At 29.9% G+C, this 88,696-nt stretch carries 104 protein-coding genes and 5 pseudogenes (1 of these 109 running past the window's edge); 40 read left to right on the forward strand and 69 right to left on the reverse strand.

What is annotated here, in order from left to right:
- A protein-coding gene (gene ltrA, locus Ctaglu_RS10625) for a group II intron reverse transcriptase/maturase (protein ID WP_125001160.1) crosses the window boundary here: on the reverse strand, positions 1 to 398 show its beginning. 916 nt of this gene lie to the left of the window's left edge; the window shows 398 of its 1,314 coding nt (coding positions 1-398); the start codon lies at positions 396 to 398; its stop codon lies off the left edge, out of view.
- Positions 399 to 1,524: 1,126 nt separating this feature from the next.
- On the opposite strand from ltrA, the gene Ctaglu_RS10630 reads away from it, so the two are divergent.
- From Ctaglu_RS10630 to Ctaglu_RS10780, 33 genes and pseudogenes are all read left to right on the forward strand, one after another.
- Positions 1,525 to 2,085 carry a cysteine hydrolase family protein gene (locus tag Ctaglu_RS10630; RefSeq protein WP_125001163.1) on the forward strand — a complete coding sequence of 187 codons (561 nt, stop codon included), beginning with the start codon at positions 1,525 to 1,527 and terminating at the stop codon, positions 2,083 to 2,085.
- A gap of 360 nt (positions 2,086 to 2,445) precedes the next feature.
- Positions 2,446 to 3,102: a DUF4352 domain-containing protein gene (locus Ctaglu_RS10635; RefSeq protein WP_125001166.1), complete on the forward strand. Its 657-nt coding sequence runs from the start codon at positions 2,446 to 2,448 to the stop codon at positions 3,100 to 3,102.
- Positions 3,103 to 3,448: 346 nt separating this feature from the next.
- Positions 3,449 to 4,087 carry a chloramphenicol acetyltransferase gene (locus Ctaglu_RS10640; RefSeq protein WP_125001169.1) on the forward strand — a complete coding sequence of 213 codons (639 nt, stop codon included), beginning with the start codon at positions 3,449 to 3,451 and terminating at the stop codon, positions 4,085 to 4,087.
- Between the two features lie 361 nt (positions 4,088 to 4,448).
- On the forward strand, positions 4,449 to 5,036 hold the full coding sequence (locus Ctaglu_RS10645; RefSeq protein WP_125001172.1) for a GNAT family N-acetyltransferase: 588 nt from the start codon (positions 4,449 to 4,451) through the stop codon (positions 5,034 to 5,036).
- Positions 5,037 to 5,122: 86 nt separating this feature from the next.
- Positions 5,123 to 5,248 (forward strand): annotated as a pseudogene (locus Ctaglu_RS26365) (alpha/beta fold hydrolase); the annotation flags it as partial.
- 51 nt (positions 5,249 to 5,299) lie between these two features.
- Positions 5,300 to 6,094, forward strand: coding sequence for a sugar nucleotide-binding protein (locus tag Ctaglu_RS10655; protein ID WP_125001175.1), 795 nt, complete (start codon positions 5,300 to 5,302; stop codon positions 6,092 to 6,094).
- A 529-nt stretch (positions 6,095 to 6,623) separates the two neighbouring features.
- On the forward strand, positions 6,624 to 7,763 hold the full coding sequence (locus tag Ctaglu_RS10660) for an ABC transporter permease (protein ID WP_125001178.1): 1,140 nt from the start codon (positions 6,624 to 6,626) through the stop codon (positions 7,761 to 7,763).
- Between the two features lies 1 nt (position 7,764).
- Complete coding sequence (locus Ctaglu_RS10665) at positions 7,765 to 8,955, forward strand: FtsX-like permease family protein (RefSeq protein ID WP_125001181.1); 1,191 nt, start codon at positions 7,765 to 7,767, stop codon at positions 8,953 to 8,955.
- 2 nt (positions 8,956 to 8,957) lie between these two features.
- Positions 8,958 to 9,656, forward strand: coding sequence for an ABC transporter ATP-binding protein (locus Ctaglu_RS10670; RefSeq protein ID WP_125001184.1), 699 nt, complete (start codon positions 8,958 to 8,960; stop codon positions 9,654 to 9,656).
- Positions 9,657 to 9,814: 158 nt separating this feature from the next.
- On the forward strand, positions 9,815 to 10,627 hold the full coding sequence (locus tag Ctaglu_RS10675; protein ID WP_125001187.1) for an alpha/beta fold hydrolase: 813 nt from the start codon (positions 9,815 to 9,817) through the stop codon (positions 10,625 to 10,627).
- 515 nt (positions 10,628 to 11,142) lie between these two features.
- Positions 11,143 to 12,219, forward strand: a complete 1,077-nt coding sequence (locus tag Ctaglu_RS10680) for a M24 family metallopeptidase (RefSeq protein ID WP_125001190.1) — start codon at positions 11,143 to 11,145, stop codon at positions 12,217 to 12,219.
- Between the two features lie 31 nt (positions 12,220 to 12,250).
- Positions 12,251 to 14,050 (forward strand): aminopeptidase P family protein, encoded by a 1,800-nt coding sequence (locus Ctaglu_RS10685; RefSeq protein ID WP_125001192.1) that lies wholly within the window; start codon positions 12,251 to 12,253, stop codon positions 14,048 to 14,050.
- Positions 14,051 to 14,082: 32 nt separating this feature from the next.
- The gene (locus tag Ctaglu_RS10690; RefSeq protein ID WP_125001195.1) at positions 14,083 to 15,447 is read left to right on the forward strand and encodes a peptide MFS transporter; all 1,365 of its coding nucleotides are present in this window, start codon (positions 14,083 to 14,085) and stop codon (positions 15,445 to 15,447) included.
- Positions 15,448 to 15,662: 215 nt separating this feature from the next.
- Positions 15,663 to 16,043, forward strand: a complete 381-nt coding sequence (locus tag Ctaglu_RS10695; RefSeq protein ID WP_125001198.1) for a carbonic anhydrase — start codon at positions 15,663 to 15,665, stop codon at positions 16,041 to 16,043.
- A gap of 257 nt (positions 16,044 to 16,300) precedes the next feature.
- Positions 16,301 to 16,687: pseudogene (locus Ctaglu_RS10700) on the forward strand (lipid II flippase family protein); the annotation flags it as partial.
- A gap of 302 nt (positions 16,688 to 16,989) precedes the next feature.
- On the forward strand, positions 16,990 to 17,724 hold the full coding sequence (locus tag Ctaglu_RS10705) for an aminoglycoside phosphotransferase family protein (RefSeq protein WP_125001201.1): 735 nt from the start codon (positions 16,990 to 16,992) through the stop codon (positions 17,722 to 17,724).
- 214 nt (positions 17,725 to 17,938) lie between these two features.
- Positions 17,939 to 18,139: pseudogene (locus tag Ctaglu_RS10710) on the forward strand (CDP-alcohol phosphatidyltransferase family protein); the annotation flags it as partial.
- 130 nt (positions 18,140 to 18,269) lie between these two features.
- Complete coding sequence (locus tag Ctaglu_RS10715; RefSeq protein WP_125001204.1) at positions 18,270 to 18,857, forward strand: GNAT family N-acetyltransferase; 588 nt, start codon at positions 18,270 to 18,272, stop codon at positions 18,855 to 18,857.
- Positions 18,858 to 19,012: 155 nt separating this feature from the next.
- Complete coding sequence (locus Ctaglu_RS10720; RefSeq protein ID WP_125001207.1) at positions 19,013 to 20,041, forward strand: DUF3658 domain-containing protein; 1,029 nt, start codon at positions 19,013 to 19,015, stop codon at positions 20,039 to 20,041.
- An 87-nt stretch (positions 20,042 to 20,128) separates the two neighbouring features.
- Positions 20,129 to 21,151: a DUF1835 domain-containing protein gene (locus Ctaglu_RS10725; RefSeq protein WP_125001209.1), complete on the forward strand. Its 1,023-nt coding sequence runs from the start codon at positions 20,129 to 20,131 to the stop codon at positions 21,149 to 21,151.
- A gap of 162 nt (positions 21,152 to 21,313) precedes the next feature.
- On the forward strand, positions 21,314 to 21,778 hold the full coding sequence (locus Ctaglu_RS10730) for an ASCH domain-containing protein (RefSeq protein ID WP_125001212.1): 465 nt from the start codon (positions 21,314 to 21,316) through the stop codon (positions 21,776 to 21,778).
- Positions 21,779 to 22,475: 697 nt separating this feature from the next.
- Positions 22,476 to 22,613 carry a hypothetical protein gene (locus Ctaglu_RS25160; RefSeq protein ID WP_185732670.1) on the forward strand — a complete coding sequence of 46 codons (138 nt, stop codon included), beginning with the start codon at positions 22,476 to 22,478 and terminating at the stop codon, positions 22,611 to 22,613.
- A 150-nt stretch (positions 22,614 to 22,763) separates the two neighbouring features.
- Positions 22,764 to 23,111, forward strand: a complete 348-nt coding sequence (locus Ctaglu_RS10735) for a hypothetical protein (protein ID WP_233439749.1) — start codon at positions 22,764 to 22,766, stop codon at positions 23,109 to 23,111.
- Between the two features lie 47 nt (positions 23,112 to 23,158).
- Positions 23,159 to 23,332, forward strand: coding sequence for a hypothetical protein (locus tag Ctaglu_RS25165; protein WP_185732671.1), 174 nt, complete (start codon positions 23,159 to 23,161; stop codon positions 23,330 to 23,332).
- 90 nt (positions 23,333 to 23,422) lie between these two features.
- On the forward strand, positions 23,423 to 24,292 hold the full coding sequence (locus tag Ctaglu_RS10740) for an alpha/beta hydrolase (protein WP_125001215.1): 870 nt from the start codon (positions 23,423 to 23,425) through the stop codon (positions 24,290 to 24,292).
- Positions 24,293 to 25,272: 980 nt separating this feature from the next.
- Entirely contained in the window at positions 25,273 to 26,298 is a 1,026-nt protein-coding gene (locus Ctaglu_RS10745; RefSeq protein WP_125001218.1) for an AbiH family protein, read from the forward strand.
- 290 nt (positions 26,299 to 26,588) lie between these two features.
- A complete protein-coding gene (locus Ctaglu_RS25765; protein WP_125001221.1) occupies positions 26,589 to 26,885 on the forward strand; it encodes a hypothetical protein in 297 nt (98 codons plus the stop codon).
- Between the two features lie 103 nt (positions 26,886 to 26,988).
- Positions 26,989 to 27,414 carry an HTH domain-containing protein gene (locus Ctaglu_RS10755; protein ID WP_125001223.1) on the forward strand — a complete coding sequence of 142 codons (426 nt, stop codon included), beginning with the start codon at positions 26,989 to 26,991 and terminating at the stop codon, positions 27,412 to 27,414.
- Positions 27,415 to 27,478: 64 nt separating this feature from the next.
- Entirely contained in the window at positions 27,479 to 27,982 is a 504-nt protein-coding gene (locus tag Ctaglu_RS10760) for a kinase (protein WP_125001226.1), read from the forward strand.
- A 202-nt stretch (positions 27,983 to 28,184) separates the two neighbouring features.
- Entirely contained in the window at positions 28,185 to 28,655 is a 471-nt protein-coding gene (locus tag Ctaglu_RS10765) for a hypothetical protein (protein ID WP_125001229.1), read from the forward strand.
- Positions 28,656 to 29,029: 374 nt separating this feature from the next.
- Positions 29,030 to 29,518, forward strand: a complete 489-nt coding sequence (locus tag Ctaglu_RS10770; protein ID WP_125001232.1) for a GNAT family N-acetyltransferase — start codon at positions 29,030 to 29,032, stop codon at positions 29,516 to 29,518.
- A 176-nt stretch (positions 29,519 to 29,694) separates the two neighbouring features.
- Positions 29,695 to 30,219 (forward strand): GNAT family N-acetyltransferase, encoded by a 525-nt coding sequence (locus Ctaglu_RS10775; protein ID WP_233439756.1) that lies wholly within the window; start codon positions 29,695 to 29,697, stop codon positions 30,217 to 30,219.
- A 165-nt stretch (positions 30,220 to 30,384) separates the two neighbouring features.
- Positions 30,385 to 31,665, forward strand: coding sequence for a methionine gamma-lyase family protein (locus Ctaglu_RS10780; protein WP_125001238.1), 1,281 nt, complete (start codon positions 30,385 to 30,387; stop codon positions 31,663 to 31,665).
- Positions 31,666 to 31,817: 152 nt separating this feature from the next.
- Here the strand turns inward: Ctaglu_RS10780 and lexA are convergent, their stop codons facing one another.
- Positions 31,818 to 32,426 (reverse strand): transcriptional repressor LexA, encoded by a 609-nt coding sequence (gene lexA / locus Ctaglu_RS10785; RefSeq protein ID WP_125001241.1) that lies wholly within the window; start codon positions 32,424 to 32,426, stop codon positions 31,818 to 31,820.
- Positions 32,427 to 32,661: 235 nt separating this feature from the next.
- Between lexA and Ctaglu_RS10790 the strand changes: the two genes are divergently transcribed.
- On the forward strand, positions 32,662 to 33,150 hold the full coding sequence (locus Ctaglu_RS10790; protein WP_125001244.1) for a hypothetical protein: 489 nt from the start codon (positions 32,662 to 32,664) through the stop codon (positions 33,148 to 33,150).
- A gap of 99 nt (positions 33,151 to 33,249) precedes the next feature.
- Here the strand turns inward: Ctaglu_RS10790 and Ctaglu_RS10795 are convergent, their stop codons facing one another.
- Complete coding sequence (locus Ctaglu_RS10795; RefSeq protein WP_125001247.1) at positions 33,250 to 34,248, reverse strand: tyrosine recombinase XerC; 999 nt, start codon at positions 34,246 to 34,248, stop codon at positions 33,250 to 33,252.
- A gap of 267 nt (positions 34,249 to 34,515) precedes the next feature.
- Positions 34,516 to 35,946: an adenylosuccinate lyase gene (gene purB, locus Ctaglu_RS10800; protein WP_125001249.1), complete on the reverse strand. Its 1,431-nt coding sequence runs from the start codon at positions 35,944 to 35,946 to the stop codon at positions 34,516 to 34,518.
- A gap of 247 nt (positions 35,947 to 36,193) precedes the next feature.
- Between purB and Ctaglu_RS10805 the strand changes: the two genes are divergently transcribed.
- Entirely contained in the window at positions 36,194 to 36,400 is a 207-nt protein-coding gene (locus Ctaglu_RS10805; protein WP_125001252.1) for a DUF378 domain-containing protein, read from the forward strand.
- A gap of 111 nt (positions 36,401 to 36,511) precedes the next feature.
- On the opposite strand, the gene Ctaglu_RS10810 is transcribed toward Ctaglu_RS10805, so the two are convergent.
- A complete protein-coding gene (locus tag Ctaglu_RS10810) occupies positions 36,512 to 37,918 on the reverse strand; it encodes an MATE family efflux transporter (protein ID WP_233439751.1) in 1,407 nt (468 codons plus the stop codon).
- A gap of 103 nt (positions 37,919 to 38,021) precedes the next feature.
- Between Ctaglu_RS10810 and Ctaglu_RS10815 the strand changes: the two genes are divergently transcribed.
- Positions 38,022 to 38,831 carry a MerR family transcriptional regulator gene (locus Ctaglu_RS10815; protein ID WP_125001255.1) on the forward strand — a complete coding sequence of 270 codons (810 nt, stop codon included), beginning with the start codon at positions 38,022 to 38,024 and terminating at the stop codon, positions 38,829 to 38,831.
- 62 nt (positions 38,832 to 38,893) lie between these two features.
- Here Ctaglu_RS10815 and Ctaglu_RS10820 read toward each other — a convergent pair whose 3' ends face one another.
- The 7 genes from Ctaglu_RS10820 to Ctaglu_RS10850 all read right to left on the reverse strand — a co-directional run bounded on the left by Ctaglu_RS10820 (position 38,894) and on the right by Ctaglu_RS10850 (position 44,959).
- Positions 38,894 to 40,285 carry a sodium:solute symporter family protein gene (locus Ctaglu_RS10820; RefSeq protein ID WP_125001258.1) on the reverse strand — a complete coding sequence of 464 codons (1,392 nt, stop codon included), beginning with the start codon at positions 40,283 to 40,285 and terminating at the stop codon, positions 38,894 to 38,896.
- Between the two features lie 25 nt (positions 40,286 to 40,310).
- Positions 40,311 to 40,946, reverse strand: a complete 636-nt coding sequence (locus tag Ctaglu_RS10825) for a tRNA-uridine aminocarboxypropyltransferase (RefSeq protein WP_125001261.1) — start codon at positions 40,944 to 40,946, stop codon at positions 40,311 to 40,313.
- A gap of 26 nt (positions 40,947 to 40,972) precedes the next feature.
- Positions 40,973 to 41,554 carry a non-canonical purine NTP pyrophosphatase gene (locus Ctaglu_RS10830; RefSeq protein ID WP_125001264.1) on the reverse strand — a complete coding sequence of 194 codons (582 nt, stop codon included), beginning with the start codon at positions 41,552 to 41,554 and terminating at the stop codon, positions 40,973 to 40,975.
- Positions 41,555 to 41,630: 76 nt separating this feature from the next.
- Positions 41,631 to 42,179, reverse strand: coding sequence for a GNAT family N-acetyltransferase (locus Ctaglu_RS10835; RefSeq protein WP_125001267.1), 549 nt, complete (start codon positions 42,177 to 42,179; stop codon positions 41,631 to 41,633).
- A gap of 128 nt (positions 42,180 to 42,307) precedes the next feature.
- Positions 42,308 to 43,582: an erythromycin esterase family protein gene (locus Ctaglu_RS10840; protein WP_125001270.1), complete on the reverse strand. Its 1,275-nt coding sequence runs from the start codon at positions 43,580 to 43,582 to the stop codon at positions 42,308 to 42,310.
- A gap of 76 nt (positions 43,583 to 43,658) precedes the next feature.
- The gene (locus tag Ctaglu_RS10845; protein ID WP_185732673.1) at positions 43,659 to 44,327 is read right to left on the reverse strand and encodes a class I SAM-dependent methyltransferase; all 669 of its coding nucleotides are present in this window, start codon (positions 44,325 to 44,327) and stop codon (positions 43,659 to 43,661) included.
- Between the two features lie 122 nt (positions 44,328 to 44,449).
- Positions 44,450 to 44,959 (reverse strand): GNAT family N-acetyltransferase, encoded by a 510-nt coding sequence (locus tag Ctaglu_RS10850; RefSeq protein WP_125001275.1) that lies wholly within the window; start codon positions 44,957 to 44,959, stop codon positions 44,450 to 44,452.
- 266 nt (positions 44,960 to 45,225) lie between these two features.
- Between Ctaglu_RS10850 and Ctaglu_RS10855 the strand changes: the two genes are divergently transcribed.
- Positions 45,226 to 45,537 (forward strand): hypothetical protein, encoded by a 312-nt coding sequence (locus Ctaglu_RS10855; protein WP_233439752.1) that lies wholly within the window; start codon positions 45,226 to 45,228, stop codon positions 45,535 to 45,537.
- Positions 45,538 to 45,690: 153 nt separating this feature from the next.
- Here Ctaglu_RS10855 and Ctaglu_RS10860 read toward each other — a convergent pair whose 3' ends face one another.
- The 43 genes from Ctaglu_RS10860 to Ctaglu_RS11070 form a co-directional block, all read right to left on the reverse strand.
- Positions 45,691 to 46,380 carry a 5'-methylthioadenosine/S-adenosylhomocysteine nucleosidase gene (locus tag Ctaglu_RS10860; RefSeq protein WP_125001281.1) on the reverse strand — a complete coding sequence of 230 codons (690 nt, stop codon included), beginning with the start codon at positions 46,378 to 46,380 and terminating at the stop codon, positions 45,691 to 45,693.
- Positions 46,381 to 46,405: 25 nt separating this feature from the next.
- Positions 46,406 to 47,059 (reverse strand): nucleotidyltransferase domain-containing protein, encoded by a 654-nt coding sequence (locus Ctaglu_RS10865; RefSeq protein WP_125001284.1) that lies wholly within the window; start codon positions 47,057 to 47,059, stop codon positions 46,406 to 46,408.
- A gap of 113 nt (positions 47,060 to 47,172) precedes the next feature.
- Positions 47,173 to 47,742, reverse strand: coding sequence for a histidine phosphatase family protein (locus Ctaglu_RS10870; RefSeq protein WP_125001287.1), 570 nt, complete (start codon positions 47,740 to 47,742; stop codon positions 47,173 to 47,175).
- A gap of 81 nt (positions 47,743 to 47,823) precedes the next feature.
- Complete coding sequence (locus Ctaglu_RS10875; RefSeq protein ID WP_125001290.1) at positions 47,824 to 48,648, reverse strand: GNAT family N-acetyltransferase; 825 nt, start codon at positions 48,646 to 48,648, stop codon at positions 47,824 to 47,826.
- 30 nt (positions 48,649 to 48,678) lie between these two features.
- The gene (locus tag Ctaglu_RS25170; protein WP_185732674.1) at positions 48,679 to 48,825 is read right to left on the reverse strand and encodes a hypothetical protein; all 147 of its coding nucleotides are present in this window, start codon (positions 48,823 to 48,825) and stop codon (positions 48,679 to 48,681) included.
- A gap of 237 nt (positions 48,826 to 49,062) precedes the next feature.
- The gene (locus Ctaglu_RS10880) at positions 49,063 to 49,524 is read right to left on the reverse strand and encodes a hypothetical protein (RefSeq protein WP_185732675.1); all 462 of its coding nucleotides are present in this window, start codon (positions 49,522 to 49,524) and stop codon (positions 49,063 to 49,065) included.
- Between the two features lie 212 nt (positions 49,525 to 49,736).
- A complete protein-coding gene (locus tag Ctaglu_RS10885) occupies positions 49,737 to 50,327 on the reverse strand; it encodes an ATP-binding protein (protein WP_125001293.1) in 591 nt (196 codons plus the stop codon).
- Between the two features lie 96 nt (positions 50,328 to 50,423).
- Positions 50,424 to 51,008, reverse strand: coding sequence for a GrpB family protein (locus Ctaglu_RS10890; protein WP_373861674.1), 585 nt, complete (start codon positions 51,006 to 51,008; stop codon positions 50,424 to 50,426).
- Positions 50,968 to 51,153: a hypothetical protein gene (locus tag Ctaglu_RS10895; RefSeq protein WP_125001299.1), complete on the reverse strand. Its 186-nt coding sequence runs from the start codon at positions 51,151 to 51,153 to the stop codon at positions 50,968 to 50,970. The genes Ctaglu_RS10890 and Ctaglu_RS10895 overlap by 41 nt, the downstream gene beginning before the upstream one ends.
- Before the next feature lie 20 nt (positions 51,154 to 51,173).
- Complete coding sequence (locus Ctaglu_RS10900) at positions 51,174 to 51,677, reverse strand: SGNH/GDSL hydrolase family protein (protein WP_233439753.1); 504 nt, start codon at positions 51,675 to 51,677, stop codon at positions 51,174 to 51,176.
- A 158-nt stretch (positions 51,678 to 51,835) separates the two neighbouring features.
- Positions 51,836 to 52,336, reverse strand: a complete 501-nt coding sequence (locus Ctaglu_RS10905) for a DUF4829 domain-containing protein (RefSeq protein WP_207669467.1) — start codon at positions 52,334 to 52,336, stop codon at positions 51,836 to 51,838.
- Positions 52,337 to 52,387: 51 nt separating this feature from the next.
- The gene (locus Ctaglu_RS10910; RefSeq protein WP_125001307.1) at positions 52,388 to 52,984 is read right to left on the reverse strand and encodes a YdcF family protein; all 597 of its coding nucleotides are present in this window, start codon (positions 52,982 to 52,984) and stop codon (positions 52,388 to 52,390) included.
- A 446-nt stretch (positions 52,985 to 53,430) separates the two neighbouring features.
- On the reverse strand, positions 53,431 to 53,865 hold the full coding sequence (locus tag Ctaglu_RS10920) for a hypothetical protein (RefSeq protein WP_207669468.1): 435 nt from the start codon (positions 53,863 to 53,865) through the stop codon (positions 53,431 to 53,433).
- A complete protein-coding gene (locus Ctaglu_RS10925; protein WP_125001316.1) occupies positions 53,828 to 54,127 on the reverse strand; it encodes a hypothetical protein in 300 nt (99 codons plus the stop codon). The genes Ctaglu_RS10920 and Ctaglu_RS10925 overlap by 38 nt, the downstream gene beginning before the upstream one ends.
- Before the next feature lie 50 nt (positions 54,128 to 54,177).
- Complete coding sequence (locus Ctaglu_RS10930; RefSeq protein ID WP_125001319.1) at positions 54,178 to 54,474, reverse strand: TIM barrel protein; 297 nt, start codon at positions 54,472 to 54,474, stop codon at positions 54,178 to 54,180.
- Between the two features lie 129 nt (positions 54,475 to 54,603).
- The gene (locus Ctaglu_RS25175; RefSeq protein ID WP_185732676.1) at positions 54,604 to 54,780 is read right to left on the reverse strand and encodes a DUF6199 family natural product biosynthesis protein; all 177 of its coding nucleotides are present in this window, start codon (positions 54,778 to 54,780) and stop codon (positions 54,604 to 54,606) included.
- Between the two features lie 7 nt (positions 54,781 to 54,787).
- Complete coding sequence (locus tag Ctaglu_RS10935) at positions 54,788 to 55,339, reverse strand: GNAT family N-acetyltransferase (protein ID WP_125001322.1); 552 nt, start codon at positions 55,337 to 55,339, stop codon at positions 54,788 to 54,790.
- Positions 55,340 to 55,437: 98 nt separating this feature from the next.
- Positions 55,438 to 55,893, reverse strand: coding sequence for a GNAT family N-acetyltransferase (locus tag Ctaglu_RS10940; RefSeq protein ID WP_125001325.1), 456 nt, complete (start codon positions 55,891 to 55,893; stop codon positions 55,438 to 55,440).
- A gap of 89 nt (positions 55,894 to 55,982) precedes the next feature.
- Complete coding sequence (locus tag Ctaglu_RS10945) at positions 55,983 to 56,603, reverse strand: HD domain-containing protein (RefSeq protein ID WP_125001328.1); 621 nt, start codon at positions 56,601 to 56,603, stop codon at positions 55,983 to 55,985.
- Positions 56,604 to 56,676: 73 nt separating this feature from the next.
- Positions 56,677 to 57,174, reverse strand: coding sequence for a cupin domain-containing protein (locus Ctaglu_RS10950; RefSeq protein WP_125001331.1), 498 nt, complete (start codon positions 57,172 to 57,174; stop codon positions 56,677 to 56,679).
- A gap of 19 nt (positions 57,175 to 57,193) precedes the next feature.
- On the reverse strand, positions 57,194 to 57,958 hold the full coding sequence (locus Ctaglu_RS10955) for an XAC2610-related protein (RefSeq protein ID WP_125001333.1): 765 nt from the start codon (positions 57,956 to 57,958) through the stop codon (positions 57,194 to 57,196).
- Between the two features lie 66 nt (positions 57,959 to 58,024).
- Positions 58,025 to 58,852, reverse strand: a complete 828-nt coding sequence (locus Ctaglu_RS10960) for an MBL fold metallo-hydrolase (RefSeq protein ID WP_125001336.1) — start codon at positions 58,850 to 58,852, stop codon at positions 58,025 to 58,027.
- 124 nt (positions 58,853 to 58,976) lie between these two features.
- Positions 58,977 to 59,228, reverse strand: coding sequence for a hypothetical protein (locus Ctaglu_RS10965; protein ID WP_125001339.1), 252 nt, complete (start codon positions 59,226 to 59,228; stop codon positions 58,977 to 58,979).
- Positions 59,229 to 59,253: 25 nt separating this feature from the next.
- Positions 59,254 to 59,877, reverse strand: coding sequence for a cyclase family protein (locus Ctaglu_RS10970; protein ID WP_125001342.1), 624 nt, complete (start codon positions 59,875 to 59,877; stop codon positions 59,254 to 59,256).
- A 34-nt stretch (positions 59,878 to 59,911) separates the two neighbouring features.
- A complete protein-coding gene (locus Ctaglu_RS10975; RefSeq protein ID WP_125001345.1) occupies positions 59,912 to 60,775 on the reverse strand; it encodes an alpha/beta fold hydrolase in 864 nt (287 codons plus the stop codon).
- Positions 60,776 to 60,796: 21 nt separating this feature from the next.
- Positions 60,797 to 61,378 carry a class I SAM-dependent DNA methyltransferase gene (locus tag Ctaglu_RS10980; RefSeq protein WP_125001348.1) on the reverse strand — a complete coding sequence of 194 codons (582 nt, stop codon included), beginning with the start codon at positions 61,376 to 61,378 and terminating at the stop codon, positions 60,797 to 60,799.
- A gap of 57 nt (positions 61,379 to 61,435) precedes the next feature.
- Positions 61,436 to 63,205, reverse strand: a complete 1,770-nt coding sequence (locus Ctaglu_RS10985; protein ID WP_125001351.1) for a M3 family oligoendopeptidase — start codon at positions 63,203 to 63,205, stop codon at positions 61,436 to 61,438.
- Between the two features lie 39 nt (positions 63,206 to 63,244).
- Complete coding sequence (locus Ctaglu_RS10990; protein ID WP_125001354.1) at positions 63,245 to 63,907, reverse strand: class I SAM-dependent methyltransferase; 663 nt, start codon at positions 63,905 to 63,907, stop codon at positions 63,245 to 63,247.
- Positions 63,908 to 63,957: 50 nt separating this feature from the next.
- Complete coding sequence (locus tag Ctaglu_RS10995) at positions 63,958 to 64,884, reverse strand: prenyltransferase/squalene oxidase repeat-containing protein (RefSeq protein ID WP_125001357.1); 927 nt, start codon at positions 64,882 to 64,884, stop codon at positions 63,958 to 63,960.
- A 38-nt stretch (positions 64,885 to 64,922) separates the two neighbouring features.
- Positions 64,923 to 65,507 carry a GNAT family N-acetyltransferase gene (locus Ctaglu_RS11000; RefSeq protein ID WP_185732677.1) on the reverse strand — a complete coding sequence of 195 codons (585 nt, stop codon included), beginning with the start codon at positions 65,505 to 65,507 and terminating at the stop codon, positions 64,923 to 64,925.
- 107 nt (positions 65,508 to 65,614) lie between these two features.
- On the reverse strand, positions 65,615 to 66,058 hold the full coding sequence (locus Ctaglu_RS11005; protein ID WP_125001363.1) for a hypothetical protein: 444 nt from the start codon (positions 66,056 to 66,058) through the stop codon (positions 65,615 to 65,617).
- Between the two features lie 417 nt (positions 66,059 to 66,475).
- Entirely contained in the window at positions 66,476 to 67,132 is a 657-nt protein-coding gene (locus tag Ctaglu_RS11010; RefSeq protein ID WP_233439754.1) for a YdcF family protein, read from the reverse strand.
- Between the two features lie 60 nt (positions 67,133 to 67,192).
- The gene (locus Ctaglu_RS11015; RefSeq protein ID WP_226175425.1) at positions 67,193 to 67,492 is read right to left on the reverse strand and encodes a TIGR04076 family protein; all 300 of its coding nucleotides are present in this window, start codon (positions 67,490 to 67,492) and stop codon (positions 67,193 to 67,195) included.
- Between the two features lie 107 nt (positions 67,493 to 67,599).
- Entirely contained in the window at positions 67,600 to 68,106 is a 507-nt protein-coding gene (locus Ctaglu_RS11020) for a P-loop nucleotide/nucleoside kinase family protein (protein WP_125001366.1), read from the reverse strand.
- Between the two features lie 151 nt (positions 68,107 to 68,257).
- Positions 68,258 to 68,950, reverse strand: a complete 693-nt coding sequence (locus tag Ctaglu_RS11025) for a 5'-methylthioadenosine/adenosylhomocysteine nucleosidase (RefSeq protein WP_125001369.1) — start codon at positions 68,948 to 68,950, stop codon at positions 68,258 to 68,260.
- A 206-nt stretch (positions 68,951 to 69,156) separates the two neighbouring features.
- Positions 69,157 to 69,654 carry a GNAT family N-acetyltransferase gene (locus Ctaglu_RS11035; RefSeq protein ID WP_125001372.1) on the reverse strand — a complete coding sequence of 166 codons (498 nt, stop codon included), beginning with the start codon at positions 69,652 to 69,654 and terminating at the stop codon, positions 69,157 to 69,159.
- A gap of 73 nt (positions 69,655 to 69,727) precedes the next feature.
- The gene (locus Ctaglu_RS11040; RefSeq protein ID WP_125001375.1) at positions 69,728 to 70,669 is read right to left on the reverse strand and encodes a DUF1028 domain-containing protein; all 942 of its coding nucleotides are present in this window, start codon (positions 70,667 to 70,669) and stop codon (positions 69,728 to 69,730) included.
- Positions 70,670 to 70,787: 118 nt separating this feature from the next.
- The gene (locus Ctaglu_RS11045) at positions 70,788 to 71,294 is read right to left on the reverse strand and encodes a GNAT family N-acetyltransferase (RefSeq protein WP_125001378.1); all 507 of its coding nucleotides are present in this window, start codon (positions 71,292 to 71,294) and stop codon (positions 70,788 to 70,790) included.
- 58 nt (positions 71,295 to 71,352) lie between these two features.
- Positions 71,353 to 71,820, reverse strand: coding sequence for a GNAT family N-acetyltransferase (locus tag Ctaglu_RS11050; RefSeq protein ID WP_125001381.1), 468 nt, complete (start codon positions 71,818 to 71,820; stop codon positions 71,353 to 71,355).
- A 262-nt stretch (positions 71,821 to 72,082) separates the two neighbouring features.
- Positions 72,083 to 72,541 (reverse strand): GNAT family N-acetyltransferase, encoded by a 459-nt coding sequence (locus Ctaglu_RS11055; RefSeq protein WP_125001384.1) that lies wholly within the window; start codon positions 72,539 to 72,541, stop codon positions 72,083 to 72,085.
- A gap of 185 nt (positions 72,542 to 72,726) precedes the next feature.
- A complete protein-coding gene (locus Ctaglu_RS11060) occupies positions 72,727 to 73,329 on the reverse strand; it encodes a non-canonical purine NTP pyrophosphatase (RefSeq protein ID WP_125001387.1) in 603 nt (200 codons plus the stop codon).
- A 41-nt stretch (positions 73,330 to 73,370) separates the two neighbouring features.
- Entirely contained in the window at positions 73,371 to 74,315 is a 945-nt protein-coding gene (locus Ctaglu_RS11065; RefSeq protein ID WP_125001391.1) for an amidohydrolase family protein, read from the reverse strand.
- A gap of 49 nt (positions 74,316 to 74,364) precedes the next feature.
- Positions 74,365 to 75,144 (reverse strand): class I SAM-dependent methyltransferase, encoded by a 780-nt coding sequence (locus Ctaglu_RS11070; RefSeq protein ID WP_125001393.1) that lies wholly within the window; start codon positions 75,142 to 75,144, stop codon positions 74,365 to 74,367.
- A 169-nt stretch (positions 75,145 to 75,313) separates the two neighbouring features.
- Here Ctaglu_RS11070 and Ctaglu_RS11075 point away from each other — a divergent pair, with 169 nt between their 5' ends.
- On the forward strand, positions 75,314 to 76,609 hold the full coding sequence (locus Ctaglu_RS11075) for a helix-turn-helix domain-containing protein (protein ID WP_185732678.1): 1,296 nt from the start codon (positions 75,314 to 75,316) through the stop codon (positions 76,607 to 76,609).
- 143 nt (positions 76,610 to 76,752) lie between these two features.
- Here the strand turns inward: Ctaglu_RS11075 and Ctaglu_RS11080 are convergent, their stop codons facing one another.
- The 13 genes from Ctaglu_RS11080 to Ctaglu_RS11145 form a co-directional block, all read right to left on the reverse strand.
- On the reverse strand, positions 76,753 to 77,133 hold the full coding sequence (locus Ctaglu_RS11080; RefSeq protein ID WP_125001399.1) for a hypothetical protein: 381 nt from the start codon (positions 77,131 to 77,133) through the stop codon (positions 76,753 to 76,755).
- Positions 77,134 to 77,368: 235 nt separating this feature from the next.
- Positions 77,369 to 77,548, reverse strand: coding sequence for a hypothetical protein (locus Ctaglu_RS11085; RefSeq protein WP_125001402.1), 180 nt, complete (start codon positions 77,546 to 77,548; stop codon positions 77,369 to 77,371).
- A 166-nt stretch (positions 77,549 to 77,714) separates the two neighbouring features.
- Positions 77,715 to 78,098 (reverse strand): cytidine/deoxycytidylate deaminase family protein, encoded by a 384-nt coding sequence (locus Ctaglu_RS11090; RefSeq protein ID WP_125001405.1) that lies wholly within the window; start codon positions 78,096 to 78,098, stop codon positions 77,715 to 77,717.
- 220 nt (positions 78,099 to 78,318) lie between these two features.
- Complete coding sequence (locus Ctaglu_RS11095; protein ID WP_125001408.1) at positions 78,319 to 79,074, reverse strand: peptidase MA family metallohydrolase; 756 nt, start codon at positions 79,072 to 79,074, stop codon at positions 78,319 to 78,321.
- A 109-nt stretch (positions 79,075 to 79,183) separates the two neighbouring features.
- Positions 79,184 to 79,642 carry a hypothetical protein gene (locus tag Ctaglu_RS11100; protein ID WP_125001410.1) on the reverse strand — a complete coding sequence of 153 codons (459 nt, stop codon included), beginning with the start codon at positions 79,640 to 79,642 and terminating at the stop codon, positions 79,184 to 79,186.
- Between the two features lie 92 nt (positions 79,643 to 79,734).
- Entirely contained in the window at positions 79,735 to 80,667 is a 933-nt protein-coding gene (locus Ctaglu_RS11105; protein ID WP_125001413.1) for a metallophosphoesterase family protein, read from the reverse strand.
- A 100-nt stretch (positions 80,668 to 80,767) separates the two neighbouring features.
- Positions 80,768 to 81,511 (reverse strand): class I SAM-dependent methyltransferase, encoded by a 744-nt coding sequence (locus Ctaglu_RS11110; RefSeq protein ID WP_125001416.1) that lies wholly within the window; start codon positions 81,509 to 81,511, stop codon positions 80,768 to 80,770.
- A gap of 55 nt (positions 81,512 to 81,566) precedes the next feature.
- Positions 81,567 to 81,977: a hypothetical protein gene (locus Ctaglu_RS11115; RefSeq protein WP_125001419.1), complete on the reverse strand. Its 411-nt coding sequence runs from the start codon at positions 81,975 to 81,977 to the stop codon at positions 81,567 to 81,569.
- 55 nt (positions 81,978 to 82,032) lie between these two features.
- Entirely contained in the window at positions 82,033 to 82,956 is a 924-nt protein-coding gene (locus Ctaglu_RS11120) for an aminoglycoside phosphotransferase family protein (protein WP_125001422.1), read from the reverse strand.
- 106 nt (positions 82,957 to 83,062) lie between these two features.
- Positions 83,063 to 83,584 (reverse strand): GNAT family N-acetyltransferase, encoded by a 522-nt coding sequence (locus Ctaglu_RS11125; RefSeq protein ID WP_233439755.1) that lies wholly within the window; start codon positions 83,582 to 83,584, stop codon positions 83,063 to 83,065.
- 64 nt (positions 83,585 to 83,648) lie between these two features.
- Positions 83,649 to 84,254, reverse strand: coding sequence for a 2'-5' RNA ligase family protein (locus tag Ctaglu_RS11130; RefSeq protein ID WP_185732679.1), 606 nt, complete (start codon positions 84,252 to 84,254; stop codon positions 83,649 to 83,651).
- Between the two features lie 146 nt (positions 84,255 to 84,400).
- Entirely contained in the window at positions 84,401 to 85,126 is a 726-nt protein-coding gene (locus Ctaglu_RS11135) for a metallophosphoesterase family protein (RefSeq protein ID WP_125001428.1), read from the reverse strand.
- A 580-nt stretch (positions 85,127 to 85,706) separates the two neighbouring features.
- Complete coding sequence (locus Ctaglu_RS11145; RefSeq protein WP_125001434.1) at positions 85,707 to 86,645, reverse strand: helix-turn-helix transcriptional regulator; 939 nt, start codon at positions 86,643 to 86,645, stop codon at positions 85,707 to 85,709.
- 121 nt (positions 86,646 to 86,766) lie between these two features.
- Here Ctaglu_RS11145 and Ctaglu_RS11150 point away from each other — a divergent pair, with 121 nt between their 5' ends.
- Both Ctaglu_RS11150 and Ctaglu_RS26575 read left to right on the forward strand, forming a co-directional pair.
- Positions 86,767 to 87,216 carry a VOC family protein gene (locus tag Ctaglu_RS11150; protein ID WP_125001436.1) on the forward strand — a complete coding sequence of 150 codons (450 nt, stop codon included), beginning with the start codon at positions 86,767 to 86,769 and terminating at the stop codon, positions 87,214 to 87,216.
- Between the two features lie 140 nt (positions 87,217 to 87,356).
- Positions 87,357 to 87,548: pseudogene (locus Ctaglu_RS26575) on the forward strand (IS256 family transposase); the annotation flags it as partial.
- Here the strand turns inward: Ctaglu_RS26575 and Ctaglu_RS11155 are convergent.
- Positions 87,547 to 88,128, reverse strand: a pseudogene (locus Ctaglu_RS11155) (non-canonical purine NTP pyrophosphatase); the annotation flags it as partial. The pseudogenes Ctaglu_RS26575 and Ctaglu_RS11155 overlap by 2 nt on opposite strands.
- Positions 88,129 to 88,696 lie beyond the last annotated feature (568 nt).

Raw genomic sequence — 88,696 nt, forward strand, 5'->3', positions numbered from 1 at the left:
TTTGGTCTGAATCCAAAGGATTCATTAAAGAACTTTGGCTCATATATCATAGTCAATATCTGCGATATATTATTCTCAACTAATTTATCATCATAGCATGATATACCTAACGGCCTCATTTTGTTACTTCCATCCTTTGGAATATACACTCTCCTTGTAGATTCTGGCTTGTAGCTTCCGCTTTTCATTCGTTTTACCAAATCTTCTACGTTCGCTTCTAAGTTTACAGAATAATCCTCCTTTGCTACGCCATCAATTCCTTTTGCTTTCTTTCCATTCATTTTCTTATGAATAGCTTTCAGCGTATTTTCGTTAATGTATGAAGCAATGTTTTGAACCTTTCCATCAAGTCTAGCTTTTTCTATATTGTATTGTATTCCAAGTAACTCGTTAATCATATTCTTCAGCTCTCCTGTCTGTAAAACTCTCCGTTTACTTGAAGCTATGTTGTGCTAACCCCTTCCCTCCATCTGCTTTCACAGGCTTCTATGGTACTATGAGTTAGTCGGACTTCCTATAATACATTTGCTCATCTTGCTCGTTCCCTTGCTTGACTTCGCATACTGATTTTTTTTTTTTTCAGATATTATAGGACCTCAGCTGTTCTAGTAACATACTTATCATCAAACTCGCCAAGCCCTAGGACCCCGGAAGAGTTATACAAATCTCACCATTACGATTTATATAATATTGCCTGCTACTTATAAAACAGTATCGACCTCTTCATTTAGATAATCATTTCGTGGCTCAACAGCTTCACTTTCGTTTCGGCTCGTTTGCTCCCCGCCCTACGCTTAAATCTAATGTTACCATTTCGACTCCAAGGACTAGGTATAGGTAGTTGGTTAGACCTTACCTAGTAGGATTTCCCTACTATATGTTAATAACTTACTAATGGAAATAGAACTACTTCCATTCCCAAGAGGAAACAACACGCATTTGCGTGCTGCTTCGCAGCTCGCACTCTATAAAAATTATAGCATATTATACATATTTATACATATTTATATTTCTATAATAGTAAATTTTTTCATTTTAAAATACCGTATCGTTAAGTTTTCAAAGAATATTGTTTATACTTTCATTTCCAATAGGTACGTCGTCTTTTTTTATAATGTTCGCTAAAGACCAATTATTTTTAACTTCTTAGGATAGAAACAACTTATTTAATCACAACACTATCGCAATGTAGCTTCAGGGTATTAATTTAATGCAATTTATGGAAGAAGCATATTACTCTTATAGCGGAAGCGTTTTTATCTACATTATACAATAGCCTGTAAGAAAACCCTCTGTTTTTGATGTATATGTAATAAGCAATTTTACTAAATATATCCATGTCATAACATTGTCCAAAGCCCTACATGAATTACAAGGAAAAAGATGTTGGGGATTATGGATGTATGTGCGAGAAACAAGAGAGGAAAGAATCTTTAACGGAAAGAAAAAAAATTATTGCGTCACACTAACAATTTAAATAATAGCCAACACAGTTTAATTTAATACATATATGGAGGGATTGAATTGAAACCAGCATTAGTAATAATTGATATGCAACTTTGGTTTTTTAGAAATGAGGCAAGAAGAGTAAAACTACCAGAACTTATTCTATCCATAAATGAACTTATAGACGTTGCGAAAGAGAAGAACATTCCAATATATCAGGTTTTAACTATACATAAAAATGATAAGTCTACTTGGAATATTGTTATGAAAAAACATAATTTTGTAGCATTACTTGAAGGCAGTAAGGAATCTGAATTATTACCTGAAATAAAATTTGATAACACGCAAGAAGTTATTGTCAAGACAAGACAAAGCACTTTCATAAGAACTTATTTTGAAGAAAAGTTAATGGAACAGAATATTGACACTTTGATTTTAGGTGGTGTGTTTACTCATGGATGTGTCGGCAGAACAGCCGTTGATGCCTATGAAAGAGATTTTAATGTAATACTGGCAAGAGAAGCGTCATTTAGTCATATAAAAAATCAAGAAGAAGCGATGTTCCAAGTTATTGAAGAAGAACAGGAGCAATCAATACTGACTAATGAAGAAATAAAGAAATTACTTATGAGTATATAGTATATAATATTTTTACAAAGCGAATGAATTAATAAAAATAAGTAGCAGGAGTTATTATAACTCCTGCTACTTTGTTTGCTATAATATATGTTATTTTAGGGGCTAATTATTATGTGGATTATTAAATGAAAAACATTTTTATTTCTATGCGAGTAAATTAGATATAAGTAATGCTAGTTTAGAAAAAGATGAGTGGGAATTAATAAAAGATTTTTACAAATAGGCCTATGGAAAAAAATATTTAAAATGTGTGTGAGATATATTTCACAAATATAAAAAATAAGACTATTATATATAATGTATTTAATGTATAATTTTGGTACAATGTAATTACAACAAAGTTTAAGGAGGAAAATATTAATGAGTAAAATTTTAAATTGTAAGGCATGTAACAAAGAGATAGCAAAGGGTGTTAATAAATGTGTTCACTGTGGCAAAGACCAAAGAAACTTCTTTTCTAAACATAAGTTTTTGACTGGAATTTGTGCAGTAGTATTATTAGCAGGCATAGGAGTGGCAGGACGTGATAAACCTACATTAGTAAAACCAAATGATACAGCCGTTAAAACAAGTACAGCGGTGGCTGAAAAGGCAGTGGCTACAGAAACAAAATCCAAAGAAGCTAAAGCATTTAAAGTTGGTGATACTGTAAAATTAACAAATTTACAAGTTAAAGTTAATAAAGTATCTATTGTAAAAGGCGATGAGTATACCAAACCAGCAGAAGGTAATGAGTTCTTTGCAGTAGATTGCACGGTAGAAAATATATCCCAAAAAGAACAAGCAATATCTTCTGTTATGATGTTTAAAGTTGTAGATAAAGATGGAAGAGCCTATGAAATGTCTATAACAGGAATGGTTGTAGCAAAAGCTGGTCAATTAGATGGAAGTATTGGCGTAGGAAGAAAAATAAGTGGGGCATATGTTGTAGAAGTGCCAAAAGGTACAAAGGGATTAGAACTAGTATTTGATGCAAGTTTATTCTCATCAGGGCAAGTAATTGTTAAACTGAACTAAATTAGTAAAATCTATAAATCAAATTAAAAGGCTTAATGTAGAAATATATTGAGCCTTTATTTTGTATCATTTTATTGCTTAGATAATTGAATATATGGTTTAATGTTGATACATATGATAAAATTGGTAGTGAGAGTCAGCTAAATGAAATTAGAATTTTATCTAAAGTAGGCTTTGGAGGAAATATAGTTTTATTTATATGTTCTATTTTAATTATTGTTAGATTTGGTATTATACCTTAATTAAGTTATTAATCTCAATTATGAATGACATAGATGGGATATGTCAAACTTGTATTTTATGATGAAGTTTGGTTAGAAAAATTTTGAGGGAGAGTGATATACAGATGAAGTTTATAGATATAGAAAATTGGGAAAGAAAAAATCATTACAATTATTTTAAACAACTTGATTACCCTCATTTTAATATTTGTGGGAATGTTGATATTACAGAGTTTTATAGATTTATTAAGGAAAAAGAGAATCCGTTTTTCATATCAATTTTGTATGTTGTTACAAAAGCAGCAAATAGCATAAAGGAATTTCGTTATAGGATAAGAGAAGATAAAATAGTTGAACATGAAATTGTTAGTCCTTCTTTTACAGTAATGGCTTCAAATGAAGTATTTAGTTTTTGTACAGTTAAATTTATAGATGAATTTAAAGAATTTAAGATTAATACATCAAATGAAATAGAAAGAACAAAAAATAATGTAAGTATCGGAAATGAACCAGGTCGCGATGACCTCTTATATACTACAAGTATTCCATGGGTTTCATTTACCAGTATAACTCACCCAATTCAAATGAAGCCTGTTGAGAGTGTCCCAATGATAGCATGGGGTAAGTACTTCGAGGAAAATGGAAGGATAAAGTTACCACTATCTGTTCAAGTACATCACTCACTAGTAGATGGCGTACATGTTGGGCAATACTTTAATAAAATTCAAGAAATTTTAGATAATCCCGTAAAGTATTTTCATTGAAAGGAGAGTGCTTGTATGAAATATACAATGACTGATAATCCAACAGAGCAAGATATTAGGCATATTATATAATGGCTTTAAAAATATCTGAGTAAAATAATTAAAAAAATTCATAATACGGTACATTTTCTTATACATCAAACGACTTATCTTAAATGGATGAGTCGTTTTTTATATCGCCATATCACCAATATTATCTAATGGAGCATAAATAAAGTAATAATATGTATTATTATAGGAATATGGTGATGTTAAAATATGTATAGCATGCTATAATTTATATATAGCTAGGTAGAAGTCGTCATATAAGACTCAGATAATTTATATTAATCACATTATGAATTTTTAGGGGGTATTTTTCATGTTAAAACATACTGGAACAAAAATAATAGAAACTCAAAGACTTATATTAAGACAGTTTAAAGAGGAAGATGCTGCAGATATGTTTAATAATTGGGCATCTGATAATGAGGTTACCAGATATGTCTCTTGGCAAACTCACAGTGACATTGAAGTAAGTAAAAAACTACTTAAAATGTGGATTGATGAATATAGTAGCCAAGAAAATTATAATTGGGCAATAGAAATAAAGGATAATGGAAGTGTAGTTGGTTCTATTGGACTTATGAATATAGACAATAATATTGAAAACTGTGAGATTGGGTATTGCATAGGTAAGGCCTTTTGGAACAAAGGGATAACAACTGAAGCTTTTTCTGCGGTCATTAATTTTGCCTTTAAAGAAGTAGGGTTTGAACGTATAACCGGACGTCATAATGTTGATAATATAGCCTCTGGACGAGTTATGGAAAAGTGTGCTTTAAAATATGAAGGTACTTTAAGAAAGATACATAAGATTAATACTGGTTCACTAGTAGATTGTAAATATTATTCAATATTAAAGGAAGAATATGTACCAGATGAAAGAAGAAAAAATCATTCCAAATGAGAGTTTTTTACGTGCAGGTTAATCCTACGGTGGATATTTAGCAAGAGGAATAGTACATAAAATGAAAGATAGAGTAGAGGGGTTGTTTAGACAACTATCCAAGAGCAACTTTTGCTGTATTGGATAGAGCAGGACATAATTTGCAAATAGAACAGGCAGAACTATTTAATTCATTAGTTACTGAATGGATTCTAAGAGTCGATGAGTCATAGTATTTTTAAATTTTGTCATAAAGAATTTTAAAAACAGGAGGACGTATAAGTATGAAAATATTGATTGTAGGAGCAAGTGGGTATTTAGGAAATACAATATATAAGAAACTCAAGGAAGGTAGTAATGATGATATTTATGGAACTTGCTGCAACTCTAGTAATCAGGAACTTTTAAAAATTAATGTATTGAATAAGTTAGATATAAAGAAAGTACTTTCATTTAAACCAGATATAATTATTTGGAGCATTTATGATGTAGAAAAAGAAATGTCCTTATCACAAATAGGTATAAATGAGATAATTAATGGAATTTCAGAAGATGTGCGCTTAATTTATGTTTCCACTACAGTTGGAGAAGGAAAGCAGCAGGCTGAAAATATAATTCCTCATAAACGTATGCCTGATGAGTACTTTTCAAAATACATTAACGGTAAAATTGAAGGGGAAAGTATAGTTAGAAAGCATCCTAATTATGTAATTGTAAGGCCTGGTAGTATATATGGTTATGACTATGATGGCAAAATAGATTCTAGGATGAAAGGACTACTTGAAATTTTAAAAACAGGTAAAAGATATTCAAGAACAGCAAATATGTATGCCAGTTTTGTTAATGTATGCGATCTCGCAGATGCTATAATTGAACTTGCATATAGCAATTTTACAGGAATCATAAATGTAGCAGGAGAAAGGGCAGTAAGTCATTATGATTTCAACATACATTTAGCAAGATTAATGGATATTGATAACAGTTTTATAATACCTGATTATAAACAAGATGAGGTATATCATAATATAAATAACGACAAAAGAAAACTTTTACTCAATACTTTAGTAAGAGATATTTGAACAATTGTTAAATGTTAAGTGGAACATCCATAGATTTGTGTAAATCAAATCTATGAATCTATCCCAGTTTTAAAAACATCTTTTATTTTGAACTTATTATCGGAGTCCGCTGATATTCTATAGTATCCTTTGCAATATCTCATATCTCATATTTCACATAATGATTTTCATATTTACTATATTTAAATTTCTATCGTAATAAAATTATATAATAGGATGCCACTTGCAACGTTGGTGACACTAAAAGGACATATTGTTATATCCAATTCATAGAAAATATTAAAAATTTATTACAATTTGTAAGAATAATTGATAATTAGGAAATTATGTTATAAAATTAACGTGCTTAAGATTTAATAACAAGTAACTGAACTTGTAAATTTAAAGGAATTATTTAATTTATATGAACCTACAAATGGGCTTGAATCCAACAGATTATTTTTTGATTGGTGGTGGTTTAGATAATAATGAGACTTATGAAGACAATACTACATTTCTAATACTATAAATTTAATATTGGAGTGAATAAATGTTTAAATTAATTTCAAGTAGAATAAAATCAAATTTTTTACATTATTTTCTAGTATTTATAGCATATGTTACTGTTTTGCTAGTCATCTCATTTGGAGTTTATTTTGTTAATCTTAGCAAAAATATGACTTTGGATTGGACAAATGGTGAAATCAATCACCAAAAGTTAATTTCTGTAAATATTAGTAATTCAAATAGTATAGATTATGATAAATTAGTAAATGTACTAAAAAAGTATTCAAAAACAATAGCTATAAGAATAAATGGATTAACAGAAACAATACCAAGTAATGGTGCTGAATGGCAAGTTCAACTTCAACCGGTATTATTTACACAGAATCCAGAATGGATTCCAAAGATTAATAAAGGAAGATATATAAAACCAGATGAAAGTTGCTCAAAATCTAAAATTGCGGTTATTGGTGCAGGAGTAGTCGCTAATAAACTAACTAATAAACTAGATAATACTATAGTAATAGGCGGAGAAAAATTTAACGTTATAGGTGTTGTAGGTAAACTAACAGAGAATTATACTAATTATTTAGGAAGTGTATTTATTCCATTAGAATCATTACCTGATAAAAACAAAAAAGAGATAAAAACAATTGAAATATATTTATTAAAAAATAATGGAAATCCTAAAAATGAAATGAAAGCATTATTAGTTGATTTAAACAAATTATCAAATGTAAATGTAAGTGAAGTTGATATGAATGGCCAATTATCCGATTTTTATAACAAACTATCTATAACTATATTTGCAGGATGTTTAATTATACTAATATCAGTAGGTAATATAAGTATTCTAATATTTTATTTAATGTTAAAAACTAAAAAATGCATTTTAATAAGTATTGCACTCGGTGCAACAAAAAAATTAATTTGGAAACAGATTTTTATCGAACTTATTTTAATATCAGTATGTTCTATAATTTCCGCATCAATATTTACTAATTTGTTAACTCCATTTATTAAGCAGAACTTTACAATGATTCTGAATATAAAAGAGTTACAGTTTAGTAGTTTTAATATTATAGTACCCTCTTTGGCAACTATAGTGATGAGTTTTTTAATATCAATAATGAGTGTGAGAAAATTCTTCAGGTTAAATCTTATAACAGAATTAAAAGGAGAGTAGTATGTGGAGATTACGAATAATACTTAAATCTATATCAAAACAAGGTGTAAAATTTAAATTAGTTTTTTTTCAACTTATCATAATTTTTATATCTTTAAATTTTGCGTTTACCTTAATAAATAAAAATTTAGACTTAAAATACAGTATTGATAAATTAGTTGATAAAGATAAGTCAGTAATGATTGGACTTTCAGTACCTTCAATTGATAAGGATCCTATAAATTCAATTGACCGAATTTATGAAAAAATATCCCAAAATAAAGTGGTTAATAAAATAGGTAGCTTTCATATGAATAAAATTAAAATTAAAAAAGAAGAATTTAATGCGATTTATTTAAATAGAGGTGCCTTTGATCTCTATAATATTAATGTTTGTAAGGGCACTATTGATCTTTTTAATTATAAAAAATCTAAAGATGAAATCCCAATTGTTATTAGCAATGATTTATCAAAAAAATGGAGTTTAGGTAGTATATTTACTCTGGAAATGCTTCAAAATAGTAAACTAATAAATTTAAAATTTAAAGTTGTAGGAATAACAAATAGTAGTGCTGTTTTTTGGAATTCTAGAAATGGTGGTCAACCATCCATTAATACTTTAAAAAATTCTCTTATTATACCATTTGATAAGCAGTACTTTTATGATAATGGAATGAATTTTACAATGAAAACTGGGCATACAATTGTATCAGTAAAGAAGAGTCAAGACTTAAAACAATTTACTACTGATTTTTCTAAATTAAATAACAATTCAAAGGTTAAATATATTGAAATTAATGATTTGATAACTCAAATATATGAAGAGAGTAAGCCTTGGATTACATTATCGCTAACATTTGCGGTTTTATTATCCGTTTTATCATTGGTAGGATTTGTGGGTATAATGACTAATTATATTACTTTTAGAAAGAGAGAATATGGAATCAGATTTGCTTTAGGATCAACAAGTAAGGAATTATCGAGGTTAGTATGTGGAGAATTTCTAATTGCATTGATTATAACTAATCTAATCTCAATTTTCCCCATAATTATTACAAGCTATATTTTTGGTATGGATTTAACGATATCTTTAATTATTAAATCTATTTTCCCTTCTTTTAGTATTTCGCTTGCTATATTAGCTATGACATTTTTTATATACAAATCTTATATATTGAAGAAAAATATCGTTGATTTGATTAGGGGGAATTAATTTTGAGTTATATAAAATTAACAGAAGTCGTAAAAAAATATGGAAATGGAGTGGAAACTCTTTATGCATTAAATAAGGTTAATTTAAGTATAGAAAAAGGGGACATGCTAGCCATTTTAGGAACATCAGGCTCTGGAAAATCTACATTATTAAATTTGATTGGATGTCTAGACAACAGTACTAGTGGAAAATTTGAATTTGATGGTAAAGATATTACAAATTATAATGATAAAGAATTAGCTATAATAAGAAACACTAAAATGGGATTTATATTTCAAAATTTTTCTTTGATTACAGAATATAATGTTATTGAAAATGTTGAAGTACCACTTATATATAGAAATCTACTTTTAGGTAAAAGTAAACAATTAAGCAAAACTGAGATAAAAAAATTGGCAATAGAGTCTTTAAAAAAAGTTGGTATGGATGAGTCTATAAACAAAAAAATTACTCAATTGTCCGGTGGACAACAGCAAAGAGTGGCAATAGCAAGAGCTTTGGTTAATAAACCAGATATAATTTTAGCAGATGAACCAACAGGTGCATTAGATAAAACTAATAGTTTAAACATCATTAACATATTAAAAAGTATTAATGATACAAGTAATACTACAGTAATTTTGGTTACTCATAACGAACAACTTACAAGCTTTTGCAAAAGAACTATTATAATAGAAGATGGTATTATTGTAAAACAGTAATTATATAAGTATTTCCCATATATAACAATAAATAAATAGATTTTATGTAGAAATATGCTATAAATTTTACGGTATTTAAGAGTTAGCTGAATCATGCACAAATTTATGCTCAAGTGAATAACCTATTAACATAGCTATTTAATTATTGGAGGTTATAAGTGGGATATTACGTTAGGGTAGAACCAAATGTAAAAATCTATGTAGAGGATCTTAATCCAGAGGGAAAGAATACAATCTTGTTTCTACACGGTTGGCCTGGAAGTCATAAGTTGTTTGAATATCAGTTCGATCAGCTTCCAAAGATGGGATACAGATGCATTGGGATAGATACTAGAGGATTCGGTGATTCAGATAAGCCTTATGGAGGTTACGACTACAATCGCTTGTCAGACGATGTTAAATGCGTGGTTGATGCGTTAAATTTACATGATTTCACACTGGCAGGACATTCAACTGGTGGGGCTATAGCTATTCGATACATGGCTCGTCATAAAGGACAAGGAGTATCTAAACTTGCTCTTTTTGCAGCAGCAGCTCCTAGTCTTATAAAGCGTCCCAATTTCCCATACGGTTTAGAAGAAGAAGATGTAATCAAAATTATTCAGGGAACATATACTGATCGCCCTAAAATGCTGAGCGATTTCGGTAATATATTTTTCTTTCAGTATATAACTAAAGCCTTCTCTGATTGGTTCTTCCAATTGGGATTACAGGCAGCCGGTTGGGCAACTGCGGCCATTGCAAAAACTTGGATAGATGAAGTACTGTTTTCTGATCTAAGAACTATAAACGTTCCAACTTTAATTATTCATGGCATTCATGACAAAGTGGTTCCATTTCCACTAGCTGAAGTACAAAAACAAGGTATTAAAAATTCAAAACTTATACCATTTAAATACAGCGGTCACGGCTCTTTCTATGACCAACGTGACAAATTTAACGAAGAATTAGTAAAATTTATTGAAGAATAAGCATTTAGCAACTTAGAGCGTCTTAATAAAAATATGAAAGCAATAGTTAATTTAAAAACCGTATTATTCTCAAGTGTGAATTTTACGGTTTTTTTATGCCACAATACAAAAAAAGCACATCATAAACTACGGTAAGAATTTATTTTAAAGGGCTTTTCTTCCTGACATTTTACTAGTAAATTATGAAGTTCTGGTGTTAAAAAAAATAACCTATAGGAACGTTTAATGCTTCTGGAATTTTTTTAGTATACTATTATATTGAAATTAGTATGATATATATATACAAAATACTGTTATATTTAAATAATTACATTATTACTTAAAAAAACGTATACATTGATAAATTAATATGATAGAATAACAACATAAATGTTATAATTTTCTGAATATTGTAGTATTATGTTGAAACTATCTGGAGCAAAACAATACTAATTGATTTATAAGTTTATAATTAATTCTCTGTGAAATCAGAGAGTTAATATATATAAATAAAACATTTCAGGGGGGATTTTTTAATGATAAACCAAAGACTTGATAAGGTTCTAAAGATTATGAGCCAAGAGGAAATACCTCAAATGATAGTTTCTGACCCAGCAGCAATATTTTATCTTACTGGAAAATGGATTTTTCCAGGAGAGAGAATGCTTGCATTGTATATTAATTTAAATGGAAACAACAAATTATTTATTAATGAGTTATTTCCTATAAGTGAAGATTTAGGTGTGGAAAAAATATGGTTTAATGATACTCAAAGTCCAGTGAAAATTCTTGCAGACAACATTGATAAAGAAAGCCCAATGGGTATAGATAAAAACTGGCCAGCACATTTCTTAATAAAATTAATGCAATTAAAGGGCGGAAGCTCATTTGTCAATGGATCTGAAATTCTTGACAGAGTAAGAATGTGTAAGGATGAAGATGAAAAAGAATTAATGAGAGCAGCTTCAAAATTAAATGATAGTGCTATGGGCGAAATGATAAAACTTGTGCCTGATAAGCATTCTGAAATAAAAATGGGGAAATTACTTGGCGAAATGTGGGATGAAATGGGAACTGAAGGTCATTCCTTTGATCCAATTATAGGATATGGTGAAAATGCAGCAGACCCACATCATGTAATGGATAACTCAACAGTAAAGCCAGGAGATAGCGTAGTTATTGATATCGGATGTAAAATGGATTCATACTGCTCAGATATGACTAGAACTGTTTTCTACAAAAGTGTATCAGACCATAGCAGAGAAGTTTACGAAATTGTTAAAGAAGCAAACAGAAGAGGAATTGAAAAAGTTAAAGCCGGAGTTAGATTTTGTGATATAGATGCAGCAGCTAGAGACTATATAACAGAAAAAGGTTACGGGAAATACTTCACTCATAGACTTGGACATTCAATAGGTATTGAGGTTCATGATTTCGGTGATGTTTCTTCCGTTAATACAGATGTTGTTCAGGTTGGACAAATATTCTCCATAGAACCAGGTATTTACTTGCCAGGAGACGTAGGAGTACGTATAGAAGATTTAGTTATAGTTACTGAAGATGGCTGTGAAGTATTAAATCATTACACAAAAGATTTAATTATTGTAGAATAGAATATTCGATTCTATGAAAGAGAGGAAAAAAATGAGTGAAAGTGTAAAAGAAAGGATTTCAAAATTGAGAGCGTTTATGAAAGAAAAAGGCCTGGATGCCTATGTTGTTCCATCTGCAGACAATCATCAAAGCGAGTATGTAGGAGAATTCTTCAAGGCAAGAGCCTATGTAACCGGTTTTACGGGTTCTGCCGGAACAGCGGTAGTTACAAAAGATGAAGTGGGTCTCTGGACGGATGGAAGGTATTTCCTTCAAGCCGAGCATCAGCTTGAAGGCAGTGGAATCAAACTCTTCAAGATGGGCAACCCAGGAGTCCTTACGGTATTGGAATATATAGAAGCTGAAATGCCCAGTAATGGAAAACTCGGATTTGATGGACGCCTCATGGCGATGCAAGAAGGGGAAGATTTTTCTTCGCTACTTGCCCATAAGAACGTGGCCGTTGAGTACGCCTATGATCTCGTTGATATGGTATGGGAAGGTCGTCCGAAACTTGCAAATGAGCCTGTTTTTCTTCTTGAAGAAAAGTATTCCGGCGAAAGCAGGGCGTCCAAGCTGTCTAGGATAAGAGCTGCCATGAAAGATAAAGGAGCAAGCTACCATGTCATCACAACCTTGGATGACATCGCTTGGATTCTCAACATCCGAGGAAATGATGTCATGTATTCACCTCTGGTGCTATGTTATGCGGTTGTTACCATGGAAAAGGTAGACTTGTTCATTGAAGAAAGTAGGCTTAATGTAAGCGTCAAGGAAGCTTTAGCCAAGGATGGTGTGGTATTAAGGCCTTACAACGATATTTATGAAGCTGTCAAGGACTTTAAGGCTGAAGATGTGGTGCTAATCGACCCAGACAGAATCAATTATGCTCTGTATAAAAACATTCCAGCTAAGACAAAAAAAGTCCAAGCAGATAATCCTAGCATATTGTTCAAGGCCATTAAAAATCCTGTGGAGCTTGCCAATATTGAAAAAGCTCACATTAAAGACGGTGTTGCCATTACGAAATTCATGTATTGGCTGAAAACAAATGTTACAAAAACAACAATCACAGAAATCAGTGCTTCAGAAAAACTGGAAGAGTTTCGAAAACAGCAGGAGGGTTACTTGTGGCAAAGCTTTGCACCAATTTGCGCTTTCAAAGAACATGCAGCCATGATGCATTACTGCGCTACGCCTGAAACAGATGTGAAACTTGCGGAAGGCCACTTATTATTGATGGATACTGGCGGAAACTACTTTGAAGGTACAACGGATATTACCAGAACATTCGCCATTGGCGAAGTGAGCAAAGAACTTAAGCATCACTTCACCACAGTGGCCAGAGGCATGATGAACCTGGCTCGTGCTAGATTCCTTTACGGATGCAAAGGCTACAACCTAGATATATTGGCTAGAGAACCAATGTGGAGTCTTGACCTAGATTATAAATGCGGAACTGGTCATGGTGTAGGCTATTTGCTAAATATTCATGAAGGACCAAGTGGCTTTCGATGGTACATCGTACCATCCAAGCATGAAACTAACACTTTAGAAGAAGGCATGGTTATAACAGATGAACCAGGTATTTATATCGATGGATCCCATGGCATCCGTATAGAGAATGAGCTCATCGTCAGAAAAGGCATTGAAAACGAATTCGGTCAGTTCATGCACTTTGATTCTGTCACCTATGCTCCAATTGATTTGGATGCTATAGACACAGAAGACCTTAACCGCGATGAAAAACTGTATTTAAACAGTTATCATAAGCTTGTGTATGAGAAATTAGCTGAGTATCTGAGTGCTGAAGAGAGAGCATGGCTAAAATCCTATACAAGAGAAGTTTAAACATAAGAAAAAATTAGTTTAGGGGGAAAATTATGAGTGAAATTGTAGTGAAAAACAAAAGGCCTTTTGGTTTTTATGTTTGTTGTGTGGCGTTCATGTTCGAGCGGATGGCATATTATTCTGCTAAGTATCTAATTTTTGTTTTTGTTGCTGCTACACTGGTAACAGGCGGATTAGGTCTTACAAAGTTTGAAGCAGCACTTATTCAATCAAATCTTGTTGCGTATACCTATCTTGCACCTATTATTGGTGGATATCTTTCTGATAGGCACATTGGTGCCAGGTACTGTGTTCCAGTTGGACTAGTTTTGATGGCCGCCGGGTATATAGTGGGTGGATCTGCAACTAATGCCGTAACCATGAATGTGATGGTGACACTTGTAGCAATCGGTACAGGTCTATTTAAAGGTAACGTTTCTGCAATCAGCGGTGCTTTGTTTGAAGACGAAAGTCAGCTGGATTCAGCATTTTCAGTTCAGTATTCCTTTGTCAATATCGGATCATTGATTGGAACAACGGCGGTGGGTGTTCTTATAGCCACAACTTTTGCCCATGGTGACGTTCAGGGCTACAGAGCTGCGTTCCAACTGTGTGGTATCATTTGTGCAATTGATGCTGCGTGGTTCCTGTTCGGTATGAAATTCCTTGGAGAAGTAGGCAAAAAGCCCTTCAAAGATGGCAAGCACATGGAAAAGAAAGTTGTAACTGAAAATAAGCCATTAACAAGAGTGGAAAAAAGAAAGGTCTTTGCTATTGTATTGGTATCCATATTCTCAGTTGTGTTCTGGGTGTTCTGGTACCTAACTTACCTGGCTGTTTATGACTACGGTGCTCAGTTCGTAAACCTGAATGTAGGCAGATTCGTAGTGCCACTTTCATGGTTCGACTCCTTGAACGCCTTTGTATGTATTGCTATGGGACCAGTTTTGGGTATACTGTGGTTCAAACTGTCCAAGAGGCCTAAAGGTGATCTGAGCTTGTTCAAAAAATTGGCTCTGGGTCTTAGTTTACTTGGAATGTCCTTTTTAATGCTTGTAGGTGCAGAAATTTCAAGAGGCACAAACAAGGCAAGCATCGTTTGGATCATCGCGTTTGGCGTGCTCCTAAGTATGGGTGAAATGCTATTCTCACCACTTGGTAACTCCTTTGTTACGAAATATGCACCCAACAAGATTTACTCAATACTTATGGGCGTTTGGATTTTAGCTTCCTTCATCGCGGGTAAATCCTATGGCTACCTGTATGAGTTTGCTTCAAAATTTCCGATTATACAGTCCTATGTTGTCATCCCTATCATTTTGTTCGTATGCGCAGTATTACTGTTTATCTTTGACAAAAAGCTTGTAAAGCTACTGGAAGATGAAGAACCAGCGAAAAAGGTCAAACTCGTCGCATAATAGGTTTATTTTCTAAAACAAAAAAGATGGCTTCTGTCTTGCACAGTAGTCATCTTTTTTTGGAGATTTTGTCTAATTGCTGTAAGCCGTAATGGCAACAGTTGTTTTTTTCTCGGGGACATGAAACCTAAAGGAGCTATATGATAGGATTAATTAATCACGGATTTTATAATACCTTCATACTATATTAGTATAAAAGTAATTGAGGGTGTAAAATGAAAAAAAAATTTGGAACTGCTCTAAACTGTATTGATGGTAGAACTCAAATTCCTGTAATAAAGTGGTTGAAAGAAAATTTTGGTGTGTATTATGTGGATTTAATTACAGAACCTGGAATGGATAAGGTATTAGCTGAAGGTCAATGGGATGAAATTGAGAGGTTAAGAGAGAAAGCTATAATTTCAATAGAAGCTCATAATTCTAATGTAATTGCTGTAGTAGGCCATTATGATTGTGCTGCAAATCCTGTTAGTGACTTAAAACATTTTCGGGATATAGTCGCATCTACATATACAGTAGTATCATGGGGTCTTCCTGTTAAAGTAGTGGGTCTATGGGTGGATGATTTTTGGCGTGTACATGTTGTCAGTATATAAGTAACAACTATCTATAATATATAACATTGGTTAGATGCCGGTGTTATTTTTTTGTTGTTGTATAAGATTAAAGAATATGTAAGGTGATCTAAAGAGTAAAATTTAGGATTTTTTACTTTTTAGTGTAAATTTAGAAGGAAAGTGGTGGGGAAGTGTAGAAATATGGTAGTAACATGTAATTGATGTATTTATAAACTTGGGAATATTATGTTTATAATGGTAAGTCAAAAAAAGTGAACTAAAGATTCTTTCTCATTAAACCTAGTAAAGAAAATTTGTCACATTTAAAAAACTTTAAAATGATGCCTAAAAAAATTATTCTAATTAATACAGTAGCTTTCTCCGCGTTAACGGTTGCTTCTTTGGCATCATTATATGCAGGATGTTTAAATCCAGTACTCCGATCAACATGCAGCAATTTAACATCGGTGATAACAGGAGTGGCAACATTACTTATGGTTATATTCGTAGACCCTTATGTATCAATGCTAACCGATGATGTAATAAAAGGGAAATGCACTGAATTCCAATTTAATAGATGTATAATTTTTATTGTTGGAGGATTAATCGTAGGTACGATTTCAGCTCAGTTTTTATTAGTTCCAGCAGCTGAAGCAATATCCTTTATAGCTAAAATAATTTAGTTTAAAAAATAAATTATGCTTAACAATTTATAGTTGCTACTGAAAAACCAAATATATATAATAGCAAAAGCGTATTTCATAGAGAAATCAACGGGGTAGGCTTCTTCTAATTAATTCAAACGACAAATTAGTACATATTTATATAAATGTTACTCTATAAAAAGAGAGTTGGAAATTAATGTAGAATTATAGATTGTGGAAACTTAATTAGAAGAGTATATTATGGATGAGTTGAAACTATCAAATATGATAATAGTCTTTAATGAATAGGTTAATGTTTTGAAATATTAGGAGAGAAATAAATGAAATATGGGAAAATAATTGGCATAGGTAATACTGCAAATGTATATGAATGGGAAGAAGGCAAGGTACTTAAACTTTTTTATCAAGGCTATCCAAAAGAATCGGTAGAAAGAGAGTTTCAAAATGCAAATGCAATAAGAAATATGGATTTTGCAAAACCAAAGGTATATGAAATTATTTTTTGCGAAGAGAGAATGGGTATTATATATGACAAAGTGAAGGGTGAATCCCTGTTGGATTGGGTTATGAGAACAGGTGATGTGAAGGAATGTGCAGTATATATGGCAAAGTTACATAAGGAAATCCTTCAGAATACGATTAGTAATGTAGTGAATTACAAGGATTTTTTAAAATGTAATATATTAAAATCGCCATCAGCTAATTCAAAGAAACAAGAAGAAGTATTGAAAATGCTAGATGAACTTCTGGATGGAAATACACTTTGTCATGGTGATTTCCATCCAGGTAATATATTAATATCGGATGGACATACAATGGTTATAGATTTCATGAATGTGTGTCATGGGGATTTTTTATATGATGTTGCAAGAACTGTATTTCTGGTGGAATACACACCTGTTCCGATAGAAGTGGTCGATAGAGAAATGCTTTTACAATTTAAAAAAACGCTGGCAGATTTGTATCTTATGCAAATGAATGTTACCAGAGAAATGATACAGAATTATCTATCAGTTATTATTGCAGCTAGAGTGGGTGAATGCCCGAAGGAATAGTTAAATGCAAGGTAAAATGTATGTAGTAGAAGAGACTTAATGTAGCATGAACAAGTAGTTAACAGATGAATTATGAACATAATGTGTGGTTGTGTTAAGTCTCAATTTTTTTAAGTGATGACATAGTATTAATTTGCATAATAAAGATTATTAATATTTGGGAGGTGATGAGATGAAATCAATACCAAATTGTATATCGTTTAGTAGAATAATTTTTGCAAGTCTCCATACCTACGGAAATAAAATCACTGGCATAGTATTATTCATATTTCCAATATTGCTTCCCTATGTTCATAGAACTGTGTTGATGTATATAATTTGTGCTGTGGCAAGCATATCAGCAATTGAAGAATTGCTTATTCAGTTGAGCTCAAGTCAACTGAACTTAAATAAACAAAGTATATTTGAAAAATGAGCATAATCTTTGGGTTTATTTTATTAAGTGTGTTGGGACAGTTAATTTGAAATGTTCCTGCTTGTAGAATATAACTAACTAATCTAATAAAGAATGTTTATAAAAACAGAAAATAGGTAGGTGTAATTATATGTTTTTCAATACGATAGAAACTGACAGACTTATTATAAGAGAATTTAATGAAGACGATTTTAAGTCTATTCATGCATATGCTTCAAAACCAGAGGTAATAATGTATCTACCATTTGGACCCAATAGCGAAATGGATACACACATTTTCTTGAAAAAGGTTATTGATTACCAAACTTTAAACCCAAGATATGATTATGAATTTGCAGTAGTATTAAAGCAAAATAATATTTTAATTGGTGCTTGCGGGATACATGTCACAAATATTAACAATAAGGAAGGATCCATTGGATATTGTTATGATAAGCAATACTGGGGAAATGGCTATGCCTCTGAATCAAGCGATGCAATTATAAATTTTGGATTTGAAAAATTAAATCTACATAGAATTTTTGCTACATGCCATCCAGATAACATTGCATCAGCAAAGGTTATGGAGAAGATAGGGATGATAAAAGAAGGTCGATTGAGGGAGCATAAATTACAAAAGGGAAAATGGCGAGATTCATTCCTATACTCAATTCTTGATTATGAATATAATGTAAAATCATATATTATTCATCAACAAGAGTGTAAATATACTCCTTAGAAATAGTCACTTTACAAGTAAATTTCAGCTTCAAAACTATTACCAAAAACGAATTATCAATACAACTCTAATATACCCTTTATGCTATTTGCTTTAGGTATTACTTAATGTACACTTCGTAATAAAATTTCTAATTTTTTAACAGGAGGATAGCTATGAATAAGATAATCAACATATGTTTTTCACAAAGTGCAGGAGCAACTTTAAAACAGGCTGTCAGTACCAACGAACTTCAGTATAATGAAAAGGTTATAGTTTTTTTTGATAACCTTTCACAGGGAGCTATAAAGAGTGGAGTAAATATTGAGGAAAGAATTAATTGGTATAATATTTTTAAGGGAGCTGATCCATTAAAGCTATTTATTGATTACGATATAGAGGAGTTAAAAGAAAATTATAATGCATTTCATGATGAATTTTCTAATATGGATATCAGTGATACTTTATACCTCTGGTATGGATCTAGCCAAGAGTTCTGTGGAATGCTATATACCTTAGAGCTTTTAAAAGACAGGAAGCTAAATACATATATAATAGATGTAAAAGATACAGTTATTAAGCGCAACGAGATTGTATTTCAGGTTAGGACTACAGGAGAAATCCTACCAGAAAACCTAGAAAAATATGCTGCTACAAAAAGAAAGCTGGATTCAAATGAATATAAACAATTTCTTGATGATTGGGAATCATTAAAAAAGGATAATTCTATATTGCGTGTTCTTAAAGATGGAAAAGTAAAAAGTGTAGATGAAAGTTATTTTGATATAGCTATACTAAAATATACACCGAAAGAATTTAGAAACTCTATGAGAACTGTAGGCGATGTGTTAGGTAAAAGTGAAGATGAAATTTCGGATGAGTATATATTTTGGAGAATAAACGAACTGATTAAATCAGAAAAAATAGAATACAACGGCAAGGTTGGAGTCATAGGAATGGAAATAAAAATAACAGAAGAAGGATTCAAATATCTTAGTACTGACAAAGATGCCATGAAGATTTGGGAAGAGGATAGAGAAAAGTCAAAGCAAGAACAAGATATGAAAAATAAATATAGAGAAAAAGGCAGAATGAAAGAAAAAATAGATATAGCGAGAAATTTAAAAGATGTATTAGATATGGCGACTATAGCGGATAAAACAGGTTTAAGCCTAGAGCAAGTTAAAAATTTGCAGGAAAATTAATTGATTAATAAGAGAAATGATTAGCTTCAAGATATTATGTTATTTTTCTAGATATTATTGGTATGCGAACTTGAAAGGAGTATGATAATGAATAATATAGTTAATATATGTTTTTCAGAAGGTGCAGGAGCAAAATTTAGAGTTGCAATTAGGATGAATGAACTGGATGGCCAGCAAAAGGTTATAGTTCTTTCTGATGATCTTTCACATGGGCCTATAAAGGGTGGAGTGAACATTGAAGAAAGAATTAATTGGGGGAGTATAGTTGATGAAGGGGATTATTTTGCGAGTTATGGTGCAGAGGACTTAAAGGAAAATTATAATACATTTCACAATGAAATTTCTAAAATAGATGACAAGGATACTTTATACTTATGGTACGGTTCCAGTCAAGAGTTCTGTGGAATGTTATATGCCTTAGAACTTTTAAAGGATAGAAATTTAAATATATATTTAATAAATGCAACAGATACAGTAGTAAAAGATAAAGATAATGTGTATTTAGCTAGAGATACTGGAGATATTGTACCCCAATATATAGATAAATATACCAGTTTAAAGCAAAAACTGAACTCAAATAAATATAAACAACTTCTTGATACGTGGGAATTATTAAAAAATGATAACTCTATATTGCGTGTTTTTAAAAATGAACAAATAAAAAGTGTAGACGAAAATTATTTTGATATAGATGTATTAAAATACACCCCCAAAGGATTTAGAAACTCAGCTGAAATTGTGAGGGCTATAATCGAAAACAGTGATGTAGAAATTTCCTTTGATTATGTATTCTGGAGAGTAAAAAAATTAGTTAAGTTAGGAAAAATTGATTACGCATGCTCTGAGGCGTGCCACGGTACATTTGAGAGCATGGAAATAAAGATAACGGAGGAAGGATTAAAGCATCTAAGTACAAATCAAAAGGCTATGAGTGTTTGGAAAAATAATAAAAAATCTTTAGATGAAGAAGAATATATGATAAATGAATATATAGAAGAAGGTAGGTTAGAAGAGAAAATAAGTATAGCTAAAAAGTTAAAGGATGTATTAGATTCAAAAACCATAGCAGATAACACAGGCTTAACTATAGGACAAGTTAAAAACTTATGATTAAGCAAGATTTTTCTAGTAGCTAAGTCATAACTGTAAAATGTTGAGACATATCAGCTATGGAAAAGTATTCCCGACTCCATTGTCGGAAATATCGTATTAGCTGAAATGCTTTTACTACTTTGGTTTATCTGCATCTTAAATATATTTTAGGAGGAAAAAATGAAATGTTTATCAATAATTGAACCATTTGCAACATTAATAGCTATTCAAGAGAAAAGAATAGAAACTAGATCGTGGAAAACAAATTATAGAGGTGAAATTGCAATTCATGCTTCAAAGACTATTAATAAAGAAGGAAAAGAAAGTTGTTTAAAGAACGAATTTCTGGAAGTTTTAGAGGGCAAATATATAATTATAAATGGAAATAACAAAATACAATATAATTTTAATTTTGGAAATATTATAGCAATTGGTGATTTAATTGATTGTGTTCAAATGAAAGAGTTATATGAAGATTATGCTATACTTGAAAATGGAATGAAGGTTGAGGGAAATGAATTAGTATTTGGTGACTATACACCAGGTAGATATGCTTGGATATTAGATAATATACACTTGCTTAATAAACCGATAAAAGTAAAGCGACATCTAGGATTATGGAATTATAATGATATGAAGATTTAAAGTTATGCGTTATATTTAAATAAACTGAGACAATAATATGACAGTACGCAATTTTCTTATTAGACGTCATAACCAATCAATCTTTGTGACGTTTTTACTTGTGACAAACTAGGAAAATATGTTTAAATAAAAATGGAAGTGTCCTAATTTTTATCTTTATGTTATATTATGGTGAACTATAAAAATCTATATAGAATCGGAGGGTGACCTTAATTGATAAATCGTATCAAGGGTGTGTATATTTACGCCCAAATAAAAAAGTAACTACCATTACATTTCATCTAAAAGGCAAATTGCACAAAAAAATTCACATGATTAATACATATAACATTGGTTAGATGCCGGTGTTATTTTTTGTTGTTGTATAAGATTGAAAAATATGTAAGGTGATTTAAAGAGTAAAATTTCAGATGCTTTTGATTTTTAATGTAAATTTAAAAGGAAAATGCTGGGGGCGTGTAGAAATATGGTAGTAACATGTAATAGATGTATTTATAAACTTGGGAGTATTATGTCTATAATCAGAAGTTCATCAGGCTGTGAATTTGAATCAGATTTCTATTTGGATAATAATGTAAAATAAATTTTTCTGATCATAATAGTATAAGAAAATAACCTGTCATCAGTAGATTTAGGCAACTACCCACTATACCTAGGATTTTATGATTAGGGTTAAAATACACAAGAGGTGATTATCATGAGTATAAATAAAGAACAGTTGAAAGCGCATGTACAAAAGCAAATTATTAAGAAATGGGACTGTAATTCAGATATTTTTAATAGGAATGAAAATGTTATATTAAAGAGTGATACAGATTTTTTCTATACCAATTGAGTTACTTTCAGATTGAGGCTATTACCCATTTTTACGAATTGTAAATATACTTAATTTATGGTAATTATGGTATAATTAAATATATATTTTATGACGGACTTGTAGATTTTAGATAATAAAATAATAATTAATCATATTGGGAGAGGTACAATGGGAAAAATGAGAGGTATCTGGAGTAAAAAACAAACAGATGAGAAAGCGTTGTCTGTACTTAGCAATGGTAGCTGGAGTAAAAAACAATGGAGTAAAAAACAAACAGATGAAAAAGTGCTGTCTGTACTTAGCAATATTTGTTCTATAAGCATAATAATAGTTGTATGTACGCAGATTTTAGGTGTTTGGAAAATTGAAACAGATGTATTTGTTCCATTGTTGGGTGTGTCAATTTTAATTCAAGCCATTCAGTATTGGAAGAAAAATAAAGAGGTTGCTAAAGGTCATTTATTGGCTGCGATACTTGCTTTGGTGTTTTCAATTTTTGAATTTATAATAAAATAAACTCAAATTTGTAAAATTAAGCAAGTAACGAATAAAGGAGATAAAATATGAAAAAGAATAAATTATTTGCATTAATAAATTTTTTGAGTATTCTTTTAACATTTTTTATAGGATTTGAGGTTATCAAACTAAAAAATAATTTAACTAATTATATTATACTTGCATTAATAAATGGATGTTTAATGTACTTATGCCAGAAACTATTGGATAATAAAAATTAATTCATAACCTTCTAAAGCTATGTCATAACTGTAGAATAAAACGGAAGTTATTTACATATTAAGAAATTTGAATAGGAAAGGCGGATAGTTATGAAGGAATTAGATTTGGAATATAAAATTATTGGTAAAGATAAAACGGTACTTGTTATAGAAACAGGCATAGGGAGCTCATTCTATGATTGGTATTCTATTGTGGAAGATCTAAAAGAAGACTTTACTATTGTTTTATATCATAGATGTGGCTATGGGAAAAGCCAAGCTCCAAAAACCCCTCGAACTCCAAAGAATATTGCAGAAGAACTAAATTATCTTTTAGATAAGATAGGGATAAAAGATAAATTTATTTTAATGGGACATTCTTTTGGAGGGTTATGTGTACAGCATTATGCAAAAATGTATCCTTATAAATTGAAAGGTATAATGCTAATTGATTCTACTTCCTTCAATTTCAAACAATTGTATATGATTGATACACCTGTGATGAACTCTCTCATTGCAATAGATAAAATGGTAGAGAGTAATATTAATTCTTCAAAGAAATCAAAAGAAGAATTAAATCAGCATAATAGAAATATAATTTCGGCTTATGAAAATCGTATAAGTGATCTAGACATGAAATCTGTAGAAGAATTTTTCACAAGTTCCACACTTCATAAAACTATTGCAGAGGAATTTCAAAATTGGGATATAGATAGTAACGAAATTAAGAGTATTCCTGAATTCCCTAATATTCCACTTATAGTAATAGCAAGAGATAATAAGGTAGCTGAACGAGGATGGGTGAAATATACTATTCCAGAGAAGGAAGCAATTTTATATGAAAATGAGTGGCGTAAACTACAAATTGAGTTATCAAAACTTTCAGATGAAGGAATATTAGTAATTGCTGAAAATAGTGACCATGAGATTTATTTAGATAGACCTGATATAGTAATTCAGTATTTAAAAACACTCCTATAATGCAAGACCATTTGAGGAATTTTCGTTGATGAGTATAACTTAAGTCAGGATATAGTTGATGGAGGTAATTTTTAACCTTCAATGAATTGGTTAAAATTACTGCTATTATTTTTATTATGTATTGTGTCTGGCATAAATATATTCAAAAACCACACAAACTAAATGAAAATTTACTATTATAGTTAGGTTACATGATTCATAAGGTATGTTACAACGGTAGAATAAGGTGTACTACATATTTTTTATATTAGGAGGCATTAAATTGAGTGAATTAATTTTAGTAAACCCATCAAAGGTTTTATAAGAAAAAATTCTGGAATACAAACAGGAGTATTTAGACTTTGAAGAAACTAATATCAATGGCAGTTGTGGCCTAGCACCCTATGATTTTGATGAATGGCTTGAAATTGTTCTTTCAATTGAGAAAGATAAACTTCGCAATAATGTTCATGCCAGCACATTCTTTTCTGTAAGAAAATCTGATCGTCCAACTGAGCGAAAAAAAGGTTATGGTAAGCAACAATTATTACTTGTTTTAGAAATTGCAAAAGATATGAAAATTTCAAAAGTAATGATTATCTGTGATAAAGATAATATTTCTTCAAGTCAGACTGCGATGGGTTGCGGTGGTATATTAACAGGCGGAAATTTCCATGAAGGTAAAGAACAACAAATATATTGGATTAACCTCCGCCAATAAGCATAATCTACAATAAGTTTCTTGCACAATATTCATAAAGTTCCTCATAAACAACGGTAAGATTTACTAGCGTAATTATATAAACTGGAATAGGTCTGTCTATACCTATTAGGCTAATAACAAGAAGTTAAAATATATAAGATTTTATTTAAAAGTGGTGCCGATGTAAATAACTACGAGTTAAAGACTATTCATATAATCTGTAGGTAAATAGTAATTTATAAACAATGAAATATAGTTAACTAGACTATGATTAAAATTATATAGAGGGGGTGGGAATATGAATTTGAACGTAATTGGTAATGGATTCGACTTGTATCATGGTTTGCCTAGCAGTTATTACTATTTTGGTTGTTATTTGATTAAGAATGACCCTGAATTCTATGAAGAGATTGGAAAAATGTATGAGCTTAATCATTTAAAGATGGTTGGACCAGCTATAGCTCACGATTATGATTACGTGGTTGAGAATATTTTTTGGAGTGATTTTGAAAAGCATTTGTCTAAGGTGGACGAGTACTTTGTGGTTGATACGTCAGCAGATGATTTAGATTTAGAATACCCTGACCCAGTAGAGATTAAACTAGAGCACGACAAGAATGCAGACCAACTAAAGAAGAAGTTTGCCAAGTGGGTAAGAGACACTCTTGACCTCGAGTTGAACTACCCTTTAATTAAGGAGCGTTTATTGAATAGTAGTGACCTTGATTTAAGCAATGAAGATTACTTTTTACAATTCAATTATACTCATTCATTGCAAAAACTATATGGCATTGAGGACGATAAGATTTACTATGTACATGGCGAGTGCCTTGGAGATGATGGAGGTGAACTTATAGTTGGGCATGGCAATGACAGTAGAATTCAAGAAATCAAAGCAGTAATTGAGAAGTTGGATGAGAAATATGATTTTACACAGAGTAGTTATAATAGAATCAATGAATATAGATGTCTGCTAAGCTACATACATAAACTCAGAAAGGATGTAGAAGGATGTAAAATGGGGTGTAGCTATTTCTACGATGTAATTGAAGGAGAGGTTGAGTATATCAATCTCTATGGTCTATCATTAGGAGAGGTTGATATACCATATCTGGTTCAAATAAGACATAGATGGCCGAATGCCAAATGGACATTTTCCTATTATTCTGAGTTAAGTAAGGGCCGTATAAATGATGTTGCCAAGAATAGTTTGAATTTAGATGAAGGTGAGTATGGAATGTTCAAATTTGCACATACGCTATCTCGAGATGTTTGCAGTGAAATTATTAGTATAAGAGATATTGACGAATACCCTAGTGTGTAGAGCGCTGCCGTTAATTACATCGCCTAACAAAATTATTCCCGTACGCATTGCACATTCATTCACTGGGTGCAAACACCACCTGTGAAGAAGGGCTCTGATGTTCCAGTGAAGGAACGACGGGAATAATAAAACGTTATATGACATTTTAAATCTAATTAAACTCATGTTTACACATACCATTTTGTAATTTAAATTACAGAATATAGAGTGACAATTATAAATAAATTGAGAAGTAAAAGTTATTTGTATAATCGGCTGACAAATAGTAATTTAAAGGGAGAGTTATAGTAATGCGAATATTCAGCAATTGGAATTTTAAAAAGCATTTTAGCATTTCTTTAGTTTTATCCTTTTGTATGGGAAGTATAGGGTACTTTTTAATTGATAAGTTTTTGGTAAATAAAGTATTCACTAAAGAAATACCTGGAAATCCAACTTTATATTCTCCTACGGCACATTCTAGCACTATATTTACTGTATTCGGTTCACCTTTAGAAATAATAATATTCATAGGAATATTATTATTAATTATGTTATTGTTACTGTACAAACCTGTTAAATGGGTGATAAACAAACTAAGAAAATAATGTAGATTTATACAGTGCACTGCATGGGTACTTATATTATTAAATTCCAAATTGATGTTGACTAGTATAAATAGTAATTTATTTTGAAAGAAAGGTGATCAATATGGAAGATGTAAAAATGATAACTAAAAAAGATGTGATGGAAGAGTTGCAACTATTGATTGAAAAATACAAATTTAATATAGATGTTATATCAAGATTAATAGGTGTAAAAAAAGAGGTTATTTTAAGTCAAGATGAAAAAAAACTATTTGAAAATTCTAAAGACTTTTCTAAAATGTCTAATTTAATTTCTATGCTTGAACTTAGTGGAAAAGATGATGCTGATTTTAAAATTGGAGCATTTTTGCGAGTGTTATTAGAATATCATAGTATTTCAGCAGAAACAATTGCATTAATGTCTGGAGTTAGTGAAAAAGAAGTTATTGATTTAGTGGAAAATCCTAAGTTAGTATCTTTAGAAAGTAAATATAAAATCTCTAAAACAGTAATGTCATTACGCTTTTTACTTAAGGAATTAGAACCATAAATTCCAGTTTAAAGTTGAGTATTATAAATAGTAATTTAGTCAATTCAGAAGGGTGAGATATTAGATGGATGGAGTACCGAAATTAATAATACTAAGAGGTAATTCTGGAAGTGGTAAGACTACCACAGGAAAAGCTTTACAAAGAAAATTTGGACATGGTACAATGCTAATTTCACAAGATGTTGTTAGAAGAGAAATGCTATTTGTGAAAGATGGACCTAATACAGAAGCCAGTCAATTATTAAATGAACTTGCACTATACGGGAAAAAACATTGCAATATTATAATTTTAGAAGGAATTTTAAATTCTAACTGGTATAAAAAACTATTTGAAAATTTATTTGATGAATTTGATAAACAAATTTTTGCATATTACTTTGACATTCCTTTTGAAGAAACACTAATTCGTCATAAACAAAAGCTTAATACCCATGAATTTGGAGAAATAGAAATGAAAAGATGGTGGAATGAAAAAGATTTATTAGATATTATTCCTGAAGTATGCATTCATAAAGAACTAAGTTTAAATGAAATAGTGAATATGATTTATTATGATGTTATAAAGTAATTAATAAACTCAAATTAAGAATGAATAAGATAAATAGGAATTTATATATGAAATGCAATTGTAGATTATTTTGTATAATCGAACGTTTGCAACAGGGTGATAAGGCTGTCATATCCAAATTTTATAAATAATAGCGCAATTGAAATGTGGCTTACAGTATTAATCATCTTTGACTTGAAAGCTTAAAAATGAGTGTACGAGCATGACTAATGAAACCCTTGAACTAATTTGCCGAAATGCCGATATCTCTGTGGGAACACCAATCGGTGATGTTGGAATTATCCTTGATGTCATTGAAAATACAAAAAACCGTAAATTCCAATACTTGAGAAATGGAGAATTAAGATCACATGGTTGGAATTTAAGGTTTAATGGCAAACCTTTACCGAAAGGATGTTTTGGATATCAAGATATAATTATCTTGCTTGAAGATAATATTCCTGTTGGTATCGTGTTTCCGATGGGTGAAAGTGATTTGCATGTTTTAGTCTTAGAAGAATATCAAGGCAGGGGTATTATGAGTGATTTTATGAGTAGTGGAATCGTTCATCAACTGAATCCAAGACTTTCGAGTATCTCAACTAATTACTCTCTCGAATTTGAACCAGAAATGTACAGTAAAATGAAGCATCTTGCGTCTAAAGCAGGATTGGAATTACGCATGTCATCTTAACTGGGTGTGAATGTCAACATATGTAGGCATTTACTGCCTATGTTTATTTTCAAAGGCTAACGATATTACTATTATAAGCATAATGTGTAAGTCGACAAATTCCAATTTGTCTGATTGAATAAAACTAGAATAATGTGTGATTTAGTTAATTCGTATTTTTGAAATTTGTTACAGAATATGTATATGAGTGTAGATAATAGCCATAGTTTTCAGCTTCCTATTATCCATATAATTGGAAGTTGAAAAATGAACATAAACACTGAATCTAAATGTTTATGTGAAAAATGAAAATGGTTATGGAGTTGAAATTATAGACAAATAATTGAAACTTTTTTCAAATGAACATACAGAATATAAATGAAAGGAAGCGTATAATGGATATTAAAATTAGACGAGCATCCATAAAAGATTTAGATGTAGTAACTCAGGTGGAAGTGATTTGTTTTTCAGAGGCAGAAGCAGCTACGAAAGTATCATTAGAACAGCGTATTAAGACATTTCCAGAAAGCTTTTTTGTAGCAGAAATAGATGGGGAAATAATTGGTTTTATTAATGGTTGCGTTATCAATGGAACTGTTATCTATGATGACCTCTTTAACGATCCTACGCTACATATTCAACAGGGGCATTACCAGACTATTTTTGGGCTTGATGTGATACCCCCTTATCGTAACCAGGGAATTGCAGCACAGTTAATGCATTATATGATAGACGTAGCAAGAGGAGCAGGTCGCAAAGGTGTTATTCTAACTTGTAAAGAGGAACTTATTAATTATTATAAAAAGTTTGGATACGTAGACAAAGGTATATCAGAATCAGTACATGGTGGAGCAAAATGGTATGATATGATTTTAGAGTTTTAGACATAGATTCACAGCAAAATTATTGTTTATATGTCTATGATTTACGCTATATCGATTGGAAGACAAATTCATCACATTAGCTTATGGTGAAAATAACAGTAGCTCTTAAGCGTAAAAATGATGAAGAATAACAGTGTGTATTAATGTTTAAATTCGGGGAGGTAAATGTTGTGGAAATGCTAGTTACTAATAGATTGATATTAAGAGAGTGGAAAGAAAATGATAGCGCAGATTTATATGAATATGCTAAAAGTAAGTTAGTAGGTCCTAATGCTGGTTGGCCACCACATAAAAATGAGGAAGAAAGTAAAGAAATAGTAAACATGTTCATTGAAAATAACGATACCTATGCTATAGTTTTAAAGTCAGAAAACAAAGTAATTGGCGCTATAGGCCTTCATAATAGAAAACCTGATGAAACACTTTCTCACTTAAAACAAAAAGAAATAGGGTATGTTTTAAATCCTAAATATTGGGGTAATGGGTTTATTCCGGAAGCTGTAAATCACTTAATTGAGTATGGATTTAATGAATTGAATTTAGATTTAATTTGGTGTGGACACTTTGATTTTAATCATAATTCTAAAAGAGTTAATGAAAAATGTGGATTTATATATAGATTTCAAAAAACTGAAAAATTAAAACTATTAGATAACAAGGAAGTTACCACATTATATTACAGTATATTTAAAGGCTTATAACTTTGATTTCTGTATAAAACTGTTCTACATTAGTATTATATATGTTATTATTACTAGGGCAACTTAAATAACTAGGTAGGCTATTAGCCTATTTTATTTAAGCTGCTTTAGGTGTAATTTTAAATACATATATAATAAATTAATGACAAAAGGGGACCTGGAATCATGATAGATATAACAAAAACATACCTTCAAAACAAGTATAAAATAAGCTCGAAAACCCTAGAACTCTATGATATAGCAATACAAGATGTTCAAAAGGAGTTTGAAATTCTTGATGAAATAAGAGAGTTTAATCAACTCAAGGTTTTGACAGCATTGCAAGATGAAAGAATTAGCGACGCTCATTTTACAAATTCATCTGGATATGGTTATGGCGATATCGGACGAGATTCATTAGATAAGGTATATGCGAGGATTTTTAATTGTGAGAGTGCACTAGTGAGACCACATTTCGTAAATGGAACACATGCAATTGGAGCAGCCTTATTTGGTAATTTAAGACCTAATGATACCATGATGTCTGTATGCGGAACACCTTACGATACACTTCTTAATATAATAGGTATAAATCTTACAGAAGATATAGGATCATTAAAAGATTATGGTGTAAAATATAAGCAATTAGAATTAACCCATGACTCTAAAGTTGATATTGATTTAATGAAAAAGAATCTACTAGAAGATAAGTCAATTAAGCTAATTCATATTCAAAGATCCACAGGATATGGATGGAGAAAAGCATTATTAATTTGTGAAATAGAAGAGATTATAAAAGCTGCAAAAGCTATAAATCCAAAGGTTATTTGCTTTGTAGATAATTGTTATGGCGAATTTATGGACGTTCATGAGCCTACAGATGTAGGTGCAGACTTAGTTGCAGGTTCACTTATAAAAAATATTGGTGGAGGTATTGCACCTACAGGTGGTTATATTGCAGGTAAAGAAGAATATGTAGTGCAAGCTTCTTATAGATTAACAACTCCTGGAATAGGAGGGGAGTGTGGTTCTACCTTTGGAGTTATGCGTACTTTATTTCAAGGGTTATTCTTAGCACCTCATGTAGCTATGGAAGCATTGAAGGGTGCTATCTTTTGTGCAAGAATTATGGAACTTGCAGGCTTTGAAGTTCTTCCTAAATATACGGATAAAAGAAGCGATATAATTCAAGCTATAAAATTTAACAATAAGGAAAAGTTGATTAATTTCTGTAGGGGTATACAAGAGGGGTCTCCCATTGATTCTTTTGCTCAATGTGAACCTTGGGATATGCCAGGATATGCAGATAAGGTTATAATGGCAGCAGGGGCATTTATTCAGGGCTCATCAATAGAATTATCTGCAGATGCACCAATTAGAGAGCCTTATATAGCATATTTACAGGGTGGATTAACCTTTGATCATGCTAAGATTGGAATACTAATAGCGCTTTCAAAAGTTATTTAAAATCAAGCTCATATATTAAACTAACTTCACTTTACCTGTTAAATACTTTTGCTAGTTAAGCTGGTACGGGAATATCAAAAACCTGCAATGATTATATTATTTGCAGGTTTTTGTTGTATACAAAATAATATTGAAATGCTTTAGGTGATGATTTAATACTTTCTGTAAATACCAACAAGTACTCCTAAGATTGCACAGTCATCAACTATAATAGGGGCCATAGTTGAATTTTCAGGTTGAAGTCTTATATGACCCTTTTCCTTGAAAAATCTTTTTATAGTTGCTTCATTATCAATAAGAGCCACCACTATATCACCATTTTTAGAGGTATTAATTTTCTCAATTATAGCTAGGTCTCCATCTAATATACCGGCTTCAATCATACTGCTACCAGAAACTTTAAGCATAAATAATTCATTATTGGTTTTAGTAAAATTTAGTGGAATAGTAAATGTGTCTTCAACATTTTCAACTGCGAGTATTGGTATTCCAGCTGTAATTTTTCCTATAATAGGGATATCTATTAGTTCTTTTCTTGTGACACTATCCTTTAATAATTCAATTGCGCGAGGCTTGGTAGGGTCTCTACGAATATATCCTTTTTTCTCTAATCTTTCTAAATGGCCATGAACAGTTGAGGTAGATTTTAATCCTACAGCCACGCATATTTCTCTTACAGAAGGTGGATATCCTTTTAATTGAACTTGCTCTTTTATGTAGTTATATATTTCGCTTTGTTTATCTTTTTTTTGAGTTAACATAAAAACACCTCTCATTCGTATTAAAATTATACCATATATATGTAAAAGAATCAAACCTATGTTCGTCTTTCAGGCAAAATGTATTAGTGCTTAAAATTCATATTTTCTAAATGCTGAAATATAATTAAAATGTATATAATTGAATCTATAAAATAGTTTTTGTTTGATTATTGGAGTATTATTTGTTATACTTATCTATTATGAAGTATTTTAAATTAATGGAGCGTGGTGTTGTATGGCTAAAAATTGTATATTTAATGATAAGAAAATTTGTAGCAATTGTGGGGAATGTGAAGTCTGTGAATTGAATTCCAATAAAAAATGTAATAATTGTGGAAAATGCTTAGAACTCGAAGGCTATGATGTTAAAGCCATAAAAATTGATGAAGTTTTTGAGGCCGAAGAGTTAGAAGAAGAATTGGAAGATGATTTTTATGATAAGGATGTAATTAACTTATCTGAAGTAGAAGAAAATAATAGTGAAAATGAAAATCAAGACCTATCAGACTCAGAAGGACTAATTGAATTTGATGAATATAATTCATTGTTAGCAGAGCAAGAACACTCTAACATAGATAAGGATGATTTTATACCTGAAAATGAGGAAGTTTGGGAATATATAGATGATATAGACGGGATGAAAGACCTTCTTGAAAATGAAGATGATAATTCAGATTTACTTCATGAGGAGTTTCCAGGACTTATAAGAGTAAGAAAAATATAAATATATACTTTTTTTATTATTTAAGAAATATTTTTATGTGCAAAAAAAAAGTATATATTACGTATAATGCATTAATAGTAATATATACTTTTTTCTTTTTTATTCATCAGAAAGTGGGTTTGATTTAACTGCATTTCTTAATTTATCATTATCTACGTGAGTATATATTTGGGTAGTAGATATATTTTCATGACCTAAAATTTCTTGCAGACTTCTGATATCAACATTACCATACTTATACATAAGAGTAGCAGAGGTATGCCTTAATTTATGAGGAGTATATTTATTTTTATTAAGGCCAGCGTTGCCTATATGTTTTTTTACAATCCTTTCTACAGTTCTTTTATTAATTCTGCCAAATTTACCGCTTATAAAAAGGGCATCTTTATCCTCAGGATGAATTTTTTCTAAATCTGCATTTCTAATAGGTAAATATTTATATATTGCCTTTAATGAAGCCTTATTTAAATAGATGGTTCTTTCTTTATTTCCTTTTCCAATAATAGATAGGGTATCATTTTTCATATCAGAGATATTTATACTACAAAGCTCCGATAGTCTGAGACCACAATTCAAAAAGAGTGTAATCATACTATGGTCGCGAATAGAATGTTTGTCTCTAGATGTAGTTGCATCTAGCAGGGTCTTGCTTTCATCTAAGGTTAAGAAAACAGGGCTTCGCTTGCCTAATTTGGGTGACTCTAGATCTATTGATGGATCTATATTTAGCACTTTGGCTTTAGTGGTTAAATACTTAAATAGGGACTTTATAGATGCAATTTTTCTTGCTTTAGCATAGTTTCCATTAGCCCTAGATTTTCCAAGATAGGAGATAAAGGCATATAAGTCCTGTAATGTAAGGGTCTTTAATGTATCTAGAGTTAAGTCCTTAATACTAATTTCCTCAATGTGCAGAACTTTATCTGAGGGTACTAAGCCTTTATACATTTTCAAAAACTTTAGCAATAATGATAAATCTGCAGTGTACGCAACAATAGTAGCCACAGAACAGCCTTTAATAGTAGATAAATAATTAAAATAATCATTTAGAAACGCAGGGAGTTCATTGTTATAAATAGTATTTATATCAGATTTCATAGGTACCTCCAAAATATATAATAATGTCGTGAAACTTACATTTCACGACATTATTATTCTACAAGAGGGGGGCAAAATCCTGCTTATTTTTAAAAATACTTTAATTTATTTTTTTATTATTGTAAATTTATTTATCTTGCAATGTAATCTATATGGTTCCTGTTAAAACTATAGTTAAAATTAAGAAGCTATCAGTTTTATATCACTGATAGCTTCTTTAGTCTAATTTCTATTGTTTCTAAACATATGTCATATTCATATCAATGATTATACGTTTATAGAAGTTTCCACACCGATTGCATCTTTATTTGCTTCTAATATTGGATTTACATATTCCTCTATAAATTCTACAACTTGACTTGGAGCTCTACCTATAAATTTAATTGGGTCAATTACTGCTAGAATCTCTTCTTTTGACATTTTAAAGCTATCATCATTTATAATTCTGTCTATAAGATCATTATTTAAGCCTTCTTCTTTAACGCGTCTTGCTGCAGCCATAGAATGAACTCTAATGCTTTCATGAAGCTCTTGTCTGTCCCCGCCCCTTTTAACTGCTTCCATAAGAATATTTTCTGTAGCCATAAATGGAAGCTCACTGTTTACATGAGCAGTAATTACTTTTTCATACACTACCATATTTCCTGCTATGTTCATATATAGATTCAATACTCCATCAAGAGCGAGGAAAGCCTCAGCTACGGATATTCTTTTATTAGCTGAATCATCTAATGTTCTTTCAAACCATTGTGTTGAAGCTGTTATAGCTGGATTTAATGAATCTATTATAATATATCTTGCTAGTGAGCTAATTCTCTCAGAACGCATAGGATTTCTCTTATATGCCATTGCAGAGGAGCCGATTTGACTTTTTTCAAAAGGTTCTTCTACTTCTTTCATACTTTGAAGTAATCTTAAATCATTACTGAATTTATATGCACTTTGAGCTATTTCTGAAAGTGTATTTAATATTATTGAGTCTACTTTTCTAGAATAAGTTTGACCAGTAACGGGATATGTATTTTCAAAACCCATTTTATTGGCTACAAATTTATCTAAGTCCTTTACTTTTTTATCATCATTATCAAATAAATTCATAAAGCTTGCCTGGGTTCCTGTTGTTCCTTTAACCCCTAGTAGCTTAATGTTATCTATTACAAAGTCTAAATTTTCTAGATCCATTATTAATTCTTGAATCCATAGAGTTGCTCTTTTACCTACAGTAGTTAATTGAGCTGGTTGTAAATGAGTAAAACCCAAAGTAGGAACATCTTTATACTTTGTTGCAAATTTCGAAGATTTACTTATTACATTAATTAGTTTCTTTTTAATTAATAATAATGCTTTTTTCATTACAATCAAATCAGTGTTATCCCCTACGTAGCAACTAGTAGCTCCTAGATGGATAATTCCCTTTGCACCCGGACATTGAACCCCATATGCATATACATGGCTCATTACATCGTGTCTTATCTCTTTTTCCTTTTCTTCTGCAACTTCATAATTTACATCATCTACAAAAGATCTAAGTTCTTCAACTTGAGCCTGCGTAATATTAACTCCTAGTAACCTTTCGCCTTCAGCTAGGGCAACCCAAAGCTTTCTCCAAGTTTTAAATTTCATGTCATCTGAAAATAAATAACTCATCTCTTTTGATGCATATCTACTGTTTAACGGTGTATTATAAGAATTTCTCATATTCTGCCTCCATACGTACATATTAAAATATAAAATAAATTTCATTCATATTATAGCATACAATATCATTAATAGTAATGAAAATGTTCGTATATTTCTATTGTACTTTCCGAAATATTTTTTAGTATATAGATTTACCTACTACAACATTATATATGTTTTATACAAATTATTAAATAGTTCTAAAATAATATATTTCTAATATAATTTAAACAAGTAGAACAATTATAATAGGTTGGGGGTAATTATGTATAAACTTAATATGATAGACAAACTTTCTTTTATATTTGTATTGATAGGCGCATTAAACTGGGGGCTTTTAGGATTATTGAATTTCAATCTAGTTAGTTTTATATTTGGATCGGTTCCGTTCCTTGCTAGAGCAATATATATTTTAGTAGGATTATCCGCTGTAAATATTATTGTTTTCATATTTAGGAATAAAAAAAATTAGCTCCTACTTTCTATAATATTATATGTAATAGTATAATATTTATAGCAAAAAGACTCCATAAATTATTATGGAGTCTTTTTAAGTATTGAGAATAAAGAAGATACAGGTTAGTTATACTTCCACTGAAGTTTTCTCTTCACTATAGTAGGTACCTTCACTTATAGAAACGGAGGATGTTTCTTCTAAAATGTCGTTTAAATTTTTATTTTTTATAAGTATAAATAATGACAAAATAAGGGTGACACCTTCGGAAATTGCGGTTGCGAGCCATATGCCAGTTTCACCTAGTATTAAAGTCATTAAAAACAATGATATACTTATGGCTACTAAACCTCTAGATATAGAAATTATCGTAGCATACTTTGGCTTAGCTATTGATGCAAAGTACCCTGATATTAGTATATTGTATCCAACTAAGATAAAAGATAATGAAAATATTCGTAAGGCTCTTATGGAATAATTAAAACTTTCCGCATTTGCAGTTGCATCCATAAATACACCCACGATGCTCGGGGTAAAAACGTTTATGATAATAAATATTAGTATAGATATAAACGCTATAGTTTTTGCACTCATTTTAAATAAAGTATTTAGTGCTGGCCTATCCCCTTTGCCATAATAGAAGCTTGTTAATGGCTGCATTCCTTGAGTTATTCCTATCATAGTCATAAGTACTAATAGGTTTATATATGAAATAATGCTGTAAGTTACAATACCATTGTCACCTAGCTTTTTTAGTATTACTTGATTAAACACATATATAACTATGCCTGTTGTTACTTCTGTTAATCCATCTGGTAATCCTATAGATAAAATTTCTTTAATTACAGAAAACTTAAATTTACATTTTATAAACTTTAATTTTGATTTTTTTCTACTAAAATGTACTAAATAAAATACAGTTGCCATAACTTGAGAAATTCCAGTAGCATAAGCCGCTCCACTTACTCCCCATTGAAATTTAATCACAAATAAATAATCTAAAACTATGTTTACTAATGCAGATATTACTACCCCAACTATTGCCAGGTATGGAAAACCATCTATCTTTGTAAGTACCTCTAAACAATAAGATGTCATAAAAAATCCATTAAATATAGTTATTATTTTAAGATATTCAACTACATAAGTCATAGTAGCATCGGTAGCTCCAAGAAAAACAGCTATGCTCTCTAAATTAAGTAGTGTAATTATAACTATGGCTACTGCAACTCCTATTATTGCGATAAAATTTATAGTGAAGATTTCATTTGGTTTTTTATTTTCACCTTTGCCTAAATTTATGGCTATAAGAGTTGAAGCTCCTGTGGCAAAAAATATAGATGTTGCAAATATAAAATTTATAAATGGCATTGCTAAATTTACAGAAGCTAAGGCAAGTGGTCCTACTCCCCAGCTAACAAATATACCATCTACCATAGTATAAAGTGAGTACACCCACATAGCCACAACTGAAGGTAATAAGTAATTTATAAACTTCTTTCTCATTAGTTTTTTATGTTTTTTTGCGGAATTCAAAAAATCATCCCCTTTATACTAATGATAAACCTTGGTATAATACTAAGGTCAAGCATTTATTGTTAATTCTTATATCTTTTAGTAATTAAAAAGGAGGATTTTTGTGAAAGATTATTATAAAATAGGTGAAATATCTAAAATCTATGGAATAGGTAGAGACTCTCTAATGTACTATGAAGAGATGGGTATACTAAACCCAGTAAGAGATTCTAATTCTTATAGGCTTTACACTATGAATGATATATGGAAGCTTAATCTAATAAAAGAACTTCGTACCTTTAACTTTTCTATGGAAAAAATCAAGGAATACATAGCTAATAGAACTATTGCCTCTACTATGGAAATGCTAAAAGAAGAAATATCTCTTATCGATAATAAGATATTAGATTTAAGCCTGCTTAAAAATACCGTAATAAAAAGAATAGATAATATTAATTATGCTGAAGATAGCACAGAATTAAATGTGGTTAAGGTTATATACTTAAAGGAAAGAAAGGCACTTAGACTAGATGGAGAAATTCGCAGGGATGAAGAGGTGGATTATTTAGTAAAAAAGCTTCAAAAGAAATATGAAGATAAGTTTTATCTTTTAGGTAATACGAAAATAGGCGCAATATACAATTTAGAAAGCTTATGTAAAGGGGTCTATAATGAATATAATTCTGTATTTTTCCTATTAGATTCTATTGATACAAATTATAACCTAATTCTGAGTAAGGGTTATTACGTAAGTCTTTCGTATAAAGGTCCCTACTCTGATAACAAACAGCATATAGATAAAATTTTTAATTTTATTAATGCAAACAATTATAAGATTGTATCGGAACCTATTGAAATATACAAAATTGATATTCATGAAACTAGTATTTCAGATGAATTTATAACTGAAATACAAATTCCAATAAGCAAATAAGCATTCATTGTAAAACAACCACCGTGGGAGTCTAAATCTCCTTTCGGAAGTTGCTATCATTTTTATCTATGCAAGATATCTTCAATAGCAGGCTTAGATTTATAAAATTTACTCATACCCCAAAGTACAGAAATACTAATGGTTAAACCTATATATATTGAATTTATTTTTCCAAGACCTGATAAAATCCATATTAAACTAGCTAGTGGCCCTGCTATTATAGAATATATACCTGCCTTACTTCTTATCTTGTCTTTAAAAAACATTGCTGCAAAAACTGGAATAAAAATTGGTGTAGCTCTAAAAATCATAGAAAGGAAACCCCAATCAAGTATCATAGAATCTTTATTAGTTATTACTATTATTAAAGTCATAATTCCAATAAAAATTATAGTTCCTCTCAAGATATAAAGTTGTTTTTTATCTCCCGCTTTTTTGTTTATACATTGATTATAAATATCTCTAACAAACATAGTTGCAATTCCTAAAGTGAGACCTGCTCCTGTTGCTATAGACGAAATCAGTACAGTTGCGATGCATACCCCACCTAAAACAGGATTTAAATAATTCATAAGAAACAAAGGAAATGCTTCACTTGGTATAATACTCGGATGATGAATTCTCATATACATTCCAATCATTGTACATACAATTCCAACTGGAAGAACTAGAAATGCTACTAAAAAAGCACCTCTTCTTGATGTTTTAGAATTCTTTCCTGCCATTATACATTGAAAATAAGTTTGAGTTGACAATACTCCAACTATTGTAGATATTCCAGAAGCTAAATCCGATGACACCCCTCCGCTAAAAAAATTAAACCATGGTTCTTGCGGCAAAACAGAAGTTATATCTCTAATTCCATTGAACTTAAAAATTAGTAGTATACCACATATAATACTTGTCCCATATAGAAGAATTGTTTTTACCGCACCTACCATTGTGCTTCCCCAAAAGCCTCCAAATACTACATATACTACAAGCAGACATACAACAATTATTGCAGTTTTAGTAATGCTCATACCAAATATTACAGTAAACAAGGCAGTACAGGCTATAATTTGCCCATTAATATGTATAAACATTCCTATAGATAATAAAATACTAGATACTGTTCTTGCTTTTTTACCATACGTATTTCCTATTACCTGTGGAATTGTTTCTGCTGATTTTTTATCTACCTGCTTTGAGTAAAATAAGCCCAATATTATACTTGCAATAGAAAGTCCAAGTATAAACCATATTGCTCCAATCCCTCGATTATATGCCATCTGAGCCGTTCCTACAGTAGATGCTCCACCTATTATTGAACCCATAAGCACACTTGTAACACCCATGACTCCGAGTTTATTTCCACCTGATGTAAAATCCTTAGATGTTTTAACTTTTGACTTTGATAAATAACCAATTATTCCGGTTATAACCAATGTAATAATGATACTTATTATAAGCATTATGTACTTCCCCTTTAGTAGCCTTTTAATCTTTTAATTTGTGGCCACTTGCTCCTGCTTTATAACTCCTTAAAAACAGCTTATAAAATTCATCTATAAACTGTGAATTTTCAATTTCTTTATTTATTTTGAGCACTTCTATTGCAGCCTCTATTGTGCATAAGTTTCCTTCTTTAGCACCTCTTCTTAAATCATATTGAGACTTGAAATTTGGTTCTAATGAAATCCTAGGTAGTTTCTTTAGATAATCACTTTTTCTCAATATTTTTGCTGCTTCTTTCCAGGTACCATCTATTAAAATAAATGCAGGGATCTTTCCCGTATTCTTATACTCGAGTTTTCTACACTGCGCTTGATCATCTTCTACTGGAAATAATAAATATGTTTCGTAGTTTTCATTATTTATGTTTTCAATTAATTTCTCAGGTTTATTTGTCCTTTCCCAAAGAAAAATCTCAGTTGAATGTGGATTAATGAGCTTCAATAGCCTTGCCGTGTTAGAAGGTCTGTAAAACTCTCTTTCAGTTGATAAAATCCAAATCTTTGCATTAGTTTCAAGTTGAGCTACGCTATTACAAATGCAATTTATTTTTGGCAAACCACATTTATTACAACTATCATATAAACTTGTTATTGGCTTTACTTTATAAATACAATCCATAGTTCCTCCAATCTTTCTACATTTTTTTAGTATTGTTTATGATGAATTCCTTCATACCAAATTCCAAATTTCCTTATGTATGAATCTTCCTTTAACTCGTCATATATTTTAAAGTCATCTTCACTAAACTCCGCTAGAGTTTTATTAAACTTTTCTGGCTTAAAGATGTACCATAGATCAGACCACTTATTTTCATTTTCATTTCCTTTTATACTTTCAGAAATTGTACCAGGTGATTTACTTTCAAAAAATTCTAGGTTTATTCCATCATAATATGCCAAGCAAGATTTAAACTCACAATACCTATTGCTTATTCCTTCCATAAGTTTTAATACTCCCTTTATTCCTATGGTCTCTAACATGTGATTCACATATGCCTTTGGAAAGCCATTTAGCTCACTTATGAAAAATCCAGAATCCAATGCTATACAAGGTTTTTTTACAATTTTATATGCTTGTAAGACCTTTTGTTTAGCTATTTCTTTTATATCATCACTCCTTGGCTCTATAAGGTCTGCATTGTAAGCTAAAACCTTTATGTTTTTCAAATCCCTTTGTACTGATGCAATTTTCCCTTTATTACTTGTTACAAAAATAATTTTTTTCATTTGTTTAACACCAAGCCCTTCTTAAGGTTTATTAATAGTTGATTAGGTAATCATCTCCAAATACTAATAAAACAAATCATAAAATTCTATAATATAAGAGTCTTTCAGTTTCTATTTCCTTATTATCTATAATTTCACTTTTGTTAAATTTTCCATGCAATTTAAAACCAAGCTTTTCAACACATCTCTGAGAGTTGATATTTTCTGGCTTCACTGTGGCACGTATTCTTGTATAAGTCCCATCTAACTTAATTAATTCAATTAAATTATTTACTGCTGTATATATTATACCATGTCCCCAATAATCTTCCTTTAGTGCATATCCGATTGTTAATATACTTGGTTCCTCTTTTTTTAGAAATCTAATTATCCCAATAAGCTTTTTAGAATGGTTTTCAGAAATACCTAGATATATGTTATTTCCCTCTTTCATTCGTCGGTTTATTAATTGTATAAACTCCTCTGTATCTTTTATAGAACAGTGAATTTTTCGTACAACGTATTTTGCTATTTTTTCATTACTATATATTTGAAAAAGATCCTCTTTGTCATCATTGCTTATGTATCTAATTAAATATTTATCAGATACTTTAATTGGTAGCTGATTTTGGATTATACTTAACATAAGATTCTCCTTTTACATTTTTTTTAGCTTTAAAATGTTATCTAATCTGACTAAATACTAATTCATTTGCCGTGTTAACAAAGTCATCCGGTCTCCAATATGCTTTACATTCGAGCCTCCATAATAATTTATTTAAGTAAACTGGTATTATTACTATCCTTCATATACAAAATTGCATCATACATCTCTCCAAGTATTATATCATCAATGCCCCAATCATCAGCTTTATCGTCATATATAGCTCCAATTGAATTATATCTATTTGTTTTTGTTATAAAATTTTTTAAACTTAAACTCTCATTTGATGAAGTGTTTAAATCTAAGTAAAACATAGAAATACCTGTTTCTTCAAATAATCTTGCTGCTAAGTCTTTTTTAATTGTCTTATCTACTTCAAATACTTTTAGTTCATAGCTATTTATATCCTTTGAATAAAATAGTCCTCTTGAAAATTCAAAACCAATGTTATAATACTTTTCTTTGTACTCATTATGTAGCCAATAGCCTAATTGCCTATCCTCACCCATATTCGTAGATATTCCCTTTGAAATATGGTCGTTATGACCTATTATAATTACTTTTCCTTCATTATATTTTTTTTCGTTTTCAATTATCCATTTTGTATTTTCATACATAAATTTATCTCTTATATTAAATGTTGTTTCTCTAGCACATTCTATCCAGCCCCTATATACTTCAATACAATGATATACTTCACTATACTCTCTTTTTGAACTATTTTTTATGAAATTATTTTTATTATTTCTAAAATATTCCTCTATTTTAGAAATCTTTTCTTTTAAACTCTTATACTTGGTTTTATTAACTTTTTCATTACAAAAATCCAAATCAACTTTTATCATATTATAATTTTCAAAATTCATCTTTCTAATATAAAAATCAATTACTTCAATAGTTTTTTCTGAGCCTTGTATATCCATCCCATAAAATCTAACCCTGCTATTTTCATCAGCCTTAATATTATATTCTCTCATCCATTTTACTAATGCTACAGTTTCCTGAGTTTTAAATACCCATGGAAAACACAATCCTTCACTAACAGCTTCCTCTGCTGTCCCTTCTCCATCTAATATGTATGAATTTATTCTTAAACAATAAGCATAACTTTCCTCTAACACTATAGTTCTAAACCCTATTTTTTCAACTAAATGTGAAATGATACTTGTCCTAATATTTTGAAATTCTTTTGTTCCATGAGTGGCTTCCCCTAGTCCTATAAGTTCTTTGTCTTTTATATATTTATTTAACAAATTAAAATCTAAATCATAATCAATATTTGTACTGGTTTTAATTTTAATTAAATTATCTCTGATTGCATTTACAATTTTTATATTATTTTTTAATTTTGGATTATTATTAGTTTTGCTTTTGTTTTCTTCCATAAATTTCGCACCTTACTTTCGCTATAATAATAAAATATAATTTATACTAATAACTTTGTACAAAGCTCATTTACCTCTAGATTATCTTATCAGCCTTTATAAAATAGCCACTCTTGTACCAATCCAAAGTTTCTAAACTAACTTTCCAATCCCTTTTTTTTAACTCATCGACTATTTGCTCAGGCAAGAGATTATTTTTCATTCTTTTATTATTAGAAACATACCATCCCATTTGTCTGATACCTTTAGATACAATATTTGTGATATCATCAAAATACTTTTTTGTATCTTCAATAAACATGAAAACATCTCTACTCACTAAATAATCAATTTGTTTAGATTTAAATAGTTTACCGAAATCTTTAATATCCATATTTATAAAGACTATCTTATTTTCAACGTTACACAGCTTTTCTATACCTTCCTTGCAGGATATATCATTATCAATAGCATATATTTTGTTAGTTTTATCTTCTTTCAGTAGAAATTCACTTAGAAAGCCTCCACCACATCCTAAATCTATAATCTGACCTTCAATATTTCCAAAATATGAAAGAACCTTTTTGCTATAAAAATTTGCTGCCTTTTTATTATCTATATTTACTCTTTTATTGCAGCGTGTACATTCAATTGATATTGTAAAATCCACATCATCCCATGGATGGAACTTATTTTGTAAAATGAAACATTCCTGACCACAAGTACAATAATCTCCCCATAGTACATAACTATGTTCCTTAAACAATTGCAAATCCTCCAATCACTATCATTTAATGGATACGGTTTCTATATATAGTATTCGTTATACTTCAACAATTAATTTCTTTTAATATATATAATTGTATCTCCTACAAATCCCCTAAAAAATTATAAACATTTTATATATCTTAAATCTTTTAACTCTTTTCCAACATTAATAATTCGTGTTGCACCATCATGTATAAAACCCATTTTTTCATAAAACTTCCTTGCACGTGCATTATCTTCAAGTACCCAAAGAATTATATTTTTATATCCCTTCTGGTGTAATTCGGTAACTGCCCAATTCATTAATTCTGACCCACTATTCGTACCCCAAAAAGAAGGAAGTAAATATATTCTCCATATCTCTACAAATGAATCATCTAAGTTCTCATCCTTTGTCTTTCCATATGTCAAAATACCTAGTGGTTTAGCTTCATCATACATGATAACATTAACTGGTTCTCCCTCAGATAATTCTCTTAATATTCCCTCTTTTCTTTTTTTTACTGAAAAAACATCCTCTAAGATGTTGTCAGGTACTATATCCTTAAAGGCTACTTTGTAGGACTGTGAATAGATTAAAGCTAATGAATCAGCATCATCCTGATTTGCATAACGAATATAAGTTGCCATTTGTTATCCCCTCTCATCTAAAAATACCTTGTCATTATTAGTTTTGTTCTAAAATTTATATATTTTAGTATACAGTGTAAATTCCTCTATCAGCATTAGTAGAGGCAAATTTATAATCAGTACATACCTGCCTTGAAATTTTAACTACATCATCTGTTTTCATTAGTTCATCTACCAATAAAACCCGTTTATTACTGATTTATATTATTGAATACCTGTAAAGATAATGTTATAATACTTTACAAGTATAAATATTTAGTAGGGTGGTGAATTATTTGGAAAAAGAAATATTAGATTTATTAAAACAAATGAATAAAAAATTAGATGCACATACCCTAAAGCTAGATACACATACTCAGATGTTAGATACACATACTCAGATGTTAGATGAACATACTCAGATATTAAGAGCATTAGAGCATTTAGCGCAAGTAAATAAATCTGAACATGATAGAATGTTTAATGATATAGCACATCTCAAAGGTGAAACAGAAGCAATGAGAAAAGATTTAGCAACAGTTGAAATAGTCACAGCCAGAAATATGGAAAATATAGCTCATTTGAAGTTAATTAAATAAATTTTCCAACAAGCTTATTCAAATTACATTAGCAAAGGCAGCTAGAACTTGGCGAATCATTGAAGCTTAAAAAAGAATAAAACAGGAGAGAATCGTCAGAATAAAATGACGGTTCTCTTTTCTGTTCACTTCAAGCCAACTTATACAACCGCTTTAAATAAAACTGGAGATTAATTTAGGCAAAATACTTTTCAGCAATTTTTCCATTACTTTAGGAGTATTAACCCTATAATCAATTCCTTGATTTACATCTGAATTTTCATCTTCAATAACAGGAATATCAGTTATACCCCTTACAATACAGCATTTCACGTTATTTAAGTCACATATAAATGCAATAGCTCCTGACTCCCAATCAGCACATAATACATTTTGTTTTATGAGTTTGTCTAATGATTCTAGGTTTAGATCCTGGTCTGCTGTGGCTATAATTCCTTCATATACCTTGTCTGAAAAAGCATTAAAATCAATCCATGAGTTATCTATTAAGGTAACCAAAGGTTCATAAAATAAAGATCTTTCCTTTCCCATTTTAGCAATGCAATCATATTGGACAGTTTTATTTGCAATAACTACATCTAATATATGTAGATTTTTTGCTACTCCTCCACATGTGCCAAGAACAAAATTTATAGTAGGCTTCCAATTGTCTATTGCAAATTGACAAGCTGCAGATGACCTTGTCTTTGTAGCTCCACTATGATAAAAGATACACTCTTGGTTTGATATATTGAAATTAATATATTCACCGAAAGGATATTGATTTACAATACCAAAATCTATACATAATATTTCTTTAAGTGCTTTCCATTCTCGTTTTGAGCAAATCTGTATACATATCATTATTTACACCCTCCATCTCTATACTTTAAAATTCTTTAAAAAGATTATAAAATAGAACCTTTATCTGTGAATCAACTTCAAATCTTTTACAAAGTTCATTAAAGATACACTGTATATCATCTTCAAAGTTGTCATTAAATTTCAAATTATTAATATTTAAAGTGTCAAGATTCTCTTTAATTTCTAATAAAAAATTATATGCACTATCAGTTTTATTAGATAGATACTTAATAACCCCTTTATGTAGTAGCCTTAATACCCTATACCAAGTAGGCCTATTGGGCATATAATCTGATGTGACTCCCCTTCTAATAACTGATTCGTCACTAACTATATAGTTTTTATCATATTTTAAAAGAACTTTGCTGTTTATAAGATCTTCTTGTGATATTGCTCCTCTGATATCTAAATCCACGGAGATATTATTTGGATAGACCAAAATTAATATTCCTTTAGGGTTTTCTGTAAAATTAGTCATTATAGGTTTATCATAAAGAGTAATTAGTTCATCAACTTCACTCCTTGTAATATCTCCTAAAATTATCAAGTCAATATCAGAGTATTTTGTTGCTACATCCTTTGCTAAAGAACCTTTCAATATCATAGAAAACTGATTTTTCTCACAGAACCTATAAACAGATTCTATGTAATTTTTATGATTTAATGATGGGTAACTCATATGAAACTCCCCCTTAACCGGAATATACCTATTTTTTTTCCCATTTAATTTCGCCTATCCGATAAATCTAAGTTGCCGCAATGCTTCTCCCTTCGGATTTTCCATAGATTGTTTTATTTATCAATATTTTCAACCCACCCACACCACTTAAAATCTTTATAAAAATCAACTTCAATGATTCCACAATATGGAATCTCATTATGATATTTAAACTGTCTCATTACAACACCATGGGTTACCACAATTATTTTTTCATAGCCCAAATACTTTTCTAAACCTTTAAAAGATCTGCTTGCAACTACACTAAGTTTTTCCCAACTTTTTTTATCCTCATTAGTATATTCACCTTTACAACAAGTGCATTCGTCACTAGCAATTTTAACTTCCTCATCAGATACATTGTTAAAGGCTAAATCGGGTACCCACTCATGAATGTCAACCTCAATACTTATATCAAGTGACCTTTCTTTTGAAATGATTGCTGCGGTTTGTAATGCTCTAGTATACGGTGAGGATACAATAAGGCTCGCTCCCTGTAATCTCTTATCTTTAGCAACATTCATAGCTTGGTCTATTCCTTTAGGTGTAAGCTGAGCCAAATCTATACCATGTCCCTTGAAGCTTCGCTCCGTTACTAAACTATAGTCTGGTTCACCATGTCGTATTAGTATAAGTTTTGTCATTGTACTTCTCCCCCTCTTTACGCTAAGTAATATAAAATACACCAACTGCAATGTTCTTATATCTTTTTAGGTACAGTTACTTTAATTAAGAAACTCAAAAGCATATTCTCCATACCTTTCAAAGCCCATAGATTCATATACTTTCATTGCAGCAATATTTGATATCGATGTTGCTAACACAGGAGTTTTTTTTTGTTGAATAGTAAGTTCTATCATATGACCAATTATCTCTTTTCCCAATCCTTTGTTTCTATAAGCCTTATCAATATAAACACTTGTGATTTCTGCAAAATTATTAGTTTTTCCTATAAACCTTGCCATTCCTATAGGATTGTTTTTGTATTCTAGTAAATAAACTCCAGTTTTCATTTTTGCTAATATTTTTTCTGTGTTAGTAATAGTTTTAATCTCTTCTTCTGTTTCTGCCTCAAAAAAACATGCTGTAAACTGTTTAACTTTTTCTAAATCTTTACTACCTAAATTTGCAAGTCTAATTTTACTTTGAAATTTCATAGGTATATTTTTATATTTTTCAATATTTAATTTATAGAATATGTTAGGGGTTATAGTTTTTTTGTATGCTAATATTTTAAATATACTATTTATATCTTCTAGCTTCCCTGCTAATAGAGTTTTCTCACTGTTTAACCCCTTAATCTTACAGACGATGTCCTTTAATCCATCTTTTGATGTATACGAAAAGTTGGTTAAATCTGAATTTCCATCATTTTTTGTATGTAAGACATCAATTACTACTTCTTCAGTTTCATTGATATATAATTCACCTAAATTATCTGGATTATTTTGAATTAATTCAATCAATATAGCATTATAAATTTCATCACAATACAAGAATTCTAATATTTTTTTCTTTAAACAATCTGTAATAATACTTATCTTTTTCATATTAACATCCCCCCCCCCAATTTAAAAATCTTAAAATTCAAATCTTACTATTCTATGAATTCTTGTAAATCCTGATTTTTCAAGTATTTTCTTTGATGCATAATTATTATATCCACATATAGGTACTAAATCATTACTGATACAATGTTCTTTTAGTTTAGAAATAATTAGGTGCATACGTCTTTATTTCTCTGCCCTTTTGATTACTTCTATCATATAAATCTCAACTATTTTTCTGTTGAAATTTTCTCCGAATTTTACCGAGTCCACACATTGCCGCATACTTTCAGTACCATTGTGCGCTATATTAACCCTTAGGAGACGACTTCAAGGGTTACCCATTGGTGTGCAACAACGAACTGGCATACATTGCTATCAACAATGAAATAGTACCCTGGTTAATACTTTCTAACGTTAGAATGGTATATCATCATCTTCGCTGGTATACAGTATAATATCCTGAGAGGAAAAATCCTCTTCTGTTTCATATTTATCTATTTCACATTCTTCCCATGATATCCCATACGATGCTCCCCCTGAAGTATAGCCTGCAATATAATAAAATGTATCATCTGAATTAGAATATGTCTCTGCTATCTTTTTTTCTTTCTGTAGCTGTCTTTGTTGTTCTTTAACTTTTTTTTGACCCTCTAAAGTTCCATTTAATTGATTCACATAATCAGGATTAATTTTATATCCAAGCATTTGCAACTCATTGATAGCACATATCTTATCTACAGCAAAGTGTTTACTGTATCCTTTTATAATATTTTCACCTTCATACTTTGGTATCCAATGTTCTGCAGCAAGAAGTCTTGAAGCTCTATCTAATCTTTTATGTCTAGGAATATTTGATTTTTTTTTACTTTTATTCATGATTTTTATCTCCATATGTTTTCTATTTAGTTTTAAATAATACGTAAGTATTCTGGTATTTTTGACTTGTTATTTATTTTCATGGGCTTAAATTTACTATTTAACAAGTAACACTCATTTTATAGCTTTGAATATACAGGCTTTTGTAGTTATTCTAAGCCCCTACCTTAGGTTAGAGTCAATACATATTTAGCATATTTTTCAGTGAAATATTATAATCTAACATTTTTAAATTGTGTTATAATTCGGTCATAACATTTTCTGATTTTACGTCTATTATCAGGTAATAAATTTATGTTTGATAACAATGCTATTTTTTCAACTACACCCTGTATAGACAAATCTTCTGTATCTATATGTTGTTTAAATATTTCGTTACTGAATCCTTTTATACAACTATCTATCTGCTGTGCAGCCCATGAATTTCCACCTTCACCACGGCCCCTTAGCCGTTTAAGTACGGTCTCCTTTGAAGCACATAATACAAAATGATTTATCAAAAATCCATCGTTCCTTAATTGAACAATAATTTCTTTAAAATACTGAGGATTGCTTATGGTCATTGGAACTATTATTATACCCTTATACTTATTTGCAATATATTTTAGCATAGAAAAATTAAACTCACGCCACATTGAATAATTTTGAAAATCTCCACTATTTAATTCTTTTGGTATGTTTTTTCTTATAAAAAGTCCTATGTTTTCTGGATCATATATAAATGAATTTGGGATTCGTCTATGCAATTCATAAGAACTTTGAGTTTTTCCGACACCAAATGCTCCATTAATCCAAATTATCATAATTATTACCTCGCTCTCTTCTCTGATATAAGTGAGATTCTTCTTGCCTCAAGAATTTATATAACTTCATCTAATTCCTTAAAGGCAATTAGAAAGTTAATACCGTTTTCCAAATTCTTTTCTTGCTTGCTCTGTAATATTTTTGATAAAGTTAGACTTTGCATTTGTATACCCCTCTCTATCAAATTCATACTTTTGTTTCAATTGTAATTTTAATTCTCCATATTTTTCTGCGATTTCAGGATATAATATCAAATAATCACGAAAATATAGTTCATCCCAATCACCACTATAACGCACATGAAGGTGATATGCTTGGCCAATAAATCCGCTTAGAGTATAGCCTTTCATAAACATCATATGTGGAGCAGGATTATTGGGTTGAGGACTATAATTATAACCAATGCCTTTGAGCAGAGAGATTATTTGCTCTGTTTCCATATGATTTTGTATTTCTAATAAAATATCAATGGTAGGTTTCGCACGTAAATTACATACAGAGGTGCTTCCATAATGATTTATTCTTATAATATTATTTAAATCAATTGTTTGTTCAAGGGTATTTTTTTCAGACAAATATAAACCATGCCACATTGGATCATGTTCACTTAAAATAATGGGAAATAGTCTTCCTAATTCTTCACCATTCATTTCGTCTAATTGTTTTTCCAAAATTATCACCGCCTAATATTAAAATTCTTAATTGCAAAAATTCTTGTCCATCTTTATCCTTAATATAATATTTCTTATCCTTTGACCAACCTTTTTCTATTTCAGAGACTATACTCCATTCAGGATACCCACTAATATCTTCAAAAAAATTCATGACTAAATATTTCTATTTTTCTAAATGAAATTTAAATAATCGGCGATAAATCTTGCTTGCAGTTCTCTGATTTTTTCTTTGAAATGAACATGATCTAAGTAAATATCAGTTCCTAAATTTCTAGTGAAGTTATACATATCTATACAGGGTATCTTATACTGCTCCATTATTTCTTTTGCAGCAATATCGTAAGCATAAACATCTTTACTATATCTTAAAAACCCCTCTTTTCTTGAATTATGAATCTCATCTATAACTGGTGTTAATCCAACCCATATGATCTTAGTGGCCATAGCTTTTGATATTTCAATTATCTTAATTAAATTCATCTTGTAATCTTTCAATTCAACCTGAACTTTATTTGAATCTTTATCTATTCGAACATCGTGTAAGCCACAGTTGATAAGTAATATTTCGTATTTTGTATTTTTTATATATTCCTCTGTTAAATACTCTATAACCATTCCACTATCCCCTGCATTAGCGCCAATCGGTTTGTCCAAATCTGTTAACGCTTGCTTCATACCCCTTTTTCTATCATACTCAAATTTATGCTTTATCATATTCTTAAGATATGGACCATAGTGTATTGATACACTATCACCTATAACAAATATTTTTCGCTTATTTATTAGATTTTCCTCCCGTTATTTTGACATGATTTTAATGTTGTTTAATTATATTAATGTCCAAAAGAACTTATTAGCCAAGGTGAATTTTTATCTTTTCTAGTTAAAGTATAACTATATTCATCCCTCCCACTGTCACTGGGACCTACCCCCTCTTTTTTATATTTAACTTCAAAGACTACTTTAAAAATAGCTACATTCTCTAATTCTAATTTTTCTTTTTCCATATCTATTATCTGGCTCTTTTTCATCTGGCGTAGATAGACTTCCTTATTTGTTTGATCAGTATCTTCAAATATATTTATAACTTTAATATATTCTAAATTATCAAATCCCCAACTTGATTCTGAAGAATGATATTTTTCAATTGTTAACATATTCATTCCCTTCAAATTCTTTTGGTTATAATATTTATAAAAATGTTCTATAACCTCCTTTGGCTTTAATAAAGCAATTTGTGCCTTCTTATCCTTTGAATTTTGGGTTGCACATCCTGTTATAATCATTAACAAACATAAAATTGTTAATCCAATTTTCTTATTAATAATAACCACCCCTTCTAAATATATATTTTTAATAAAATTTAAACTTCTTAGAAATTATAACTACTCTTTAGTAAATTCCATAATATAATCTTTAAGCTGTGAACCACATCTCATTAGTTCACCCATTACTCTCTCTACACCATTTTCTGTAGTAAACCAATTGTCCCTGTTTATTCCTTGAACGTCAGATGGACAAATAATTATTTCGATATCTGGGTATGCCAATTGATAGTACATATAACAACGTCTTGCATGGAAAGACTTACAACATATTATTGCTTTATTTATATGCAAATTTAGTTTGTCTGTAATTTCACGAGATTTAAACGCATTTTCATATGTGAACTGCGCATCTTCTTCTTTTAAAATTGAATTTTCATCAACAGCATTTTTAATCAAAACATTTTTTAAAAAATCCCATTCCGTATGATATGTGCCATTATATTTTTCTGCTTTTGATGATGGGTTAGGAAAGTATCCACGTTTAACACTGTATTTACCAGATGGAAGGATAAGTGGAGCATATTTGTTTTTCCAGAGTTCTGCTGCATTTTCTGCTAATTCAGCATAAGAGCCTCCAGGTATAAAGATAATATCTGCTTTTTTAGGATTACTCTCAAGAAAAATAAAATTCGTAATATCATCAATTGTTTTCATATTAGCCCCCTATAAATTGTGTGCTGTTTCTAATGTTTTTAAATTTAAGATGGTTATTATCTTTGATTTTGGAAGGTAACTTTGCCATGGCGTAAATTCAACCTATATATAGATTATAACCCATAAATTTACACAAATCCATATAAAAAATCCACCAACTAAGGTGGATAAAAGTGTTTAAAATTTCATTGCACCTTTTTATAAAGCCCATTATACCTATTGTAATCATTATTGAGGCTACTAAAATTCCAATAATATAAAGTATGCCTAATAGTGGTATAAAAATAAAGATAAATGAACATAATGCTGCAATCTGTAACATCTTATATTGATTCCATTTTTCATCAGACTCTTTCACTAAACCAAATTGTTCTTGTTTTTCCGCCATATCCTATTGAGAACTAATTTTACTGTGTTTTTCTCTATTAGTCTGTGATATTTAGAATTTAATAGTTAGGGTTAGAAATTCCATATCTTCTAGGATCACTATCTCCAATAAGATTGATTTTTATATTCGGATCTCCTTTTATTTCTATAGTGTAAGTCTTTTGATCATTATCATAATAATAGTTGCTTATTTTATTATCTTGTTTCATTTCCTTTAGCACTGAATTAAAGAATTCTCTACACTTATTAACATCATACTTGCTATAATAAATATCAGTTGGAGTTTTAAATAGCCATACAGAATTAGGTGGTAATGGTATATCTACTTTTGTACTATCTAAATAGATAACAGTGTAGGTATGCTGGAAAAAAACATTACTCTTTGTAATAATATTAAAGTCATAATTAGATAAATACAATACTAAAAAAATTGTTAGCGGGACAATAACAATTACACTAAGATATATCTTGTATTTCATTCTTTTCAGAAACAATTACTGTAGCTTTCCTTGGATTATTTTTGAACTTCACTGAGGCAATAAACATACCCATAGTCTTATCATATGTCACTTCTACTTTTTCAGGAACTTCGTATTTAAAAGTTTCTAATCCTAATAAATACTCAACTACATTATTTGAAATAGCTTGTTTCTTATTCTTTTGATCCAAATTACTTTTATAATATATTCCTGTACCTGAAGCAATTATTATAAGTAATATAACACTGTAAATTGTAAGTAGTTTTTTCTTTTTCATAATTTTCTCCCCCTTAGTTTTAAGTTGCATAAAATATGAAAAACAAATATTTATCTGATTCCGCAATACTCCTCAATTCTAGCTTTTGAACTAATCATATCACTTGAACTTTGTACAATTTCTAATATTACCTTACCATGAAAAGCCTTTAATATATTGGTGAAAATATACTTGAAATCTATATTACCTTGTCCTATAGGTAGATGTTCATGAATCACTTCTAGATCTCTATCTGCAATATGTAGTATCTTAGGCATCTTTATTGTAATCATAGATTTAAGATGCTCATAGCTATCTATATGAGCTATATCAAGAAGGAATTGAAGATTGGGGTTTTGTAGAAACATAATTTCTAGCTCATTTGTACTTTCCACCTTTAGACATTGAAGTAAACTATAATGGTGATTAATAAGACATTTATACAATTGTTTAAATATCACATATTTACGATTAAAGAACAATAATAATTCGACCTATTAAAACTTTCCTAATAATACTAATAATATTAAAAAAACTCCTATAAATCTACCAACATATTTAACAGATTCACTTGGTTCTGTGCCTTCTTTAAACATCCATCCTCTACCAAACATAAATGTTTGTTTTGGAAATATAATTGCAAGAACACCTAAAATTAATAGAATAAAGTTCATACATAATTCACCTCCATTCACATTTAAGGATTGAATAGTTAAGTTGATCATATTTATCTTCATTAATCCAATAATGCTCTCTTAGCCTTCCATCCAATTTAAAACCAAATTTCTCCAAAAGTTTTATAGATGGTATATTGTTTGATGACGTTGTTGCATATATTTTATTTAGATTCAATTCATTATTTGCAAAAGATTTCTCTATAAATTGTGCCAATAGAATAATTCCTAAACCCTTTTTTCTATTACGACTTGGTATATAGTATCCAAATTCGGCACTATGATTTCTTGAATTAAAATCAAATAGTGTAATTCTTCCTAGCGGTTTATTTTCAGCTGCTTTTTTGATTAATATGTAGGTCTTTTGTTTTTCCTCAGAGATTGACTTTAATGTTTTATGTGCATATTGATCAAAGCGTTGTGGCAGGTTGAGAGGGCGACAAGTATATTGTTCAAAGTCTTTTTCTTCAATGTTCCAATTGAAAAGTTCTTGAAGATAATCTTCTCTTAGTGAGATTAATTCATAATCTCCATTGGGCTTTAAAAATCTACTATTCATAAGTTCCTCCTTATTAATTTTGCTCAATAGTTTTTATATAACGATATTTTTTTAATTTTTTTATAACTTCTACTTAATTAATCATTATTATATAAATATCATTTTCTTCTTAAAATATAGGTTCCGACATAAAAACCATAGCGCTCGTAAAACGGCAATGCTTCCTCATTTGAATAAACTACACCAATTTGAATATTTGTTATTCCATTTAATTTGAACCAACTCAAAGAACTCTCCATAAGTTTTCCACCTAAGCCAAATTTCCGATAATCATTTTCAATATATATAGATTCTATTTCTCCTAAATTATCATTTATTGAACTCAAACAATATCCTACATAATTCTCAGTTTCACTATTCCAAAGCATATCTATTTTTATAGTACCGGTTTGTGCTTTTTCATAAATAGATTTGATTCTTTTATCAAAGGTGAATTTTTCGAATTTACTCTTAAAATAAATTGATTTATCAAAGTGAACACAATTAAGTTGCTCCCATAATGGCTTTATAAGTTCAAGTTCTTTTATACTTTTTTCAACTATACAAATATTCATAAATCCCTCCAGATTAAATTTAGACTGCCTTCACAATAAGTGGATATTTTCGCTTTATATAATTTCAATGAAAATTTTTAATCTTCATTTTAAAAATTAAAGGTATTTTCTACAACATTGGGCAAAACACTATAAATAGATTTACCAATTCTTTCTTCAAAATACTTCTGTATTTCAAAGGTTGCTTTCCATTTTTCAATTGTATATTCATTTACTCCATGTCTCAAAGCAACATCTAGTATTCTTTTTTCAATTAAACAATAGCCTGTAGGTAAAGCTAATGCGTCACATAATTGAATTAATTTATCATAAGCTGATAGATCGATATTATCTAAGTAATCTTTAACAAATTTGTATTCCTCATCTGAACAATCCCATTTTCCAAATACAGCATCAATGTTTTTATAAGGGAAGGAATGAGAGATACAAATTCTCGCTAATAAATCATAGCCTTTTTTCATTGAAAAGTTATACCCATCTATACTATGCCGCATACTTGTTACACCGTATCGTCTCCCTATATCATGTAGCATTCCGAGTACTAATGCAATATTTCCATCTAGCTCCTTATCTTCTTTAGCAATTAATTCTGCCGCTTTGCCTACATATAATGAATGTTCTCTCCAAGGTCCTGGATTTAATTTACTTCCTTCATCTAAAATCAACTTTGCTTCTTCTATGCTAGGTACACTTAAATTTAATTCTCTCATTTTATCCTCCTCTAAATTATAAACTTTTTAAAATTTAAACTCAAAAATGCTATCATTAATGATAAATTAGAAACTAAGTTCTATCCCCCAGCGTCCATTTTTCACTTACTTTATCTTCACCTTTATAATAATCCACGTTTTGGTTACTTTGGTATATCTCCTGATATGGTAAAATGTTTATTTTTCCTGAATCAGGATATTCACAGACATCTAGGCCCACATTGGTACCTATATCAATGAACATGCACGGTGCCTCTGTATGATTATAAAGTTGATGAGCACCTTCTGGTCCAATTTCAAAAAATACAATATCGCCTTTATTTAATTCCACAAATTTATTGGGTGTTCGAAGTGTAGCTTTTCCAGATAAAATTACAAATATCTCTTCGGAGTTTCTATGAAAATGATAGGGGTAAGAATATTTACCCGGATCAAGAGATCTTACATCAAATTGTAAATGCTTTGATTTAACTATTTCTGACAACTTCTGACTGGTATGCCAAGAGAATTCTGGAATAGGTGATTGTCTGAGTTCAAATGACATATTTTCTTCAGTGAATATCTGTGCCATTTAAATTCTCCTCCTTTTTTTATTTAATTTCTTCGTCATACTTTTTAATTACTTTAATTTCTTTATCAATTAATTCTTTTATAGTTATATGCCAAACCTTTTTTTCTAAATCTGCAATCTTTTCAGTTTCTTTAATAAGAATAGGTTTGGTACCAATATATTTATACTCATAATCATAATATGTGCCTGCATTTTCTCTAACATTTGATTTAATTAATTTGCTTTCAGCATCAAATACAGGGGAGGTGATTTTTTCAAGGTCACTATTTTTTATAAATTTTGATGCTTCTTTATCCCATAGCCAATGATAGTATGGTACATTAGGCGCAGCAGGGAGAAATTGCTGTATTCTAATATCCTTATATCCATCAAAATTCATATCTTCAATTATTATACCTAACTGATCACCATCCGGAGTACTTGTAGCATTGAATACTAATTCTTGCAATTTTTCTTTGTTTTCAACCTCATTGTATACTTCAATCTTGCTTGCACTGTATAAAGTATCTTTTTTCTGACCATATACTTTAAATGTGTACTCAGGTAATGATGGATGGATTTTATCCTTTAAAATAATAAATGGTTCTATGGATGATTTAGTAGGGTTTTGAGATGTTTGCTCCGTAGATATACTTTTATTTTCATCTACATGAGCGCTATTAGCAGGTTGAGTTTTAGGTTCTGCTACTTGATTTTGTGGATTTGTGGTTTTACTACACCCTGAACATAATAGCGCAATTAAAACAATTGACAGTCCCGTAGAAATTCTATTATTTATTTTCATTTAGAATCGCTCCTTTGAATTCGGATCAAAACTTACAGAATTCATAATTCCACTTACCCTTTCTATTTACACTTCAATAACCATTCCTGTTTTTAACTCATTTAAATTGTTCATGGTTTTACTTAAATAACTATAAGCTTTTTCACCAGTACAATGGCAAGTATAATATTTATCAACGCTACTGCTAATTAGATCCGCTGAAAGACTATTTAAAAATGCTTTAGAATCTTGATTTTCAATATTCATTCTCATTAAATGAAATCCACCAATTACTGTGTTTAGATCTCTATCTATGAAATCTTTAGTTCTCTCAATTATATTAATAATACCTTTGTGAGCACATCCACAAAATAGACTATTTTTGTTATCTTCATTAATCAATAGGTTTATTTCATGTTCAAAATCATCTTTTTCTATGGATTTGTTACTACATTCTTTTAATAGCCTATCATTACCTTTAGGCTGCAGTTTATTACCTTTAACGTCACCAAATAAAGTAATCTCATCATCTATTATCGTCATCCCATCTACGAACACAAACCTATTATTATTGATTAATTCTTTCTTCAAGCCTATATTAAACTTAATAATCCCAAGCAATTTTACTAGATGATTATCAAATGCGCCTTTGCCCATGTAAATTTTTGCTTTACTATTGAGTTTTAAAAATGTTTCTAGTCCACCGCCATGATCATAATGTCCATGGGATATAACGGCTATGTCTATATCTTCCAGGTTCACACCTAACTTACTAGCATTATAGGCAAAGGATTGATCTGTTCCAGTATCAAATAATATCTTATGATTAGCTGTTTCTATATACAATGATAAACCATGCTTACATTTATATTCTTTTGAGATAGTCCTATTTTCAAACAATGTTATAACTTTCATAAATATCTCCTTTAGATTAAATACTCGGTAAAATATTTGGAGTGTAAAAGGCACTTAGTAACCAGTGTGGGCTATCAAAATTACTTCTCTCTCACCATTATTTATTCTTCAAATATACTGAAATCTAAACTATTAAATCTTTATCCTTCTCCTCTTTCATAACTTTCTTCTTATTTGCTTTAGCCTGTCTTTCTTCATACATATCTTGAACCCAAACACTTACAGGTGCTTTCCATTGTTCACTTTTATTCGGAATATTTTTAATTAGGCTTCTGGGATTCAAACCCATTTCCTTTGCCTGCCTTAATGTTTCAGCATTAAGCTTGCACTTCTTTTTTACGTCTTGCCACTCGGCATCTTTTTTATTGGTAGCCATTTATAATTTCCTCCAGTCATTTGAATTACAATTTGCTTCTTGCAACAACTCTTGCCATTGAACTATCGGCCTTTATTTTTAAAGGAAAGGCCATAACTTCAAAATTTTTATTACCTAATAATTTATCCAGATTGGTTAGATTCTCAATTATGCATATTTTATTTTCCAAAAGGAATTTATGAATTTCAAAAGGATATTTATCTGGTGAAGGCATATCTATACCTACCATCTTAACATTTTTCTTTAATAAGAATTTGCATAAATCCATGTCTAAAAGTGGGTGATCTTCATAATATTCTGGCATACCATAAAGTTTATCAAAGCCTGTATAAAGTAGCACTATACTGTTTTCTTTTATCGATTCTTCATAGACTGATTTCATCTGTATTATAGGTTGATTTCTTACATCTAGGATACAACCCGTAGCTATAAATGAGTCCACAGATAATTCAGATATGTACTTATTGCTTTCAGTTAAATGCATAGGTGAATCTATATGTGTACCTGTATGCATACTAATTTCTAACCTGAAATTATTGTGGCTGTTTATACTTAGATACTTATTTTGAAATAAGTTTGTTGTAATATCTCCTGGATAAATAGGCATGGTATCCTCAATTATATGTGTTAAATCTATTAATTGTTCCATAGTCTCACTCCATTCTATTTTTGTATATAATTCTTTACTTAAACCAATGTAAAATTTCTTTAACAACTTCATGAGGTTTATCCCAATGCAGCATATGACCTGCTCCTTCAATTCTCTTTATCTTTGAACCTGTATTACTCTTAAATTTTTCAACTAGTGTTTCTCTAATTTCATTCATAGATTCTGGCAACGTACTTTGCAACAAATAGATTGAAATTGGTAACCTGTTATAAATAGAATCAGGCGGATAATGATACATTGACTTTACGGTACCTGTTGCAGTACGAGAATTTGCATGGTATTTATATTTACCCTCTTCTACTCGTATTAAGTCCCTTGAGGCTTCTTCTAATAAACAAGACCATCTAACATAGTTAATCTTTTCTACTTCAATATGTTCTTGCAAAGTATCAAAACAGTATTCATCAAAGTCCTTAATATAATAATCTATCTCCTTTTGTAAAGAATCTATCATTCCTGACCTTAATGCATTGTAAGCGTAGAGATCTGTCTTTATATAATATCCACCATCCAGTAGCATAGCCTTAATCACTTTTGATGGGTGAGTAGATATATAATGAAGTGCAATGTCTGCACCCCAAGAATGAGCCAATATATAAAATTTATCTTTTGTTATGTTAGAAACAATTTTGTCAATCCATTTAATCATATTAGGCATCCCATAATCTTCTTCTTTTAAAAATTCAGGCGTTTTCCCATGACCTGGTAAATCTATGGATATAATATGATATTCATTCTCTAATAAATGCCCTAACTCAATAAAACTGAGGCTTGTACTTCCTAAGCCATGGAAACATATAATTATTGGTTTTTGTGCATTTCCCCACTCATGGATTCTTGCCTTGACTCCTTCTTTATTTAAATAAATCTCTTTCATAGTTTTCTCCTTAAAAACAAATTAATTTTTACAACTAAAATAGAAAAAATCATCATCTCTCACTATGACTTCTCTAAATTCATACTTCGCTACAACCTCATATAAAGTATCATCATCAGGAATTGCTTCTCTTCCCAAATTATAACCTATTCTTTTATGATGTTCTTTTACTTCATTTCGAGTTTTTGAATGTATTATTGCAAAAACACCTCCATTTTTCAAATGTTTTTTAGCATTTGAAAACACTATATATAAGTTTTCAAAATGTGGTATGCTATTAAATATTAAAATATAATCAAATTTTTCTTCCAAGTCCATATCTTTATCAAAATCATCACATATAGTTTTTGTCTTAGGATATAGCTGCTGTAATTCTTTTAGCATATTTTCTGATATATCTAATGCTACATAATTGCTTAAGTGCATATTTTTTAAAACTGAATATAACACACCTGTTCCTGAGGCTACATCCAGTACAGAATGTCCTTCCGATATTCCTAATATATTTATAGCTTTATTTATAATGCTACCTTTTTCATCAGATATTTCTTTCCATTTTTCATAGGTATTATTAAAATATTCTTTTTGGTTTTTAATGGTCATAATCATCCTCCTAAGTCAAAGCATCATCTTCAAATTTCCACTGCTTAAAATATAAATCTATGCTTTGTTAATAAACTCTTCAATGTCTTTTTGAATAAGATTTAATGCATTTCTCCAAAAATCTATTGAGTGAACGTCTATATCAATTATCTTTGCAATATCAACAATATTATTTTTACTTGTAGAACTCAAAAAAATATTATATTGCTCTACAAAAGCTTCTCCTTTTTTCATATATTCTGAATAAACACCTTTAGAAAATAAAACCCCAAATGAATATGGGAAATTTAAAAATTCATTGCCAGCCATATAATACCCAGCTTTATTCATCCACATATATGGGTGAATAGTTTCAACATCAATACTATCACCATAAGCTTCTACCATACAACTCAGCATTAATTCATTTAGCTCTTCAACAGACAATTGACCGGATTTTCTTCTTTCAAATAATTTGTTTTCAAATAAATACCTACCATAAAAATCAACAATATAATAACCCACATCTGAAATACTTTTTTCTAAAATTGATAAACCTTCATTGGTTGGCATAATATTAAGTAATGCGTTATTTACTATGGTTTCACAGAAAATTGCAGCTGTTTCTGCAATGGGTGTAGGATAATCCGTATTTAACATCTTTTCATTTCTAAGACAATAACTATGATAAGCATGTCCAATTTCATGAGCGAGCACACCAACATCACTAAAGTTCCCAGTAAAATTAGCCATAATTCTGCTTTCTCTTATTGGAAAAATATCAACGCATCGTCCATAATTCCCTTTCCCAGTTCTTGGCTCAGCATCAATCCATTTATTGTCAAAAACCTTCTTTGCAAAATCAGCAAGTTCTTCACTGAAAGTTTTAAAACTTGAGACAATTAAATCCCTGGTATCTAAATAGGATATTTTTGTATTAGCATCACCCACTGGTGCAAAGATATCATAGAAGGGAAGGCTCACTTTATGTCCTAGAATCTCTGCCTTTTTATGATAATATTCATGAAATATAGGCAAGCGTTCTTTTATAGCTGAAAGCATAGCATTTAAAGTCTCGTAATCCATCCTTGAAACCATGAGGACTTTTTCTAGTGGTGATTTATAACCTCTCATATCATAAATAGTAAGTGCTTCACCACTAATTCCGTTTAAACATGCTGCAGATGCTTGAGATATGCTTTTACATGCGTCAGCCTCTGCATAATAAGCTACCTTTCTTAAAGACTCACTTTTCTCATATGCTATATTTCTCAGCTCTGAAAGCGACACTTTTTTTAATTCACCTTCAATATCTATATCCATTAGTATAGTAGAAGTGAGCTCCATATAAAGTCTTTCCCATGATCTTGAGCCTGTACTCTGCATTTTTGCAATTACTACTTCTACATCTTCACTCAATAAATATTTTGACTGCAAAAGAAGTTCTTTAATATAAAATCGATGTTCTATAAGATATGGAGAAGCGTCTATTAGCTCGTCTATGTTATTAAAATGATTAATCCAATTGTTAAAACTTACAAAAGTCTCTATAACCAATGAATCACTATCCTCCATATCATCTAAAACATCCATTGCTTCTACATTTGAACTATCCACACTTGAAATTAAATATGCATAACAATATAAGCATGAATATAAGCTTTTATATTCGTTATAAAGCTTTAAAAATTCTTCGATTTTAAAGGTAGCGTTGCTCCTATCTTTTAGATTTTTTTCAGCCCATTTGTTTAAATTTGTAATATGTTGATCAAGAAGCTCTACATCACCTTTAAACTTTTCAGAGTTAAAGGAAGTATAAAGTGTATCTAAATCCCATGTTAAATCCATTAATAACCATTTCCAAAAAATATTTAGTTCCCTATTCTCTCAATTTTTCCTAACAATCAAATTAAAGTGTTTAGAAAAATATTCTGTATTATCCATGTTATATTCTGTTTGCTCAATAGGTAAACTTACAAATTCAAAATCAATAAAGTACTTTTTTATATCTTCAATATCTACATAAAAATGTGGAACATCCCTTTCTGTATCATGTTCATCCCTCAAGAGTGTATTATTATCAATTCGCTTATAATTATCAGCTCTTTGATATGACCACGTATCTTTTGAAATCAGAGTAATAAATAGCTCTCCTCCACTTTTTAAAACTCTTTTTATTTCATCAAGCGACTTAATAAATCCATCAGTGTCACTATGATATATGACATTGTAAGCCATTATACAATCAAAGGAATCATTCTTAAATGGCAATTTTAACATGTCACAAATATCTACTGCAATATCTACCTGTTCTTCCGCTGCCCACCTTTTTAAGTGATTAACTCCATATTCGGATAAGTCTAAAGAATTGACTTCAAACCCTTTCTTAGCAAAATAGATAGAGTGTCTGCCCAATCCACAACCCAAATCCAGAAACTTGTTAAAGCTTTTTGATTTCCATGATTCAGATAAATAACATGCCTCTATTGATGGTACTAACCAGTCGTTACTTTTGTTTTTACTCCAGTCCCAGGATTTTGATTTAATCATAATCTTCCTCCTCGTTGAAATCAATAATTTATCTACTCTAAATTTATTTTTTAAATCGTCATAATCCGATTAAACTTACATAAAGATAATAAAGCCTCAAGAGTTAGGATTCCCATCCATTCAACCTTAGAAATTTCCCACTCCTCTAAATATTTATCCCATTGCCATGTTGGTAATATCTTACCCTGTTCTTCAAGCTTATCTATTAAATAATCTAAGTTTTGATCTATAAATTTACGTTGAATTCCCCAAAAGCCCGTAGAATCCATCTCTATAAATTTTAAAGGGGTAGGTACATAATCTACCCATTCAGATTCTTTTATATTAACCAATTGAGAAACAGCCAATTTTAGTACATCTTCAAGTTGGCTAGAAAATTCTTTGTCGAGAGTGTTATACATATGAATATAACAAAATATTTCATGTTCTGATTTAAATTCAGTACGTTCATTCAAATTAGTTATAGCATAACTTATTAGTGAATAAATATCTAAATTATTAAGGTATTCCTTATACTTATAAAGATACCCTATCAATTCAGCACTAGGGTTTCCCCAGGAATAGTCAATAACTGTCATATTTATATCGTTTTTAAATTCCCACCAAGGTGCATGAGGATATTCGTTAACATTACTTGGAACACTATACCAACCTTTTCTATTACTATCAAAAGTAGTCTCAAGATATTCAACAGCTCTAGCTATCATTTTTTGTGCCCTATCATTATTATCTAGCTTACTCAAGTACCTTAAGCCAATGGATGTTGCCATGGGCGAGGACTGTATAAGTTTAAAATCAGGTTCGATGCCGTTACCAAACCCTCCATCTGAATTTTGAAATGTTTCTAATGAATCTAATATATCATCACCACTTGAATCGTTAAAATAATAATTGAATATAGATCTTTCCAGTGGTCTAACTTCTGTATTCATATAGGTATTTAATTGGTTTAAAAGAGTTTTTGGTAGCTTTTTCATATTTAAATCTCCTTTCTTTGAGCTCAAGAATATTTAAATTACCATTTTTGGTTAAATAATAAATCTGGCAACTGCGATATATCTTCTATAATGTAATCATGTCTAATCATTCCAAAGTAACATACATTAAAATACCGATTATTAATATACGCAAAATTTCTCAATAATCCTTCTAAAACAAAACCTGACTTTTCCAACACCTTCCTAGATGCTGTATTAGAATCCAAGGCTAAGGCTTCAATTCTTTCAGTCTTTGTATCTTCAAATAAATACTTCACCAGAGCTTTTGTTATTTCAGTTGCATATCCCTTATTCCAATATTCAGGAAGTAAATTATATCCAACTACCGCTCTGTTATTTTGGTTATTAAATGTTAAAATGCCAGCTTCACCAATATATTTACCTGATTTTTTTAAGAATAAAGCTTGAAAATCCCGCTTATTTTTATCATAGTTTTTCAATAGACTTTCAAGAGAACTTTTTGAATCCTCAATTTTATTTGTAGCTATTTTAGTTGAAAATTTCCACACCAATGGTTCCGATTTAAGCCTGTAAATATTTTCCAAATCATTTTCACAGTAGTTCTTTAGTATAAGTCTTTCGGTTTCTATTTGAATAGTCACTATAATACCCTGCCCCCCATCAATTAGTTAACGTCTTCAATGGCTGAATATCGTAATATTTAATAACTTCATCATTTGAAAATATTTCATCTAACATTTTGATCTAGCTAACATCCTATTTCATTATCTATTAATTTCTGTAATCTTCCAAAGCTTAATTCTTGATCACAACCATTTGCTTTTAAAAATCCTTTCGTTAAATCTTCAACTGTAGATTCAAGCAAAATAAAAAATTGATTCATCGCAAATTCCTTTTTTATATCATCTTCATTTGCTCCAAACACTCCATTTATAAACCCTTCAATCATTTGATCCATACCCCACAATTTTAAATGCAATAATTCATGAACTACTAACTCTTCAAGATTTGTAGATTTCGGGTTATTATTAATTAGCATTACTGCTTTTTTGTCATCGATATCAATTTTTATGTCTCCTGATTTCCTCCATTCTTTATCAACAATTTGTAGTTTTATATCCCAATCCATTAATCTTAAAATAATTTGCCACTTATTTATTAATCCTTCTAATTCACTAACATTTACTGCCATATATAATTCCCCTTTCTTTTTTACAGTTATTTATCAGTCTATTTAAAAATTATACTATATTTATTATCCATTTTATATGAATTTATCTATAATAAACATAAATACTTAATTTTTAACAGTAATCCTCTCTTATTTCATAAAATCAATTATCTTTGTCTCTAATCACAACAGTGATATCCAAAATCAAGGGTTAATTTTAGTGTAATATAAAAAGACCATGAAGTTATTAGCCAATAGCTCTCTTCATAGTCTTTTCATATGATTATTCAAATAAAAATAATATAATGGCAAATCTAATGATATTTAACGTTTAGTGATTGTAAATACCTCAACATCTTTTTTACTGTCATATTAAATCCTCATATCAAAATAATGCTATAGATTTGCATTTAAATAATATTTCAAGATTCAATATAGTTAATGATAAAGAATTTTATTTTTGAACATTGTATAGTTTTCAAAAATATATATTGCTACAATATAAAAAACAGAAAATTCTTTTGGATAATTAGACTTTTTCATTACATATGTAATATTAAATTTTGATAATAAATAACTAGAGCGCCTTAAATGCCAAGGGGATGTAATTACTATTGCAGATGACCAATTCATTCTTCTCATGATATCAATTGAGTTTAGTAAATTTCCATATGTGTTTATTGATTTATTCTCTCTAACTAAACAACTATCTGGAACTCCTAATGATTTTGCAAGTTTAATCATAATATCTGCTTCTATATATTTATTGTAAACGCTTCCACCTGAACAAATAATAAAATTGGCATAGCCTTTATTAAATAATTCAACAGCTTTAAATACTCTTTCTCTCATTATCGGCGATGGCTTCCCATCTGGTGTTCCAGGATAACCTAAGACAATAATCGTATCGAATTTTTTCAGTTCTAATTTAGTTAAGGGTGCTTTATAAAACAACAGAGGAAATAAATTAATTAATGATAATGGTACAAAAGTAAAGCCGAGTATAATTGATGATTTATTACATTTTATTGATAATGCCGCTAATGAGAGAATATAAAACAGTATAATTATGAATATTATTTTTCTATTTTTCACCAAATAAAAACTCCTTTTTATGTTGTCATTAAAATAAAATAATGGAAAATCTAATGATATTTAACGTTTGGTTACTGTAAATACCTCACCACGTATTACTACCCTACCATTATCTGGACACTTCATTTCGAATTTTTTTTCCTTAGTGTTGCCATAATCTAAACTGCCTCCATTTAAAAGAACATATACGCTTGGATAAATATTATTCCATAATTCATGACATATAGGTGGGCAAATATCTTCTACAATATAAGAGTCATTGTTTTTGTGATAGCCAGATCTGCAATCACTTTCCACTATTGTTAGTTTTACTTTAATCATTTTATTAACCTCCATATCAAGCCTTTCTTCAATTTTCATATTAATATACCACCTTGTATAATTTGAATTTCTATCTTTTGTTTAATGATAATTTATTTGCTATTTTGGTATAACCTTAATATAAACAAGAATATAAGTTTTTATATTTATCCTATATAATTCAATGCCTCTTTAATATATGATTCAATTGGCAATGAGCTATCAACGACTAAGTAATCAGTTTTAGTTGGTCGTTTTGATTTATCAATCGCCCCTAAAAATCTACTTTTTTCAGCTGATTCAATTTGACTTATACTTCTTTCTCTTGAGGTTAATCTATTATTAACTATTTCAAAATCTTCCACTCTACATTCTATATATTTGTATTCGGCATTATATTCATGAGCAATGCTAATACCAGTATCTAATGAATCATTATAATAACAAGGTGTATCAATAATTACATTTTTATTAAGTCTTAAGTAATATTTGCACAATGAAAAAACAACATTATAGGATGCATTAGCAACAATATCCGAGGTAACTCCGGATTCTATCATAGATGATTTTATAACATCTCTATCAATAACTACTACATCTATGTATTTTGAAATTTCTTTAGCTAATGTTGATTTTCCTGAGCCAGGAAAGCCAGACATCTGTAGTAAAAACATTGAAATTCCTCCCTTTTTATATTCTATAGGACTATCTCATACAGTACTTCCATTAAAATAAAAGGAGGATTATTGTAGCAACTTTCAAAATCCATTTTTTTTACCCCCTTAAATTCATAATAATACCAGAACCTATTATCACTTTCTGTTTTTAAGATGTACTCAACCCTTTGATAAGCTCTTCAACCAATTTTATAGAATTTAATGCAGCCATTTCTATGTTGATTGCAAATGTTTCTGAAGCGTTTTCATTTGCACCATCTGACACTGAGCGAATAATTATGAAAGGAATATTATTTACATAGCAGGTATGAGCAACACTAGCACTTTCCATGTCAACACATAGCGGATCAAACTTTTCTATTAAACTTTCCCTCTCATTATTCGTAATAAATGCTTCGCCAGTAATAATTCTTCCAACATGGCACTTACTTGTAATTGAGAAAGAGTTAGAAACATTTTCACATAACTTTAGTAGCTCAACATCTGGTCTGAAATATATATCTTCCATCCAGGGATGATATTCTGTTAAAATTTCAGGTGAAACATCATGATATGCAACCTCACTTGAAATAATTATATCACCAATCTCAAGTTGTTTATTTAACGCTCCTGCAACTCCTGTCAATATAATATGCGTAACTTCAAATTTACTAATTAGAAGTTGTGTAGCAATAGCAGCATTAACTTTACATACTCCACAAAGTACTGATACCACCTCAACTCCTGCATAAACTCCTGAATAGAACTTTAACATAGAGGATTCACTAAGTTTTTTATTTGATATTTTATTTATAAACGGCATTATTTCTTTTTCAGTAGGTCCTATTACGCCTATTCTCATTACTTACTCCCCCCTATTTCTCATGAATTCACTTTTAATATTTAACAGCTCGACTTAATCTTGCAATGTGCAGTGAGGCACCATATAGACTCATTATTTAAAACTATACGATTTATAATCACAAATTGGCTTATATCCAATCTTTATATAAATACTATTTGATGTTGGATTTGATAAATATGTAAATAATGAACAAAACTTGTAATCTATATTATTTGTTTACTGAACATTTCAGCTGGCGAACCATCATCAATTTCATATATCTTGCAGGATACAAAATCATTACTTAACAATATTTTCTTTGATCCTATATTATTAGGATCTGTTATTGCTGTAACTCGCTGTATGCTCTTTGTTTCCTCAGCCTTATTTAATAATTCCCTTACAATTTCGCTTCCGTATCCCTTTCCCCAGTACTCAGGGAGGATCATATATTCAACCTCCGCCTCAGTAAGATCATCGCTTATTACAAGTGCACCTGAACCTATAAAAACATTTGTATTCATTTCAAAAACCTTAAAGCTACCAAACCCTTCATTTTTCTTATTATCCTCCAATAAACGTTTGTAGCATTTTTTTGCTTCTTCTAATAGAAATACTCTTCCATAATTCATTACCATTATTTTTTCATTAAAAACTAATTTTAAAAAATATTGAAAATCATCCTCACAAAGAAATTTTTTAAAATATATTCTATTTGCCAATTTTCTACCCCCTCATATAAATAACTTATTGTAAATTATAAATATTTCATGTTATAAGTTTTATCCTTTAAGTTTAAATATTATTTATTATTTGGGAAAGACATTCATTAGATTCTGATTTCGCAATTCTAATTGCAAGCTCTTTCCAAATTGGATTAGCTGTAAATACGCTTTTAAATAAAGAAATTGACTCATCTTTTAAACCACACTTTAATAAGCTCATAGCGTAATAAAATTGGTACTGTATTCTACTATCTTGATTAGGTATTTTATTTACAGCAAAATTAAACTGCTCCATTGATGAAGATATTTTTGTACTATCTAAGATTCCTTCATGAAGCATAATTTGAGAACTATCAATGCAGTTATTAGCTTTTTTTAAGTTAATGAGCCTCCTGAGTTCTTTTAAGGGTTTAGGATTATCATATACTTTAAAATCATAAATATAACCTAACCATGGTTTTTCAATTGGCTCAGATGTGACTATAGTGATTGCTGCAGATTGTGCTCCACGAATATCCCCACCTTCAGATTCGGCAGCCTCCATTGCATTCATAATACAATCAATTAATTCACCATCATAGCTTTCAAATGCATTTCCCATTGCATCCCAAACTGTGTTTTTTAACATCATGTTAGCTTGACATGAATAATATTTACCTGTTCGATGACCTGCTTCTTTAACGCAATTATTTCCTGTATATGCAGAAACGTTACCTTTAGCATCTATAATTCCAACTTGTCTATATTCTGAATCTATATCTCCTTCTATTAAATCTTTCAGTATTTGTTTTGGCAATTTCCCCTCTTTCATCATTTTAATGCCATCAAACCCATAAATAGGATTTGTATATGATTGACTTGCAACTACACCAACACCGGGTTCTGCATAAATAACACGGTTGCATGCAGCAAAATTATGAGTTTGCATTGAAATCCCCAATTGATTTTTGATTGGATCAAATGCAACAATAGAATATGTATTTGTAAACTCAGCATAATTGATTTTATCCATCTATTTCCTCCCGAAAGTTTAGCATTTGCATCAACTCATTAGTCAATTCTATAATAGTATATTATGTTCCCTATAATCGCCATAGAATTGGCCACTTTATAAAAAAAGTCCGAAGTAACTACTTTTTTAATTTCCACCAAATACATTCATCATCTTCCTTATAAATTACCATGCCAATTTTCTGTAACACCTTATGTGATGGTATATTGCTTTTTACTGTATCTGCAATGACACATTTAACATCAGGATTTAAAAATATCCATTGTATAATACCCTTTAACGCCTCCACCATATATCCTTTACGCTTATAGTCATCCTGCATGGCATAGCCAACTAAAACTTCTCCATCTTCGTTAGAGTAGCCCTTTATCATTATCGCCCCGACACTTCGATTTTCCACATTTAAAACTATAATCCAAGTTGTATACCACATATAATTGGTAGGATTATTTTCTACGCCCTCTAACCTTATTTTATAAACAGTTTTTTCCCTGATACCTATGTTTTTGTCAGTAATAGTTAAGCCTAAATTTTTCTCCATTTTATTATAATCATTTATGCAAAGTTCAAGATTATATTTATCTAAGGGTAAGATACTTAACCTTTCTGTGTTAAGTCTTAACATGGTTACATCACCCTCCGCTTTAAATATCAAGTTATAATCTACCAATATAAATTATCATTTATGATTTTCTTAATTTCATCATTAAATATTCAGTTATTCCTTCTCTATATAAACTTGGTATAATAGCAATTTCTATGTATCCAATGATTTCATACAGCATTTTGGCGTCTGGATTAAAATCTGCAACTACTAGAAATAGTTTTGTATAATCTCTAAAACAGATCTCCTCAAAGAATTCTAATAGTTTTTTTCCTATGCCAAGTTTGCGATTTTCTTTTTTGACTGCAATAATGTGAAGATATGGAAATGAATGAAATGCACCCTCTAAAATAAACCATATGAACCCCTTACAATGGTGATTAATATCTAGGGCAACATATATCTCTTCCTTATTAAATCCATCCTCTAATGCCTTTCTAGCACTTGCTTTTTCCGAAAAATATTTGATTCCTAGTTCAGAATTTAATAATGCATCTTCACAATCATTTATATAATCCATGCTCCCTTTTAATATTGTTATTTCCATACAACACCTCTACTCTAATTTTTTTCTTTCTCAAACCAAACTAACGTATCTCCAGCTGATTTCCTGATTATATTGCCATTAATCATCTCATTTCTAAACCGTTGTAGTTCATTGTCAAAATCCTCATTAGAAATTAGGTGTAGCATTGAATGCCCATTTTTATATTAAAATATCATTGCGACTCAATCTTTATATTAGCAGTAGCAAGAATCACTAAGATACCAATTTGAATTGGATAGTCTTTTAATTTATCAAATATATTTTATAAATCTTTCTTAAAAACTTCTGTATTTATTCCAAGTTCATCTTTTGTTTCAAATAAATATTCCCAACCTAGTTTTCTATAATAATCTGCTGTATGCTCTGTTCTCAAATATATATCTTTAAATCCTAATTTCTTTGTAAACAATTCTAATTGATTCATTAGTTCTTTAGCTATTCCTCTACCTCTAAATATTGAATTAACATAAAGTGCACCTAGCCAGGGAGTCAATTGCATTGTCTTCAAATCATTCTCAAATAATGTTATAGTTCCAAGACAAATATTATCTTCAACAGCTATTAAGGTAATAGGAATAGAATCTTTTCTACGATTATGTAATGCTCTGATTACGTAATCTAAGTCTATATCATTTCTGATATTTTGGACAAATTCTTTATATAAGCAACCAGCTACTTCATTAATATATTCCTTATTATCAATTAAATGTACAATTTTCATAGTTAATCCACTCCTTATATGTGATATAGAGTACCTTGCTCCCAGAGGTTCCTGAGAGTTAGAGATAGTTAAACGGTACCTATATATAGATTATAAACCATAAATTTACACATTGCTATATAAAAAGAGCCCTCCGGTAAAGGCGGACGATAAGATTTTGTTATATGGAGTTTTAGACGTAATGCTTAAAGTAATCGTTTAAATTGTAATTTTTGAATAGTAAAATCATCTTTTGTCAAAAGATACTCTTTAAAATTAGTCATTATTTCACCCTTACTCCAATAAGATATCATTTCCTCAACAGGTATCTCAGAAATAGGAACATCGTAACCTTCAGGAATAAAAAGTTGTTCAATTGAAGTACCACATTTCTTACCAGATTGGGTTGCTAATTTTCCTCGATATGATCCAGTGAAAACAACAGATTTTTCATCTGGGTGGCAATATGCTAAACAATCTTGGATAATAATAGTACGATTAGTTTTGCCTTGCATTAAATTAATATAATCATCTACAGAAAACCATTCATTTACAAACTTGATAAAAGGGCCGGGAAATCCATTTAAAGCTTCAATATAAAACCCAGCATCTGTTACTATAACAGGTTGATTTAACTGCTTACTTGCCCAACTAGCCGAATACATGGCTACTTCTTGCACACTTTTACTCTGAATTTCAGGAGTGCTCAAGTTCTTTTGTAAAAGAACAATTTCCGTATTCGTAAATACTTTGGAAGCAACATTAAACTTAATATCATTACTTGTAACATAAATTAAAGTGTTATCCATATTTTATACTCCTTTTTACCTTTTAATTAATCTTAATTTTATTATCTATTCTCCCTAATTAAATTTAGTGAATTTTCTCTTATTTCATTTAGTTCATTACCATTAAACAAACCAGCATTATAAAGGTTAAAAAATTCCTGAGAAACACTTTGATCAAAAATAAGCATATCATCAGTATTTATAGTTACTTTAATCCCATTATCATATAGTTTTCTAATAGGGTGAACTTTATAACTTTCTACCCTACTAAGTAAAATATTACTTGTCGGACATACATTAAGCTGTATTTTATTATCACATAACCATCTCATAACACTCTGAGAATTTGCGGCAGCTATTCCATGCTGTACCTGGTCAAGTTCTAATTCTTCTACAGCCTCTCTAATTAATTCAGCAGTTCCAAATTCACCCACGTGTGCTTTTAAAATTAATCCTTTTTCTTTAGCTTTTCTAAATATTTTTTTAAAAGTAGGAACGGCAAATTCATCTCCATACATGTCAATAGATTTAAAATAATTCTGACCTAAAAACTGATTTAGTTTTTTATTAATTTCATCAATAGGGGTAAATGAGCTCAATGCGATTTCTGGTATGAAAAGAACCTCTGGAGCAAAACTTTGGTGGATTCTTTTCAATGCTTGTACCATATTATCTACAGAGTTGTCATACCAAACTACTTCCCCAATACCGAAACTCATATTAAGTACCTTAACACCATCCATCTTTGCCTGTACAAAGGCTGCTTCTATTAGTTTTTCATAACCTAACGTTCCTTTTATCAAGAGTTTAATATTTTGTCTATACCATTGCTGCATATCATCAAGACCCTTAAAATTAGGTGGCTTTGGTATACTTACACCAGCCCATTCTTCGATGTATCTTTTGTTACCACCTATTGAGCTATGGTTGTGTAAATCACCCTTTGGTATTTTTCTCATTTCACCTAGATTATTACTTTCTAATGCTTTAATAAATTTTTCTTTCATATTACACACCTCAATATTAATTTGTAATAAAAAATAAATTAGCCATAATTTAAAGCTTTTGTGCAAGAAACAGCACACATAGATATTGTCTTACTATAAATCCACCATATCTATTTATAATCTCCCTCACCTTAACCTCAGCTGCTTGTCTATCATTTTCACTAGCACTTAGATACCCATTACATGTTTTCATAAATCCTATGTACTCATCAGCTGTATATCTTTGAGACCATGGGAATCTATATACTATAGCTTCTTTGAAACAACCACTTGATTTTATTTCCTGTGTATGAGACTTAATACGTTCCTCACAAGATGCTTCAGACTGTAAAAGAAACATTCCTGTTTCACTAAGTTCAGCGTCAATTGGCTCATTATAGGTTAGATAGAGATTCCAAAACAATCCAATAAATCCCTTAGATTTTAATGCACTTGCACACTTTAGAAAGCCTATAGGCTTTGGAACCCAATGGAAGGCTTGAGCTGAAATTGCTAAATCAAAATATTCCTTTTTTTCTTTCCAATTTTCTAAACGACATGTACAATATTCGACCTGTCTAGTAGGTCCGAATTTTTTCAATGCTACTGCCGCTAAGTTTTCTCCCGGTTCTATGCAATACATATTAAACCCTTTGTTAACAAATAGTTCTGTTGCTTTCCCACTACCAGCACCTATTTCAAGTATTGTTGAATCAGTTTTAATACCTGTTTCACTAATTATACAGTTTATAAGTTCTTGCGGATAACTAGGTCTAAATTTATCATAATAATCTGATGCTAAATCAAATACTTCACTTTGGTTTTTCGAGAAATCACTATCCTTATTCATATACAAACCACCTTTTTAATATTATAAGTTAATTGTATAAGAAGAATCTTATAATAGCAAAACATTCATATTGAAAAATAAGTTAAATAAATCTTATTTAAGTGTTATAATTTGTATATAATATGACTGTTTTAAGTCATATATATCTAATTTTAGGGGTATGATGTTTATGGATAACTTTGTTTACATATTAGGTAATAAATTTGAGTACGACTTTTTATCAGCTTGGATTAAATACAATAGGATTAAGGAAGGTATTAGTCAAGAAGCTTTAGCTCATGGAATATGTTCTACTAGCCATTTAAGCTATTTTGAAAATGGTAAAAAGAAACTTAGAAGTGAATTAATAGAGGCTTTGCTAAAAAAGCTAAAAATTACTAATATAACAGGTACAAAGGATATTGGGTTAATCCGTCAAAAATTTCATATATTGATGTTTCAAGTAGAAAGTTTTGACTATGAATCTTCTGAAATCACTTATAATGAGTTGTGTACTTTGGAATCTCTCCTGCGCAATTCACCCTATAACATAGAATTTAATATTTATTCTTTAATGTACAATATTTTAGTCGAAAGAAAAAGCTATAACGAACTGAAAGTTTCTATTAATATTCTTGATAAAGTTTACAGCAGTTTAAACCAAGATCTTCAATATATTTATATGTTAATTACAGGAAGATTCATTTATGAATATATGAACCAAACTGAAGGTATCAGAAGATTAGAGAAAGCGTGCGAAATTAAGGAAACTCCATGGATTAATTACCGCTTGGGGGTGGCTTATTGTCTAAATTGGCAGCATTTAAAAGGTGTTATTTACCTGGAGAAGGCATTAAATAGCTATTCACTTTCAGGACGATACATGAATTCTCTACAGTGTCACAGCTTTTTAGGTTCAAGTTATATTTTTTTAAAAATGTACGAACAGGCAGAATTTCATTTGACCTCTGTAGCTAATGGTTCTGATTATTTTACTATAGATAAAAATATCTTTACTGTATATACTAACCTGGCTAAACTATATTTGGATATGGGCAAGTATGATAAATGTATTGAATATTGCCATCTTGCTATGAATCCATTAAACTCATGGGAAACTGATAAACGTTGGATAAAGTCTGCATGGCATGCAAGTGAACAACCTATACTTGGTGCTTGTATTTACATAGAGGTTCATAAAAAATTAAATGATGGTTTCAATTACAAAGAAATATTTGATAAGTTCTTAACTGATGCTTATAAAAATTCCGTGTATTACAATTATGTTTATTGTTTATATTTAAGCATTTTTAATTTTAATGAAGATATATTTTATAAAGAAGTAACAGATATTATATTACCATTTTATAGTTATAAGGGATATTGGGACATTCATTATAAGATAACGCTTTTGCTAATAAAACATCTAGAAAGCAATAGAAAATATAAAGATGCAAATAACTTATACCGTGAGTTATTAAGTTAAATTATCTCCTGGGTCGCTTGTAATATTTGCATTTCTATTTTTAAAATGCTCAATAACCATAAATAGAATAATATTCTATCAGCTTTCTTCTTTCTAGTTACTGATTTTATCTTTATCAACTTATAACATACTACCATTTTGAATTAATCAAATACTCTTCTATCTTTTGGTAGAGTAAATAGAACCCAAATTGAAAATATAATATTTGAGTAGAACCCATTATTTCCTGTATTTAAAGCTATAATAATGTTTGCAATTGTAAAGTATAAACAAAAAAATAAAACTAATCTATACACCCATTTATTTAACTTCAATAATCCAACTCCTATAATCAAAGAAATTATTATTAAAATTATCCTCGCTGGAAGTTCAGGAAAAAATAACATACCATGTCTTAACGCCATGGAAAGACCCCCAGTATCAGTTTTATACGCTCCTGTAATTAACGTAACTAAAAGTACAATTGCTCCAAAAATATAGAATCCCCCAATAAATGAGATATTAGACCATCTTTTATTATTCATTCAACATCACCTCAATCAATTTTATAAAACTTTTTTATAACCATTCTATACACTTAAATTTAATACAGATGTGAACTATGACTTTTTTAGTAATAGAACTAACTTTGTTATATGGAGTTTAGACACTACACTTTTAGCAAAACCTACTCCAATTATCCTTGAATATGATTCATACTACATAATAATTGAGGGGCAATATAAGAATGTAGCGTATGCAACTCTTTGACAAATGTATTTATTTCTTTATTTCCAATATTAGATTTTTGATTTTGGCTATGTTTGCTTCAATGCGTTTAATTGAGTTATTTTCTTTACTGATAGTGTCAATTTTCACCTCTAAACTAACTAAATGTTTTTCAATATCATCTAATTTTTTATCAAGCTTTTCAACCTTATCCAAAGTAATTAATCCCATAAACTCACCTTCCTCTATTTATATGCTATGACTCAAGAAATTTATAAATTATTGGCCTCGTTCATTGTCATTGATTTCGATCGATTCAAGTTCTTTATCATTATCGTTATATTTTTCGATAAATTCTGAAGCAATTAGATAAATTATGCCTACGGTTACCTCCCTACTAAGCAAAGGGTAATAACTCTCTTACAGCAATTTTTCTCAACTTATTGTTTATGTTAATAATTACTTTACAGTCTGGCATATAGTCAAGAAGAACTTGTCTACAATTTCCACATGGTGGTAATATTTCTTCACCATTTTCTCCTCTAACAGCAACTAAACATTCAAATTCTCTTTCACCGTTAGTTATGGCTGAACCAATAGCTATCATTTCAGCACAAGCACCATGACTAGAATAAACATTTACTCCTGTATAAATCTTCCCATTTCTACACCTAATTGCTACAGCAACTGTATGATTATATTTCACCCTATCATAGTTCTTTTTTATGGTTTCAGATGCTTTTTCAATCAACTCTAAGTCTTTTTCAATTAAATCTTCCATTTTGTTTTCTCCTCCTATAAATTTAATTAATAATTTTCTACAGCTACGTCTCAGTGGGGTCAAGTCCAGCGTTGGATTTCAGCTAACGTTTCCTATTACCCACGTTCAAGAGCCTTAGCGTATGGTTTTTGTATTACTATTCATTTAAATATCATAGATTTATAACTTATGAACGTTATACTAAAATTACGTAAAATGAAACTAATAGAAATGCAAAAAATTATGCTATTAGATAATTCTTTTTAATATACTCCATCCATTTATTCTGCAATTGATTCTCTGTTATGCCAAAAATACCCAGAAAGTTATTAGGCGACTCTATCAAATTATATAATTTATCATAACCAAACTCTTCAATTATTGATTCTACTATGGTATATGAGTATTGATATCCATTGCGTTTGAAAAATGTTTCAAAATCCTCGCCAGTATCTAAATCTTTGAATGTAGGAACCGCATTATTTACTAAACCATTCATAACTGTTTTCCTTATCCCATTTTCATTATTGTCTTTTGCTTCGTAACATGCAATCCCTTCATTCAGCCATCTGGGTGTATTAGCGTTTATTTTATTTACTATGATATGGACAAACTCGTGAACGGCTGTATTTAATACGTTATCAAATTGTGAACCTGGTGGTGGGTTTAAAGGAGATGCTATTACAATTTTATCTACCCCAATCCCTCCTCTTATCCAATCAGGTGCATTTGGAAACCCTAAAGCAATATGAAGTTGATTAATGTCTGAATGAATCTCAATATTCAATTTCTCTTGAAGTTGTTGCTTAAATATGATTGTAATTCTATTATAATTATTTTCAAGAACATCTGAAACCTTATCTATACATGTCTTGTCGATTTCAGTATAACAAATTATAAAATGTTGAGTTTCTTTCTTTAAATTTAATTTATAATCTTTCTCTTGATATACCTTTTCAACTTTTACGTTATCCATTTCATTTCTTTTATCTATCATTTTAGATTTCTCCTTTTTTCAATAAAGTTAATATTCTGAATTTTTCTGTTAAGTGCTTCCCAAAATGCAGAAGAGTAAATTAATACATAGGAACTCTTCATTTTTCAATTTATGCAGGTTCTTCTTTTTCTGTAATGTACCATGTACCATTTATATTTTTAACCGTAAATGTAATTGGTACATGGGATGAACCACCTATAATATTATTTTGTAAATCCATTATTTTAACTGAATAAATCATTTTCACATAAACTGTATTATTTTTAAATCTTCGTGAATCTGCCTTTAAGCTAAAATCTATTTTATAAGTTTTTTTATTATCTGCTGGATAAGCATTATATATATTTGTTCTTTCAAATACTTGTTGTGACATATGTTTGGACAATTCATTAGTGTACCCCTTATTAGTTAAAAATGCTTCCTTTACTACATTATAAGTATCTGGTCTTGAAAACCACTTAGGTATAAATTTAGTATATGCATAAGTACTCATAATGCTTAAGCATAGTATTAATCCTATACTTAATATTATATTTTTTTTAATAAAATACTTTACTTTATTAAACATGTATACTCCCCTTTTTTATTCCGACATTTCTTAATAAAGTTTATGATTAGCTAGAACTTCGTCTTAATAAAGGCATGTCTATAACTTATCCATTAATTACTCTTCCAACTATTTGCCGCTTCCTTCCATACAGTAGTACTATACGGTCTACTATAATCATTTTTCTTTTTAGCAATGGATTCGACATGTCTAAAGAAAAAAGTTATTTCCTCTTTTGCTAAATTTAATTGGTGAAAAATTATATCGCACCAGGTTTTTGCATTTATGTATAACTCCGATTTCATAGTATAACAAATGGTATCACTAATATTGTAAGGTATTCTTCTCTCTAAAATGTTAATAGCATTTTCATTTAATTCAAGAATGGTATACGCTGCTCTTTTATCATAATCAAGCGGTAATCCACAGGAGCCTGGGTTTATTATTACCTTTGTATCTATTTCTGCATGCCACTGTATATGTGAGTGCCCAAAAATAACAATATCCGTATCAAGACCATCTAAAATCTTAACAATCTTGTCATCACTGGATAAGATTTTCTGAACATAACATAAGTATTCCTCATGTGAAAAGTTCTCTTGAATCATTCTCTCAACATATTTGGAACTTGAGAGTAAATCCATATTTGTAGACTTAAACAAAAATGCCGGCGCGTGAAACAAATGCATTTTATGATTACTATTTGGTGGTTGGATCTTCTTATCTTCAGGTAAGCCTATTAAATATTGTAAATTATCATCATCAAGTTCTCTATAATTCCAATAAAGAGGAGCAAATTGCTCATATACCCATTCTGATTGATCCGAATTTAATAAAACGTCTAAATATTTTTCTTTGTTCCCTTTGATTACATGGGCTCCCTTAATATTCTTTATAGTATTTACTACTTCATTGGGGTAAGCTAAATCACAATAATAATCGCCAACGAATACGTATTCATCTATAAAATTTCTCTTTGCATCATCAATTACTGCATTTAGTGCTGGCAGGTTCCCATGAATATCTGAAATAACAGCATATCTCATTAATTATCTCCTTATAATATCTCCACTAAAGAATACCTAAAATGTTCTAATTCCAAGCACCTTTTCAATATTAATGTCTAAATCACTACCTTAGTTTTACTTATCTTTTCTTCTTTAAAAGTACAGCCCATAGGAATGATTTTCCCATAGCCACATCTGGTTTATCTATATCTATCATTCTTCTAAACTCAACAATCTCAAAGTTTTTAGAGAACAAATTCCTTAACTTTTCCTCAGTATACCCAATTCCGCCCCTAAGGCTTTTTTGTCTATATACTTCCCAATCCGACATCTGGGGCAATCCATTTTTATTTTTATCATCTTCTGCAGCAAAACAAACTAATCCAAAATACCCTTTTGGTTTTAAAAATTTTTCAATCAAGCTAACATACTGAATTCTTCTATGTGGTGGAATATGGTGCAAACATCCTGAATCATAGATAAAATCATATCCTAATTCTTGTATTGGAATATTAAATATTGAATCACACATAAAATTCACCTTTAATTTTTTTTTGCTAGCCCTTTCTTTTGCCCAAGTTATTGCTTCTTCTGAGATATCAACTGCATCTACATCACATCCATTTTGAACCATATACATTGCATTACGTCCAGGACCACATCCTAGTTCTAATACTTTACTGGATTTAATAATTTCCTTTTGAAAGTATGAAATTAAGTTTTCATCTGGAACATCTATGAAAAAAGGTATATCTTTTTCTCTGTCTTCATAAAATTTATTCCAAAATGGTGAAGGCCCTCTTAAAAACGAATCCAACATTTTTAATATATCTTCGTAATCATAAATATCCTCAATTGGTTTTTTATCTTCATTTTCCTCCATTTTTATCTACCCCTTATTTTAAGCTTTAATTGCATATGCAGTTCTTATATCAATATCAGTTTTTGGAATATAATTGTAAAGGTTTTTTACTTTCGATATATTCTTCTATCATTTTTATATCGGTTATATCTTTTTCTCTTCCTAACTCTGATTTTTGCTTTTTAATGCTTGCTAAACTGCCTACAGGTAATGCATCAATGAATTCTATTTCATCAACAAACCAATTTTCTAGTATTTCTATTGTATCGTTTATCTCCATAATTCTTGAATTATCTTCCGCTAATCTATACGTACAACCTTTTTTTAGAAAGTGCTCAATTAACCTAGTGGTGCACCCTAGATCAATGTCATTTGTTCTTTCTTTAACTCCATGAAGTACTAATCCTGCACCAGAGGTTATCCAATATTCGTTTAAAGGCAAGTTCATAGATTTAAGTATTTTAATTATATCTTCTTTATATAACATGTTGTTATCCTCCAAATATATTAGCATTTCAATCAATTAACCATATAATACCAAGCTAAATGTTTAAGTACCATTCAGGAGCACCATGGGTTTCAAAATCATGTGTGTTAAATATTTTAACTTGTCTCTCCCTTACTTTATCCAATTGGTTATATGCATCATGACCACCAAGCATACTTGCATGGAAATTTAATGCAACAAATAAATTATACTTCCTCCAAAACATATCTGGAACGTTGCCATTAAAATAACCATCTATCTGACCTTTTGAGAACTGTACACTTATTTCATTTGTATATTTAGGAAGTTTAAAAAAATCTTCTACTGGGTCACCCCAATCGAATCTATTAAAATCTATAATTCCAATTAATTCGTTCCCTTTAATTATTATATTCATAGGTTGAAAATCATCGTGTTGAAATCTGATGCAACTTTCCCTTAATATTCTAAAATTTTCTTCAATATAATTCTCTATCTTATCCTGCTTATAAAATCTACAACCTAATTCAAATAATTGTTTTTTCTTTAATTGATACTTTTCCCATCTTTTCTTATACCAGTTAAAAGTTTCTGAAGATTTAATTTCATGGATTTTTCTAAGTTCATTTGCGGCTTCATACCCTAATGAGTACTGTATTTCTTTTGGGAGCAATGGTAATACCTCATCTCCACTTTTTCCTTCTAAATATGTTAATATAGTAATACATACATTGGATTTTTCTAATATAAAAAATTCTAATGGTTTTGAACATTTAACACCATTATTATAATGAATATTTAAATAGTAAAATTCTTGTTTTTTTCTATTATAATCCTTCATATTAGAAACTTTCATGAGTACTGACATGTTATTATTAAGTTGTAGCAAATATTTTTCATCATTACAATAGCCTTTTATTAAAGGTGTAATATTTTCAACTTTATATTTAGTAAGATATGATAATGTTTCATCAATAATTGTACATTGCATGTCGTTCATTAAATGCTCCCCCCTAAATGAACAATTTATATGCGCAGCGATTTAACATACTTATTTATTATACAAATTTTCCAATAGATATTATTACTAGTAATCAAGTTGAGTTTTATAATTCAATCCAATATCTTTGCAATACATTTCCATCATCTTCAATTAACTCATTTTCAAAGATTCCGCCATTTGCAATTATAGTTTTTGCTGAAGCAATATTATCTTTGTCACAAGTTATAAGAATTTGTGTTATCCCTATATTTCTGCACTTCTCAAGAGCCATTTTTAACATTACCTTTGCATATCCTTTTCTTCTTTCGGTTGGACGAATCCCATAACCTATATGTCCAGCAAATTTAAGAAGTTGTTCATTCAAGTAATGCCGTATACTAATTGCCCCAAATACTTTGTTATGTTTATCTACTAAAAAAAATGTATCTGAAGGTACAAGATGAGATGGACACGTCTCATTAGTCTTATATGTTTCTAATTTTTTTAACCAGTTAATGTAATCCATTCCTTTTGGGTTGATTGCTCCTGGATATATATGTTCTTTTGTTTTTTTCCATTCTAATAGCATTTCATTATATTCTTCTTTATGTTCCACTGAAGGAATCACTAAATAAACTTCTTCCAATATAAAACACACCCTTTCCCTTTAATAATAAATTCATGACCTTTACCCTCACTCTGGTTACCTCCTATTTTAAATTCAGATCTGGGTTAATAGAGAAATTTTGAGGACTTTTGTAAATAGAAATTCCATCATACTGTTTTAATTTATGAGCGACGTGTTCTTTTACAGGCATAGTTATTTCAACAAAACTTATTTCACAAAAGAAACCATGAATCACTTCGTAATTTTCTATTACATATTTAACAGATGCACAAAGAGCATTGGCATCATCTGAATCGCCAAGCATAACTGCACAATGTGGAACCCAACTATCTGGTAAATAATATTCATATCCGGAATGGTCACAAAAGCTAAAGATGTTATGAAATTCACGATGCAATTCAAACAATTCACGTGTTACAACTGGAGATAAGAAAATGCATTTTGAATTATTAAAAACACCTATGCTTGAAAGATGTGTAGGAAATGAGCTTATTTGTTTTGTAAGTTTATCTAGTAACTTGTCGCATTTTTCAAAATCAATATTGTTAAACAACCCAAGAGTTATATGAGGGCGTGTTTTCCACTCCAAATAGCGTTTACTAATGCCTTTCTTCGCTATTCCATTTGGTAACCTCATTATTTTTTCTTCTGTTTTTTTATCAAAATATAGCTCAACTGCATAAAGCATTTTTACACTCCTCCCACTATTCATAAAATACAAATAATTTCATTTAAATATCTATAAATCTTATCATTAGGATTAGTTTCAATAAACACAAATTTTCATCTTACACCTTCGATATATAAGAAAGGTTTTGTTACAGGACGTATTTCTTAGGCGTTTGAACCTCTATATACTGCTGTCCTCAATTCGTTAATATACTCTTTTTTTTCTGGCATATCTGTTAATTCAACATGCTCAATTGCTAAATCTATGTCATAGGGTACTCTAGCAAGAGAAATAGTAAATGATGATTCAGTTTTACTATTCAGCTTTCCTTCAATTATTCCATAGGAAGCTTGGGTTATTTCAAGTGGATTACCAACACTTCCAACATTAAAAATGGTTTTTCCATCAAAATTATCTATATGAGCACCATGTATATCGCCATATCCAATTACATCTGCTTCAATATTAAGAGTTGGCGTTGCTGCAAACAATTTCATCCGTTCACTTTGCTTAGTTGAAAGGTAGACTCTATGAAAAAGATCATTTGGCGATGCATGACATAGTCTTAATAACTTTCCGCTTATATAAAATTCTTTATATATTGGTAACTCCTTGAGATACTCTAATCGTTCAACTCCTAATTTTTTCTGATGCCAAATTAAAACTTCATTATCATCTATTTCAGTCATATAATAATCCCAATTACCTTTAAGTACAACTTCGCAATGTTCTCTGATTTTATCTACCACTTCCACTGAACTAGGGCCTTTGCCTGCTAAATCACCCAGACAAAAAATTGTCTTAATACCTCTATTTTCGATATCTTCTAATACAGCTTCTAGTGCTGGCATATTTCCATGAATATCTGATATTATTGCAATTCTTTTCATATTACGCTCCTCATTTTTTATAATTACTTTTAGAATCATCCTAATTTTATTTCAAACAATAATCTTATTTATTGCCTTGTAACTTTGGTTTTATAATAACTATGCCCTTTAATATTTCAAATTCTCAATGCCGAGAAGCCTACAGAGAGCTGACTTAGCTTCCTAGGTGTAGCTTGTCTATCTTTTTAAAATTCAAAAGTATTCTCAATAACACCTGGCAGTATGCTGTATATAGATTTGCCCATTTTTCCCTCGAAATTTTTTTTTAGTTCCATGAAGGCTTTCCATTTTGGAATATTATATTCATTCATTCCATGTCGCAGGGCAACATCAATCACTTTTTTATTTAAAATCGTGCACAACATTCCATGTTTCTAAATGGGCCATGCCGGTAGGGTAACTGTTACCCTATATATAGATTATAAACCATAAATTTACACAAAGCTATATGAAAATTGAAGGGCACTGTAAAAATAAAGCATTTATTGTGAATTAACCTTAGAAAAACAAAATAATTGGTTAATTGTAAAATAAAAAAAGAAATCAGCATGCTTCACAGTAATGTGAACTGCATGCTGATTTATAATTTTTGATAATAATTTAATAGATTCTCTATTTTTTCTTGAATAAGGTGTTTTAGCGATTCAGGTTTTACTGATAGGATAGAATTACCATATTTAATGAAATAATTTGCAATAAATTCTTCTTCACCTAAATTATAGAACCCTTTTATAAGTGTCTTAGTTCCACTTTCTATTTTCATTGATGGATAATGCTCTTTATAAAAAATATCCTTTGCATGCTTTAAAATTTCCACTTCAAACTCAACACTTTTATCAGATTGATAAAATTCTAAAGAACGGTTGATGAGCTCTTCAACAGAAAATTGTGATTTATCATTATGAAAGTCTAACAAAGTTATTCTATCACATCTGAAAACTTTATATTTATTTGTATTCATCTCTATTCCAGTAGCATACCACTGTCCAAACTTAGCAGAAATTTTAAAAAACTGAATATGGTAACTTACTTGTTTGTTATTTTTTAAATATTGAATCTTACAACTAATTTCATTAAGAATACTTTGTAAAATTTTATCTAAAAACTGACTAACATTATTATGCTGATACGCTTCAAATTGTAAAACTTTTTTCAGCTGATGAATTTGTTTTATTTGTTCTTTAGAAAGACAATCTTCAAATTTTTCATTTAGTTTATTAACACTTAAATGGAATGGCGTAGATTGATAAGACTCTAACGTCAACATTGCAAAATATAAAGCATACACTTCATCAAGAGTAAAAATAATAGGTGATAATAACCTGTGTTTTAAGATACCATAGCCTCCATGTCTACCATACTCTGAAAAAATAGGCATACCTAATTGTTCTAATGAAGTAATATCACGCAAAGCTGTACTTTTTGAAATATTATATTTATCCATTAAATCACCCAAATTAAAGAACTCTCGACTATTTAAGTATCTTATCATTTCATTTAATCTTTCTGATTTTTTCATACAATCCCCCTATTAAAGGTGTCATATTTTGATACCTTTATATATTATAATAAATTTAAGGTAATATATCAATTTTATAAAATATATACCTGAAAATCACTATAAAAAGGAGATTGATACTATGAGTAAAACACTAGAAAGTGCTATTTTTCTTTCAATGAATGGGAAAACACAAGAAGCTATAAATTTCTATAAAAAACATTTCAATGCAGAGGAATTATTGCTGGTTACATACCAAGATATGGCAAAGCGAGATAATACAATCCAGATTACTGATGAAAATAAAAATTATATCTCTCACTCTATTTTATTAATTGGAAAAACTAAAGTAATGATTGCAGAAGATACAATGGATACTAATGAAAAATACAAAGTTGGTAATAACACATCATTATGTATTCAAAGTGCTGACTTAAACGAAATTGAACATTTTTATAATAGCTTAATTACAGATAACAGAGTTAGAATCATCGTTCCATTATCTAAAAATGTATTTAGTAAAGCATACGGAATTATTGAAGACCCTTTTGGTATTCAAATTCAACTAATGTTTGATAATAGATTGAAATGAAAAGAATCAGCATGCTACGCATCTTCAATGTGAGATGCATGCTGACCCCTTATTTCCTATTCAAATTCAAATGCAATAACATACTCTCACAAAGAAATCGAGGAAATTAATATTGTAAGGAGGAGTGTTTTATGTAATATATTTCCAGGGAAATTTCAAGAAATTATATCGATGAGAAAAAGTTTATAAGCCCAAATGAGGTTCTAAATTCCATGAAGAATATGTTCAGAGATGTTCTTCAGGAGGCATTAGAAACGGAGATGGATTCAGAACTTGGAGCAGTAGAGGTTAATATACCTCGTGATAGAAATAGTGAATTTGAACCTAAAATCAATTAGTATTTAAATAATCATATAGACTTTTAATAAAAAAATTTTTAAACCCGGAAATAACACCTACATTTTCACTTTTATTACCCTCTAAATCATAATAGTATTTCATGCTTTCCATCTCTACAGATAATGAATCTAACGGAAAACCTTCTCTATATTTCTTATGTGGTTTGTCTACAATATAAAATTTTTCGGAATATATATCTTCACCGTCATATTTATAAATATTATTCTCATCCATTACCAAACATATGGAGTTCTTATAATACGCAATTAACTTACCGCCATATCTTGTTGCTAAATTGCTATAGTAACTGAGCATCTCTATATAAGTCAAATTGTCTCCATGAATTCTTTTTATAAGTACACCGGGTTGGTCTTTTTCATCAACACCTTCAAAATATAATCCAGTATCACAAGAAAATATGGGTTGTTTAATCTGTTCAAAATAAGCCATGGCTTTTTGTGTTGCATTTGATAATGGATTTTTACCAGTTTCTTCAGCCTCTTTTAATTCCATATCGAGAGCTCCAAAATCAGTAATACTAATATTCAATCCGTCCAGCATCTTACTTATTGAAGTGTTCTTATGATTTCATATAAAGTTTAAGAAGGAGCTACATTAGGATGAGAAGTTTTTTTATGAAAGAGTAAGTAGTAAAGACCAATCTTTAGAAAGACAAGTTTCTACGGCTAAAGACCTTGGAATACAGGATTAATACATATTTATAGAAAAAGCCAGTGGTAAAGATTTTAATAGACCTGAATACCATGTTTAATATATAATTAAATTATATGTAATATTATTAATCAAAAATATATAAAAAAACACCGTTCAGCCAAGGCGAACGGTAGTGTTTTGTTAGATGTTGTTACCCGATTTTATCTATATTTGTACAATTTTCATTGTTTATTGAGGCATTAATTCTCTTCTCAATTTTTCAATATCTTTTTCATTAAGTTTAGAGTACTTTTTGATTTTTTCTATATCTTCCCCATCTAAAATCATTTCTTTTGCCATATTGTAGTGCGTCAAAATATAGCTTTATGGAACTGCATTCCTAAGTCAAATTATAACTATAATACTAATAATTATCTAGTGGTTATTTGCTTTTTTACTAAGCAGATTATTCCTATAACAAAGCTCC

This window comes from Clostridium tagluense (assembly GCF_003865095.1).
In the GTDB taxonomy this organism is placed as follows: Bacteria; Bacillota; Clostridia; order Clostridiales; family Clostridiaceae; genus Clostridium_AD; species Clostridium_AD tagluense.

Coding starts and splice junctions, on each gene's coding strand:
- Ctaglu_RS11005 (WP_125001363.1), bottom strand. CDS start 66,058: ATGGCAGTAAATGTTAGTGAATTAGAAGGATTAATAAATAAGTGGCAA.
- Ctaglu_RS10760 (WP_125001226.1), top strand. CDS start 27,479: ATGGATGGAGTACCGAAATTAATAATACTAAGAGGTAATTCTGGAAGT.
- Ctaglu_RS11115 (WP_125001419.1), bottom strand. CDS start 81,977: ATGTTATATAAAGAAGATATAATTAAAATACTTAAATCTATGAACTTG.
- Ctaglu_RS11075 (WP_185732678.1), top strand. CDS start 75,314: ATGGATAACTTTGTTTACATATTAGGTAATAAATTTGAGTACGACTTT.
- Ctaglu_RS10975 (WP_125001345.1), bottom strand. CDS start 60,775: ATGAAAGAGATTTATTTAAATAAAGAAGGAGTCAAGGCAAGAATCCAT.
- Ctaglu_RS10705 (WP_125001201.1), top strand. CDS start 16,990: ATGAAATATGGGAAAATAATTGGCATAGGTAATACTGCAAATGTATAT.
- Ctaglu_RS10665 (WP_125001181.1), top strand. CDS start 7,765: ATGTGGAGATTACGAATAATACTTAAATCTATATCAAAACAAGGTGTA.
- Ctaglu_RS10735 (WP_233439749.1), top strand. CDS start 22,764: ATGGGAAAAATGAGAGGTATCTGGAGTAAAAAACAAACAGATGAGAAA.
- Ctaglu_RS10660 (WP_125001178.1), top strand. CDS start 6,624: ATGTTTAAATTAATTTCAAGTAGAATAAAATCAAATTTTTTACATTAT.
- Ctaglu_RS11130 (WP_185732679.1), bottom strand. CDS start 84,254: ATGCTTTATGCAGTTGAGCTATATTTTGATAAAAAAACAGAAGAAAAA.
- Ctaglu_RS10990 (WP_125001354.1), bottom strand. CDS start 63,907: ATGATTAAATCAAAATCCTGGGACTGGAGTAAAAACAAAAGTAACGAC.
- Ctaglu_RS11065 (WP_125001391.1), bottom strand. CDS start 74,315: ATGAAAGAAAAATTTATTAAAGCATTAGAAAGTAATAATCTAGGTGAA.
- Ctaglu_RS11055 (WP_125001384.1), bottom strand. CDS start 72,541: ATGAAAATTGTACATTTAATTGATAATAAGGAATATATTAATGAAGTA.
- Ctaglu_RS10925 (WP_125001316.1), bottom strand. CDS start 54,127: ATGAAAAAGAAAAAACTACTTACAATTTACAGTGTTATATTACTTATA.
- Ctaglu_RS10910 (WP_125001307.1), bottom strand. CDS start 52,984: ATGAAAACAATTGATGATATTACGAATTTTATTTTTCTTGAGAGTAAT.
- Ctaglu_RS10770 (WP_125001232.1), top strand. CDS start 29,030: ATGGATATTAAAATTAGACGAGCATCCATAAAAGATTTAGATGTAGTA.
- purB (WP_125001249.1), bottom strand. CDS start 35,946: ATGAGAAATTCTTATAATACACCGTTAAACAGTAGATATGCATCAAAA.
- Ctaglu_RS11020 (WP_125001366.1), bottom strand. CDS start 68,106: ATGTTTTTACTACAGATGTCTGGCTTTCCTGGCTCAGGAAAATCAACA.
- Ctaglu_RS10755 (WP_125001223.1), top strand. CDS start 26,989: ATGGAAGATGTAAAAATGATAACTAAAAAAGATGTGATGGAAGAGTTG.
- Ctaglu_RS10725 (WP_125001209.1), top strand. CDS start 20,129: ATGAATAATATAGTTAATATATGTTTTTCAGAAGGTGCAGGAGCAAAA.
- Ctaglu_RS10640 (WP_125001169.1), top strand. CDS start 3,449: ATGAAGTTTATAGATATAGAAAATTGGGAAAGAAAAAATCATTACAAT.
- Ctaglu_RS10945 (WP_125001328.1), bottom strand. CDS start 56,603: ATGAGAGAATTAAATTTAAGTGTACCTAGCATAGAAGAAGCAAAGTTG.
- Ctaglu_RS10980 (WP_125001348.1), bottom strand. CDS start 61,378: ATGACCATTAAAAACCAAAAAGAATATTTTAATAATACCTATGAAAAA.
- Ctaglu_RS10720 (WP_125001207.1), top strand. CDS start 19,013: ATGAATAAGATAATCAACATATGTTTTTCACAAAGTGCAGGAGCAACT.
- Ctaglu_RS10740 (WP_125001215.1), top strand. CDS start 23,423: ATGAAGGAATTAGATTTGGAATATAAAATTATTGGTAAAGATAAAACG.
- Ctaglu_RS10940 (WP_125001325.1), bottom strand. CDS start 55,893: ATGAATATTTGTATAGTTGAAAAAAGTATAAAAGAACTTGAACTTATA.
- Ctaglu_RS11145 (WP_125001434.1), bottom strand. CDS start 86,645: ATGAAAAAATCAGAAAGATTAAATGAAATGATAAGATACTTAAATAGT.
- Ctaglu_RS11050 (WP_125001381.1), bottom strand. CDS start 71,820: ATGGAAATAACAATATTAAAAGGGAGCATGGATTATATAAATGATTGT.
- Ctaglu_RS10715 (WP_125001204.1), top strand. CDS start 18,270: ATGTTTTTCAATACGATAGAAACTGACAGACTTATTATAAGAGAATTT.
- Ctaglu_RS11100 (WP_125001410.1), bottom strand. CDS start 79,642: ATGTTTAATAAAGTAAAGTATTTTATTAAAAAAAATATAATATTAAGT.
- Ctaglu_RS11040 (WP_125001375.1), bottom strand. CDS start 70,669: ATGGATAAAATCAATTATGCTGAGTTTACAAATACATATTCTATTGTT.
- Ctaglu_RS11025 (WP_125001369.1), bottom strand. CDS start 68,950: ATGAGAATAGGCGTAATAGGACCTACTGAAAAAGAAATAATGCCGTTT.
- Ctaglu_RS25160 (WP_185732670.1), top strand. CDS start 22,476: ATGAGTATAAATAAAGAACAGTTGAAAGCGCATGTACAAAAGCAAATT.
- Ctaglu_RS10795 (WP_125001247.1), bottom strand. CDS start 34,248: ATGAAATCTGATATAAATACTATTTATAACAATGAACTCCCTGCGTTT.
- Ctaglu_RS11070 (WP_125001393.1), bottom strand. CDS start 75,144: ATGAATAAGGATAGTGATTTCTCGAAAAACCAAAGTGAAGTATTTGAT.
- Ctaglu_RS10860 (WP_125001281.1), bottom strand. CDS start 46,380: ATGATATGTATACAGATTTGCTCAAAACGAGAATGGAAAGCACTTAAA.
- Ctaglu_RS10825 (WP_125001261.1), bottom strand. CDS start 40,946: ATGGATTGTATTTATAAAGTAAAGCCAATAACAAGTTTATATGATAGT.
- Ctaglu_RS10685 (WP_125001192.1), top strand. CDS start 12,251: ATGAGTGAAAGTGTAAAAGAAAGGATTTCAAAATTGAGAGCGTTTATG.
- Ctaglu_RS10730 (WP_125001212.1), top strand. CDS start 21,314: ATGAAATGTTTATCAATAATTGAACCATTTGCAACATTAATAGCTATT.
- Ctaglu_RS10745 (WP_125001218.1), top strand. CDS start 25,273: ATGAATTTGAACGTAATTGGTAATGGATTCGACTTGTATCATGGTTTG.
- Ctaglu_RS10805 (WP_125001252.1), top strand. CDS start 36,194: ATGTATAAACTTAATATGATAGACAAACTTTCTTTTATATTTGTATTG.
- Ctaglu_RS11060 (WP_125001387.1), bottom strand. CDS start 73,329: ATGGATAACACTTTAATTTATGTTACAAGTAATGATATTAAGTTTAAT.
- Ctaglu_RS11150 (WP_125001436.1), top strand. CDS start 86,767: ATGAGTAAAACACTAGAAAGTGCTATTTTTCTTTCAATGAATGGGAAA.
- Ctaglu_RS11085 (WP_125001402.1), bottom strand. CDS start 77,548: ATGGGATTAATTACTTTGGATAAGGTTGAAAAGCTTGATAAAAAATTA.
- lexA (WP_125001241.1), bottom strand. CDS start 32,426: ATGTTAACTCAAAAAAAAGATAAACAAAGCGAAATATATAACTACATA.
- Ctaglu_RS10780 (WP_125001238.1), top strand. CDS start 30,385: ATGATAGATATAACAAAAACATACCTTCAAAACAAGTATAAAATAAGC.
- Ctaglu_RS10900 (WP_233439753.1), bottom strand. CDS start 51,677: ATGAAGCAAGCGTTAACAGATTTGGACAAACCGATTGGCGCTAATGCA.
- Ctaglu_RS10930 (WP_125001319.1), bottom strand. CDS start 54,474: ATGTTTCTACAAAACCCCAATCTTCAATTCCTTCTTGATATAGCTCAT.
- Ctaglu_RS10880 (WP_185732675.1), bottom strand. CDS start 49,524: ATGAATAAAAGTAAAAAAAAATCAAATATTCCTAGACATAAAAGATTA.
- Ctaglu_RS25165 (WP_185732671.1), top strand. CDS start 23,159: ATGAAAAAGAATAAATTATTTGCATTAATAAATTTTTTGAGTATTCTT.
- Ctaglu_RS11090 (WP_125001405.1), bottom strand. CDS start 78,098: ATGGAAGATTTAATTGAAAAAGACTTAGAGTTGATTGAAAAAGCATCT.
- Ctaglu_RS11095 (WP_125001408.1), bottom strand. CDS start 79,074: ATGATAGATAAAAGAAATGAAATGGATAACGTAAAAGTTGAAAAGGTA.
- Ctaglu_RS10775 (WP_233439756.1), top strand. CDS start 29,695: ATGCTAGTTACTAATAGATTGATATTAAGAGAGTGGAAAGAAAATGAT.
- Ctaglu_RS10955 (WP_125001333.1), bottom strand. CDS start 57,958: ATGAAAATAAATAATAGAATTTCTACGGGACTGTCAATTGTTTTAATT.
- Ctaglu_RS11045 (WP_125001378.1), bottom strand. CDS start 71,294: ATGTTAAGACTTAACACAGAAAGGTTAAGTATCTTACCCTTAGATAAA.
- Ctaglu_RS10790 (WP_125001244.1), top strand. CDS start 32,662: ATGGCTAAAAATTGTATATTTAATGATAAGAAAATTTGTAGCAATTGT.
- Ctaglu_RS10965 (WP_125001339.1), bottom strand. CDS start 59,228: ATGGCTACCAATAAAAAAGATGCCGAGTGGCAAGACGTAAAAAAGAAG.
- Ctaglu_RS10935 (WP_125001322.1), bottom strand. CDS start 55,339: ATGAATAGTAGATTTTTAAAGCCCAATGGAGATTATGAATTAATCTCA.
- Ctaglu_RS25765 (WP_125001221.1), top strand. CDS start 26,589: ATGCGAATATTCAGCAATTGGAATTTTAAAAAGCATTTTAGCATTTCT.
- Ctaglu_RS10655 (WP_125001175.1), top strand. CDS start 5,300: ATGAAAATATTGATTGTAGGAGCAAGTGGGTATTTAGGAAATACAATA.
- Ctaglu_RS10850 (WP_125001275.1), bottom strand. CDS start 44,959: ATGGCAACTTATATTCGTTATGCAAATCAGGATGATGCTGATTCATTA.
- Ctaglu_RS11135 (WP_125001428.1), bottom strand. CDS start 85,126: ATGAAAAGAATTGCAATAATATCAGATATTCATGGAAATATGCCAGCA.
- Ctaglu_RS10950 (WP_125001331.1), bottom strand. CDS start 57,174: ATGGCACAGATATTCACTGAAGAAAATATGTCATTTGAACTCAGACAA.
- Ctaglu_RS10995 (WP_125001357.1), bottom strand. CDS start 64,884: ATGAAAAAGCTACCAAAAACTCTTTTAAACCAATTAAATACCTATATG.
- Ctaglu_RS11105 (WP_125001413.1), bottom strand. CDS start 80,667: ATGAGATATGCTGTTATTTCAGATATTCATGGGAACCTGCCAGCACTA.
- Ctaglu_RS11110 (WP_125001416.1), bottom strand. CDS start 81,511: ATGGAGGAAAATGAAGATAAAAAACCAATTGAGGATATTTATGATTAC.
- Ctaglu_RS10765 (WP_125001229.1), top strand. CDS start 28,185: ATGACTAATGAAACCCTTGAACTAATTTGCCGAAATGCCGATATCTCT.
- Ctaglu_RS25170 (WP_185732674.1), bottom strand. CDS start 48,825: ATGCACCTAATTATTTCTAAACTAAAAGAACATTGTATCAGTAATGAT.
- Ctaglu_RS10835 (WP_125001267.1), bottom strand. CDS start 42,179: ATGTTAAGTATAATCCAAAATCAGCTACCAATTAAAGTATCTGATAAA.
- Ctaglu_RS10895 (WP_125001299.1), bottom strand. CDS start 51,153: ATGAATTTTTTTGAAGATATTAGTGGGTATCCTGAATGGAGTATAGTC.
- Ctaglu_RS10960 (WP_125001336.1), bottom strand. CDS start 58,852: ATGAAAGTTATAACATTGTTTGAAAATAGGACTATCTCAAAAGAATAT.
- Ctaglu_RS10645 (WP_125001172.1), top strand. CDS start 4,449: ATGTTAAAACATACTGGAACAAAAATAATAGAAACTCAAAGACTTATA.
- Ctaglu_RS10690 (WP_125001195.1), top strand. CDS start 14,083: ATGAGTGAAATTGTAGTGAAAAACAAAAGGCCTTTTGGTTTTTATGTT.
- Ctaglu_RS11120 (WP_125001422.1), bottom strand. CDS start 82,956: ATGAACGACATGCAATGTACAATTATTGATGAAACATTATCATATCTT.
- Ctaglu_RS10985 (WP_125001351.1), bottom strand. CDS start 63,205: ATGGATTTAACATGGGATTTAGATACACTTTATACTTCCTTTAACTCT.
- Ctaglu_RS10875 (WP_125001290.1), bottom strand. CDS start 48,648: ATGAAAAAGATAAGTATTATTACAGATTGTTTAAAGAAAAAAATATTA.
- Ctaglu_RS10830 (WP_125001264.1), bottom strand. CDS start 41,554: ATGAAAAAAATTATTTTTGTAACAAGTAATAAAGGGAAAATTGCATCA.
- Ctaglu_RS10635 (WP_125001166.1), top strand. CDS start 2,446: ATGAGTAAAATTTTAAATTGTAAGGCATGTAACAAAGAGATAGCAAAG.
- Ctaglu_RS10680 (WP_125001190.1), top strand. CDS start 11,143: ATGATAAACCAAAGACTTGATAAGGTTCTAAAGATTATGAGCCAAGAG.
- Ctaglu_RS10970 (WP_125001342.1), bottom strand. CDS start 59,877: ATGGAACAATTAATAGATTTAACACATATAATTGAGGATACCATGCCT.
- Ctaglu_RS11080 (WP_125001399.1), bottom strand. CDS start 77,133: ATGAATAATAAAAGATGGTCTAATATCTCATTTATTGGGGGATTCTAT.
- Ctaglu_RS10820 (WP_125001258.1), bottom strand. CDS start 40,285: ATGCTTATAATAAGTATCATTATTACATTGGTTATAACCGGAATAATT.
- Ctaglu_RS10840 (WP_125001270.1), bottom strand. CDS start 43,582: ATGGAAGAAAACAAAAGCAAAACTAATAATAATCCAAAATTAAAAAAT.
- Ctaglu_RS25175 (WP_185732676.1), bottom strand. CDS start 54,780: ATGAACTTTATTCTATTAATTTTAGGTGTTCTTGCAATTATATTTCCA.
- Ctaglu_RS10865 (WP_125001284.1), bottom strand. CDS start 47,059: ATGAGTTACCCATCATTAAATCATAAAAATTACATAGAATCTGTTTAT.
- Ctaglu_RS10695 (WP_125001198.1), top strand. CDS start 15,663: ATGAAAAAAAAATTTGGAACTGCTCTAAACTGTATTGATGGTAGAACT.
- Ctaglu_RS10885 (WP_125001293.1), bottom strand. CDS start 50,327: ATGATAATTTGGATTAATGGAGCATTTGGTGTCGGAAAAACTCAAAGT.
- Ctaglu_RS11015 (WP_226175425.1), bottom strand. CDS start 67,492: ATGAAAATTGAAGAAAGGCTTGATATGGAGGTTAATAAAATGATTAAA.
- Ctaglu_RS10870 (WP_125001287.1), bottom strand. CDS start 47,742: ATGACAAAACTTATACTAATACGACATGGTGAACCAGACTATAGTTTA.